The 110,683-nt window shown below is 60.6% G+C and carries 121 protein-coding genes and 1 tRNA gene (1 of these 122 running past the window's edge); 53 read left to right on the top strand and 69 right to left on the bottom strand.

From position 1 onward, the window contains the following. Together G6M89_RS12215 and G6M89_RS12210 are read right to left on the bottom strand one after the other, a co-directional pair. Window positions 1–184, bottom strand: the 5' portion of a protein-coding gene (locus G6M89_RS12215) for a 50S ribosomal protein L44e (protein WP_165162045.1). It extends 98 nt beyond the left edge of the window; the window shows 184 of its 282 coding nt (coding positions 1–184); its start codon is at window positions 182–184; its stop codon lies beyond the left edge, outside the window. A gap of 164 nt (window positions 185–348) precedes the next feature. Continuing rightward, complete coding sequence (locus G6M89_RS12210; protein WP_165162044.1) at window positions 349–1,629, bottom strand: RNA-guided endonuclease TnpB family protein; 1,281 nt, start codon at window positions 1,627–1,629, stop codon at window positions 349–351. A 188-nt stretch (window positions 1,630–1,817) separates the two neighbouring features. Here G6M89_RS12210 and G6M89_RS12205 point away from each other — a divergent pair, with 188 nt between their 5' ends. The 10 genes from G6M89_RS12205 to G6M89_RS12160 all read left to right on the top strand — a co-directional run bounded on the left by G6M89_RS12205 (window position 1,818) and on the right by G6M89_RS12160 (window position 11,587). Beyond that, window positions 1,818–2,084, top strand: a complete 267-nt coding sequence (locus G6M89_RS12205; protein ID WP_165162043.1) for an HAH_0734 family protein — start codon at window positions 1,818–1,820, stop codon at window positions 2,082–2,084. Window positions 2,085–2,290: 206 nt separating this feature from the next. Next, a complete protein-coding gene (locus tag G6M89_RS12200) occupies window positions 2,291–2,707 on the top strand; it encodes a GtrA family protein (RefSeq protein ID WP_165162042.1) in 417 nt (138 codons plus the stop codon). 66 nt (window positions 2,708–2,773) lie between these two features. Continuing rightward, a tRNA-Met gene (locus G6M89_RS12195) sits at window positions 2,774–2,848 on the top strand. A 523-nt stretch (window positions 2,849–3,371) separates the two neighbouring features. Next, window positions 3,372–4,277 (top strand): hypothetical protein, encoded by a 906-nt coding sequence (locus G6M89_RS12190; RefSeq protein WP_165162041.1) that lies wholly within the window; start codon window positions 3,372–3,374, stop codon window positions 4,275–4,277. Between the two features lie 298 nt (window positions 4,278–4,575). Next, window positions 4,576–6,516: an ABC transporter substrate-binding protein gene (locus tag G6M89_RS12185; protein WP_165162040.1), complete on the top strand. Its 1,941-nt coding sequence runs from the start codon at window positions 4,576–4,578 to the stop codon at window positions 6,514–6,516. Between the two features lie 63 nt (window positions 6,517–6,579). Then, complete coding sequence (locus G6M89_RS12180; RefSeq protein ID WP_165162039.1) at window positions 6,580–7,530, top strand: ABC transporter permease; 951 nt, start codon at window positions 6,580–6,582, stop codon at window positions 7,528–7,530. Between the two features lie 12 nt (window positions 7,531–7,542). Continuing rightward, window positions 7,543–8,571 (top strand): ABC transporter permease, encoded by a 1,029-nt coding sequence (locus G6M89_RS12175; protein ID WP_165162038.1) that lies wholly within the window; start codon window positions 7,543–7,545, stop codon window positions 8,569–8,571. Further along, window positions 8,571–9,644 carry an ABC transporter ATP-binding protein gene (locus G6M89_RS12170; RefSeq protein WP_165162037.1) on the top strand — a complete coding sequence of 358 codons (1,074 nt, stop codon included), beginning with the start codon at window positions 8,571–8,573 and terminating at the stop codon, window positions 9,642–9,644. The genes G6M89_RS12175 and G6M89_RS12170 overlap by 1 nt, the downstream gene beginning before the upstream one ends. Then, a complete protein-coding gene (locus G6M89_RS12165) occupies window positions 9,637–11,004 on the top strand; it encodes an ABC transporter ATP-binding protein (protein ID WP_165162036.1) in 1,368 nt (455 codons plus the stop codon). Before G6M89_RS12170 ends, G6M89_RS12165 begins: the two co-directional genes overlap by 8 nt. 46 nt (window positions 11,005–11,050) lie before the next feature. Next, window positions 11,051–11,587, top strand: coding sequence for a hypothetical protein (locus tag G6M89_RS12160; protein WP_165162035.1), 537 nt, complete (start codon window positions 11,051–11,053; stop codon window positions 11,585–11,587). Between the two features lie 18 nt (window positions 11,588–11,605). On the opposite strand, the gene hpt is transcribed toward G6M89_RS12160, so the two are convergent. The 5 genes from hpt to G6M89_RS12135 all read right to left on the bottom strand — a co-directional run bounded on the left by hpt (window position 11,606) and on the right by G6M89_RS12135 (window position 15,898). Continuing rightward, window positions 11,606–12,175, bottom strand: coding sequence for a hypoxanthine/guanine phosphoribosyltransferase (hpt, locus tag G6M89_RS12155; protein WP_165162034.1), 570 nt, complete (start codon window positions 12,173–12,175; stop codon window positions 11,606–11,608). Between the two features lie 166 nt (window positions 12,176–12,341). Then, entirely contained in the window at window positions 12,342–13,028 is a 687-nt protein-coding gene (locus tag G6M89_RS12150; RefSeq protein ID WP_343162639.1) for a hypothetical protein, read from the bottom strand. 170 nt (window positions 13,029–13,198) lie between these two features. Beyond that, on the bottom strand, window positions 13,199–14,368 hold the full coding sequence (gene coaBC / locus G6M89_RS12145) for a bifunctional phosphopantothenoylcysteine decarboxylase/phosphopantothenate--cysteine ligase CoaBC (protein WP_165162033.1): 1,170 nt from the start codon (window positions 14,366–14,368) through the stop codon (window positions 13,199–13,201). A 44-nt stretch (window positions 14,369–14,412) separates the two neighbouring features. Beyond that, window positions 14,413–15,087, bottom strand: a complete 675-nt coding sequence (locus G6M89_RS12140; protein WP_165162032.1) for a hypothetical protein — start codon at window positions 15,085–15,087, stop codon at window positions 14,413–14,415. A gap of 73 nt (window positions 15,088–15,160) precedes the next feature. Then, on the bottom strand, window positions 15,161–15,898 hold the full coding sequence (locus G6M89_RS12135; RefSeq protein WP_165162031.1) for an NAD(P)/FAD-dependent oxidoreductase: 738 nt from the start codon (window positions 15,896–15,898) through the stop codon (window positions 15,161–15,163). Window positions 15,899–16,041: 143 nt separating this feature from the next. On the opposite strand from G6M89_RS12135, the gene G6M89_RS12130 reads away from it, so the two are divergent. Beyond that, window positions 16,042–16,569 carry an SRPBCC family protein gene (locus tag G6M89_RS12130; protein ID WP_165162030.1) on the top strand — a complete coding sequence of 176 codons (528 nt, stop codon included), beginning with the start codon at window positions 16,042–16,044 and terminating at the stop codon, window positions 16,567–16,569. 16 nt (window positions 16,570–16,585) lie between these two features. Here G6M89_RS12130 and G6M89_RS12125 read toward each other — a convergent pair whose 3' ends face one another. Together G6M89_RS12125 and G6M89_RS12120 are read right to left on the bottom strand one after the other, a co-directional pair. Further along, complete coding sequence (locus tag G6M89_RS12125; RefSeq protein ID WP_165162029.1) at window positions 16,586–17,752, bottom strand: hypothetical protein; 1,167 nt, start codon at window positions 17,750–17,752, stop codon at window positions 16,586–16,588. 54 nt (window positions 17,753–17,806) lie between these two features. Continuing rightward, window positions 17,807–18,877, bottom strand: a complete 1,071-nt coding sequence (locus tag G6M89_RS12120; RefSeq protein WP_165162028.1) for a M42 family metallopeptidase — start codon at window positions 18,875–18,877, stop codon at window positions 17,807–17,809. A gap of 172 nt (window positions 18,878–19,049) precedes the next feature. On the opposite strand from G6M89_RS12120, the gene G6M89_RS12115 reads away from it, so the two are divergent. The 3 genes from G6M89_RS12115 to G6M89_RS12105 all read left to right on the top strand — a co-directional run bounded on the left by G6M89_RS12115 (window position 19,050) and on the right by G6M89_RS12105 (window position 22,168). Next, window positions 19,050–20,216 carry a beta-ketoacyl synthase N-terminal-like domain-containing protein gene (locus G6M89_RS12115; protein WP_165162027.1) on the top strand — a complete coding sequence of 389 codons (1,167 nt, stop codon included), beginning with the start codon at window positions 19,050–19,052 and terminating at the stop codon, window positions 20,214–20,216. Next, complete coding sequence (locus G6M89_RS12110) at window positions 20,213–20,620, top strand: Zn-ribbon domain-containing OB-fold protein (protein ID WP_165162026.1); 408 nt, start codon at window positions 20,213–20,215, stop codon at window positions 20,618–20,620. The genes G6M89_RS12115 and G6M89_RS12110 overlap by 4 nt, the downstream gene beginning before the upstream one ends. Window positions 20,621–20,683: 63 nt before the next feature. Further along, complete coding sequence (locus G6M89_RS12105; protein WP_165162025.1) at window positions 20,684–22,168, top strand: NAD(P)/FAD-dependent oxidoreductase; 1,485 nt, start codon at window positions 20,684–20,686, stop codon at window positions 22,166–22,168. 4 nt (window positions 22,169–22,172) lie between these two features. Here G6M89_RS12105 and G6M89_RS12100 read toward each other — a convergent pair whose 3' ends face one another. From G6M89_RS12100 to G6M89_RS12080, 5 genes are all read right to left on the bottom strand, one after another. Further along, window positions 22,173–23,252, bottom strand: coding sequence for a DUF5787 family protein (locus G6M89_RS12100; protein ID WP_165162024.1), 1,080 nt, complete (start codon window positions 23,250–23,252; stop codon window positions 22,173–22,175). Window positions 23,253–23,315: 63 nt separating this feature from the next. Continuing rightward, window positions 23,316–23,750 (bottom strand): dual specificity protein phosphatase, encoded by a 435-nt coding sequence (locus G6M89_RS12095; RefSeq protein ID WP_165162136.1) that lies wholly within the window; start codon window positions 23,748–23,750, stop codon window positions 23,316–23,318. A gap of 163 nt (window positions 23,751–23,913) precedes the next feature. Continuing rightward, window positions 23,914–24,600 carry a DUF4013 domain-containing protein gene (locus G6M89_RS12090; RefSeq protein ID WP_165162023.1) on the bottom strand — a complete coding sequence of 229 codons (687 nt, stop codon included), beginning with the start codon at window positions 24,598–24,600 and terminating at the stop codon, window positions 23,914–23,916. A 38-nt stretch (window positions 24,601–24,638) separates the two neighbouring features. Beyond that, window positions 24,639–25,415, bottom strand: a complete 777-nt coding sequence (locus tag G6M89_RS12085) for a DUF4013 domain-containing protein (protein ID WP_165162022.1) — start codon at window positions 25,413–25,415, stop codon at window positions 24,639–24,641. Between the two features lie 67 nt (window positions 25,416–25,482). Then, on the bottom strand, window positions 25,483–25,917 hold the full coding sequence (locus G6M89_RS12080; RefSeq protein ID WP_165162021.1) for a bis(5'-nucleosyl)-tetraphosphatase: 435 nt from the start codon (window positions 25,915–25,917) through the stop codon (window positions 25,483–25,485). A 180-nt stretch (window positions 25,918–26,097) separates the two neighbouring features. Between G6M89_RS12080 and G6M89_RS12075 the strand changes: the two genes are divergently transcribed. From G6M89_RS12075 to G6M89_RS12065, 3 genes are all read left to right on the top strand, one after another. Beyond that, entirely contained in the window at window positions 26,098–26,433 is a 336-nt protein-coding gene (locus tag G6M89_RS12075) for an uS10/mL48 family ribosomal protein (protein ID WP_165162020.1), read from the top strand. Between the two features lie 56 nt (window positions 26,434–26,489). After that, window positions 26,490–27,767, top strand: coding sequence for an amidohydrolase (locus G6M89_RS12070; RefSeq protein ID WP_165162019.1), 1,278 nt, complete (start codon window positions 26,490–26,492; stop codon window positions 27,765–27,767). A gap of 111 nt (window positions 27,768–27,878) precedes the next feature. After that, window positions 27,879–29,162 (top strand): M48 family metallopeptidase, encoded by a 1,284-nt coding sequence (locus G6M89_RS12065; protein WP_241175297.1) that lies wholly within the window; start codon window positions 27,879–27,881, stop codon window positions 29,160–29,162. Window positions 29,163–29,200: 38 nt separating this feature from the next. Here G6M89_RS12065 and G6M89_RS22575 read toward each other — a convergent pair whose 3' ends face one another. Continuing rightward, window positions 29,201–30,661 (bottom strand): DUF4397 domain-containing protein, encoded by a 1,461-nt coding sequence (locus G6M89_RS22575; RefSeq protein ID WP_165162018.1) that lies wholly within the window; start codon window positions 30,659–30,661, stop codon window positions 29,201–29,203. Between the two features lie 267 nt (window positions 30,662–30,928). Between G6M89_RS22575 and G6M89_RS12055 the strand changes: the two genes are divergently transcribed. After that, on the top strand, window positions 30,929–31,222 hold the full coding sequence (locus tag G6M89_RS12055) for a hypothetical protein (RefSeq protein ID WP_165162017.1): 294 nt from the start codon (window positions 30,929–30,931) through the stop codon (window positions 31,220–31,222). 164 nt (window positions 31,223–31,386) lie between these two features. On the opposite strand, the gene G6M89_RS12050 is transcribed toward G6M89_RS12055, so the two are convergent. Then, on the bottom strand, window positions 31,387–32,799 hold the full coding sequence (locus G6M89_RS12050; RefSeq protein WP_165162016.1) for a geranylgeranyl reductase family protein: 1,413 nt from the start codon (window positions 32,797–32,799) through the stop codon (window positions 31,387–31,389). 200 nt (window positions 32,800–32,999) lie between these two features. On the opposite strand from G6M89_RS12050, the gene G6M89_RS12045 reads away from it, so the two are divergent. Beyond that, entirely contained in the window at window positions 33,000–33,338 is a 339-nt protein-coding gene (locus G6M89_RS12045) for a 2Fe-2S iron-sulfur cluster-binding protein (RefSeq protein ID WP_165162015.1), read from the top strand. A gap of 109 nt (window positions 33,339–33,447) precedes the next feature. Here the strand turns inward: G6M89_RS12045 and ftsZ are convergent, their stop codons facing one another. The 3 genes from ftsZ to G6M89_RS12030 form a co-directional block, all read right to left on the bottom strand. Next, on the bottom strand, window positions 33,448–34,674 hold the full coding sequence (ftsZ, locus tag G6M89_RS12040) for a cell division protein FtsZ (RefSeq protein WP_241175296.1): 1,227 nt from the start codon (window positions 34,672–34,674) through the stop codon (window positions 33,448–33,450). Between the two features lie 159 nt (window positions 34,675–34,833). Then, window positions 34,834–36,168, bottom strand: a complete 1,335-nt coding sequence (locus G6M89_RS12035; protein WP_165162014.1) for a D-aminoacyl-tRNA deacylase — start codon at window positions 36,166–36,168, stop codon at window positions 34,834–34,836. 49 nt (window positions 36,169–36,217) lie between these two features. Further along, entirely contained in the window at window positions 36,218–37,150 is a 933-nt protein-coding gene (locus G6M89_RS12030) for a calcium/sodium antiporter (protein WP_165162013.1), read from the bottom strand. A 133-nt stretch (window positions 37,151–37,283) separates the two neighbouring features. On the opposite strand from G6M89_RS12030, the gene G6M89_RS12025 reads away from it, so the two are divergent. The 5 genes from G6M89_RS12025 (at window position 37,284) to G6M89_RS12005 (ending at window position 42,535) form a co-directional block, all read left to right on the top strand. Beyond that, entirely contained in the window at window positions 37,284–38,087 is an 804-nt protein-coding gene (locus G6M89_RS12025; RefSeq protein WP_165162012.1) for a shikimate dehydrogenase, read from the top strand. A 128-nt stretch (window positions 38,088–38,215) separates the two neighbouring features. Further along, window positions 38,216–39,079 (top strand): DUF4332 domain-containing protein, encoded by an 864-nt coding sequence (locus tag G6M89_RS12020; protein ID WP_165162011.1) that lies wholly within the window; start codon window positions 38,216–38,218, stop codon window positions 39,077–39,079. A 216-nt stretch (window positions 39,080–39,295) separates the two neighbouring features. Beyond that, window positions 39,296–40,954 (top strand): aminodeoxychorismate synthase, component I, encoded by a 1,659-nt coding sequence (pabB, locus tag G6M89_RS12015; protein WP_165162010.1) that lies wholly within the window; start codon window positions 39,296–39,298, stop codon window positions 40,952–40,954. Next, on the top strand, window positions 40,947–41,633 hold the full coding sequence (locus G6M89_RS12010; RefSeq protein ID WP_165162009.1) for an aminodeoxychorismate/anthranilate synthase component II: 687 nt from the start codon (window positions 40,947–40,949) through the stop codon (window positions 41,631–41,633). Before pabB ends, G6M89_RS12010 begins: the two co-directional genes overlap by 8 nt. Then, window positions 41,630–42,535: an aminotransferase class IV gene (locus tag G6M89_RS12005; protein WP_165162008.1), complete on the top strand. Its 906-nt coding sequence runs from the start codon at window positions 41,630–41,632 to the stop codon at window positions 42,533–42,535. The genes G6M89_RS12010 and G6M89_RS12005 overlap by 4 nt, the downstream gene beginning before the upstream one ends. Before the next feature lie 19 nt (window positions 42,536–42,554). On the opposite strand, the gene G6M89_RS12000 is transcribed toward G6M89_RS12005, so the two are convergent. Together G6M89_RS12000 and G6M89_RS11995 are read right to left on the bottom strand one after the other, a co-directional pair. Then, window positions 42,555–43,025: a response regulator gene (locus G6M89_RS12000; protein WP_165162007.1), complete on the bottom strand. Its 471-nt coding sequence runs from the start codon at window positions 43,023–43,025 to the stop codon at window positions 42,555–42,557. A gap of 105 nt (window positions 43,026–43,130) precedes the next feature. Beyond that, on the bottom strand, window positions 43,131–43,616 hold the full coding sequence (locus G6M89_RS11995) for an Lrp/AsnC family transcriptional regulator (RefSeq protein WP_165162006.1): 486 nt from the start codon (window positions 43,614–43,616) through the stop codon (window positions 43,131–43,133). A 228-nt stretch (window positions 43,617–43,844) separates the two neighbouring features. Here G6M89_RS11995 and G6M89_RS11990 point away from each other — a divergent pair, with 228 nt between their 5' ends. Then, window positions 43,845–45,176 (top strand): MATE family efflux transporter, encoded by a 1,332-nt coding sequence (locus G6M89_RS11990; RefSeq protein WP_165162132.1) that lies wholly within the window; start codon window positions 43,845–43,847, stop codon window positions 45,174–45,176. A gap of 8 nt (window positions 45,177–45,184) precedes the next feature. On the opposite strand, the gene G6M89_RS11985 is transcribed toward G6M89_RS11990, so the two are convergent. The 3 genes from G6M89_RS11985 to G6M89_RS11975 all read right to left on the bottom strand — a co-directional run bounded on the left by G6M89_RS11985 (window position 45,185) and on the right by G6M89_RS11975 (window position 47,284). Further along, window positions 45,185–46,375, bottom strand: coding sequence for a trans-acting enoyl reductase family protein (locus tag G6M89_RS11985; protein ID WP_165162005.1), 1,191 nt, complete (start codon window positions 46,373–46,375; stop codon window positions 45,185–45,187). A 107-nt stretch (window positions 46,376–46,482) separates the two neighbouring features. Beyond that, complete coding sequence (locus tag G6M89_RS11980; RefSeq protein WP_165162004.1) at window positions 46,483–46,842, bottom strand: hypothetical protein; 360 nt, start codon at window positions 46,840–46,842, stop codon at window positions 46,483–46,485. A 145-nt stretch (window positions 46,843–46,987) separates the two neighbouring features. Further along, complete coding sequence (locus tag G6M89_RS11975; RefSeq protein WP_165162003.1) at window positions 46,988–47,284, bottom strand: transcriptional regulator; 297 nt, start codon at window positions 47,282–47,284, stop codon at window positions 46,988–46,990. Window positions 47,285–47,407: 123 nt separating this feature from the next. On the opposite strand from G6M89_RS11975, the gene G6M89_RS11970 reads away from it, so the two are divergent. The 4 genes from G6M89_RS11970 (at window position 47,408) to G6M89_RS11955 (ending at window position 51,179) form a co-directional block, all read left to right on the top strand. Continuing rightward, window positions 47,408–48,382 (top strand): sugar phosphate nucleotidyltransferase, encoded by a 975-nt coding sequence (locus tag G6M89_RS11970; RefSeq protein WP_165162002.1) that lies wholly within the window; start codon window positions 47,408–47,410, stop codon window positions 48,380–48,382. A gap of 97 nt (window positions 48,383–48,479) precedes the next feature. After that, window positions 48,480–49,058 (top strand): NfeD family protein, encoded by a 579-nt coding sequence (locus G6M89_RS11965; protein WP_165162001.1) that lies wholly within the window; start codon window positions 48,480–48,482, stop codon window positions 49,056–49,058. Window positions 49,059–49,178: 120 nt separating this feature from the next. Further along, window positions 49,179–50,342, top strand: a complete 1,164-nt coding sequence (locus G6M89_RS11960; RefSeq protein WP_165162000.1) for an SPFH domain-containing protein — start codon at window positions 49,179–49,181, stop codon at window positions 50,340–50,342. Between the two features lie 219 nt (window positions 50,343–50,561). Then, the gene (locus G6M89_RS11955; protein ID WP_165161999.1) at window positions 50,562–51,179 is read left to right on the top strand and encodes an ArsR family transcriptional regulator; all 618 of its coding nucleotides are present in this window, start codon (window positions 50,562–50,564) and stop codon (window positions 51,177–51,179) included. Between the two features lie 138 nt (window positions 51,180–51,317). Here the strand turns inward: G6M89_RS11955 and G6M89_RS11950 are convergent, their stop codons facing one another. Further along, the gene (locus G6M89_RS11950) at window positions 51,318–51,551 is read right to left on the bottom strand and encodes a hypothetical protein (RefSeq protein ID WP_165161998.1); all 234 of its coding nucleotides are present in this window, start codon (window positions 51,549–51,551) and stop codon (window positions 51,318–51,320) included. Between the two features lie 199 nt (window positions 51,552–51,750). Next, window positions 51,751–52,278: a DUF84 family protein gene (locus G6M89_RS11945; protein ID WP_165161997.1), complete on the bottom strand. Its 528-nt coding sequence runs from the start codon at window positions 52,276–52,278 to the stop codon at window positions 51,751–51,753. Between the two features lie 217 nt (window positions 52,279–52,495). Between G6M89_RS11945 and G6M89_RS11940 the strand changes: the two genes are divergently transcribed. From G6M89_RS11940 to G6M89_RS11925, 4 genes are all read left to right on the top strand, one after another. Beyond that, window positions 52,496–53,476, top strand: coding sequence for a transcription initiation factor IIB family protein (locus G6M89_RS11940; RefSeq protein ID WP_054862344.1), 981 nt, complete (start codon window positions 52,496–52,498; stop codon window positions 53,474–53,476). Window positions 53,477–53,539: 63 nt separating this feature from the next. Further along, window positions 53,540–54,223 carry a type I 3-dehydroquinate dehydratase gene (locus G6M89_RS11935; RefSeq protein ID WP_165161996.1) on the top strand — a complete coding sequence of 228 codons (684 nt, stop codon included), beginning with the start codon at window positions 53,540–53,542 and terminating at the stop codon, window positions 54,221–54,223. Window positions 54,224–54,302: 79 nt separating this feature from the next. After that, on the top strand, window positions 54,303–55,010 hold the full coding sequence (locus G6M89_RS11930; RefSeq protein ID WP_165161995.1) for a hypothetical protein: 708 nt from the start codon (window positions 54,303–54,305) through the stop codon (window positions 55,008–55,010). 85 nt (window positions 55,011–55,095) lie between these two features. After that, window positions 55,096–55,575 carry a zinc ribbon domain-containing protein gene (locus G6M89_RS11925; RefSeq protein WP_165161994.1) on the top strand — a complete coding sequence of 160 codons (480 nt, stop codon included), beginning with the start codon at window positions 55,096–55,098 and terminating at the stop codon, window positions 55,573–55,575. Between the two features lie 3 nt (window positions 55,576–55,578). On the opposite strand, the gene G6M89_RS11920 is transcribed toward G6M89_RS11925, so the two are convergent. After that, window positions 55,579–56,781, bottom strand: a complete 1,203-nt coding sequence (locus tag G6M89_RS11920; RefSeq protein WP_165161993.1) for a 3-dehydroquinate synthase II — start codon at window positions 56,779–56,781, stop codon at window positions 55,579–55,581. Between the two features lie 117 nt (window positions 56,782–56,898). On the opposite strand from G6M89_RS11920, the gene G6M89_RS11915 reads away from it, so the two are divergent. Beyond that, on the top strand, window positions 56,899–57,579 hold the full coding sequence (locus G6M89_RS11915; protein WP_165161992.1) for an HAD family hydrolase: 681 nt from the start codon (window positions 56,899–56,901) through the stop codon (window positions 57,577–57,579). On the opposite strand, the gene G6M89_RS11910 is transcribed toward G6M89_RS11915, so the two are convergent. The 6 genes from G6M89_RS11910 to trpC form a co-directional block, all read right to left on the bottom strand. Next, complete coding sequence (locus G6M89_RS11910) at window positions 57,576–58,115, bottom strand: hypothetical protein (protein ID WP_165161991.1); 540 nt, start codon at window positions 58,113–58,115, stop codon at window positions 57,576–57,578. The genes G6M89_RS11915 and G6M89_RS11910 overlap by 4 nt on opposite strands. 67 nt (window positions 58,116–58,182) lie before the next feature. Further along, entirely contained in the window at window positions 58,183–58,770 is a 588-nt protein-coding gene (locus G6M89_RS11905; RefSeq protein ID WP_165161990.1) for a SprT-like domain-containing protein, read from the bottom strand. A gap of 63 nt (window positions 58,771–58,833) precedes the next feature. Then, entirely contained in the window at window positions 58,834–59,628 is a 795-nt protein-coding gene (locus tag G6M89_RS11900; RefSeq protein WP_165161989.1) for a 2-amino-3,7-dideoxy-D-threo-hept-6-ulosonate synthase, read from the bottom strand. 25 nt (window positions 59,629–59,653) lie between these two features. Then, window positions 59,654–60,616 carry a tryptophan synthase subunit alpha gene (gene trpA, locus G6M89_RS11895; protein ID WP_165161988.1) on the bottom strand — a complete coding sequence of 321 codons (963 nt, stop codon included), beginning with the start codon at window positions 60,614–60,616 and terminating at the stop codon, window positions 59,654–59,656. After that, window positions 60,613–61,890: a tryptophan synthase subunit beta gene (trpB, locus tag G6M89_RS11890; protein ID WP_165161987.1), complete on the bottom strand. Its 1,278-nt coding sequence runs from the start codon at window positions 61,888–61,890 to the stop codon at window positions 60,613–60,615. The genes trpA and trpB overlap by 4 nt, the downstream gene beginning before the upstream one ends. A gap of 6 nt (window positions 61,891–61,896) precedes the next feature. Continuing rightward, window positions 61,897–62,703, bottom strand: a complete 807-nt coding sequence (trpC, locus tag G6M89_RS11885; protein WP_165161986.1) for an indole-3-glycerol phosphate synthase — start codon at window positions 62,701–62,703, stop codon at window positions 61,897–61,899. Window positions 62,704–62,811: 108 nt separating this feature from the next. On the opposite strand from trpC, the gene G6M89_RS11880 reads away from it, so the two are divergent. Genes G6M89_RS11880 through G6M89_RS11870 form a run of 3 tightly spaced genes read left to right on the top strand, consistent with a single transcriptional unit; the run spans window position 62,812 to window position 63,994 of the window. Then, a complete protein-coding gene (locus G6M89_RS11880; RefSeq protein ID WP_165161985.1) occupies window positions 62,812–63,282 on the top strand; it encodes an MGMT family protein in 471 nt (156 codons plus the stop codon). A 3-nt stretch (window positions 63,283–63,285) separates the two neighbouring features. After that, window positions 63,286–63,570, top strand: coding sequence for a hypothetical protein (locus tag G6M89_RS11875; protein WP_165161984.1), 285 nt, complete (start codon window positions 63,286–63,288; stop codon window positions 63,568–63,570). A gap of 49 nt (window positions 63,571–63,619) precedes the next feature. Beyond that, on the top strand, window positions 63,620–63,994 hold the full coding sequence (locus G6M89_RS11870; RefSeq protein WP_087714604.1) for a hypothetical protein: 375 nt from the start codon (window positions 63,620–63,622) through the stop codon (window positions 63,992–63,994). 21 nt (window positions 63,995–64,015) lie between these two features. Here the strand turns inward: G6M89_RS11870 and G6M89_RS11865 are convergent, their stop codons facing one another. Then, complete coding sequence (locus G6M89_RS11865; RefSeq protein ID WP_165161983.1) at window positions 64,016–64,849, bottom strand: amidohydrolase family protein; 834 nt, start codon at window positions 64,847–64,849, stop codon at window positions 64,016–64,018. A 224-nt stretch (window positions 64,850–65,073) separates the two neighbouring features. Here G6M89_RS11865 and thsA point away from each other — a divergent pair, with 224 nt between their 5' ends. Continuing rightward, window positions 65,074–66,618, top strand: a complete 1,545-nt coding sequence (gene thsA, locus G6M89_RS11860) for a thermosome subunit alpha (protein WP_165162130.1) — start codon at window positions 65,074–65,076, stop codon at window positions 66,616–66,618. A gap of 102 nt (window positions 66,619–66,720) precedes the next feature. Then, window positions 66,721–67,089: a HalOD1 output domain-containing protein gene (locus tag G6M89_RS11855; protein ID WP_165161982.1), complete on the top strand. Its 369-nt coding sequence runs from the start codon at window positions 66,721–66,723 to the stop codon at window positions 67,087–67,089. Between the two features lie 39 nt (window positions 67,090–67,128). Here the strand turns inward: G6M89_RS11855 and G6M89_RS11850 are convergent, their stop codons facing one another. After that, window positions 67,129–67,980, bottom strand: a complete 852-nt coding sequence (locus tag G6M89_RS11850; protein ID WP_165161981.1) for an S-adenosyl-l-methionine hydroxide adenosyltransferase family protein — start codon at window positions 67,978–67,980, stop codon at window positions 67,129–67,131. A 95-nt stretch (window positions 67,981–68,075) separates the two neighbouring features. Next, window positions 68,076–68,594 carry a nicotinamide-nucleotide adenylyltransferase gene (locus G6M89_RS11845; RefSeq protein WP_165161980.1) on the bottom strand — a complete coding sequence of 173 codons (519 nt, stop codon included), beginning with the start codon at window positions 68,592–68,594 and terminating at the stop codon, window positions 68,076–68,078. 268 nt (window positions 68,595–68,862) lie between these two features. Between G6M89_RS11845 and lonB the strand changes: the two genes are divergently transcribed. Genes lonB through G6M89_RS11830 form a run of 3 tightly spaced genes read left to right on the top strand, consistent with a single transcriptional unit; the run spans window position 68,863 to window position 72,421 of the window. After that, entirely contained in the window at window positions 68,863–71,103 is a 2,241-nt protein-coding gene (gene lonB, locus G6M89_RS11840; protein ID WP_165161979.1) for an ATP-dependent protease LonB, read from the top strand. A 4-nt stretch (window positions 71,104–71,107) separates the two neighbouring features. Next, on the top strand, window positions 71,108–72,046 hold the full coding sequence (locus G6M89_RS11835) for a CPBP family intramembrane glutamic endopeptidase (protein ID WP_165161978.1): 939 nt from the start codon (window positions 71,108–71,110) through the stop codon (window positions 72,044–72,046). 30 nt (window positions 72,047–72,076) lie between these two features. After that, on the top strand, window positions 72,077–72,421 hold the full coding sequence (locus tag G6M89_RS11830; protein WP_165161977.1) for a hypothetical protein: 345 nt from the start codon (window positions 72,077–72,079) through the stop codon (window positions 72,419–72,421). On the opposite strand, the gene G6M89_RS11825 is transcribed toward G6M89_RS11830, so the two are convergent. Together G6M89_RS11825 and G6M89_RS11820 are read right to left on the bottom strand one after the other, a co-directional pair. Beyond that, window positions 72,418–73,437, bottom strand: coding sequence for a glycosyltransferase family A protein (locus tag G6M89_RS11825; RefSeq protein ID WP_165161976.1), 1,020 nt, complete (start codon window positions 73,435–73,437; stop codon window positions 72,418–72,420). The genes G6M89_RS11830 and G6M89_RS11825 overlap by 4 nt on opposite strands. 94 nt (window positions 73,438–73,531) lie before the next feature. Further along, a complete protein-coding gene (locus G6M89_RS11820; RefSeq protein WP_165161975.1) occupies window positions 73,532–74,239 on the bottom strand; it encodes a class I SAM-dependent methyltransferase in 708 nt (235 codons plus the stop codon). 296 nt (window positions 74,240–74,535) lie between these two features. On the opposite strand from G6M89_RS11820, the gene G6M89_RS11815 reads away from it, so the two are divergent. The 5 genes from G6M89_RS11815 (at window position 74,536) to G6M89_RS11795 (ending at window position 78,168) form a co-directional block, all read left to right on the top strand. After that, window positions 74,536–74,817: a helix-turn-helix domain-containing protein gene (locus G6M89_RS11815; protein WP_165161974.1), complete on the top strand. Its 282-nt coding sequence runs from the start codon at window positions 74,536–74,538 to the stop codon at window positions 74,815–74,817. 83 nt (window positions 74,818–74,900) lie between these two features. After that, complete coding sequence (locus G6M89_RS11810; protein WP_165161973.1) at window positions 74,901–75,689, top strand: MBL fold metallo-hydrolase; 789 nt, start codon at window positions 74,901–74,903, stop codon at window positions 75,687–75,689. Between the two features lie 69 nt (window positions 75,690–75,758). Further along, window positions 75,759–76,547, top strand: coding sequence for a class I SAM-dependent methyltransferase (locus G6M89_RS11805; RefSeq protein ID WP_165161972.1), 789 nt, complete (start codon window positions 75,759–75,761; stop codon window positions 76,545–76,547). A 50-nt stretch (window positions 76,548–76,597) separates the two neighbouring features. Further along, window positions 76,598–77,344 carry a YkgJ family cysteine cluster protein gene (locus G6M89_RS11800; protein WP_165161971.1) on the top strand — a complete coding sequence of 249 codons (747 nt, stop codon included), beginning with the start codon at window positions 76,598–76,600 and terminating at the stop codon, window positions 77,342–77,344. 44 nt (window positions 77,345–77,388) lie between these two features. Beyond that, window positions 77,389–78,168, top strand: coding sequence for a heptaprenylglyceryl phosphate synthase (locus tag G6M89_RS11795; protein WP_165161970.1), 780 nt, complete (start codon window positions 77,389–77,391; stop codon window positions 78,166–78,168). A gap of 264 nt (window positions 78,169–78,432) precedes the next feature. Here G6M89_RS11795 and G6M89_RS11790 read toward each other — a convergent pair whose 3' ends face one another. Continuing rightward, window positions 78,433–78,843: a TRAM domain-containing protein gene (locus G6M89_RS11790; protein WP_165161969.1), complete on the bottom strand. Its 411-nt coding sequence runs from the start codon at window positions 78,841–78,843 to the stop codon at window positions 78,433–78,435. A gap of 140 nt (window positions 78,844–78,983) precedes the next feature. After that, entirely contained in the window at window positions 78,984–80,714 is a 1,731-nt protein-coding gene (locus G6M89_RS11785) for a radical SAM protein (RefSeq protein ID WP_165161968.1), read from the bottom strand. Between the two features lie 135 nt (window positions 80,715–80,849). Between G6M89_RS11785 and G6M89_RS11780 the strand changes: the two genes are divergently transcribed. Beyond that, window positions 80,850–81,008: a hypothetical protein gene (locus tag G6M89_RS11780; protein WP_165161967.1), complete on the top strand. Its 159-nt coding sequence runs from the start codon at window positions 80,850–80,852 to the stop codon at window positions 81,006–81,008. A gap of 171 nt (window positions 81,009–81,179) precedes the next feature. Continuing rightward, window positions 81,180–81,662, top strand: a complete 483-nt coding sequence (locus G6M89_RS11775) for an Hsp20/alpha crystallin family protein (RefSeq protein ID WP_165161966.1) — start codon at window positions 81,180–81,182, stop codon at window positions 81,660–81,662. A gap of 24 nt (window positions 81,663–81,686) precedes the next feature. Here the strand turns inward: G6M89_RS11775 and G6M89_RS11770 are convergent, their stop codons facing one another. From G6M89_RS11770 to G6M89_RS11750, 5 genes are all read right to left on the bottom strand, one after another. Then, the gene (locus G6M89_RS11770) at window positions 81,687–82,913 is read right to left on the bottom strand and encodes an FAD-binding oxidoreductase (protein ID WP_165161965.1); all 1,227 of its coding nucleotides are present in this window, start codon (window positions 82,911–82,913) and stop codon (window positions 81,687–81,689) included. Window positions 82,914–83,027: 114 nt separating this feature from the next. Beyond that, window positions 83,028–83,807 carry a luciferase gene (locus G6M89_RS11765; protein WP_165161964.1) on the bottom strand — a complete coding sequence of 260 codons (780 nt, stop codon included), beginning with the start codon at window positions 83,805–83,807 and terminating at the stop codon, window positions 83,028–83,030. Window positions 83,808–83,939: 132 nt separating this feature from the next. Continuing rightward, window positions 83,940–84,536: a CoA pyrophosphatase gene (locus G6M89_RS11760; RefSeq protein ID WP_165161963.1), complete on the bottom strand. Its 597-nt coding sequence runs from the start codon at window positions 84,534–84,536 to the stop codon at window positions 83,940–83,942. A 7-nt stretch (window positions 84,537–84,543) separates the two neighbouring features. Further along, entirely contained in the window at window positions 84,544–85,014 is a 471-nt protein-coding gene (locus G6M89_RS11755; RefSeq protein ID WP_165161962.1) for a hypothetical protein, read from the bottom strand. Between the two features lie 75 nt (window positions 85,015–85,089). Beyond that, complete coding sequence (locus tag G6M89_RS11750) at window positions 85,090–86,283, bottom strand: glycosyl transferase family 2 (protein WP_165161961.1); 1,194 nt, start codon at window positions 86,281–86,283, stop codon at window positions 85,090–85,092. A 139-nt stretch (window positions 86,284–86,422) separates the two neighbouring features. Here G6M89_RS11750 and G6M89_RS11745 point away from each other — a divergent pair, with 139 nt between their 5' ends. Next, window positions 86,423–86,593 (top strand): HVO_0758 family zinc finger protein, encoded by a 171-nt coding sequence (locus tag G6M89_RS11745; protein ID WP_165161960.1) that lies wholly within the window; start codon window positions 86,423–86,425, stop codon window positions 86,591–86,593. A 107-nt stretch (window positions 86,594–86,700) separates the two neighbouring features. On the opposite strand, the gene G6M89_RS11740 is transcribed toward G6M89_RS11745, so the two are convergent. From G6M89_RS11740 to G6M89_RS11690, 11 genes are all read right to left on the bottom strand, one after another. Continuing rightward, complete coding sequence (locus G6M89_RS11740) at window positions 86,701–87,903, bottom strand: DHHA1 domain-containing protein (RefSeq protein WP_165161959.1); 1,203 nt, start codon at window positions 87,901–87,903, stop codon at window positions 86,701–86,703. A 79-nt stretch (window positions 87,904–87,982) separates the two neighbouring features. Continuing rightward, a complete protein-coding gene (locus tag G6M89_RS11735; RefSeq protein WP_165161958.1) occupies window positions 87,983–88,873 on the bottom strand; it encodes an SDR family oxidoreductase in 891 nt (296 codons plus the stop codon). A 105-nt stretch (window positions 88,874–88,978) separates the two neighbouring features. After that, window positions 88,979–89,404, bottom strand: a complete 426-nt coding sequence (locus G6M89_RS11730) for a DUF5791 family protein (protein WP_165161957.1) — start codon at window positions 89,402–89,404, stop codon at window positions 88,979–88,981. Window positions 89,405–89,516: 112 nt separating this feature from the next. Beyond that, a complete protein-coding gene (locus G6M89_RS11725; protein WP_165161956.1) occupies window positions 89,517–89,903 on the bottom strand; it encodes a hypothetical protein in 387 nt (128 codons plus the stop codon). A 163-nt stretch (window positions 89,904–90,066) separates the two neighbouring features. Beyond that, window positions 90,067–91,230 (bottom strand): Gfo/Idh/MocA family protein, encoded by a 1,164-nt coding sequence (locus tag G6M89_RS11720; RefSeq protein WP_165161955.1) that lies wholly within the window; start codon window positions 91,228–91,230, stop codon window positions 90,067–90,069. Continuing rightward, entirely contained in the window at window positions 91,230–91,433 is a 204-nt protein-coding gene (locus G6M89_RS11715) for a hypothetical protein (protein ID WP_165161954.1), read from the bottom strand. Before G6M89_RS11715 ends, G6M89_RS11720 begins: the two co-directional genes overlap by 1 nt. After that, the gene (locus G6M89_RS11710) at window positions 91,426–92,646 is read right to left on the bottom strand and encodes an ABC transporter ATP-binding protein (protein ID WP_165161953.1); all 1,221 of its coding nucleotides are present in this window, start codon (window positions 92,644–92,646) and stop codon (window positions 91,426–91,428) included. Before G6M89_RS11710 ends, G6M89_RS11715 begins: the two co-directional genes overlap by 8 nt. 1 nt (window position 92,647) lies before the next feature. Then, a complete protein-coding gene (locus G6M89_RS11705) occupies window positions 92,648–93,682 on the bottom strand; it encodes a carbohydrate ABC transporter permease (RefSeq protein ID WP_165161952.1) in 1,035 nt (344 codons plus the stop codon). A 1-nt stretch (window position 93,683) separates the two neighbouring features. Beyond that, window positions 93,684–94,697 (bottom strand): carbohydrate ABC transporter permease, encoded by a 1,014-nt coding sequence (locus tag G6M89_RS11700; protein ID WP_165161951.1) that lies wholly within the window; start codon window positions 94,695–94,697, stop codon window positions 93,684–93,686. 12 nt (window positions 94,698–94,709) lie between these two features. Next, the gene (locus tag G6M89_RS11695; protein WP_165161950.1) at window positions 94,710–96,170 is read right to left on the bottom strand and encodes a substrate-binding domain-containing protein; all 1,461 of its coding nucleotides are present in this window, start codon (window positions 96,168–96,170) and stop codon (window positions 94,710–94,712) included. A 194-nt stretch (window positions 96,171–96,364) separates the two neighbouring features. Then, a complete protein-coding gene (locus G6M89_RS11690) occupies window positions 96,365–97,441 on the bottom strand; it encodes a TrmB family transcriptional regulator (RefSeq protein WP_165161949.1) in 1,077 nt (358 codons plus the stop codon). A gap of 205 nt (window positions 97,442–97,646) precedes the next feature. Between G6M89_RS11690 and G6M89_RS11685 the strand changes: the two genes are divergently transcribed. Next, window positions 97,647–98,522, top strand: coding sequence for a hypothetical protein (locus G6M89_RS11685; protein ID WP_165161948.1), 876 nt, complete (start codon window positions 97,647–97,649; stop codon window positions 98,520–98,522). Window positions 98,523–98,544: 22 nt separating this feature from the next. On the opposite strand, the gene G6M89_RS11680 is transcribed toward G6M89_RS11685, so the two are convergent. The 4 genes from G6M89_RS11680 to G6M89_RS11665 form a co-directional block, all read right to left on the bottom strand. Continuing rightward, complete coding sequence (locus G6M89_RS11680; RefSeq protein WP_165161947.1) at window positions 98,545–99,498, bottom strand: carbohydrate kinase; 954 nt, start codon at window positions 99,496–99,498, stop codon at window positions 98,545–98,547. 179 nt (window positions 99,499–99,677) lie between these two features. Further along, window positions 99,678–100,298, bottom strand: coding sequence for a nitroreductase family protein (locus tag G6M89_RS11675; RefSeq protein WP_165161946.1), 621 nt, complete (start codon window positions 100,296–100,298; stop codon window positions 99,678–99,680). Window positions 100,299–100,507: 209 nt separating this feature from the next. Next, window positions 100,508–101,581 (bottom strand): methionine synthase, encoded by a 1,074-nt coding sequence (locus G6M89_RS11670; protein ID WP_165161945.1) that lies wholly within the window; start codon window positions 101,579–101,581, stop codon window positions 100,508–100,510. Then, window positions 101,578–102,579, bottom strand: a complete 1,002-nt coding sequence (locus G6M89_RS11665) for a 5-methyltetrahydropteroyltriglutamate--homocysteine methyltransferase (RefSeq protein ID WP_165161944.1) — start codon at window positions 102,577–102,579, stop codon at window positions 101,578–101,580. The genes G6M89_RS11670 and G6M89_RS11665 overlap by 4 nt, the downstream gene beginning before the upstream one ends. Before the next feature lie 198 nt (window positions 102,580–102,777). Here G6M89_RS11665 and G6M89_RS11660 point away from each other — a divergent pair, with 198 nt between their 5' ends. Beyond that, window positions 102,778–103,881 carry a M48 family metallopeptidase gene (locus G6M89_RS11660; RefSeq protein WP_165161943.1) on the top strand — a complete coding sequence of 368 codons (1,104 nt, stop codon included), beginning with the start codon at window positions 102,778–102,780 and terminating at the stop codon, window positions 103,879–103,881. Window positions 103,882–103,888: 7 nt separating this feature from the next. Here the strand turns inward: G6M89_RS11660 and G6M89_RS11655 are convergent, their stop codons facing one another. From G6M89_RS11655 to G6M89_RS11615, 9 genes are all read right to left on the bottom strand, one after another. Beyond that, window positions 103,889–104,482 (bottom strand): HemK2/MTQ2 family protein methyltransferase, encoded by a 594-nt coding sequence (locus G6M89_RS11655; protein WP_165161942.1) that lies wholly within the window; start codon window positions 104,480–104,482, stop codon window positions 103,889–103,891. After that, on the bottom strand, window positions 104,483–105,643 hold the full coding sequence (locus tag G6M89_RS11650) for a mechanosensitive ion channel family protein (RefSeq protein ID WP_165161941.1): 1,161 nt from the start codon (window positions 105,641–105,643) through the stop codon (window positions 104,483–104,485). Window positions 105,644–105,741: 98 nt separating this feature from the next. Further along, window positions 105,742–106,578, bottom strand: a complete 837-nt coding sequence (locus G6M89_RS11645; RefSeq protein ID WP_165161940.1) for a 16S ribosomal RNA methyltransferase A — start codon at window positions 106,576–106,578, stop codon at window positions 105,742–105,744. 83 nt (window positions 106,579–106,661) lie between these two features. Beyond that, window positions 106,662–107,141: a universal stress protein gene (locus G6M89_RS11640; RefSeq protein ID WP_165162128.1), complete on the bottom strand. Its 480-nt coding sequence runs from the start codon at window positions 107,139–107,141 to the stop codon at window positions 106,662–106,664. 75 nt (window positions 107,142–107,216) lie between these two features. Then, window positions 107,217–107,801: a DUF655 domain-containing protein gene (locus G6M89_RS11635; protein ID WP_165161939.1), complete on the bottom strand. Its 585-nt coding sequence runs from the start codon at window positions 107,799–107,801 to the stop codon at window positions 107,217–107,219. Between the two features lie 71 nt (window positions 107,802–107,872). Then, on the bottom strand, window positions 107,873–108,229 hold the full coding sequence (locus tag G6M89_RS11630) for an RNA polymerase Rpb4 family protein (RefSeq protein WP_165161938.1): 357 nt from the start codon (window positions 108,227–108,229) through the stop codon (window positions 107,873–107,875). A gap of 16 nt (window positions 108,230–108,245) precedes the next feature. Beyond that, on the bottom strand, window positions 108,246–108,554 hold the full coding sequence (locus tag G6M89_RS11625) for a 50S ribosomal protein L21e (RefSeq protein WP_165161937.1): 309 nt from the start codon (window positions 108,552–108,554) through the stop codon (window positions 108,246–108,248). 66 nt (window positions 108,555–108,620) lie between these two features. After that, complete coding sequence (locus G6M89_RS11620) at window positions 108,621–108,995, bottom strand: hypothetical protein (protein ID WP_165161936.1); 375 nt, start codon at window positions 108,993–108,995, stop codon at window positions 108,621–108,623. 109 nt (window positions 108,996–109,104) lie between these two features. After that, window positions 109,105–109,260, bottom strand: a complete 156-nt coding sequence (locus G6M89_RS11615) for a rubrerythrin-like domain-containing protein (protein ID WP_165161935.1) — start codon at window positions 109,258–109,260, stop codon at window positions 109,105–109,107. A gap of 117 nt (window positions 109,261–109,377) precedes the next feature. On the opposite strand from G6M89_RS11615, the gene G6M89_RS11610 reads away from it, so the two are divergent. Continuing rightward, the gene (locus tag G6M89_RS11610) at window positions 109,378–110,574 is read left to right on the top strand and encodes a cystathionine gamma-synthase (protein WP_165161934.1); all 1,197 of its coding nucleotides are present in this window, start codon (window positions 109,378–109,380) and stop codon (window positions 110,572–110,574) included. Window positions 110,575–110,683: the final 109 nt, after the last annotated feature.

Genomic DNA, 110,683 nt, shown 5'->3' with positions numbered 1-110,683 from the left:
GCTTCTCGCCAGCTGGCACCTTCGAGAAACGACCGGAGTTACCGATGCTCGAGGAGTTGCGTTTGGTTCGGCGCGCGTCCCATTTCATGCCGGTCGAACGGCCGTTTCGGGTTTTCTCAACTTCGTGTTCGTGGTGTTCGTTGCAATGCGGACAGTACGTATTGAATCGGCGTGGCATCTGCATGGTTATCTCACTTGCTGTGGCCTATGGTCGGCCTGTTTAAAACCCGTTTGGTTCGTCTTCGAATGTGTGGGACAAGACCGCAGTGTCATCGCACTTGACATCCTCCTTGCCCTGAAGGGCGAGGATTCCCACGGCACCGCGCCGCAGGGTTGGGATATTGTGGTTTACGACGTGACCTGTTCTTGAGGCGCGAATGCGCCAGTTTCCTTGTCAAACAGGAACGTCGATGGCTGTGCCAACCAGCCGTTACTCCTATCTCCCCCATCACAGGCAAGACTCGGAGATACTTTCTGTCGAATGTTCTCGGCACCATTCACGTCCGCGTTTGCCGTCGTTCCGCACTCATCGCACACGTACAACCCGCGCTCGACGCGGTTTGGCTTCCGCGTGCGACCACAGCACGAACACGACTTCGATGTATCGCGTTCGGACACCTGCTCAACCGAGATGCCCTCCATCTCGGCTTTGTAGGTGAGCAAGTCTGTGAAGCGGTCGAACGCCCACGAGTGCAGATCTAGGTTGCCGTGCTTGCCCCAGTTCTGCGACTCTTCGGTCTTATCGTCCTCGCGGACGCCGGAGAGGTCACCAACCACAATCGTTCCAACACACTCCTCGACACATCGCTGGACGATATGTTTCGAGAGCGTATGGAAGTAGTGTGTGCGACGCTCCGATTTCTTGTGGTTCAACCGCGTGGCTTGTTCGGAGTTCGAGTCATCACACTGAGCGAGTCGCTTGCTGAAGTAGTAGTCGTCCTGCTTCAGACAGTTGAGCGGATACAGCTCGGCGTGGCCGTCCTCGTAGGCGAGCGCGGCGAAGTTGCTGATCCCGAGATCAACACCGACGGTCTTCTCGCCGGGAGATTCGGCCGCCTTGATCTCGACTTTGCATACGAAGTGTAGTTCCCACTCCTCGCCAGTCCAGACGGCCCGCAGTTGCTGGACGTTCTCCACGGCGGAGAGGTCAACATCGGGCTGCGTCTGGTACTTACAGAGGATGAAGTCCGACCAGTAGTCCTTGAGGTTTGAACCTTGGGAGAGTCGAACGCGGTTGTATTTAGTGTCAAGTTTAAAGCCAGCGGCTTTGAACGTCACCGTGCTTCGTGGGTGGTCGTCGCCGTGTTTACGGTAGCCGGGTGGGTTCGCTCTCTTGTCTCCGTTGAGTCGTTTGCCGTACCAGCCGTTGAACGCCTCAGCGAGTTCTTGAAGGACTCGCTGACTTGACTGAGAATGTAGATCATCGTAGCGTTCGTGCGACTTCAGGTAGGTGGTGAGTTCGTTGTGGTTTGGAATATGATCGCCCTCATCCCAGACCCGGCTGCACGTCCACCGTCCGACGTTCCAGAGTTTCGAGGCGGCAAACCCGAGGGCGTCAAGGTCGTCTTGCACCCGTGACTGGTTCCTGATGGAAGCAGTATAAGTGCGGGTGACAACCTGTTTCGCCATACGTAACCTATGTAGACAAACCCACTTGAAGGTATGGATACGAGCGTGGAATACCCTGCCGTGCCATCGAACGGTAGATTGTGTCAGAGGTGTCGGATTCATCCCCGCGCTAAAGCACGGGGCTTTCTCCTTGCACTTCCGTAACCGTGTTCGAAGCGTTTAATCGTCTCTCCTGTGAACAGCGAGGTATGAAGCGGCTCATCATCTACGGCGACCCCGGTATCCGGAAGGGAGCCATCATCGAACACGAGGGAGAAGAGTTGGTCTGTTTCGGGATCAATCGAAACGGCGAGTGGCACGGTCCGGACAGAGTTCAGTTGTGGTGTACGGTCGGTGCGGACGCCGAATACGAGGACTTTGCAAAGCGAAATTTCTTGCCCCATTTCCTCGATGTTGACCGTGTCGATGCCGAGGATGTCGCTGTCGTGCAAGCAAGCGGCGAACTCGCACTGTAGTCGCACACGCATACGCGAACACACTCTCCTTTCCGCTTCCAGTACGCTTTTGCTGTGTTCTCTCAGTTCTTCACTACTCACTCGAGTCGGACTCGACAGTCGAGATCACACGCGCACGCTTGCGCTGGCGCGCGCCGCAAGGAGCACCTCAGCATCGGAGAGAGTCACCGTCGACACCGGAAGAATTCGTGATTGAAGCCCTACAAATGCGACTTCGTGCACTGCGCTCGCGGAGTCGCTTCACTCAGTTTGCGGGTGTGGGGCTTGTGGGAGCAACAGTAGACAACGTTGTGTTGTTTGCGTTAGTCGAACTCACCGTGTTGGGGCCAGTCATGGCCAAAGTGATTTCGTGGGAGTTAGCAATCATGGTGATCTTCGCGATCAACGAGCGATGGACGTTCTCGAGCTACGGCGAGATGGGTGTCCGACCGCTCGGACGACGGTTTTTGCGGTCGAATGCGGTGCGATTTGCGGGCTTTCTGGTGACGCTGACCGTGTTGGCGATCCTCTATTACCAGTTCGGCGTCTGGTACATGGCAGCGAACGTCATCGGCATGGGAGTTGGCTTTTTTGTCAACTACACGTGTGAATCACTCTACACGTGGGAAGTCCATCAGGGGTAACGGTAGAAACCCGCACACGGCACCCGAATCACAACCCTTAATTAGTGCACTCGGGTATGATAGGGTAGCGGGATGGGATAGCCAGGAGATTCCGGCGGGCTCATAACCCGCAGATCGGTAGTTCAAATCTACCTCCCGCTATGTTTTGGCGCGAACAAATTCGTGAGCGCCATCCATAGCATGGTGGTAGTTTGAACCAGACGAGTCGCGCGCAGTGAAAGCGAGCACGGCTCGGCGTGGTTCAAATCTACCTCCCGTTAGTTTTCACGAATTCAACGACGAACACCGAGCGGAACGAGGTGCAAGTCCCGAATTCGTGAAAATAGTCCAGAGTAGATTTGAAGTAGGCCACAAGCGACCGCAGGGAGCGAAGTGGACGTAGTTCAATCTACCTCCCGCGATCATTTTGCTCGGTGCAATACCGCAGAACGGAGTTGTTCGAAACGACCAAACCGTTTGTGATGACGAGGAGCGAGTGTCGCCCTCTCGAGTCACGTAATCCAAAGACGATACACGCGGATTATAAGCAACATATAGTAGTAGATAAACAGTGTTTGGGTCGAAATTGTGGTCCGAAATGCGGCCCAAAGTGCTCGTTTTACACGCCACTGTTGTAGATGAGTAAAACCGTCCGGTTTTTGCATCTCGACACAAATGAGTGGCTATGGCAGACGACACACCGTCTGTGCTCGAGCGAGTGAAACAACCGGAGTACACCGGTGACAACCGATGTCTTCCATGTACAGTCGGTAATCTAGCGTTTGCAGTGATACTGGGTGTGGCTATCTGGCCGTTTGCTCCGTTATTGGCACCAGTGGTTGTCGTGGCGTCTGTGTTGTTGATCTATCTCCGTGGGTATCTCGTTCCCGGGACGCCGGAGTTGACGAAGCAATACCTGCCAGAGAGTGTCGCAAAGCGGTTTGATCACCAGCTCGAACCGACAACGGACACTGAAGGGGATGCCCAGTGGGACACCATTGAGAAACTCGAGTATGAGAGACGAAATGCAGTCGACCCCGAGGAATTTCTCCTGGACGCAGGTGTGATCGAACTGACGCCGGATGAAACGAACGTGCAGTTTAGCGAGGCGTTTGAAACGGCTGTCGTTGATGCGGTTTCGCAGGATCGCTCTACAGACGTCGATAGCAGCCGTCTCGCTGATCTCTTCGACGTGGAGCCAGCTGTTATCGAAGTCAAGGACCGGTCCTATCCCACGATTAGTATCGATGGCCGAATTCGAAAGTGGCCGACTGATGCTGCGCTGGCAGTCGAATTAGCGGCACATGCCGCACTTCATGACCGGACCGACGAGTGGATGGACGTCCCACTCGAGCAGCGACTGTCGATTCTTGAGTCATTGCGGACCTTTGTGTCCCAGTGTCCGTTTTGTTCAGCAGCGATTGTCCTTAATACGGATACTGTCGAGTCGTGTTGTCGAGCGTACGATGTTGCGACGCTCGAGTGTGATGGGTGTGACCGACGGTACGTTGAGCTCGATCCATCGGTTGTCGATGATCTCACATCACAGAGTGGTGTTCCCGGAGATGCAGGTGTTGTTCGTGACCAGTAATGCGAAGCGCCAGGACAACAGTTGATATTGGTGCAAGCGGGTTGCACTGGTGATGAGTTTGCTCGGGTGGAGTGTCCGAATTGCCACGCCGAATCTATCCTGATTTATGATCAAGTATGAACATTACACGACGCATTTATTCATTATCGGGCAATCACCAATAAGCGCATATTTATGGCATTTCGCCGCTTCTTTCAATCTGACTTTCAAATTTTACACCAAAGACATGTTATTTCAACGTAATATGGAGTGATTCAAGACGCAAGTTCTATAGTACCGTGGGAGTTTCCTGCTATATATGCCACGCAAGCAGTGGTCTGAAGTCGATCGGCGAAGGGTGCTCAAATCAACAGGTATTGCTGGTGCAGCAGTTGGGATGGGTGCGTTTGCTGGGTGTCTTGGTGACGATGATGATAACGGGAACGGCGAAGGTGATCTAGACGAAGTTGACGCCCGGACTGACGAAGAACTCGAGGAAGTTGATTACGACGAAATCGAAGAGGGCGGTATTCTTCGGACGGCACTCGCGGAGAACATCAATGATTTTGATCCCGTTGAGAGTGGCGATACGACCTCCTCAATGGCTTCTCAATTCCTGATCTATGAGGCGATGGTCCATCCTGACCGCGACGGAGACAACGTTCCGTGGGTTGCAACCGACTGGGAAGTTGAGACCCAGGACATCTACGTGGACGACTACGAGGAGTATGCCGTTGATCCAGACGATGCGGGACAGGTTCTGTTCGAAATGGACGACGGCAGTGTTGTCGATGTCGACGGTGGCGAGGAAGCCGCTGGAGACGACCACTGGGGAATGCGCGTCACGTATGAACTCCGTGACGATGTTGTCTTCCACAACGGTGAAGAACTGACGGCAGAGAACGTCGTTGCATCCTACGATCGGTACGAAGGATCGACCCGTGGACCAACCGACCTCTACGATTGGTATCTCTATGCGGAAGCCGACGGCGACTACACTGTCGACGTCTATTTCCAGCAGCCGGATGCTGACGGTATCGGTGCCGCTGGGAGTATCGCAATCGTCCCCGAGGAACACTTCGATGTTGCACCCGGTGATATCGACCCACTCAACGGTGAAGATCCGATTGGATCCGGTTTCTTCCAGTTCGAGGAATTCGACGATGAATCGTTCTACAGTGTCTCTCGATTTGACGATCACTGGTTCTCGACAGATGCTGTCGACTGGTGGGATGGCTCTGACGACTTCCCGGATCAGCCACCAATCGAGGGCATCGAGTTCGAAATCGTCCCAAGTGACTCGACTCGTGCATCGGCTATCCAGAGCCAAGAGATCCACCATACGTCTGGTCTCGAGGCGGATATCCTCACTGACCTCGATGAGGACGATGACTATCAGGTCCGCCGCACGGTTGCTGGCGGCTATGACTTCTTGCAGTACCCTGTCACGCATGAGCCATGGACGGATCCACGAATCCGCGAGGGTGTGAACCACCTAATTCCTCGACCCTCGATTGTTGAGAACATCTATCAGGGCTGGGCAATCCCGGCAACACTGCCGATGTCGCCGGTTGCTGCTGACGAAGGAACACACGACTACGAGGCACTCGAAGAGGAGTATGGTGAGTACAACGAGTATGATCCTGAGCGGGCCGAAGAACTCGTCCAAGAGGTCTTCGACGACCACGATATCGAGGCTCCGATGGAGATCGAGATGTGGACGAACGCAGACTCCGACGATCGGGTTCGCTGGAACGAACTGATTATCGAGTCGCTCGAGTCCACCGGGCTGTTCGAAGTCGAATTCGAAGAGTACGAGTGGGGACAGTATATCGAGATGCTCAACGATCCAGAGATGCACCAAGAGGAGGATGCCCTGGTTTCGATCGGCCTTTCCTCTGGGTTCAGCCCTGATGGCTTCTTCCGTTCGATGGTCGATCCATCGCTCATCGGGACGTGTTGTAACCACACCGGCTACGACAATCCTGAAGTCTTTGACCTCCTGCAGGCGACGCGTTTCGATGAAGATGTTGTCGGCGAAGAGAACATCGATACGCGACGTGATCGCGTCGAGGAACTGATTGCTGCAATCCTCGAGGAGCCGCCAGTGTCGTGGATTCAGTACGGCCTCGAGGACGACGTTATCATCGAAGATTCGGTCCACGGATGGAACACCTGGCCGATTAACAGCGAGAAGTACTCGCGTGCAATCTTCCATCCACCGGCTGAACAGACGATTTACATCTCCGAAGAGGTCTGATCAGCGGAGAGTCTCGAATAAATACCGGCAACATATTTAATCACCCCTTCCACAATATTTGCTATGAGCTTACGACGTTTCGCACTCAAACGACTATTGCTTGTGGTTCCGACGCTTTTTGGCGTGTCGGTACTTACATTTGCACTAGTTCACTTGACACCGGGGGACCCGGTTAATTTCATTCTCGCACTGGAACCTGAAGCGACTGAGGCCGATCGGGCGGCACTCCGTGCTGAACACGGCCTCGACCAGCCCGTCTACGTCCAGTATTTCGATTGGGCAACCGGCGTCTTAACCCTCGATTTTGGAACCGAGATCCAATCTGGACGGCCAGTCAGTGACATTATCCTCACGCGGCTTCCGCCGACGATTGCACTGGGGATTTTCGGATGGGTGTTCGCAATCGTAATCGCAATTCCAACGGGTATCTATGCGGCGATGAACCGACAGCAACTCGCAGATGACGTGAGCCGAGTCATCGCACTTGCAGGGATCGCAATTCCGAACTTCTGGCTCGGCCTGATCCTGATCCTTGTCTTTGCTGTCTCGCTTGGACCCTGGACCGTCCTTCCGCCACGCCAGCCGCTGTATCATCCAGAAATGCTGTTCCATCTTATCTTACCGGGACTTACGATTGGAACCGCTTCTGCCGCAACGATGATGCGGATTATGCGCTCGTCGATGGCTGAAGAACTCAACAAAGACTACGTCACGACCGCTCGAGCGAAAGGATTGCCTGAGCGGACGGTGATCCTGAAACACGTCCTTCGGAACTCGCTCATCTCGGTCGTGACGGTTGCTGCGTTCATCACGGCAGGGATTCTTGCAGGGTCGGTTGTCGTTGAGGTCGTGTTCGCGTGGCCGGGGCTTGGCTACGAGTTCATCGGCGCAATTGAGGATCGTGAGTACTACGTGATCATGGGAATTACGCTGTTCATCGGCATCGTGATCATCGTGATGAATTTACTCGCAGATCTGGTCTACGCACTGCTCGATCCACGAATTAGATACTAGGAGGTCACACAGATGTCTACAGAACGAGGACGGATTCAAATCACGGGCTTCGACGCTGAGCGCGTACGGGACCGTGAGACCCTTTCAGACTGGAGTACAGGGGTTGAAGGTGGTACAGACAGCCGATACGCACGAGCGTGGCGACGGTTCCGACGAAACCGAAGCGCAATGCTCGGTACCGGTATCGTGCTTGTTATGATCGCCCTCGCAGTACTGGCACGACCGATTACCGTAATGGGGTTCCCTATTCAGCCCCTCTCGCTCGCGCCGCACGATCCGCAGGCGATTCTCTACCTCGAGCCGGGCGGTCCGGAGCGGTACGCATCGCCGTCGCTGTCACACCCAATGGGTGTTGACGGTGACGGTCGCGATATCTTCTCGCGGGTGCTCTATGGCGGTCGGTACAGCATCTCGATTGGCTTTGTTGTCGTGGCGCTTACGTTCTCGTTCGGTATCTTCGTGGGTGCTATCGCCGGCTACTACGGCGGCTGGATCGACGAAATTCTGATGCGTGTCCTGGACGTCGTGTTCGCGTTCCCTGCACTTGTCCTCGCGCTGGTGCTGGTCGCAATGTTCGGCGGGGGATACTGGCAGTTGGTTGCCGCGTTCGCCTTACCGGGATGGGCTGCGTATGCCCGACTGATACGGGGCGAGATACTGAGCATCAAAGAAAACGAGTACGTGCTCGCGGCGAAAGCGCTCGGCGCGAGCGACCGGCGGATTATCTTCAAACACATCGTTCCAAATGCAATCCCACCTGCCGTTGTTCAAGCGACGCTTTCGACAGGGACAATCGTCATTGGCGTTGCTGCACTCGGTTTCCTCGGACTCGGGATGCCATCCGGGACTGCAGAATGGGGGACTATGCTCGACGGCGCGCTCTCGTCGATGGTCCAAACGCCGATCCCGTGGTGGGCAACGATCTTCCCAGGCGGTGCAATCTTCATCTTCGTAATGGCAATCAACATGATTGGTGACGGAATCAACGACTCGTTCGATGCACAGGCTGAGGACGTACAGATGCATGGAGGTGGTGGCTAATGGCACTTCTCGAGGTTCGCGATCTGAACGTGAACTTCTACACGTCAGAGGGTGTCGTACAGGCGGTCAACGATCTCTCGTTCCGAATCGAACGCGGTGAAATGTTCGGGGTCGTCGGCGAGAGTGGTGCCGGAAAGAGCGTCACATCACTCTCACTGATGCGGTTGATCGACAACCCCGGTCGCATCGAGAGTGGCGAAATCCTGTTCAAAGGTCAAAACCTCCTCGAGTTGAGCGAATCAGAGATGCGCGACATTCGTGGCAACGAGATTGCCATGATCTTCCAGGACGCCCAGACAGCACTGAACCCGGTGTACACGATCGGGGAACAAATTGCTGAGGCGGTCCGTCATCACCTCGGATACGACAAACAGGAGGCGAAAGACCGAACGATCGAACTACTCGATGAGGTGGGTATTCCAGAACCAGCAACCCGGTACGATGATTACCCACACCAGTTCTCCGGTGGGATGCAACAGCGTGCAGTGATCGCAATGGCGTTGTCGTGTGATCCTGACCTGCTGATCTGTGATGAGCCAACGACAGCCCTCGATGTGACGATCGAGGCCCAGATTCTCGAGTTGATCGAGAACTTAGCCAGTGAGTACAACACTGCAGTTGAACTGATCACGCACGATCTCGGTGTCGTCGCCGAAGTGTGTGATCGCGTGATGGTTATGTACGCAGGGAAGGCTGTCGAGAAAGCGCCGGTTGAGGAGTTGTACTATGACCCAAAACATCCCTACACGGTTGGGCTGATGAGTTCGATCCCGCGCGTTGGCAACACTCGCGAACGACTCCAGACGATTCCGGGAACAATGCCCGACCTCGTTGAACTCCCAAGCGGGTGTAGCTTCCATCCACGCTGTCCGTACGCCGAAGAGACCTGTACACTGAAAGAGCCCCAGTTACTCCATCCCGAAACTGGCGAGGACGCAAGTGGAGCCGACTCCGACCGCGCCGCAGCGTGTCTCGAGTACTCTGGCGACCTGACACAGGGACTGGACTACGATGTCCACGTCGAGGGCGAGATAGCGGGCACACAGATTCCAGAAGGTGAGTCCGATGACTAGTGACGATGAGCCGATTCTACGTGTTGACGACCTCAAAAAGTACTATCGAGCGAACGATGGCTTCATCGAGAATCTCATCGGGTCGACTTCGTGGGTCAAAGCCGTCGACGGCGTGAGCTTTGAACTGCATGAGGGCGAAACGCTGGGCGTTGTCGGTGAGAGTGGCTGTGGAAAAAGTACGCTTGGCCGATCACTGCTACAACTTGTTGAACCAACTGAGGGCTCGGTTTACTACCGAGACGCAGATCTAACCGAACTGTCGAACAGCGAAATGCGTGACATCCGCACGGATATCCAGTACATCTTCCAGGACCCGTTCTCGAGTTTGAACCCGAAGATGACTGTCGGCGATATCATTGGTGAGCCACTTGATGTTCACAATATCGCCAGCGGCGACGACCGTGAAGACCGGATTTATGACCTCCTCGAGACGGTTGGACTGAATCCGAGTCACGCCCAGCGATATCCACACGAGTTCTCAGGTGGACAGCGCCAGCGGATCGGGATTGCCCGTGCGCTTGCAGTCGACCCTGAGATCATCATTTGTGACGAACCGGTGAGTGCACTGGATGTCTCCGTTCAGGCACAGATTCTCAACCTGCTCGAGGATCTGCAAACGGAGTTTAACCTCTCGTATATTTTCATTGCACACGACCTGAGTGTCGTTGAACATATCTCTGACCGAGTCGCAGTCATGTATCTCGGCTCGTTCGCAGAGGTTGGGTCCACTACTGAGGTATTCCAGCCGCCGTATCATCCGTACTCGGAGGCCCTGTTGTCAGCAATTCCGGAACCTGACCCGCTTTGGGAGGGCGACCGGATAATCCTTCCTGGAACCGTTCCATCGCCTATCGATCCACCCACTGGCTGTCGATTCCACACCAGATGTCCGCGAGTCATCGAACCTGAGGGCTACGAGTTCGAAGACGGTGTGTGGCGCTCTCTTATGACGTTCAAACTTCGGGTCCGAAATGCTGAGATTCTCGAGGGTGTTGTCTCTCTCGAGGGTGCTGAGGAGGTCGATGAAGGGCATCGAGATTCCAGTGATGTTGATCCCGATGCACTCTGGTCGGCAATCAGAGACGAGTTTGGCTTTCCCGAATCATTCAGCGATCCGTCTGTCGAAGCCGTCATCGATGACGTGATCAAAGCGCTTGCCGCGGGCAACATCGAGGCTGCAAGTGAGGACCTCGAGGCGGCGTTCGAATCACCCTGTGAACACGATCGCCCCGACCAGTATACAGTCGGTGACAGCCACCGTATCTCATGTCTGTTGTATGATGATGCGTACGCAGGCGACGGTGTGTACGGCGATACTGACGATGTAGGCGGAACAGGCAACGTTGCGGCCGACGATTAACCCATAACCCGCTTCCTTTTGGTCGTCGGGTTGCTACTCCAGACGTATGCGGCGAATCTACGACTCGAGCGCGCTCCGTCGGGATGATGACGATCCGTTTTCACCGACGAGCGAATCAAAAGATCGGCCGTCTGCGATGCGATCGATGAACTCGCTTGCGCTGAGCCAACGGGTCGTTCCCGAGAGACTGCGACGCTACGGCGTCTCAGTCAGTATTGCAACGCCGCGGACTGAGTACAGCCCTGACGAGTCGGTACCGTTTCTGGTAACAATGCGGAACACATTGCCGTTCCCAGTCGCGCTGTCGACAACGTCACAGGTGCGCTGGACGTGGAGTATTGACGGCCACGACGAAGCCGCGCAATTCGACCTCGAGTACGCAGCAGATCCTGGCCAGTTCGAATTCAATCGTGGCGAGCGAAAACGGTTCCCCAAGCGGTGGCAACAGGTTTTCCGAGTCTCCGAGACGGAGTGGGAGCGGGCCCCGCCAGGAACGTACACGATCGGCGCGAGAATCAACGTCGATGGTGCCGAAGCGGCTGGGCTAGCAGCTGAAACAACGATTAAAATCACTGAGGAGTGAGTGTGAACCGGGCCGCCGTCAGTCGTCGCCGTTTTCGTCGATAATGACAACTTCGCCGTCGATCACGTCGACGTTGATCAGCGTCTTGACGTTGTAGCCTGCGTCGTCGACTTTGTTCTCGCCGCCGACTTTCTTGATGACGGCGACCGTGTCGATCACTTCGGCACCAATGTTGTCGAGTGCCTCGAGCACAGATGCGAGCGTGCCGCCGGTCGAGAGCACGTCATCGAGGACGAGCACGCGCTCACCCTCGCGCACGTCGTTGATGTACATCTCGTTTTCCGAGTAGCCCGTTTTCTGGGAGATTGCGACCTCGTCTTTGAGGCCGTACTGGCGCTTTCGGATCACGGTCAGCGGAATGTCCGTCATCAGTGAGACGGCCGTCGAGATGTGGATCCCCATGGCGGCGGGGGTGACGATTCGGTCGACTTCATCCAACTGTGCCTTGCGGATGATTCGGATAACGATCTCACGGAGGAGCGTCGGATCGAGTTTTGGAACGCCGTCACTGATTGGGTGGACGAAGTAGTGATAGCCTTCTTTCTCGATGATCGGAGCCTCGAGAAGCGACCGCTTGAGTTGATCCATGTCGTGGGTGTGTTGGTAGCGGAGTAAAAGTTGACGATACGTGTGGACCCAGTCGGTCGTTGACAGGCAGCAATTTTCGGGTGACCGCCATCAAACGGATTACTGTACTGATCTATCGGCGCAATCACTGCGTGGATCGCAGTTGCCCGGAACTGACGTACAGTTCTCAGTCGTCCGCTCGGTAACTCAATTCGGGTGGCTGCTCGCCAGCACCGAGGCGCATGTTCTGCTCGTAGTAGCCATGTACCGCCGCAGTCAGTGTCACCGTCACCGCGATGATGCCTGCCCATGTCAGGTTCGACAGCAGTGTCAGCGGGTAGATCTCGAGCCAGAGAGCGGCGACCAGCGCACAGCTAATCGCTCCGAGCGAGAGATACAGTTCGCGCCAGGCAAACTCGTGGCCAGGGACGATCTCGAGGTAGATACTGATATCTCCCGTTCGATCGGTTGCCTCGATAACGCCTTCATCCGAGTCGAACGAGAGGATGCCCGCTTCGTCCATCTTCGGCAGGTGTGTCTGCTGGAGCGTCGTGTACACTCGCTTTCGCTGGGCAGGCGTGACACCCTCGAGCGTCGTTTCGTACTCCCAAGCGGCGATCTGTTGGGCGAGATCGCCGAGTTCGACTGGCCGACCGTCCTGTTTGAGAAAGTGCAAGACGTAGCGTCGACGTTGGTTTCGCAGCACCTCGAAGATTTCGCCCTTGGAGAGGGCTGGAATAGCCGTTTCGTGGCTGTCGCTCGAGTCTGTCCCGCCCGTCTCGCCACCGGTGTCGGTTGCGGACGATGCATCGCTTTCGACTGTTGTGTCAGTCCCGTCTGTCTCTGTGGTATCGTGTCGTTGTGTCTGGGCCACCGAAACTCACCTTACTCGTCCCGTTGCTTTCCCGCCACACCATCCCCACACAAGTCGCTTAATTCGTGCCAGGTACGCCACCTATATAATTCTCCTGCCGTGCGAAAGAACGAGTTACTGCCATCCCAGTATCGCCGGCAGTGACTCGTAGCGGCCGTTGAAACCCTGCCTTACGTACTCGAGTTGGCTCCCAGTATTGTTGCAATCGACTCTGCAATCTCGGCTCCGAGCCCGGCTTTATCCCCCTCGTAGGCGGCGACGTTTGCGGCATGAACCAACAGCGCGCGCGTCTCTGTCTCACCCATGACGCTCGCATCGTTGGCAACGACAAAGGCGAGATCCGCCCGCTCGAGCGTCTGTCGTGCCTGTTCGATCATCGCAGCATCTTCTCCAGAGGTCTCCGCTTTGAAGCCGACGATTGGAAGCTCCGGTTGTGTCTCGCGCACCTCGTCGATCAGTTTCGGCGCTGGCTCGAGGTCGAGCGTCAGGTGCTGGCCTGAGCGAATCTTCTCGTCGCTTGGCTCGACGGTGTAATCGCCAATAGCCGCGGCCGACACCAGCGTATCCGCGCTTTGGCAGGCCTCCTGGGTTGCCTCGAGCATCTCGGTCGCGCTCTCGACCTGTTGGACATCGGCGTAGGGAACGTCTGAGCCCTGCTGGACGAGCGTCACGTCCGCGCCGCGAACGTAACAGGCCTTTGCGACAGCCCGTCCCATTTTCCCCGACGAACGGTTTGTCAGAACGCGCACGGGGTCGATTGACTCGCTGGTTGCGCCCGCGGTGACGACGATCTGTTTCCCTGCAAGCGGTTGCTCGCCTGCAGCACGCGCCACATCGGCAACGATTGCCTCCTCGCTCGCGATTTTCGCTTTCCCCTCCTCGAGTCGCGGATCGACGAAGTCGACGCCCCACTCGGCGACGGTATCGATTGCCTCAAGCACGCCGGGGTGGTCATACATCGGTTCGTGCATTGCAGGCGCGATTACGACGGGCGTATCCGCACCGAGCGCCGTCGTCGCGCAGGTCGTCACTGGTGTATCGTCGACGGCCCCGGCGATTTTGCCGACCGTATTCGCCGTTGCGGGTGCGACGAGAAAGACGTCTGCCCAGCCGCCGTACCCACAGAGGTCGACGTGTTCGACCGCGCCCGTAATCTCCGTGACCACGTCGTTTTCTGTCGCGAACTCAAGCGCCCAGGGGTGGATGATCCCCTGTGCGCTCGATGACATCACGCCGCGAACCTCGGCTCCCTGGCGTCGCAACTCGTGGGCCAGTTCGACCGTCTTGACGGCCGCGATCGATCCCGTGACCCCGAGTGCGACGTTGATTCCCTCGAGCATTCGTTCCGTACTCTCGGTGCCGTCGTGTTAAGCGTAGCGAGCGATTATCCGTGCTCGCCAAACGCGAAGACGTCGTACGACTCGATCGACGGGCTCTCTGCGGGGGCACGAAAGCCGTTAGAGTTCGCGCTGAACTCGACTGCGGTTCCTGGCTCCGGATCGTACAGAATGTCTGTTCCGGTCCCGCGAAGCCGGCCGTCGACATCGTAGATCAGTGCGATAACCGTCACCCGCTGTTTGTCCGTCGATGGGACGTCGAGTTCGCCGACGACGTTGACGACGTCGCCGCCCACCGACAGGTCGGTGGCGTGGACCGTCGCATCGTCGAGTCGTGTCCGTTCGGGTTGAGTCGTCGCTTCGGTAATCTCCGCAATTATGTCTCCGCCCTCGAGACGGTCGTTCTCAGCGGTCGCGCGAACGTACCACCGCAGCGTCGTTTCCGGCGGGATATACGCCGAGATGTGTGTCGCCTCGGCGAGTATGTCGCCATCCTCGTCTAGGATCGACGCATCGATCTCGAGTCGGCCGTGGGGAGCTGCTGTTGGATTCTCGACCTCGATGCGGCCCCATCCGGTCCCACTCGTCTCGCCCTCGAGGAGGTCGGTCGCGACAATCTCAGCGTCGGCTTCACCCTCGTGGGCTGCCGAATCGTCCTCGTCGGACGAACAGCCGGCGACGGCAACTGCCATCGCCGCGGCCAAGATTCCGCGCCTGTGCATAGTCACCACTAGGCACTGGCAATAACATAGCTTTCGATTCAACCCGAACTCGGCGAGAACGGAACGACGGTGCTTATTCCTGAGCCACGCTCGGGTGCATTGTCGGCTCCGCATCAAACGGCTCCGCGAACGCCTCGAGCATGGTCTGGCGTGCCTGTTCATCTCGGCGCTGTCGTTCGTCGTCGTCAATCTCTTCACAGGCAGGCGGAATGTCGCGACCGCGGCCGGTAAAGTAGCCCGCCGGGGCGACCCAGTCGTGATAGAAGTTCGCCTCGGAGTCGTGGATTACCGCGAGGCCGACTTTCGCCCCGTGGCCGGCCGCAACGATTGCTTGGTGTGGCTCGTTCGCGAGTCGACCCGCGGCGTAGACGCCGTCGACGACCGTTCGCCCTGCATCATCTGTGTCGACGAAGTGTTTGCTCCCGCGCTGGAGTCGTCCGACATCCAGCGGAACGAGATAGTCGCTGTCTGACCACGACGCCGCCACAACCCGGCGCGCCTCGAGCGGTTCCCCGCCGTCCGTTTCGAGAACGAACCCATCCTCGAGCGCCGTCTCGGTGATCGGTTCGGCACGCGTCACGCGTCCGAGTTCGAATTCGACACCCGCGGTCCCGGCCTGTTCACGGACCAGTTGCAGGTACCGCCGGGCGTCAACGCCATCGGGGAAGCCGGGGTAATTCTCGAGGCTGGCATTTCGGGCAAGGATTGGCTCGCCACCGTCGACGACGAGGGTGTCCAGGCCTGCACGGGCGGTAAAGATCGATGCGGCGAGGCCGGACACGCCCCCGCCAACGATACACACGTCTCGCATGCTCTCACGTTGCCGACAATGGCTATAGAAGGTTCGCACTTATCGGCGACTCGAGTGACCTGTTGCACAGCGCCACAAATGGGGAGTGTGACCTCGGTTGTAGAGATAGCAATCCTTACTTTCGGTTCCGTCCTACACAGCCTGTGGACAGAATTCTCCTCAGTACTGTCGCGTATCGTTCCCCCGAGGAGGTCTTTCCGTACGTGCGGTCGTTTACCAACTATCCGCGGTACACGGACCACCTGAAATCGGTCAACGTTCACGGCGACGGCGGCGTCGGATCACTGTACGACCTGCATCTAGCATGGTGGAAACTCAACTATACAGCTAACTCGAAAGTCACCAGTATCGACGCGCCCCAGTCGCTCGAGTGGCAACTGACGAACGATATCGACGCTCGCGGGGAGTGGCGGGTCGAACCCGAACCCGACGCGGCACCGCCAGACGCCGAGATGGCGAGTCGCATCTACTTCGATGCAGTGTATGATCCCTACTCAGCGGACAAAAACGCGATTTCACTCCCCCGATTCGTCTCCCTGGACTGGGTCGTCACAAAGGTCCAGCCCCGACTCCTGAGCGAAGCCGAAACCGTCGTCCAGCGACTCGTGACGGATATCGAAGACCGAACCACGCCACGCGACGTCGAGTTGACGATTCACGAGATGCCCTGAACGCGTCCCGCAAGACTCAGTTGTCGAAATCGAACTCCGAAACGACTTCGATCTCGCCACGCATCGTCATTTCGTGAGGTTCACAGACGTACGCCGCCAGTTCCTCGGTTGCAGTCACTGACAGTTCCTGCCGGGCGTCCGGATCATCGATCAGTTCAGTCGCGTAGTCGTCGACAACTGCCTCGTCCTCGTCCCACAACTGCAGGTCGTGCATGGCACCATCGCCGCCTTCTTGGGCAATTGTGTACTCTCTGCCTTCCTCGAGCACCAAATCCGGATTTTCAACGCCCTCGATGTGGGTCGGTTCGACGCCGATCCAACCGGCGGTCTGTGGCTCGAGCGTAATTTCAGTTACGTCCGCCCACGCAGCCGGATCAGTCAGCGTAAACGTAGAGACGACCGCCGCGTGGTCCTCGTCGTCTTCATAGTGACCGATCACCGAAAACTGGCCGCTGCCGACATCGCTCGTCTCGAGTGTGAGCGAGTCGCCGACGGCATCGAACTGGTACTCAGCCGAATCGTCGATGTCGCCGCCGCGAACGCCCACAACCACGTCATCTGGCTTCGAAGTGAGCGTCAACGTTGCCGTCGTGTCGTCAGATTTGTCGATATCGATCGCTGCCTGTGGCTCGGACCGCTGCGTGCTGAACTGCTCGGCCCACCCATACCACTCGTCGTCAATCTCGAGGACGGTAACCCTCGCTGGGCGGTCAATCCGTTCTCCGTCAACCTCAACGTCGACTTCGAACTCGAGGACGTATGCTGCCGTCGCCGTGCCATCGAACTCGTCATCGGCTTCGAGGTCTGCAACGAACTCGTCGTCGGAGATTGCGTTCTCGAGCGTCATCGCGTGAACTTCCTCGGGTGGGGTTGATTGCTCGACGAGTTCTTCCCACTCGGCGTCGTCCACCGAATCGAAATAGGCTGCGGGAACGTAGTTCAGTGCGGTTTCAGTGTCACCAGTGAGGCTTACCACGAGGACGTCTCGGCCGGTTTCACGCGCTGCGGGAGGGACCTCGTGTTCGTCGTCTTCGTGTTCATCGTCGCTTGCAGTCTCGTCAGCATCCGTTGCGTTGTCCTCAGACTCCGGCGACGTTCCGGTCGAATCCGTCTCGAGCGTCTCAACACAGCCGGCGAGTGCGAGGAGGGCACCGCTGCCGAACAGGAGTCGGCGTCGATTCATAGCTGACCGTTTGTGGCTGTTCTGTTAAAACCAGTGATGTGTTCGCTCGAATTTTTAGAGCGTGTAATCGTGCTCGCCGTCTTCGCTTGCGAGGAACGCCTCGAGCAGATCAATCGTCGCAGCGATGTCGTCGACGTGAGCCGTCTCGGTGACGGTGTGGAGATAGCGCGTCGGAATCGAAATCGCACCGACCGGTTTCGCACCTGCGACGTTCTGGAACCCGGCCGTGTCAGTGCCGCCAGCCGGCAGAATCTCGAGTTGGGAGTCGATTTCTTCGTCGTCGGCGACCGACTGCAGTCGGCGATGGACCTTCGGGCTCGTGATGACACTCGAGTCTTTGAGCTTGATCGCGGTTCCCTCACCCAGATTGGTGACGTGCTCGCCGGCTTTGAATCCGGGCACGTCGTTTGCAACAGTCACATCGAGGGCAATCGCGAGGTCGGGATCGACATCAACGCCGAGTGCCTGTGCGCCGCGCAGGCCGACTTCCTCCTGAACCGTTGCACAGAAATGGACGGTGACATCGGGGTCCTCGAGCCGCTCAGCCGCCTCGAGCATGGCGAACAGACAAACCCGGTCGTCGAGTGCCTTCCCGGTGACCGTCTCACCCATCAGTTCTGTCGTCTGTTCCATCGTGACAAGATCGCCCGGCGAGACGCGCTCCTCGAGGACCTCGTAGGGGAGGCCGGGGTCGACGAACGCGTCTTCGACCTCCGGTGTCTTCGTCCGGTCGTCCTCATCGAGCGTGTGGGGCGGCGGCGAGCCGATGACGCCCGGCAGATCGCCCTCCGTGGTGTGGATCGTCACCCGCTGGGCTTTGAGCACGCGTGCATCCCAGCCGCCGAGTGCGTCGAGTTCGAGAAAACCAGGACCGTCTTCCTCCCCGCGGACGTGTCGAACCATGAAGCCGATTTCGTCCATGTGCGCCGCAACGGCCACCGAGTAGTCGTCGTCTTCCCCCTCGAGCGTGCCGACGACGTTGCCCATCGCGTCGGTCCGAACGCGGTCGACGCTGTCCTCGAGGTGGTCGATGACGCGGGCGCGGATGCGGTCTTCGTAGCCGGGCACGCCACTCGTCTCGGTCAACTCGGTAAGAACATCGAGATCAAACGGAACACTGTCCATAACCACATATTCGAAACCGAGCGGATAAATAACAGGGAACAGGCAGGCAGTGTTAGCACAATTATGTTTGTGAAACAGATATTGTGTTGTGCAGATGTGCAGCGACGATGCCAGCGTTCGTGTCGTGATACCAACCACCGAGTTTTAACCCGTCGACGGGGTAGGTGTGCGTATGAGTAGCGTACGCGTTGCTGGGACCGGACTGACCCCGTTCGGTGAGTACCCCGAACGGACGAGTCGGGACCTATTTGCCGAGGCGAGCACCACCGCCCTCGAGGACAGCGCCGTTCCTCGCGATGACGTCGACGGCGTCCTCTACGGCAATTTCATGGGCGAATTGTCCGAGCACCAGGGTCACCAGGGGCCGCTGATGGCCGAAGCCGCTGGCGTCACCGCGCCCGCAACCCGGTACGAAGCCGCCTGTGCCTCGAGCGGGATGGCGCTTCGCGATGCCGTGATTCGACTGCGAAACGGCGAGTGTGACGTGTTGCTCGTCGGCGGCGCAGAGCGGATGACCAATCTCGGTACCGCGGGCGCGACCGAAGCACTCGCAATCGCGGCTGACGACCTCTGGGAAGTCCGAGCCGGGATGACCTTCCCCGGGGCGTACGCGCTGATGGCCACCGCCTACTTCGAGACCTACGGCGGCGACCGCGCGGACCTCGCACACATCGCCGCCAAGAACCACGAGAACGCACTCACCAACGAGAAAGCCCAGTACCAGCGCGCCCTCTCCGTCGAGGATGTTCTCGAGGCACCCACGGTCTCGAGTCCGCTCGGACTGTACGACTCCTGTCCACTCTCTGACGGTGCGGCCGCCGTCGTCCTCGTAAGCGAGAAATACGCCGACGAACACGACCTCGAGGCACCCGTGGCGATCACCGGGACGGGCCAGGGCGGTGATCGGATGGCGCTGCACGACCGCGAGTACCTTGCGCGCTCGCCCGCCGCACGCGAGGCAGCCACACAGGCCTACGCCGACGCCGATATCGGCGCGGACGACGTCGACCTCGCAGAGGTCCACGACTGTTTCACTATCGCCGAAGTGCTCGCCCTCGAGGCACTCGACCTCGAGCAGGTCGGCGAGGGCATCTCGGCCGCTCGAGATGGGCGGACGACGGCCGACGGTGAGACACCAATCAACCTCTCGGGTGGGTTGAAAGCCAAGGGCCACCCGGTCGGTGCAACTGGCGTCTCGCAGGTCGCCGAGGTAGCGACGCTGCTCGCGGGTGACCATCCAAACAGTGAGCACGTCGAGGGAGCAACGACCGGCGTGGCACACAACGCGGGTGGCACAGTCGCGAGCGCAGTGGTCCACGTTCTGGAGGTCACCGCATGAGCGACCACTCCGAACTCGACTCCGAGAACGTCCGCGACGCCGGCTTCGACGACTGGCTCGACGCCGCCGAAGCACACGAAGCGTACTACCTCGAGTGCGACGCGGGCCACGGCTCGCTGCCGCCGCGGCAGGTCTGTCCCGAGTGTGGCTCGACAGCCCTCACCAAGGAACCACTGCCGGAACCCGGCGAGATCGCGACCTATACCGTCACACACGTCGCGACACCCTCGTTCGCAGACGACGCCCCGTATGCGACCGCCATCGCGGACTTCGGTCCTGTACGGATGACCGGCCAAGTGGTCGAGATCGACCTCGAGGATATCGAGCAGGGACTCGAGGTCGAGGTTGCGGTGACAGTGTCGGAAACGACCGGTGAGCGCGTCGTGGCGTTCCAGCCCGTGTAGTGATACCGTCTCGAGTTTTACTCGACCCTAAAACTGATAGTATTCTAATCAATAGTGGGCCGTATGACTGACACGTCCCCGGAGTCCACTGCTGTCGCGGTTATTGGCGGTGGTGTTGCAGGAATGAGTACGGCGGCCCGGTTACAGGCGGCAGGCGTCTCCACGGTGGTACTCGAACAGCACGAGCACATCGGTGGATGTGCTGGCTACTATCGCACCGACGGATTCGCGTTCGACGTTGGCGCGACGACGTTGGTCGATTTTCAGGAGGGCGGCGTCGGTGGACAGTTACTGGCTGATATCGGCCTCGAGCCGCCGGATATCACGGTACAGGACGCGTACGATGTCTGGCTGCCCGACCGCCGCGTCACACTCTATCACGATCAACAGCAGTGGGAACGGGAACGGACGGCGAAACTTGGGGACAGCGACCGCCACCGTGAGTTCTACTCCTTTCTGGACGATCTCTCCGAAACGTTCTGGCGGATTACCAGAGAGGGCGTGAAATTACCCGTCCAGACGCCGGGCGATGTCGTTCGGAACGCGAACGCAGTGGGACTTCGAGACCTGCCCCAACTCCGGTATCTACGCTGGACGATGGCCGATGCGCTGGACGCCTACGATGTCGCCGATGAGCGAGCGCTTCGGCACATGATTGCCATGCTCGTCGAAGATACAGTCCACACGACACTCGAGGAGGCACCGCTGATCAATTCGGTCCTCGGAAGCACGATCCGACGGGCTGGTATCGGTCGAGCGACCGGCGGCATGTACGGATTCTGGCGCGCCTTCGAGGAGCAGTATCTAGACCTTGGCGGTACGATCCGCACCGATCACCTCGTCACGGAGATCACGGGCGAAGCGGGGGCGTTCCGGATTCAAACTGCTCGCGGGGTGTACCACGCCGAGCAAGTCGTCAGCGCCGTTCCGATCAACCTTACCAAGCGAATCGCACCATCAATCGTCGGCGACTCGTTGGATCACCACATCTCGATGATGGAGGCCCACGAGGGTGGTGCGGTAGTCGTGTTCCTGGGCGTCCCAGCGCACGAGGTGGACGATCACGAGAGTACGCACCATCAGGTGCTGCCGACGTACGACGAGCCACTGGGGGACGGCAACAACATGTTCATCACCGTTTCCGATCCCGGCGATACCGTATCCGCCCCGGAGGGGTATCGCGCGGTGATGCTCTCGACGCACTGTGACCTCGAGCAGTGGGACCCCGATCAGAATTCGTACGAGCAACGCAAGAACGATATCCGAGACCGTCTTATCGAGGCTGCTCGAACGGTTTATCCGAATCTCGCCTCGGATCCCGTCGTTTGCGAAGTCGGAACCCCGGTTACGTATGAAACGTTTACGAACCGCCCACGCGGAGCAGTGGGCGGCTATCGACAAACGATGGCAAACACCAACCAGCGAGCGGTGCCACACGATATCGGTGTCGACGGATTCTACCTCGCCGGCGACACCACGTGGCCGGGGCTCGGGACCGTTGCGTGCGTTATCGGCAGCGAAATCGCCGCTGAACATGTACTCGGATAGTCCGTTACTCGTGAGACGTCTCGTCAACTCCCGGCCGTCGCTCACGGCGACGCTCCGAGAGCAACGCCTTGAGACGCTTTCCTGGCCCGCCCTCGAGTGGCCACCCCTTGGTCCGCCAGATAGGTGGTTCCGGTTGAAAGTCGGGACAGGAGCCGGAACACTTCGCAGCAGTCTGGCATGCGCCGGTTGCCCCACAGTGGGGAAGCAACTGCGCCCCATCGGCTGCCTGCAATTCAAAATAGCGACAGTCGGGGCGCATCGTATTGACGAACGAGCGCCAGCCGCGCTCGTAGGCGCGTTCGGCGATTGCAAGCCGTTTGTCGGCCTTTTGTTGCGGATCAACGTACTCGAATCGCGCTGCTGAACTCCCGTGAGCGCCGTCGTCCGGCCGCTCGAGAATGCGCGTCCCCGGCTCGTCAACCCCGAGATTGCGGGGGTACCAGGCCACATCCGCCTCGAGCGTGTCCGGATCGAGCGCCAGCACGCCCGCTTCGACGGGCAAGTCCTCGAGGAGAACGGGCTCGACGCGCTCGCCGGTTTGCCGGGTGGCGACCCAGACCTCGTCGGCCAGCGCCATCGCGACGTCGTACTCGAGTTGTGAGCCGAGTGCGCGGGCGGCGCTCGCATCCAGATCGGGTTTGTTCTCGATGGCGACGATGCGCTCGCACCAGTCGGGGTAGGGCCACGTGCGCCGAATTTCGATGCGGTTGCCTTTCTTTCGGGTCTCGAGAATCCCGCGGTCGTCGACCTCGTGAATCGCCTCGCGGACGTACCGCCAGGGGTAGCCGGGGTGGGGGAGCGCGTCGCGGTAGTAGGCCCACTCCGCGGGTGCGTTCCGGACGATGTGCAGGTGGTCGCTCTCGAGGCGCTTTGGTCCGAACTTCGCGCGCTGGCGGAGAGAATCTGGGTTGCACTTGAGGATGATAGTGTCCCAGCGGCGGCGTTTGGTCCCGAGTTGCCGGGCGACGATGTGGGCGGTGTCAGCGCGGGCGTCGCTGTCGCCGTCCGGAGGCCACTCGCGTTCGGCCCACCGGCAGGTTCGCAGTTCGAAGGCGAACTCGGAGTCGGCGAAATCTGTAGCCACGTCTTGCCATCCTTCGGACTGAGAGAGCAAAGGCTACTCGGTCACGGATCGTCGGGTTTTCGTTTACATCCGCTCCGTGCCGGCGGTTGAAGCGAGGTACACCACGGCGAGTTCGTGGAGCGCAGGATGGGGTATCGCCAGCGGGCGCGCGTCCTGCACGCGCTCGAGCGCTACCCGAAAGGGAAGCCCGTCTTCCGCGGCAAGGGTCGTCGCGATTACCGTACTACTGCGTGAAATCCCCGCCTTGCAGTGGATCAGCGTCGCCCCATCTCGACGGTAGCAGTTGCGGGCGGTGTCGACCGCCTCCCCGAAGGCGGTCCAGTCGTTTCCGCGGCCGTCGGTGAGCGGTCGGTGGTGCGTCGTACGCGGCGCGGCCTCGCTCGAGAGAGACACTACGAACGTGAACTGCCGGTCGTGACGCGTCGGGTCGGCCGCGAGCACATTTCCAAGAAACAGATCCCGATCATCAATCCAGCGGATCACCGGCTCGTCGTCCATGTAGCTGAGCGGCCGAACCAACGGTGAGTTCGACTCGAGGGTATCGGTAAGCTCCTTGCCGGAACGGAAATTTAGACTCGTCCGTGTTCGGGACCACGAGTGGCCGTACTCGACGAAAATATGACTAGGTGAGTATCGATTCCGTCGAGAATCGGATTCAAAATCAGGTCGACTGTGCGGCGGTGACCGAGTCGGTCTGCGTCGTGGGGTCCGTCTTGGCGAATGCGGACCCGAACATCCGGAAGATTGCCACGTACATGTAGAAGTACAGCACCGGCACGAACAGCAGACCGATGATCGTCACTGCGAGGACGAACGCAGCGACCCAAACAACGACGCCGACAACGATGGGCAACAACATTGCCACCAGATAGTCGACGCTGAATGCGACTGACTTGATGACGCCGATGTCGAATGCGGCGCTGATGTCGCCCGTCCGTGCGTAATTTGTCAGCGCGGCCGGGACGATGTAGGAGATAAACATCATCAACGGGATGAACGTCAGCATGGACATGAATCCGAGCCCCGCGAGGACGCCACCGTCGCCACCGAGCGCCCCGCCGGTGCCTAGAAGGACGCTGACGAGGATTACGTAGAGAATCGCCGGGACAAGCGAGTAAACTAAACCGATCAGTATCGCGCTGATTCCCTTTATGAAGAGTTCGCCCCAGTCTTCAAACGCAGGTGGTTCGTTAGCTCCCGCAACCGTTGTCTCGAGTACTCTGACGAAGTATCCCATTAGGAAAACGACTGGTATCAATAGAAATGAGAGAAATCCAAGTACGGAACCAATGATTGTTCGGCCGACCCACTCCCCACGAACCGGATACGAAAGGCCATCTTCAAGCATTCTGTTCAGCTCAAAGTAGAGTCACATATTAAAACTATTCACTTAGATGACTCAAAAAATAAAGGCCAGTTGTCACTTCCACGGTTCAATTTCCCGCGCATCGTCGGTGACGATGCAGTCACAGCCGCACCGACCACTCGACAACTCACTAGCGCCGCGACGAACGGAATCGCCGGCAGTGCGACGATGCCGACGACCGAAACGAGTGCGGCGACGGCGACGACGGCAACGACAAGCGGGATGATCTGGAGGACGCCGACCGCGACAGCGTACTCGAGACTCGAGACAATCGGCCAGAGCGCCGAGCGGTCGAACGCCGCGCGGGCCGTTTCGGTGTGAGCGTAGACCGCGAGTGCTGCCGGCAGCACGTAGTAGATAGCGAGACTCGAGGCGATGAGCGCGAGCGCAAGGAGTGCAGCGAACAGGGCAGCAAGCAGGCTGAGTCCCCAGATCAGTACATCATTGCCGCCAACCAGTGGGGCGAGTGCAACGAGGCCAGCGTAGCCGACGGCTGCGACCCCGGCTGCGATTGCAGCGCCGACACCGAGTGGCACGAGCAGATACGTGGCTGCAACTGCAGTACCACCGACGCCAACTCGCGTCAGCGTTTGCCACTCGCGTCTCTCGCGCACCTCGAGTGCGGGCGGCTCGTCGTCTCCGGCGAGCGTTGAGTCGAGGACGCGGATACAGTAGCCCGCGAACACGAGCGCGGGGAGGATAAGTGGAGACCCGAGGACGAGCACACTACCCGTGAGCATGCGCTCGAGACCGGCGCCACGGATTGGGTACGAGAGAATAGCGGTGGCCGATTGCATTGCTGTAGCTGACTCCTTGCAGGCCGGTCACATAACGCTCGTGGCAGTACTCGAGTCGACTGCCGGACTACTCCTCGTCTTCTTCCCACTCGTCGAGGAACACGTGTGCCTGCTCGAGGATTTCTCGTGGGCCGTCCTGCGTGACGGTGTTTACGGCCTGTTCATAGTCGCGCCACTGGAGGTCGCGATGTTCGTTCGAAAGTTCAGCGCTCGCTTCGAATGACTTTGCAATAAAGAGATGAACGGTCTTATGGATCGTTTTGCCGTTCGCCTCAAAGACGTAGTCGTAGTCTTCTCGAAAGCCATCGAGGAGTCGGAACTCTTCAATACCTGCCTCTTCCTTTATTTCGCGGATTGCCGTCTGCTGTAGCTCTTCATCTCCTTCGACACCGCCCTTCGGAAACTCCCAGTCGCCCGGGCGGCTCTTGAGTAGAAGATACTCGCGCCGGCCCCGCGTATCGCGGAAGAGGATTGCGCCTGCGCTCGTAGCTTCGACTGCCATTACCCGAACTAATAGATGCGACGTTAAGAGAATATCGGACTGTTCGTCCTACGGACACTGTTTGGTGTGGTGAGTTACATGACTCTGTTACGGTAGCGTATCTGTCCGTTCGCGAGAACGTTCGGCGACGGATCTCAGCAGGCTTTTACGCCCCGGCCGTTGACGATGTGCTAACTCACAATGACCTTCGTCACCCGTCTCACACTCCAGAGCGGTGATCGCGCCGCTTTAGACAGTACCGTGGATGACATCAAAACAACCGCCGAACGCAAGGGTGCCGCGCTGAAAGGCCCGCATTCGCATCCGCCAGAAAAACTCTCCGTTCCGCAGCACCAGCGTCTCCACGCCGACGACGAACGCCAGTTTTCCTCGTGGACCTACACTGTCTTCACCCGCGAACTCGAGATTCACGGCCACGACGGGATCGCGCGTAATCTCACCGAGCGCGCCTTCCCCGACTCGATACACGTCGAAGTCGAAGTCGAACAGCGCCGTGGGACTGGCCGAACGAACTGATCTCTTACATCGCGGCGCAACATCGCACTTTTGATCCTTCCCGACAAGCATGCGGTATGCCCGCAGACCACCTTATTGCACTTCGCCGAGAGTTACACCAGAAACCGGAACCCGCCTGGCGCGAGTTCTACACGACCGCACGGATTGTCTCCGAACTCGAGTCCAGAATCGACCTCGATGAACTCTATATCGGTCCCGACGCCATCGAGACTGACCAGCGAATGGCCGTCCCCGACGAGGCTGAACTCACCCACGCCTACGAACGAGCGCGCGCTACTGGTGTCGACGAGGCCGTCCTCGAGCGTCTCGAGGGAGGCTACACGGGCGCAGTCGCTGTCCTCGAACGCGGCGAGGGGCCGACCGTCGGCCTGCGAGTCGACATCGACGGCCTCCCACGAGAGGAGTCAAACGACCCCGAACACGCCCCCGCTGCGGCGGGTTTCCGCTCGAAACACGAGGGCGCGATGCACGCCTGCGGTCACGACGCCCACGCGACAATCGGGGTAGGGGTTCTCGAGCGCATCGCCGAGAGCGACGAGTTTTCAGGCACGCTCAAGGTCTTCTTCCAACCCGCCGAGGAGGTCATCGGCGGCGCGAAGTCGATGGCCGAAAGCGAGCACATCGAGGATGTCGACTCGCTGCTCGCGATGCACATCGGCCTTGACCACCCTACGGGCGAAATCGTGGCCGGTATCGACGGTTTCCTCGCAGTTCGCCATCTCGAGGCCGAGTTTACGGGCGAATCAGCCCACGCCGGAGGTCATCCAGAGCAAGGGCGCAACGCTGCACAGGCGATGGCGGCAGCGGTCCAGAATCTCTACGCAATCCCCCGGCACAACGATGGCCGAACGCGGGTCAACGCCGGCCGTATCGAGGCCGGCAGCGCCTCAAACGTGATCCCCGAGTCCGCCCGCATCGTCGGCGAAGTTCGCGGCGAGACGACCGAACTCATGGAGTACATGAGCGAGGAGTGCGAGCGCGTCCTCGAGGGCGCGGCCACGATGTACGACTGCGAGGTTGAAATCGAAACCGGTGCGGAAGCCCCAAGCGCGACCAGTGATCAGGAACTCGTCGATCTCGTCGCCGACGTTGCAGGCGATGTTTCAGGTGTAGAGAACGTCCTCGAGCGCGACGACCTCGGCGGCAGCGAGGACGCGACCTTCCTGATGCAGGCGGTCCAAGATAACGGCGGCAACGCCTGTTACGTCGGTATTGGGACTGATCACCCCGGCGGCCACCACACCGCGACGTTCGATGTCGACGAGGCGAGCCTCGAGCACGGAATCGACGTACTCGCGGGCACAATTGAGCGGATCGCTCGCACGCAGCCCTAATCAGTACGACTCGAGTCTGCGTATCGGACGCACTGATCAAACAACCGAACGTTTTTCTATCGAACCTGTGTGCGTCGAAACAACTTGCGGGCGTGTCCCGCGTGATCGATGATGGCAACCGAGTCACTACAGACGTTCCGAGAACGAGCGGGACTCTGGATTCGAATGGCGGTCGCCGGCTTGGTCGCCGTCCTCGGGTTCGTGCTGTTGTTTGTCATCGAGATTGCGGCGATAGCGGTGATGTCGATGTTCATGCTTGTTCTGGGTGCACCCGCTGTCGCCGTGTTGCTACTGTTCATCGGCCTCTGGCTGGGTATTGCGGGCGTTTATCGACGACTGATGCCCGCCCCGCTTATCGTCGGTCGGATTTCGAACAAGTGGCTGCAGGGACTCGAGCAGTTCGCCCGCGAATTCTCTACTCCCAACGAAGCTCTCGTGTTGCGCTCGTTCGCGCCCATGCTCGGCGGACTCATCGCCTGGGTTGTGGGATACACAATCGTCGAATCCACGCCGCTGATTTCACGGCTCGAGGCCGTCCTCGCAGTTGGGTTGCTCTGTGGCGTCATCGGCGCAACCTACTACACGGGTCGGACGATTGCCGGTGAACTGGGACGTGGAGGAACCGTCGAAGAACACCTCGCAGAAGATATCGACGTCATCGAAAACGACAGCGACGCCGATGAGGTGCTGGCCGAGACGGCAACCAGCAGCCTCGCGGAGCTACAGGCACGCGTCGACCGCCTCGCAGCCCAGGCAGGCGTCCCGGCACCAACCGTTCGACTCGGTCGCGAGCGCCGTCCAGTCGCCGCGACGGCCGGATTTCGACCGACCACGTCGACGATCGCCGTCTCAGTCGGGCTCTGTGACAGGCTCTCGACGCAGGAACTCGAGGCAGTCCTCGCGCACGAACTCGCCCACGTCGTCAACCGCGATGCGGCGATTCTGACCGCGCTGGCACTGCCGAACGCGAAGTTCGATACGCTGCTTGACAATGCTCTTGCCGATCCACACGACGATTCGGCGTCCCCATTCCAGATACACCCGATGGTACTGCTCGCTGCACTCCCGGTTATTGGCCTCACGCGAGCATCGGTGATTCTCGTCACCAGATACCGCGAGTACGTCGCCGACCGCGGCGCGGTTGCACTCACCGGCGACCCTGCGGCACTCGCAAGCGCCCTCGAGACACTGGATCAGGAACTCACCCGCCGGCCCGCGAGCGATCTGCGGACCAATCGGTCGACGGCGGTGTTCTCCATCGTGCCGCCGCCGTGGGAGGAACACCGCTTTTTCGACCGCACGCGGCGGTTCATCGCGCGCACGCTGCTTGGAACACATCCAGCGACGGAGAAACGGATCGAACGGCTTCGAACGGCAGCCGCTGACGCCAGTTAAGCGACTCGAGCACCGCAAAAAACGAAAATCGGTCGGTCTCAGTAGTCGCTCGAGTCGTCGTCCATCTCCGATTCGGCGTCGGGCACGATCTCGAGATCGAACGGTTTGTCAGCGGGTGCGGCGTCTGGCTCGAGGTAGCCAACCGCGAACGCGGAGTAGACATTGCCAGCGCCCGGACTCACGTCAAACGTCGCAACCACATCGCCGTCGTTGTCATCAGTGGCGGGACGGATCTCGAGGGTGTAGTCGCCGGGGTCGACGTACGCTGGGCCAGCCTCGCCGAAGGCGACATCCTCGAAGAGGACGACCTCGCCGTCAGCAGCCGTAATGTCGACCGCGGGCGCGTCAGGTGCGGCGTGGACTGCACGAATGCGGGCCTGATCACCAGGATCACTGAGGTCATCCTCGAGAACAGCCGGTTCAAATGGCTCGTTCTCCTCGGCGAGTTCGCCCAGTGCAGCGATTGTGTAGTCGCCGTCACCGATCTCGAGTTCCTCATCGAAGACGACAGTATCCTCATCGCCTGCAGCGGTGATCATCACTTCTGCTGTGCCAACCGGCAACTCGAGGTAGTCGCTCACGGCTCGGTAGGGCACGTCCTCGAGGACTGCATCGCCGTCGACCCAGACGTCGACGTTTGGCGCGTCTGGTGAAAGATGTGCGACGCGGACGGAGCCAGCCGCTGCTGTCTCGCCTTCAGCGTCAAGCACGACCTCGAGGTCGAACGCCTCATCTGCTGGTGCCGCATCTGGCTCGAGATACCCAACGGCGAACGCGGAGTAGACGTTACCTGCCTCAGGGCTGACGTCGAATGTCGCAACCACATCGCCGTCGTTGTCATCAGTGGCGGGCCGAATCTCGAGGGTGTAGTCACCGGGGTCAACGTACGCTGCGCCGGCCTCGCCGAAGGCGACATCCTCGAAGAGGACGACCTCACCGTCTCCAGCCGTGATGTCGACGGCGGGCGCGTCAGGTGATGCGTGCACTGCACGAATGCGGGCCTGATCGCCAGGATCGCTTAGGTCGTCCTCGAGCACGGCCGGCGCGAATGGCTCGTTCTCCTCGGCGAGTTCACCCAGTGCGGCGACCGTGTAGTCGCCGTCACCGATCTCGAGTTCGTCGTCGAAGACGACAGTATCCTCATCGCCTGCAGCGGTGATCATGACCTCTGCCGTGCCGACCGGCAACTCGAGGTACTCACTCACTGCACGGAAGGGCACATCCTCGAGAGCGGGTTCGCCGTCAACCCAGACGTCGACGTTCGGCGCGTCTGGTGAGAGATGGGCGACGCGGACGGAGCCAGTGTCGTCCATCTCGTCGTAGTCATCCTCGTCATCTGCAGTATCGTCAGTGTGGTCGTCGTCTGCTCCGTTTCCATTCCCGTTCCCGTTTCCAGCACTCTCCTCGTCGTCGGCACCGCCAAGACAGCCCGCAACTAGTGTTACACCCGTTGCACCCACAATCGATAGCGCACCACGCCTGGTCTGTTTTGGAACCATTAGTAGCCTGGTTGGTGTGTACAGAGATGTGACACACCCCTAACAGCGTAGGCAATCACGAGCTGCTGAGAGTCACCATGCTGTGACTGTTCCACGCTCTGTGATGAGTTGGCGACTCGAGCGATCTGCGTGTCAATCAGTCGATAACGGCGTTTTCCGTCGTGTTGCTCACTGTGGGAGGACACTGGTTCATCGCGCCCACGATGCTTGGGACGATCCCTCTACGGAAACCCGAATCGAACGCCTGCGCGCTCGAGTGTAATCGCATTGCGTGACAAAATACAGTGGCCGGGAGCGGGCTTCGAACACCGTGAGAAGTCCGCTCAACGGGGAAGGGCAGGTGATAACCCAGTTACCGACCGCGAGCGACCGACGGGAGCGAGCGGGCCGACGACCGATGTGAACGAGGACGATAGGACGAGTGAACGGAGGGAGGAGTGCTTTTCATCGAAGCTAAGCGGGATCGAAGATCCCGCGAGGTCGTCGGGCGGCAGCGCCGCCCGACTGCAAGCGATTCCGAAGGAATCGCCCAGTCCAAAAGAGCGCGACGCGCTCTTTTGAAGATTTTTCCGAGTGCGGTCGCGAAGCGACCGCACGTGGTTCGAGACGCCAAAGGCGTCTCGTCATCAAGCGAAACCTTGGGTTTCGCGGACATCGCGAATCTTCGATTCGCTCAGTCACGAGAGAGCGGAACTCTCTCGAACGACAGAGAAAAAGTTCATTCCTTAGTATTTCGGCTCGGCCCCAGTCGTCTCGTAGACCGCGTCCATCAGGTCGTCGCGGCGCTCTTGCCAATGCTCGAGTGCGGCCGGATGGTCGGGATACGCCTCATACAGCTCGAGCAGGTCGTCAGCGCGGCGTTTGGTCTGATAGAGATTCAGGATGGTACCCCAGTGGCCGTAGCTCTTGTAGAGGCTCTCGAGGGCAAGTTTCGGGCCGATACTCGTACTCCCGGAGTAGAGTGCTTCAGCGAGTTTTTCGCCGGGCATGACCGCAAGCAGGCTCATGAGGTCATCCACGTCGATGGCTGTCGAGAGGATGTTGTAGACGTCCAGTGCAGCGTAGCGTGCGCCGAAGTGGTCCATGACGCGCTCGTTGTACTCCCAGAGGGCCTTTTCGCTTAGGTCGCCGTCCTCGATACCCTCGACGATGGCCTCAGCGGCGTACTTACCGGCGTAGGCTGCGCCTGCGATTCCGCCGCCCGTGGTTGGGTTGACGTGACCCGCAGCGTCGCCGATTGCGACGTAGCCCGGGTGGACCGCCGAATCGTAGGGTCGTCGGGTGGGGAGTGCGGCACCGAGTTTGTCGTCGACCTCGGCGTTCTCGAACTCCGGTCGGGCCTCGAGGTCGCGTTTGAGGTCGTCGACGAGTTGCATGGGCTCTTCGGTCATCTGGAAGCCAAGCCCGGCGTTGATCTCGGTGTCGGTGCGCGGGAAGTACCAGAGGTAGCCCGCCGCGCGCTCGGTCGGCTTGAACACGAGGGCGTCGTCCCACGGAACGGGCTCTTCGACGGTGACGATTTCGCGGTAGGCCGAACAGAAGTGCGAGTAGTCGACGTTCGTATCGAACGTGGAGTTCGAGAAGTCGACCTTGTCCTGTAGGACCGACAGCGAACCGGCAGCGTCGATGACGACCTCGGCCTCGTAGGTCTGGGGGTCGCCGTTCTGTGTCGCCTCGACGCCCGTCACCGTTCCCTTGTTGTCGTCGGCTTGTGTGACGTCTTGGACGACGGTATTGTAGTGGATTTCTGCGCCCGCGTCTTGTGCGCCTTCGATGATTCGCTTGCCGTACTCCCAGCGGTCGATGACTGCCAGTTCGCCGGGGACGGGAATCTCGAGGACGGTATCTTCCTGTGGGATTTCGAACCGGCCGTGGTCGACGCCGGTGTTGGTGAAGGCGGGTTCGATCTGTTCACGGGGAATCGCCTCGGGAAACGCCGAGGCCCCTTTCAGTGCGTCACCGCAGGCGATGTGGCCCGCTTCGTCCTCGGATTTGCGTTCTACGATGACGACCTCGTAGTCCGCGCGTGCGATAGTCGCGGCCGCGTAACAGCCTGCGGTCCCGGCACCGACGACGACGGCGTCTGGCGAGTGGGTGTCGGCTGCCGGCGCGGCTCCCGACTCCTCCTGGGTACTCATACCAGTAGTGTGGACACTGCGGTATGAAAACGTTTTATGGTCGATTCGGTTGCTCTCGAGGCGTCACCCTCAACTGTGAACACCGCTCCGAACGACTGTCTGTCACGAGAGGAACGTGATCGCTCGAGTGATGGTTCGTCCTGCCGGAGACAACGACAGCGGAATAAAGAGTTTTAGTCGGGTCTTCCGTAGCGGACGGTATGACTGAGTACACCATCGAGTTCGTCGGGACGGACGAGACGATTACCTGTTCGGATACCGAGACGATTCTCAGCCGGTGTCTCGAGGAAGGAATCGCCCAGGAGTACTCCTGTCGCGTTGGGATGTGTCTGGCCTGTTCAGCCGAAATACTCGAGGGTGAGGTAACCCAACCTGCTGCTCGCGGCTTTACCGATGAGGAAGCCGAAAACTACGCGCTGACGTGTATGGCGCGCCCGCAATCGGACCTGAAACTCGAGCGCGGCAAGTATCCGCCAAGTATCGAAAGCGACGCGGCGGTTGAAACTGACGGCGATGCGTCGGCGACGGCTGACGACTGAGTCGGCTGTCTCGAGTTTCTGGGAAGCGATATTTGGATACCTCGAGCGACGAGGATCCAGACAAGAGCGGTAGCCAGAAGGAAGGAAAGACGAGAGAACGGCAGCGAGATTATTCGACGAAATCGATATCGTCGTCGCCCTGTGGCTGTTCCTGCCCGCGAGTCTGGGGTTGGCCCTGCCCTTGTGCTTGGCCCTGGCCACCCATATTCGGCTGGACGGACTCGCCATCCGGTCGGCCGTAGATCTGCGGTGATTCGACGCCCGTGACGACGATCATCGTGCGCATGCTGCCCTCGAGCGATTCGTCGATCGAGGTTCCCCAGATGATGCGTGCGTCGGGGTCGATCCGGTCGTAGATCTCTTCGACGACGCCTTCGGCTTCCTCGATGGCCATGTCGTTGCCACCGGTGACGTTGACCAGCGCGGAGTTCGCGCCGGAGATATCGACATCGAGCAGGGGCGAGCGCAGTGCGGTCTTGACGGAGTCTTCGGCTTTGGCTTCCGAATCCGATTCGCCGAGACCGATCATCGCGACGCCACCGCGCTCCATGACGGTCCGAACGTCAGCGAAGTCCAGATTGACGAGGCCGGGTTTCGTGATGAGTTCCGTGATGCCCTTGACCGAGCGCATCAGCACCTCGTCGCTCACTTTGAACGCCTGCCGGACGGGCAGTTTGCCGACGGAATCGAGCAGGCGGTCGTTTGGTACGACGATCACCGTGTCGGAGACGTCGCGCAGGCGCTCGAGTCCGGCTTCGGCGTTCGTTCGGCGGACCTCGCCCTCTGCGGTAAACGGCGTTGTCACGATCGAAATCGTCAGCGCGCCGGCCTCGCGGGCGGCTTTCGCGACGACTGGAGCAGAGCCGGTTCCGGTGCCGCCACCGAGTCCGGCGGTGACGAAGACCATATCGGAGCCATCGATTGCTTCGTAGATGTCCTGTTGGCTCTCGAGGGCGGCTTCCTCGCCGACCTGTGGGAGCGAGCCGGCACCGCGGCCGCCGGTTTTCTCCTCGCCCATCAGGATCTTGGTGTCAGCACCGATTTCGACCAGGTGCTGGACGTCCGTGTTGGCGGCGACGAGCTTTGCGCCGTGGATGCCTTCCTCGTGCATCCGATTGACGGTGTTGCCCCCGGCACCGCCACAGCCGACGACAGTGATGTCGGTCTGGAGGTCCTGGAGTACGTCCTCGAGTTCTTCGTCGGTCATCGTCCCGGATTGGCGGCCGCCGGAGTCAGCAGAGGAGGGCTGACCGTCGTGTGACGTCTCAGCCGCGGGGGACTCGGCCGGGTCCCCGTCTTCGGCCTCGTCGATGGCGTCGTCGATGAGTGAGTCCATTCTTGGACCCATCTAAACAATGGAGCATAATTACCTTTCCCCTACACGTCAGCCACCTGTCTGACACGTTATGGTGTGATTACCTGTTTAGTTACTGGGGAAGAGCAGAGTGAGCGCAGGCACCTGGTAGTTGCGTACTTCTCTCATATACCTGATTACTCACAGGTCGAAGCGATCCGTCCGTTCAGTCTGGAAGCGCTCGGGAGTAATCGTCTCGCCGTCGACCGTCACTGACTCTCCAGCGGCCAGTGCGCCGAATTTCGGACCCTCCGGAATCCCGGCCGTTGCGGCGCGTTCAGGGTTGAACGCGGTCTCCGTCGCGATGACTGCATCGTCTGTGAGCCTGACGGTGTCGTATTTCTCTTCCAACAACGCAACGAGGTGCTCGAGCAGCGCGCGTTTCGTCTCGAGTGGTTCGCCCGCAGGCACGGCGACCGTCGAGCCGACGCGACTACCGCCGTTGTCGGTGCTGAATGCGATCGTTCGCGCCTCAACGGCGTCACGAACGCGCTCGGGGTCGATCCCTTCTGCCGTGTCGATTAAATCTCCCGGAAGCGAGACGATCTCGAAGGTGTCGTCGCGGCGCTCACCGAAGCGAAGGCCGTCGTCGACCGATTCGACTGTGGCCTCGAGTTGGTCGACTACCTCGAGCGGTCGGTCGCCAACCTCGCGCAGCCACGTCTCGCTGACGAGTCGGTAGCCAAGGTCCGTAAGGGTCTCCTCGAGAACGGGCCAGTCGCCGTCGATAACGGCGATGTCAGTGTTGCTCGCGTCGAACGCGGCTGCGAGCAGGTCGCGATGGGCGCTTGGGTGACCGAGATCCTCGAGTCCCCAGTCAGCGGCGATGTGGCCGACTGCCCACGGGGTTTCGCGGACGATGCGCCCGAATCGTGGGGCGTAGTGGTTGCCGCCGAAGCCGACGACCTGCCTAGAGCGATGGGGGGCAACATCCCGAAGGTCGAGAATACCTCGCGCGACGGCCTCGGCACCTGCGGGGTCGTCCCACTGCTCGTCGCCACTGCCGAGTTCGGCAAAGAGCGAGGGACAGCCAACGTCTGTCGGGCCGTGGTGGGTACACTCCATGCCCACATCGTACTCCTCGGGCGCATGCTCGTCGAAGGCCTCGAGCAATCGGGCGAGTGCGTTCGGGCAGGTCTCGGCGACGGCGTTGTCTTCGCCGCCGAACTCCGCGGGACCGAAATTACCTGTAAAATGACCAGTCAGGAGCGCGCCAGTGTCGCCGGAGTGACGTGAGGCAAAAACGAGCAAGTCGGGATCACAGTCGAAAGCTTCAGCCGGGCGCTCGAGTTCGAGGTGGAACGCCTCGAACGTCCGGAGTTCGATGCCATCCGTTTGGTAGTAGGTTCCGCCGCCGTCGGCGTCGGATCGGCTGTCATCGACTCGTTCCGTCCAGTCGGCTAAATCGCGCAGATGATCGCAGATGTGGACCGAGGCACGGTCCGCGCGGCTCTCGACGATTGCGAGGTCGCTCATATCCGCCCTCCGTGTTCGGCGGTCGTTAACCCGACGGTTCGGCCTGGGACTACAGGACGAGCGCAACGAGAAAGCCCACGTAGCTGACGACCAGCACGCCCCCATCGAACCGAGAGAGCCGCCGGCCGTGAGCCATCAGCCCGACGAGTACCACGGTGAACGCGATCAGGACGGGAAGCTCGAATCGCAGCGTACTCGAGGCAATTTCGATCGGCGTAATGAGCGCGACAATGCCGAGGACGGCAAGAACGTTGTAGATATTCGAGCCGACGACGTTCCCGATCGCGAAGGCGGTTTCACCCCGGATTGCGCCGACGACGGATGCCGCCAGTTCCGGCAGCGACGTGCCGAGTGCGAGCACAGTCAAGCCGATCACGAGATCGGAGACGCCAAGCGCCGAGAGCAGGTCGGTGCCGCCCGCAATGAGCCAGCGCGACCCGACGAGGAGTGCGACCAACCCGGCACCGACGAGCGCGACGTCTCGCAGTTCGACGCGAGAACTGGCTCCGGGCTTCGCCGTTGGCGCGGGATCAGTTCTGGCGCAGTAAACCAAATACACCGTGAACCCAGCCAGTGCGAGCAACAAGAGCAACCCCTCGAGACGGCCGATCGTCCCGTTGAGGCCGAACAGGACGAGCAACAAGGCAGCGAAGACCATAAACGGGACGTGCCGTCGCATCACGGTGTCGCTGACCGACAGCGGCCTGATGAGTGCGGCAATGCCGAGGACGAGTCCGATGTTCGCGATATTCGAACCCAAGACCGCACCGAGCCCGATATCGCTCGAGACATCGAGCGCGCCGATGGTCGCGACAAACACTTCGGGTGCAGTGGTCGCAAACGCAATCACTGTCACGCCGACGGTCGCCGCTCGGAGCCCGATACCCAGTGCGAGCCGTCCCGCACCGGCAACGAGCAACTCGGCACCGGCGTACAGCGCCACAATGCCGGCGACGAGCAACAGCACGGAGACCAAGCTCATACGCGAGCGAGTACTCGAGAACGGCGTATAAGCGCCGCGGAACCGGGTAATGTGTGCGGCCGCGGCCACGTCAAGCGCAGTCGACGGACCCGGACCCATTATAGGGTCGCCGTCCGCACTCGCGTGTAGAGCAATGGACGTATTTGGACTTCTTGGCAATCCGGTCGGCCACTCGCTGTCGCCGCCGATGCACGAGGCGGCGTACGACGAACTCGAGTACGACGCGCGCTACGTAACCTTCGAACCCGAGCCAGCCGATCTCGAGGCGGCAATTACGGGTGCCGATGCCCTCGGTATCACGGGGCTGAACGTGACGATTCCGTTCAAACAGGACGCCCTCGAGGTTGTCGACGCCGACGAACTGGCGACGAGAATCGGCGCGGTCAACACGATCGATTTCACGGGCGATGGTGCGCCAACCGGCCACAACACCGACGCTGGCGGTGCAATGCGCGCGCTGCGCGATCACAACGTCTCCCTCGATGGGGCTGACGCGGTCGTCGTCGGCGCAGGTGGGGCTGGCCGCGCAATCGCGTTTGGCCTCGCAGACGCTGGCGCGGATGTCGCCATCGCAAACCGCACCGTCTCGAGCGCACACGATCTCGCCGAGGAAGTCCCTCGGGCGACCAGCCACGGCCTCGAGTTCCTTGAGTCGTTGCTCGCCGATGCGGACGTGCTGGTCAACGCCACCAGCGTCGGCATGGAAGAAGACGCAACACCAGTTCCCGCGGCAGCGTTACACGACGATCTGGCCGTCATGGACGCCGTTTACCAGCCCCTTGAGACGCGGCTCCTGCAAGATGCGGCCGCTGCCGGCGCGACGACGGTCGATGGCGCGTGGATGTTGCTCTATCAGGGCGTCGAAGCACTCGAGCGCTGGACGGGACGGGACGCGCCGGTCGAGACGATGAACAAAGCACTTCGAGAACGATTGTAGCGCCTGAAAACGTCTTCTGTGGGCTCGATTACAGCAGTTGTGGTGAGAGCGAAGCAGGGACGCCCACTCGTAGCAGTTCTGTATTGTATCAGGCGAATTTAAGTGAAAGAGACCACTATATCAGGATAATGGCAATCCTCGAAAAGCTGAAGTCGTTATTGGGTCTCGGCGGGTCGGGCTCGGAATCTACTCCCTCTCGAGAGGTCGGGGTAACGGTCGAACGCGAACGATCATCGGACGACGAGTCCGACCTAGCTGATGCAGACGACGCCGCCGCTGCTGGCTCGAGCGCCGCAGGATCGACGGGGTCGGTGGTCGATCCGAGCGATGACCCTGAGCAGGCAGCCGAACCCGCGGAAGCAGCGGGACCGCCAGCAGATGCAATCACGGATACAGCCGATACTGAGCCGGATTCAGCGGTCGAAACGGTCGATCCGGAATCGGACGAGGTCGTCATCGAAGACGCAGAAGCCGACTCCGTGACTGAGTCAGAATCAGAGACGGACGACGAGGCCGACGAGCAGGTCGATGACGAGACAGCGGAGGAGGCTGAGGAGACGAGTACAGATCCAGATGATTCGGATGTGGACGTGGACGCCGACGAGTCCGACACAGACGTTGATGCAGAGGACGAGGCTGATGAAGACGCTGATTCTGAGGACGAGGCTGATGAAGACGCTGATTCTGAGGACGAGGCCGACGAAGACGGTGGGGAGGACACCCAAGCGACGGACGATGAACTCGCGACAGATGCGGACGACGCCAACGATACGGATGCCGATGCGACAGACACCGAAGACGAAACTGCAGCCGAATCGGTCGATGTAATCAAGGGGATCGGCCCGGCCTACGCCGACCGACTCACTGCTGCAGGCGTCGATTCCGTCGCCGACCTCGCCGATGCCGACGCCGCCTCGCTGTCGGAGCAGACCGATATCTCCGAAAAGCGTATTCAGGGCTGGATCGACAAAGCAGCGGTCAGAAACCGCTGAAATCGACTGGTACGACGTATTATCTCGTCGTCCGAACGGGCGAAACAGCACCGCCGGAACGCGCCCACTCTGCTGGCTGATCAATTCTGTTTTTGCTGTGCTCGCGGTTCGATACGCTCGCAGTGTTGTCGGTCGTGACACACTGTTGTACCCGAACCAGCGTCTGTATCCGCCGAGACCGAAAGAAGATTAGTGGCGCACCCGCTCTCGAGAGATATGAGCGATCCGCGCGTCGTGACGACGCTCGAGGCGTTTCGAGCCGCTGCGTCCGACTCGACGGAAGACGAAGCCGAATGTGACGACGCGACGGGCGATCACGCCGTTCGCGTCCCAGTCGAGGTCCGACTCGAGGTGGACGATCCGTTTCAGGCCTACTGTCGTGCGAGCGATGGCGATGGGGGAAGCTTTCTCGAGACGACCGGCGGCCAACCCGGCTGGGGCTACTTTGGCGTTGACCCAGTCGATCGACTGACCTGTTCGCCAGAGGCAATCGCCCTCGCGGACGATGACAACGGCGATTCCGACAGTGCGCCAGCTGACGCCACAGAGGCTGCTGTCAGCCCAGCCGATACCGCCCCCACACTCGCCGCACTCGAGGGGCTGCTCGAGGCCGATCATTTGCGCCGCGGGGAGTGTTCGATTCCCTACCCCTGCGGCGCAATCGGCTGGCTCTCCTACGACGTGGCGCGCGAACTCGAGGATCTTCCCGAATCAGCTGTCGACGACCGCAGTCTGCCACGACTCGAGGTGTGTGTCTACGACCGACTGGCTGCATGGGAGGAACCAACTGAACCCGACGAATCCGTGACGCTTCGGATTGCGGCCTGTCCCCGACTCGAACTGAACGCAGACGTCACCGTCGCAACGAGCGCACTCGAGCACGCCTACGAACGCGGCAGGGACAGCGCACTCGAGTTGGCTGGAGCGATCCGCGAGGGTGATCCCGCGGTCGATGAGCCGCCGGTATCTGCGACGGAGGCAACCTTCGAGAGCGACTGCGGCCGCGAGGCGTTTGCTGATCGCGTTCGACAGGTCAAAGGCTACGTTCACGACGGCGATACGTTTCAAGCGAATATTTCCCAGCGACTTGTCGCCCCCGCAGCCGTCCACCCCGTCGCGGCCTACGACGCCCTCCGGCGGGTGAATCCCGCGCCCTATTCCTGCTTGCTCGAGTTCCGAGCAGCCGATCTGGTGAGTGCAAGTCCCGAACTCCTACTCGAGCGCAGTGACGAGTTCGTCCGAACGGAACCAATCGCTGGCACCCGCCCGCGAGGCGAGACACCCGACGAAGACGACGCACTCGAGGCTGACCTCCTCGCTAACGAGAAAGAACGCGCCGAACACGCAATGTTGGTCGATCTCGAGCGAAACGACCTCGGAAAGGTGTGTGCCTATGGCTCTGTCGCGGTCGAGGAGTACCGCCGCATCGATCGCTACTCCGAAGTGATGCATCTCGTCTCGGACGTGACCGGCCGATTGCGCGAGGGACAGTCGCTTTCGGATGCAATCGCCGCCGTCTTCCCCGGCGGAACGATCACCGGCGCGCCCAAACCGCGGACGATGGAGATCATCGACGAACTCGAGGCAACCCGGCGTGGCCCTTACACGGGCAGCGTCGGCATCTTCGGCTTCGATGGCCGGGCAACGCTGAACATCACGATTCGGACGCTCGTTCGCCACGCCGAAGAGTACCACCTCCGCGTGGGCGCGGGCATCGTCCACGATTCCGAGCCCTACCGCGAGTACGACGAGACGCTCGATAAGGCCCGCGCGCTCATCACGGCCGTCGATGAGGCACTCGGGGAGCGTGCAGATATGGCGCTCGAGGAGTCGCCTCCCAACTCGAGTGAGACTGGAGGTGATGCGGATGACTGAGCCGACAGCGGTCGACGGCGCGGCCGAAGACGAGATACAGACGCGAACGCGGATTTTAGTGGTGGACAACTACGACTCGTTCGCGTACAATCTCGTCCAGTACGTCGGCGAAGTCGCAGACGAGGTCATCGTTCGCCGCAACGACGAGATCGATCTCGAGGACGTCCACGCTCTCGAGCCGACGGGTATCGTCGTCTCGCCTGGGCCGGGGACGCCACAGGAGGCTGGTATCTCGATTCCGCTGTTTGCCGACACCGCGTATCCAATTCTGGGCGTCTGTCTCGGTCATCAGGCGCTGTGTGCGGCAAACGGCGCGCCGGTCGTCCACGCTCCGCATGTCGTCCACGGCAAGCCCTCCGCGGTGAGTCACGACAGCGAGGGTCTCTTTGCGGGGCTTCCCGAGACGTTCCAAGTTGGGCGCTATCACTCGCTGGCCGTCGACCGCGGGGATCTCCCGAACACACTCGAGGAGACCGCACGGACGGCTGATGAGCGCGGCGTATTGATGGCCGTTCGCCACCGCGAGAGGCCCCACCTCGGGGTGCAGTTCCATCCAGAGAGTATTCTGACGCGCGAGCGCGGAGACGAGACCGATGGCGATGGAATTTCCTTACGGGTCGGCAAACGAATGATCGAGAACTTCTGTCGGTTCGCCGCCCAGATACAGGCCCGACGATGACTGACAAGCGCCTCTACCACGTCAACGGCGACCTCGTGCCCGCGAGCGAAGCCACCATCAGCGTCGACGACCGTGGCTTTCGCTACGGCGACGCCGCCTTCGAGACCATGCGCGCCTACGGCGGCACGATTTTCGCGTGGGACAGACACTGTGAGCGCCTCGAGCGTACGTGCGAGTCCCTTTCGCTCGAGCACGGCCTCTCGAACGACGACCTCCACGCGCGGATTGACAAGACACTCGCGGCGAACGAACTCTCGGATGCATACGTTCGGCTGTCGATCACCCGCGGTGTCCAGCCGGGCAAACTCACGCCCCAGCCCGATGTCGATCCGACAGTGGTCATCTACGTCAGCCCGCTTCCCCGCGGTGGCCTCGAGGGCAAGTCCGTCTGGGACAAGCCAGCCACGGTGCAGTCGGTCGAAACGAAACGGATTCCGACGGAGGCCTTGCCAGCCGCGGCGAAAACGCACAACTACCTGAACGGCATTCTCGCACGGGCAGAACTCCAACACGGCGACGTGTCTGCGGATGAGGCGCTCATGCTGGACTGTGCAGGCCACATCGCCGAAGGAGCGACCAGTAACGTCTTTTTCGTGCAGGATGGTGTCCTCCACACGCCGTCACTCGAGGGCGACGTTCTGCCTGGGATCACCCGCGAAATCGTGCTCGAGGAGGCCGCTGATGCAGGAATTGAGACACAGACAGGTTCATATGAGGGAGACAGGCTGTACCAGGCAACAGAGGCTTTTTTGACCAATCGAACGTGGGAACTGCGTCCAATCGCGACGCTTGATGGCTATTCGATTGGTGGTGGGCCAATGACTGCCCAACTCAGGCGCCACTATGCCGAGCGGGTCGAAGCACGTTGTTATCGTGGCGCGGACAGTACCGAAATACGCTGAGACGGACTATCGGCCGTCTTTACGCCGTTTTGGGAGGCAACTGCGCCTGTTTGATCCAGAAGCGTTCGATGGCGGCAATGATTGACGTATACTCGCTGCCGTTGGGTGGTTTCGTCACGTAGGCGTTTGCTGCGGTCGCATAACTCCGTTCGATGTCTTCGGTTGCATCCGAGTCCGTCAGGACGATCACCGGCAGATGTCGCAACTTCGTCTGTGACGCGATCGCCTCGAGAACGTCACCGCCACTCGTCCCAGGCAGCGTAAGATCGAGGAGGACGAAATCAGGGTAGGAACGAGGATGTGACTCGAGAAGTGCGTCCAGTGCCTCATCACCGGTCGTGTAGACATCGATCGCATACTCGAACTCCATCTCATCGAATCCGGCGCGTATGCGACGAACATCGTCTGGGTCGTCTTCGATAAGGACAACCTGTACAGGCTCATCAGCAGGCCTGTGCGGTGACTTCGACCCAGTGGAGGTACGGCCCATCGTCAAAGTACTCCCACTGAGCACAAATAAACCCTCGCCTTCAGTTGTTTTCCTACCGAATAAATCGTGCCATAGCTACTGATTTCGAAGACAATATTCGGGAAATTATATATCTGGCTGTGAAATCTCTCTGCCGAAGTGATTGAACGGCTGCTGGTGTTCTGTATCCATTACATCCGAACGGACGACTTCGAGGCCACAGTTGCGAACAGCGTTTGCAACAGTTGCGATCTCGTCGGTGTTCGAGCCAACGACGGTCACGTGGTAGTTCTCCGTCCCAGCGAGGAGCTTCCGGACTGAGACAACGCCATGAATTTCGAGGAGATCAGCGGCAATCGAGTCGTCCGGTTCAGCCGCCGTACAGGTGAATAACATGACGAGCTGATAGCCCGCACGCTCGTAATTGATCTCCGGGAGATAGCTACGAATTACGTTGGCCTCCTCGAGTTTTTCCAGTCGATTGCGGACTGTTCCAGCGGAGACGCCGACCGCCTCTCCAATTTCACGTGTCGTGTTATTGCGTGCATCTTGCTGTAATTGATGCAAGATTCCCCGATCGATATCGTCGAGTGTGACCTCGTTTTCGTCCATACCTCCTCTAGAGAGGTTGTAGATATACGTCCTGCTACTGCTGTCTATCCCGTCTCTTACGATTCTGTGCGTATCCCACCCGAAACTCGGGTGAGATCCTCGAGTGCCGGTTGCAACACGTTCAAGCCCTGGAGGCAGCGAGTATTTGGCGTGTTGGGCGTGCTTTCCGGAGGACGCGACCGACTGTTTGCTGTCTGGCGACGTGTCTTCAACCTCTCGTGGCCGGTGATGGTCGAACAGTTCCTGCGGACGCTGATGCGTACCACCGATATCGCAGTGACCGGCCTCTTTTCGCCCGCGGCCGTCGCGGCCGTTGGGCTTGCAGATCTCTATGCTCGATTACCGCTTCGGATTGGACTTGGACTGGGAAGTGGTGTTATTGCACTCTCGAGTCAGGATACTGGGAGTGGGGCGACGACAAACCGGGACGAAGCGATCACACAAGCGATCCTCCTCGGTGCGGTCGCCGGCATCCCGTTCGTCCTCTTTGGGTTCCTGTTCGGGGAGTGGGCGATTGCATTGCTTGGTGCCGAATCGGAGGTTGCTCGCCAGGGTGGGATCTATCTGGCAATTATCTTCGCGACGACGCCCGCACGTCACGTCGCACTCGTTGCTGCCCGGTCGATACAGGGCGCGGGTGATACGCGCACGCCGATGTACATCAACGGCGTCTCGAACGCGCTCAACATCGTCGGGACGCTCACGCTCGGGCTGGGACTCTGGATCGCACCCGAACTCAACATCATCGGCGTCGGTATCGCGACGGCGTTCGGGAACGTTTTCTCCGCGCTTGCGCTGCTCGCAGCAATTGCCAGTCCCTGGACGCCTGCGGGGTTCGTCCGTCCAAATCAGTGGGTCGTCACGAAGCAGTTACTCACGATTAGTGCCCCGCGCATCGTTGAGGGGCTCGGCTCGACCGTGATTGCGTTCCCGTTCAACGCCATCCTGTTGCTGTTCGGAACAGAAGTTAACGCAGCCTACCAGATCGGACAGCGCGTCTACCAGCAGATTACGGCCCCGCTCTCTCGAGGATACCGGACGGGGACAAGCATCATCGTCGGCCAGACGCTCGGCGAAGGCGACCCCGAGGGCGCACGCTACAACGGCTGGGCGGCGGCACTCCTTGGACTTGTGACGGTGGGAAGCCTCGGCGTCGTGTTGTTCATCGGCGCAGAGTGGTTCGTCGACTTCTTCACCGACGATCCAGAGACGCGGTTCTATGCGGCCAACTTCGCTGCGGCGTACGCGCTCGCCGCACCCTTGACCGTGCTCTATACCGTTCTCGCGGGCGCGCTAACAAGCGGGAGCGACACCAAAACACCGTTCATCGCCCGAATCACTGGCATGCTCTTCGGTATGTTGGGGATTTCGTACGTCTTCGGCGTCGTCCTCGAGTTCGGTGTCCCCGCGATTTATGCCTCGATTATCATCTACTATCTGTGGGCCACGCTGTACGTCGCCGTTGGCTTCTATCGTGGCGCATGGGTCGAACGCACCCAGGCGATGATGGACGAACGCGGGAGTACTCCGGGGTCAACGGACGACTCGAGTGCGGAGTAGCAATAGTATCAATCAGTTGTCCCGAGCAGTCGCCGGTTATCGTTTCCCACTGTCTCTTCGTCTCCCTTCTCGTCTGTGCCGGCGGTCTCGTGGTTGTCGCCAGCGGCGGTCGGAACGACGAGTGGTTCGTAGTCGACATCCGCGAGTTCGAGGACGAACTCGCTGCCAAAGGCCGTCGCCGGCGTCTGGAAGCCAGGTTGTACGGCGCGCTCGTCGCTGCCGCCCGACTCCAGGTCGAGGGCGCGTTCGGCAGCCGACACCGCAGACTGTGCCGTGAGCGCGTACGGATTGGGTGTCTCGAGTCTCGCTGTTGCCCGCTGTCCGTTCTCGTCGGTTAGTTCGCCCCAGACAACGGCCCGGTCGGTCGCCAGCGTTTGGTCGTCAGGGCCGTCGAGGACCGTCTCGATACCATACTCGAGGAGTCGGTCAACCGGCTTGCGTTTGAGCAAACAACTGAACGACTCGAGTACAGCGAGCGCGCGGCCCGCCCACGAGGGCGCGCCGGCGTAGACTTCGACCGAGTCGACACCGGCGCTGTATGGAGCCGTGACGACGTCGCCCCAGGGGACGGAGACCGCGTCTGTCGGGCCATCACCGAAGTCAATTTGGCGCGTCCGAAACCCCGCCGGGACCTTGATGAGCCGACCGTTGTGTCGGACGATTCCACCGTCGGCGAGCAGGGTAAGCACCGTTTGCGCCGTGCCACTCGAGGGCGGCCCGCGTGCCTCCACACCGAGTGTGAGGCTGTCTGCGCTCGGCAGGTGCTCAGCAAGCATCGCAGCCAGACAATCCGAGGGAACAACCTCGAAGCCGACGCCCGGAACCATCGTGACGCCGGCCGCTCGTGCCTCTTGGTCGCGCTGGCGCAGTCGTTCGAACACTGCGACCTCGCCTGTCACGTCAAGATAGTCCGTACCCGTCTCGAGGCAGGCCTCGAGCAACGGATCGACTGTTTCGGTGAACGGACCCGCGCAGTTGAGAATTGCATCGAACTCCTCGAGTGCGGCCGTGAGGTCGTCCTCGAGTGCGAGTTGTCGGCTGTCGACACCGAGTGTTGCCGCCTGTCGGCTGACCGCACGCCCGTCGCGTCCTGCTAGTGTCGGGGTGCAATCAGGTCCGTCTTCTCCTCGGGCGACGGCTTCGCGAGCGACCAGATGGCCCGTATAGCCGTACGATCCGTAGATGAGAAGGGAGTCCATAGACCCCGTTACGTGGAGGACGTGTTAAAACTCCGTCAGACGATAGATGGGAAGTTGACACGTTTCTCACGTGTCTCGGTTGGTTTGTCGGACTCTCCAAACCGGTATCAAAACGCTGTTGGCCAGACCAGATCGCGCTCCTGGTCATACTCGAGGACACCGGCATCGACCAATCGCGGCAGGTGATCGTGATAGAGAGAGAGATAGACGTTTGCAACCTGGTCTGCCGATAGCTCCTGGACCGAACTGCCGGATTCACGGACTGCAACCTCTTCGGCGGCATCCGGCAGCGTGATCTCTTCGTCGTAGGTCCGCATGACCTCGATAAAGCGTCGCCGTCGGCTGTTCGACAAAATACCGAGGGCTTCATCAACCGCCCCAGGCGACTCGTCACTCTGCTCGAGCCACTCGAGGATCGAAACGACTGTCTCGGCACAGTCGACCGTTGAATCTGACGTAGCTGTCATGCATAGCCTCCGTTCCCTCGATTGCGTTCTCGCTGCGGAGAACATCCGCACCGAGTCTGTCATCGGACCCGCCTCCCGTCCGTACTCGAGGGTTCGTACCGGTTTCTCGCCACGGCGCTAAATATGCGTGTCGAATTGAAGACGCCTAGTCAATCGTCACCGTCGGCTCTGCAATTGATTCACTCTTACAGGACGGACATCGCGACGGGAGATTCAAGAGATCATCATAGTTATCGAATCCACAGTCGCGACACGCTGGCGGGGCAACCAGAAATCGCTCGTCAGCATCGTTGGTATCGACTGACTGCGAGACGTGCTCGAGGTGGCCAAGGATGGCGTGTGGCGTCAGATCCATCTCGACAGCGAGTTCGCTCGGTGTCGCTGGCTCGGCTCGCAACATTCTGGTGAGTTGCTGTCGCGTCGTTTCGTCAGCCTCGCGCATAGACACAGCCACGGCGGTCGGCGATTTATACTGTTCGCTCGAGACAACCATTCGAGATACAAGCCGTGGAAAGAAAGGGTCGAAAGGGCAAGTGACTTACAGTCGCCTGCCGAAATCGCGGGCATGAAAGCCGTCGTCCTTGCTGGCGGATACGCGACCCGGCTGTGGCCGATCACCAAGCATCGGCCCAAGATGTTCCTGCCGATCGGCGAATCGACCGTCATCGATCGCATCTTCACCGAACTCGAGGCAGACGAGCGAATCGACGAGGTGTTCGTGAGCACAAACGAGCGCTTCGCCGCCGAGTTCGAGGCCCATCTGGCAGACAGTGAGTTCGAAAAGCCAACGCTGTCGATCGAAGACACGTCCGGTGAAGACGAGAAATTCGGCGTCGTCGGCGCGCTCGCACAGCTGATCGACCGCGAAAACGTCGACGACGACCTGCTCATCATCGCCGGCGATAACCTAATCAGCTTCGACATCACGGAGTTTCTTGATTACTTCCAAGACAAAGACGCACCAACGCTCGCTGCCTACGATGTCGGTTCCCGCGAAAAGGCGAAATCCTACGGCCTCGTCGACCTCGAGGGCGACCGCGTCGTCGACTTCCAGGAAAAGCCCGACGACCCCAACTCAACGCTCGTCTCGATTGCCTGTTATGCGTTCCCACAGGAATCGCTCGACTTACTTCCAACCTATCTCGAGGAGGGGAACAACCCCGACGAACCTGGCTGGTTCGTTCAGTGGCTGCAAAACCGCGAAGCGACCTACGCCTACACGTTCGAGGGTGCGTGGTACGACATCGGCACGCCCGAAAGCTACCTCGATGCCGTCGCCTGGCATCTCGATGGCCAGTCACTCGTCGCCGACTCCGCGACACTCGAGAACGCCACCATCGGTGATAACGTCCACATCATGGGCGATGTGACACTCGAGGAGACGACCGTCGATCACGCGGTTATCTTCCCGGATGCAACGGTCCGAAACGGCGAGATTCGTCGCTCGATCATCGACGAGAACACCCATCTCGAGGATCTCGCGCTCGCGGGCGCGCTCATCGGCGCGCATACGACGATAACGAACGGCTCGTCGGAGTGAAACCGGCGCTGTCGCGCCGATAGATCTTGATTCCCGGAATTACACACTGAGTGAATCGCAGTAAACATTTAATCGGGGTGAGCCCTTAGACCAAGATATGCTCGAGGCCCTCATGGGGAACATGCCGCTTTTGTTGCTGTCGGTCGGGCTCGTACTGATGGCGCTCGAGGCGCTGTCTCCCGGCGCACATCTGATCGTTATCGGCGTCGCACTAGTTGGGGCTGGGTTGATCGGTGTGTTATTTCCGCCCGCTGCCAATTTTCTCGTTTTGGCGGCGCTGACACTCGGAATTGGTCTCGCTGCCGCGTACATCTACAACGAGTTCGACTTCTACGGCGGGAAGGGCACCGCCCAAACGTCGGATTCGGGCTCACTCGCCGGTACGACGGGCTACGCGACCGAGACAATCACGAATCGCAGCGGCGAAGTCAAACTCAACGAGGGCGGCTTTGCACCGTACTACAGCGCCCGAACGACAAGCGGGACGATCGAAGAAGGCGAAGAGATCATCGTCCTCGATCCCGGCGGTGGCAACGTCCTCACCGTCGAATCGCTCGGCGCAATCGGTGAAGACGAAATCGACCGCGCACTCGCTGAAGAGGCGGCCCGTTCGGCCGATCAAGCAACCTCTGACACACAAAGTCAGCGTGAACGCGAAACCGAACGCTCGAGTTAACGCCACTCGAGTCGCTTTCACCGTTTTATCTCCGATTCTCTGTATAAAAACGCCGCTGTGCAGTTAACATGTTGTGAAAACAAGGGAACGCTTTTTACGTCACCGACATAATCCCGCACTATGGTCGTAGACATAATTCCACTCCAAGCCGCCGAAGGAGCATTGCTTTTTATCGGTGCACTCGTCCTCGTGGTCGTTCTCGCCGCACTCCTCAGTGCGATTGAGATCGTCGACGCATACGAGAAACGTGCCCTGACGGTGTTCGGAGAGTACCGCAAACTCCTCCAGCCGGGTATCAACTTCGTCCCACCGTTCGTCTCGAACACCTATCGGTTCGATATGCGAACGCAGACACTCGACGTGCCCCGACAGGAAGCAATCACGCGCGACAACTCGCCCGTCACCGCCGACGCCGTTGTCTACATCAAGGTGATGGACGCGAAGAAGGCCTTCCTCGAGGTTGATAACTACAAAAAGGCTGTCTCCAATCTTGCCCAGACCACGCTGCGTGCCGTTCTGGGTGACATGGAACTCGACGACACGCTCAACAAGCGCCAGGAAATCAACGCGCGCATCCGCCAGGAACTCGACGAACCCACCGACGAGTGGGGGATCCGCGTCGAGTCCGTCGAGGTTCGTGAAGTCAACCCATCGAAAGATGTCCAGCGCGCCATGGAGCAACAGACCTCCGCAGAGCGTAAACGCCGTGCCATGATTCTCGAGGCACAGGGTGAACGCCGCAGTGCCGTCGAGAAGGCAGAAGGTGAGAAACAGAGTGAGATCATCCGTGCACAGGGTGAAAAGCAGAGCCAGATCCTTGAGGCACAGGGTGACTCGATTTCGACCGTCCTGCGCGCCAAGTCGGCTGAGTCGATGGGCGAACGCGCAATCATCGACCAAGGAATGGAAACGCTCGCCGAAATCGGCCAGAGCGATTCGACGACGTTCGTCATGCCCCAGGAACTCACCTCAATGGTTGGGCGCTACGGCAAGCACCTCTCAGGCAGTGACGTCAAAGAAGACAGTGACTCCCTCGAGAGCCGCGACTTCGACGAGGAGACCCGCGAACTGATCGGTCTCGACGACATCGCCGAGATCATCGGCGAAATCGACGAGGAAGCCGAGATGGATCTCGAGGCAATGGAACAGGAAGCCCAAGCGATCAAAGAGGGCAAAGACGCCGGCACCATCTCCGACCCCGACGAAGTCATCGAGGAGATGGATCAGGACTTTCAGGGTCAGACCGACGGCGGGGTCGACGCCGAACCGAACTCGAGTAACTGAGACTCGACACCCCGCTATCTGACGCGGACAACCGCTGTAACGATTGTTCTCTTTTTCTCGGACGCTCTGTAAGGAGTGATTACTCCGTGGCTTCCGGCCGACAGAACCAAATCAACGACTACAGAACCTGATACGTTAAAATGCATGAAATTCGAGTAGCAATGAACGAGTTGGAGCGAAACCTGTTTTAGGTCTCATCCCATGATGGACTGTAGAGACATGACATCGCCCGATGGGGTCGACGACAATAAGCGATCGACCCTGCGCCGGTTTGCTGCCCTCGGTGCCGCCGCACCGATTGCTGGTTTCTCGGAACCGGCAGCGGCGGATACAGGTGAAAGCGACGCACGCGATGCGATTGCTGGCTATCTTTCGACGACTCCTGGTGCCCACTTCTCGAAGATTCGTGACGACCTCCAACTCGGCACTGGCGAAACCCAACACCACCTGCGTCGCCTCGAGGAGCTCGAGGTAATCGAGCAGTTCAGCGACGGCGATTACAAACGCTTCGTCCCCGCGGATCGTTTCGACGAGTTCGAGAAACGGACTCTTGGCTACCTGCGCCGAGATACCCCTCGCGGGATGATCATCGAATTGCTCTTGGACCCATCGGCAACTGCCGGCGATCTTGCCGATTCACTCGAGGTGTCACCGCCGACGGTCAGCAAGTACGCCGGTAAACTTGAGGAGGCAGGCCTGCTCTCTCGAGACGACGGCTACGCGGTCGAGCGTCCGGCAACGGTGATGATGCTTGTCGTTCGCCACGCCGATTCCTTTGGCGAGCGAGCGGGCGAGCTCGCCCAAAACGCTGATCAGTTCCTCGAGTACGAGGGCTAACTCGTTCTACAGCCACGCTATATTGGGTTCAGCATGTCACTCAGCATACGCTGTCAGCTGTGACGGAGATCACTCGAGCGGTGAACAGAGCGGGTTCAAAACCAAACGGAATCTGCATTCAGACGATCCGATTGCAGCTTAGATATTGACTTTCCAGGTCGTACTCGAGGAGTAGCCCCACTTCTCGATTTCGACGTCGTAGTCGCCGTTTTGGATCGCGGTGATGTTCGAGCCGACCTCTTTGGCAGTCATTCCCAGCTCCTTACCGATGAGCCGCGATTTGAAGTAGGTCTTCGTCGCGGCGTTCTCTCGCAGGTAGCGGAGAATCTGCTGCTGTTTGCTCGTGAGGTCGGGTGCCATTGCGGTGCTCATATACCAACGCATGGTGGACACACTCTTAGGGGGTTTGGTACGCGCGGTTAACCCGCCGCAGTCGTGCGATTTTCGACCCAAGTAATTGGGTAATAATCGGTGGGAAACACTGTGTTGGTACAGCCGGTTAATTCATTCCTTTTTGTGAGCGTCGCACACAGAGACCGTTTCAACAGGCCAATACAGCATTTCGGGCGCGCTACTCGAGTGGTTGGGCATAGTGGTCGACCTGAAAAGGCCCGAACGCACACGCAAGCGCATCACCGAGCGCGCTGGCCCGGTCGATCAAGTCAGCAGAGAGGACACCCGCCGCGCCGATCGTCTCTGCGATGGCGTTCGTGTTACAGGCGTCGTCCATCACCGGCCCGAGTTCCTCGCCATCCTCGAGTCGGTCGGCGATGTGGTCAGGGAGTCGGATCGATGGCCCGCCGCCGCGCTCGAGTCGCTCGCCATCGGTAACGGCGGCCCACATGATCAGGTACAGCCCCGGCGTCTCGTCAAAGCGCGCAACGCCACCCTCGAGGCCGACGCCGTAGTCGGCTGGGGTCGCTGTGAGTGCGTGGCGAGCGCGGTTTTCGGCTCCCGTGATCGTCTCTGTGACTGACCAGGGCTGTTCCGGAATGCCGGAGTCGACTGCAACCGTGGTGACAGTGGGGTCGAATCGCTCGAGGGTTTGCTCGACGGCCTCGAGCTTAACTGGGTTGGTGCTGCCGACGGCAACGTGCATGGGCCTTGTTGCGAGCGCCAGTAGTTGGGTGTGACGATCCGTCGTGTTTCAGTATATCAATGTTATGTTTTCTCATACCTTTTCGTCCGAATTACCGGTTTTCATGGAGTATCGGACTTCAATTTCGAAAGCATTATACGATGAGTCTTTGAATCCAGTAGGTAACGACTTCGTCCGGACTTTTGCCGAATGCTGTCCGGGCAGCGCTAGCCATCGCATGACAAACGCACAATCGAACACAAGAGTCCGGCGTACCGAACGAGAATCGACTGACGAAGAGACTGAGACTGAATCGAACGATCTTGCCTGCCCAGAATGTGCGGGCAACCTCGTCGTTGACGACGAGCACGGCGAAACCGTTTGTGAAGACTGCGGACTCGTCGTCGAAGAAGATTCCGTCGACCGCGGTCCCGAATGGCGTGCATTCGACGCCGCAGAGAAGAACGAAAAGTCCCGCGTCGGTGCACCGACGACGAACACGATGCACGACAAGGGCCTGTCAACGAACATCGACTGGCGGAACAAAGACGCCTACGGCAACTCGCTTGGCTCGCGCCAGCGCGAGAAGATGCAGCGCCTGCGCAAGTGGAACGAGCGATTCCGCACCCGTGACAGCAAAGAGCGCAACCTGAAACAGGCACTCGGCGAAATCGACCGGATGGCGAGCGCGCTTGGACTGCCGAACAACGTCCGCGAAACCGCGTCCGTCATCTACCGGCGCGCCCTCGACGAGGACCTCCTGCCAGGGCGATCGATCGAAGGCGTCTCGACATCGTGTGTCTACGCCGCCGCCCGTCAGGCTGGCGTTCCCCGAAGTCTCGACGAAATCGCCGACGTCTCCCGTGTCGAGAAAAACGAAATCGCTCGCACTTACCGCTATGTCGTCCGCGAACTCGGCCTCGAGGTCCAGCCGGCTGACCCAGAGAGCTACGTCCCACGTTTTGCGTCGGGACTTGACCTCTCGGATGAAGCAGAACACCGCGCACGCAGTCTGCTCCAGAACGCCAAAGAAAAGGGCGTCCACTCGGGCAAGTCGCCGGTCGGCCTCGCCGCTGCAGCCGTCTACGCCGCAGCCCTACTGACCAACGAAAAGACCACGCAGGCCGCCGTCTCCGACGTTGCGGACATCTCCGAAGTCACTATCCGCAACCGCTATCACGAACTCCTCGAGGCCGAGGAAACGCTCGGTGTCGCCTGAACGCCCTCGTTGAATCCGACGGACCGAACCGCTTTTCTCGCCGCCCACCACACCCGATAGCAAATGGGCTTGCAATTCGATTCGTTCGTCCTGACTGCCGCAACTGCTGACCTCGCCGACGAGCCGGCCGCTCGAGACCACGCCGATGCCGTCGAGTTCCGGATGGATCTCGCCGACGCAGACCCGCTCGAGGCGCTGCGTGAGTACGACGGTGACCTGCCGATTCTCGCGACGAACCGTGCCGCCTGGGAGGGCGGTGAATGGGATGGCGACGACGACGAGCGACTTGCAGACCTCGCCGAGGCCGCCCGACTCGAGGATGTCGAAGCAGTCGATATCGAACTCGAGTCGTGTCGCTCGGGAGCAGCCGATGTGGTGCTCGAGACGGCAACGGACCACAACATTTCAGTCATCGCGTCGGCCCACGATTTCGAGGGGGCGCCCGCGGAGTCGGAGATGGTCGAGACGCTGACGGACGCCTGTGAGTACGCTGATGTCGGAAAACTCGCTGTGACAGCACACGAGCAGGGCGATGCACTCGCTGTTCTTTCGGCGACCCACCAACTGACGACGGCGGACGAGACGGTCGCGACGATGGCGATGGGCGAAGCCGGCAGCCACACGCGGGCCGTTGCCCCACTGTATGGCTCGCGGATCGGCTACGCGCCGGTCGATCCCGCCGATGCGACCGCGCCCGGCCAGTACGACCTCGAGACGCTGTCGATGCTGATTGAGACGCTCGAGTAGCCGAATAGCTGAGTGAGTTCGCCTTGTTCACGCCGTAAACGACGCCATACCAATAGGTGCCCTCGAGGTGAGCCGTCGTATGGACGCGACGGAGACGGCAACGCTCGAGGGTGTTGCTGACCGCGACTCGTTGCTCATCCCAGCCACAGGGAACGGTGGGAAGGAAACCACGAGCCAGTTGCGAAACGCACTCGATAGCGACACATCGCTTGATAGCACAGATGATCTCGTTACGCTGCTGTGTGCCACTATCGCTGTCGAACGTACCGAGTCGGGCCAGTTACGCCTCGAGCCATCGTTTCGAACCGACTGGACCGACCGATTGCTCGAGATTCGCGAGCGAGAGACTCACCTCGAGACGCTGGCGGCCCACCTCGAGATCGATGCCCGACGGTTGGAACTGTCGGTCGAGCCGGACGGCTTCGTCGCGACCTGTGATCGTGACCGGGTGGGCTGTTGGCCATCGAACGCGGCGTTGCTCGCCGATCTCGCGGCCGCCTCGGTGCTCGAGGTGCGCGGCGAGAACTGGCACGCACTCGACGGCGACGAGCGCGGGGCGGTGCTGACGGCGCTCCGTCTTTTTCTCGAGTGGTGCCCAAACTGCGACGGAGAGATTCACGAAACAGAGCTGCCGACTGGATCACTGGCGGGCGAATCGACAGGACTGCTGCCGGACTCGAGTCGGCAGTCACCACCCAACAGTCTCGAGTCGACGGGCGGCGACCTCGCCCTCGCGTGTGCGTCCTGTGGCGTCATGTTCGTCAGGAAACCGTATGCGGCTGAGTAACTCTCGAGGGCGTGGCTCGAGACACTGGGTGTGCCCGCGAGCCAGAACCGGAATGTTAACCAGTCGGCTCTTCTAGTGTCTGACTATGTCATGGTTTCGTGCACTCCTCGCCGGGGGTCTCTCGGTTATCTTACCTGGTGCAGGGCACGCAGTGCTGCGTGACTGGATTCGGGCGTTGATCTTTGTGGGTCTGTACCTCTCCGCAATCGCGCTCTTTTTCCCCGTCGAAATGATCGCCAATGCGGACTCGGTTACTGAGGGGGCTGAACTAGCCACGCAAGAAACGGAAACGATGGGACAGTTCGTCCTCTCGTTTATTGTCCTCTTCGCTGCAATTGATGCCACCTTCCGCTCGCTCGGATTCCCGCCGAACTCCTCGTCTGCGGACGTCGACGGTCCGACCTGTCCCGAATGCGGGAAAGAACTCGATGACGACCTCGAGTTCTGTCACTGGTGTACGACCCGTCTCGAGCCACGCGGTGACGACGAAGATGACGAAGATGAATCAGAGTCGGAGTCAGAAAACGACCCAGAGCGGGCCGAAGCCGAACCGAAAGAAGCCTAACCGCTATTTCTCGATAATACTCTCTTCGACGGCCTCGCCGAAGTGGCGTGCCGTATCCTCGTAGTACAGCAACATCTCGTCGCCAGCCTCGAGATCCGTCACTGCCTTTCGCCCCTCGCTGGTCGAGACTTTGATCGTCTCGGCGTTCTGCAGCAGGGTTTCGATTCGGTCGCCAGATTGGGCCTCGAGAGCGACGCGGAACATCGGTCGCTGTTCGATTTTGACGCGGCCGACGATGGCTTCGCGGGTGTTGCCGTCGGTGTTGATGATCTGGACCTCGTCGCCGCTCTGGAGTTCTGAGAGATACTTCGTCCCGCCATCGGGCGTTCGAACGTAGGCGTGGACCGCACTCGCGTTGACTCGGAACGGGCGCGAGGCGACGTACGGCGATTCGGCCGTTTCGGCGTGGACGAAGACGAGTCCACGAGCCATCGACCCGACGAGCATTCCCTCGTCGTGCTCGAGCAGGCTGCCGGTGTCGATACAGACTCGGTCAGCGCTGCCAGCGCGTTCGATCTCGAGGACTTCGGCGTACTCCAGATCGAGCGTCTCGCGTTCGGCTTCGTCGCGAACCTCGACGGTCTTGCGGATCTCGTCGGGGTCGCTCGAGTCGAGCAGGACGGAATCGGAGCCGATCTCGAGGGTTTCAAAGGCCGTCTTCGCTTCGTCGGCGCTCGTGACGCCAGCGACAAGGTCGGTCTCGTCACCGATGCGGGCGATCAGGTTCTCGAGGGGGATAATCGTCCAGTCCTCGCCGATGATGATCGTGTGATCGGCTTCTTCGGCGGCCGTTTCGGCGAACGCTTCGTACTCTTTGTCGAGGATGCGGACGTACGCGCCGCGTTCAACATCGACGTCACGGCGCAGCGTCGACAGATCCGCAGAGCCAGAGAAATCTTCTGGCATGTCAATTGTCGCATCACCTTCGCCCTCTTTACCGACGACGATGGCGTCGGGTTCGGCGTCGCTGCCAACCTCGATGTGTTCGATTTCATCGTCTTCTTCAGCGTCATCAACGAGCGTCACATCGCCGTTGGTCCGAAACGCAGCGACGTTGATATCGCCGAGGTTACGCACGCGTTCGACGTCTGCTTCATCGACGAGTACCCAGTCGACGCCCGCCTCGAGTGCGGTCGTGATCCGCTCGCGGCGTTCGTCCCAGTCACCGACGCTGTCGTCGGCTTTAATCCAGACTGATCGTGTCATAGTTCGACGGTCGAAGGGAACTGGCTTGAACGTGGCGAATCCCGCAGACGGGTCCACTCGTCTCTCGAGTGCCGCCCGTCGAAACGTTGAGGGTCGCCTCGCGCGTATCTCGAGTCAATGCCTGCTTACGACGCGATCTGTTTCGATCTCGATCGCACGCTCTGTGAGTCGACACAGGACCCCACAGCCGTCCTCGAGACGGCGTTCGACCGAGTCGGCTGCGATCCCTTCTGTACGCCCGCCGATCTGCAAGCCGCAATCCCCGCCTTGCCGACATCCGAAACGGCTCGAGAGTTCTACGTAAACCTGTTTGCTGAAGTCTCTCGGCGAGCCGAGGCCGACGCCAATGCGTCAGCACTCGCGACCGCCTACCTCGAGACGAGCGATCCGAGCGCCGTCGAGTTCCGACCTGGTGCGGCGGACGCCCTTGAGCATGCTCGAGCCTGTGGAGACGTCGCGCTCATTACGAACGGTGGGCGCAAAACCCAGACTCAGAAACTCGAGGCACTTGATATTACAGACGCCTTTGATGTTTGCGTCTTCACCGAACCCAGCGCCGGAATTCTCCCGAAACCAGCGTTGGCTCCCTTCGAATACGCACTCGGTGAGCTCGAGACGACGCCGGATGCGGCGATCCACATCGGCGACTCGGTGCGCGCCGATATCGCTGGTGCGAATGCCATGGGACTTGATTCGGCGCTGGTCGCGACCGACGGCGGCACCGATGTCGGCGACGAACACGGCCACCGACCAACGTACGAACTCGAGACGCTCGAGGCACTCGAGTCGATCGTCTAACGGTCAGGATCAAGTAAATCTGTGTGGACGACTGCCCGGTACTGACTGTCTGTGGCGGTTTTGAGACGTGTAAGCAATGCAGCCACTGCGCCGAACTCTTCGGAGAGTTCGAACTCGTCGGTAGAGTCGTCATCGCGCTGTCGGCAGAGTTTGACAAACGAGAGCAGCGTCGAGTACGTTCCCTCTCGTGCGTAGACGACGCCCATCTCTCCATCCTCGGGCAGTTGCTCGAGCCAGTGTGCGATCACGGGCTCGGTATCGGCTCGGACCTGTTTCCTCGTCGCTGCCAGTTCCGACGCGTCGATATCGACATCGCCGAGAACCTCGTCGAGAACGGCCTGGACATCCGCCGTGTTGTCCTCGAGTGAGGGGGCCTCCGCTTCCGTCTCGAGCGTCGCTGCGAACGCCTCGAGTTCTGTGCGGCGGACGGCAATCGGGTAGACAAACTCGTGAGTCTCCTGTGGGAGTGTGTAGGTTTGGCCCTCACCGCTGGGAGTCGCGCCGTCTCGGCCGAGCATCGTATCGAGTATTCCCATAGACGACTCTGGTCACGTCGAGTGAATAAGTGTTCTGTGGTGATGATGGAACGATCCCTTGCCTGAGTTACCACTCGTCGCCGAGTGCTGCTTTCGCCCCGCCGTACTCGCTTGCGGTGGTCCACGAGCGCCCACTCTCGACGTGGGTCACGGCATACGAACTGCCACAGCTGCCACAGCGATACTGATCCGGTGATTTCACTGGCTTTGAGGCCCGATGGCGCTTGGCCTGCCAGTCGCAGTCAGAAGCGAGACACTGAAGATGATATCGGGGCTCAGAAAAGGACCGACAGTGACGCGGTGCCTCGAGTCGCGCTGCCTGCTCACGGAATCGCGGTCCATGGCCTGACTCGCCGAACTGCTGGTACTCCCAGGCGTGGACGAGTTCGTGGCGCACGACGGCCGCAAACTCCGGCCACTCGTAGCGTTCGTAGGCACGTCGAGCGAGGATGATTGTCGCGATCTCTTTCCTGCGATTCCAGCGACATAGTCCCGCTCGCCGCTGTGCACGCGCAGAGACATCCCACTCGAGGGCGTCAAAATCCACGTCAAGGTCGTACTCGCCACCGTCGCCACAGATCTCGCGAGCGTGAATGCGGGCTCGAGCGACGATCTCGTCGTCGACAGTGAGCCGATTGCCGTCAGTCTCGGTCACGGCTCGAGGAAAGACGTGAAAAGATGAGTGTGTTGTGGTCGCGACCACTCGGCAGCGGGCAGCTTAGGCCTCGAGTGCGAGTCCGGCTTCGCGAAGCGCCTCATCGACGGAGAGATCATCGTGGACGACACCGGAGACGGCAGTCGAAATCGCTACGGGGTCTTCGTGCTGGAAGATAGAGCGTCCCATCGAGATACCCGAACCGCCGGCGTCCATTGCACCACGAACCATCTCAATCGTCTCGCGGTCGGTGCCGCGTGCGCCGCCGGCGATGACGACCGGCAGTCGCGTCGATTCGACGACGTGCTGGAAACTGTCTGCGTCGCCGCTGTATCCGGTCTTGACGATATCGGCACCGAGTTCTTCGGCGAGTCGAACGGCGTGGCCGAGTGCCTCTGGGTCTGCAGAGTCGATATCAGGGCCGCGGGCGTAGGCCATCGCGAGAACGGGAATACCGAAGCGGTCGGCCGTCGAGGTGACCTCTGCGAGCTGGGAGAGCTGGTCTGGCTCGTGGTCCGAGCCGACGTTGATGTGGAAGGAAACGGCGTCTGCGCCGACTCGAATGGCGTCTTCGACGGTACCAGTCGATCGCTTGTCGTTCTCGTCTGGGCCGATAGACGTCGAGCCGTTCAGGTGAACGATGTAGCCCTTGCCGTTTTTGTTCTCGTGAACGCGCGGCGCGATTCCTTTCTGCGTGAGGACGGCGTCTGCGCCGCCGCGCGTGATTCCGTCAATCGTCGATTCGATGTCTTTGAGTCCCTGTACGGCACCGATTGTGATACCGTGGTCCATGGGGACGATGACGTATTTTCCGTCTGTCCCGATGCGGTCAAGTCGTGCGTCAGTTCCTGTCGTCATTTGCGGGTGTGTAGCAAGCTTGCAGTTATGGCTGTTCTGGTTCCGGTACGTCTTCCGCGTCGACCGCCTCGCCGGCCCCGCGGCGCGCGCCGCGTTTGAGTTCGGCCGCTTTCGCCTCGAGGCGGTCGGCTGCGTCGCCGTCCGAACTGTGCTCGGCAATAATGTCGACGAGCGCGCTGCCGACGATCACGCCGTCCGCGCCGGCTTCGATGATCTCGGCTGCGTGATCGCCCTCGCTAACGCCGAAGCCGACGGCCTTTGGCACGTCGAATTCGGAGAGGCGCTCAAGGCTGTCGTGCGTCGCGCCGGAAACGTTCGCTCGAGCGCCGGTCGTGCCGAGTCGGGCCTGCACGTAGGCGAATCCGGAAACCTGCGACATGATGGTTTCTAAGCGCTCGCCTTCGGTTGTCGGCGCGACGATGAAGACGAGATCGAGGCCGTGATCGTCACAGGCCTCGCGAAGCGGGTCGGCTTCCTCGGCTGGAAGGTCGGGGATGATCAGTCCCGAAAGGCCCACTTCTGCGGCGCGTTCGACGAACGGCCGAACGTCAGGCTTGCCTCGCGGTTCCACCGCTCGGCTATCCGAGGCGCTATGCGCCTCGCTTGTACCATATTGCAGGATCATATTATAATACGTCATCACCAGCAACGGTGCCTCGGTCTCGAGGTCGTCAACCAACTCGAAGAAGCCCTGCGGGGTCGTCCCCGCATCCAGCGCGCGGTTGATCGCGGCCTGAATCGTCGGCCCTTCGGCAATTGGCTCCGAGAAGGGCAAGCCGAGTTCGATCAGGTCCGAGCCGCCCCGGTCGAGTGCTTCGACGTATTCTTTCGTGTCCTCGAGCGATGGATCGCCCGCGGTGATGTAGGTGATCAGCGCCGGGTCGTTCTCGCGGATGGCAGCTTCGATGTCGCTCACGGGTCGCTCCTGGTCGTCGCTCCCCGTTCGCGTTTCCCGAGAGTCTCGCTCCGCTCGACGCTCGTCACTCATTCCTTGAACACCTCCACATCCGGTGCCGCCTCGAGATCACGTTTCTCGGTTTCCTCGAGGACGGTTTCCAGATCCTTGTCGCCCCGGCCGGAGACGTTGACGACGACGAGGTCGCCGAGATCGTCCGTATGTTCCTCGATGTATCCGAGTGCGTGCGAGGACTCGAGTGCCGGGATAATCCCCTCGAGATTCGAGAGACGATGGAAGCCGTTGAGCGCGTCGTCGTCGTCGACACTTGCGGGCGTTACGCGGTCGGTCGCGACGAGATGCGAGAGCTCCGGACCGACGCCGGCGTAGTCCAGTCCCGCGCTCACGCTGTGGGATTCGACGATCTGGCCGTCCTCGCTCTGGAGGAGTTTCGTCATCGCGCCGTGGAGCACGCCGTCGGTGCCCGTCGAAAGCGTCGCCGAGTTAGGTGCGAGATTCGCCTCTTCGTCGATCTCGAGACTCGAGCCGCCGGCTTCGACGGCGACGAGGTCCACACTCTCATCGGGAACGAACTCGTGGAACGTCCCCATCGTGTTCGAGCCGCCGCCCGCACAGGCAACGACGGTATCGGGGAGGCGACCTGCTTGCTCCTGAATTTGCTTTCGCGCTTCCTGGCTGATGACGGCCTGGAAATCCCGAACCATCTTCGGGAACGGGTGTGGGCCGACGACGCTGCCGATGACGTAGTGGGTCGTCTCGACCGTGGTCGCCCAGTCGCGCATCGTCTCGTTGATCGCTTCCTTGAGCGTCCCGCTGCCGGCCGTCACGGGGTTGACCGCCGCGCCGTTCATCCGCATCCGGTAGACGTTCGGGCGCTGGCGGTTGATATCCGTCCGGCCCATGTAGATTTCACAGGGCATGTCGAGATGCGCGGCGGCCATCGCGGTCGCGGTGCCGTGTTGACCCGCGCCGGTCTCGGCGATGATCCGCTCTTTGCCCATGTACTTCGCGAGCAGGACCTGCCCGAGCGCATTATTGAGTTTGTGTGCGCCGCCGTGGACAAGGTCCTCGCGTTTGAGGTAGATCTCGCGGTCGTAGCGCTCGCTGAGTCGATCCGCGCGCTGCAAGGGCGTTGGTCGCCCGCCGAAATCACGCATTCGCTCGCGGAACTCGTCCATGAAGCCGTCTTCATTGTTTAAAACGTAGCGCTCGTAGGCGTCCTCGAGTTCCTGCAAGGCGGGCATCAGCGCCTCGGGGACGTACTGGCCGCCGTAGTCGCCGAACGTCGCCTCGCTGTCGCGCTCACGGTTGCGGTCGCGGTCGTGGTCTGGTGTGGTCTTGCTCATATCAAATCAGTCTTCGCTGTCGCCGTCGGCGGCTGTCGGGGCGGACTCCGTCTGCGTCAGTCGCCGCGTGTTCTCCGTTACGTCGCTGTCGGCCGCGCCGTGGTCCATGATGGCGCTGCCAACCAGGAGGGCGTCAGCGCCCGCCTCGCGCATCCGGCGCACGTCCGCGGGCGAAGAAATGCCGCTTTCGGCGATCAGGGTCACGTCTTCGGGGGCTTCGGGCGCAACGGACTCGAAGGTTTCGAGGTCCACCTCGAGTTTCGCCAGATCCCGGTTGTTGACGCCGATTATCTCCGCGCCTGCCTCGAGTGCGGTCTCGAGTTCCGCGCGGTCGTGCACCTCCACGAGGGGCTGGAAGCCGCGCTCGCGGGCAGCCTCGATAAGGGACTCGAGATTGTCGACGAATCGGACGATCAGGAGGAGGAGGTCGGCGTCGACGACGTCCAACTGGGCCTCGCGAACGACGAAGTCCTTGCGGAGGACGGGCACGTCGACGGCCTCGCGAACGCGCTCGAGTGCCTCGGGCGAGCCGCCGAAGTGGCTCGGTTCGGTCAGCACCGAAATCGCCGCTGCGCCGCCCTCGACCATCGCTTCGGCGAGTTCGACGGGGTCGTCCTCCCGGGTCCCGTCTGCGGTCGGACTCGTCGGTTTTACTTCCGCGATCACGGGGACGCGGCCGTCCGCCTCGGCCCGCTCGAGTGCGTCGGGGAGCGACTGCGCGTCGACGTCGAGTGCCTCGTCACCGCCCGCTCGCGTGCGAGCCGCCTCGAGGATCGACGCCACCGCGGGCGCCAGGTCCGTCTCGGAGTTCATTGTTGTACATCGACGTACTCATATGTACAAAAGCCTTGCGCCATTCGGTCGCGCTGGGGGCGAGTGACGACCGGCGGCTATTCAAGGCCCGATGCGCTACCCCCTGTCATGGACGAGGTTACGGACGCCGGAATATACGCGCGCAAATCACCGTATCTCGACCGCTACGTACAGGTTGGGGCCGCAAGCGGGCGCGTACTCCGAGTCACATTCCCCGAGACACCCGAGGGAGACAGCGAGGACGAGCATCCGGTTCTCGAGCAGATCTTCGACTATCTCGAGGGTGTCGAGGAGGTTTCCTTCGATGACGTACAGATCGCATTGACCATGCCAACGGACCAGCGCGCGGTGTTAGAGCAGGTTCGCCAGATCCCCTACGGTGATCAGGTCGGCGTCGAGACGCTCGCCCGAATGACGTCAGGCATCGACCATCAGGACGACGACGACCTGATTCTGGTCCGGACGGCCCTCGACGAAAACCCTGCGCCAATCTTGATTCCTGATCACCGCGTCCGCGACGGCCCAAGCGCCGCCCCACCGGCGGTCGAACAGAAGTTGCGCTCGCTCGAGGGATTGTAACGGGTGTCATCCGACAGCTGCAGTCCTGGGTCGGGTGACGACGGCGACGATGGCGATGGTAGCGATGACAGCGCCGATGGCGACTGCGGGGCACGAAAGTTGCACGGCTGGTACCGGACCCAGCTCTATCAGAGTCTGCTTGGACTCATTGTGCTCGCTGGAATCCTCCTGCTGTTTCTGCCGACAGTAATGGTCGCTATCCTCATCAGCGTCCCAGTCGCGTTGGTCCTGTGTGGACTCGGATTGCTCGTCCTCGAGCGCCCACGCGAGATCACACAGTCGAAGTAACAGCGTCTCGAGGACACGTTTTATCCGATTTCTCGCCTAATCAATCGCTATGGAACTACGAACGTGGCAGTTCACCAATTTTGCAGGGTTACAGACGCCACCGAGCATTCTCGCCCAGAGCGTCTCCGTCGACGTACAGTGGCTCAGCAATTCGAATCAGGTACTGATAGACGGGGTCTTCCCGACGGGGGACGAGAGCTATCAGATCGTCCCAAAAAATATCCGCTGGAAAGAAGAGTCGATAGTTGTTATCGTCGGCGTCAGTCGAATAGAGACCGATCTCGTTATGGATGTCGGGCGGAACGTCCCGTACCAGATCCAACTGGAATTTCTCTCCGGACTGCCGGACGAGATCGAAGTATTCCACGAGAACGAACGCGACGAGGTTGTCCACTCCGAGGTTGTAACGCGAGCCGCTGACTGATCGGCCGTCGAAACAAGCCGACTACCTCCTGAGCGCAGCATCCGGCCCGAGTGCATCGATAATGCGACAGACGTTCTTCGAAAAGACGCGCCGCAGCATGTCCTCGGAGACGTCCAAGGTGAGAATCTCCATGACAGCGACGTTTGGATGGCAGGCCGGCGCACCGCTGCCGAAGAAGACGCGATCCGGATGCTCGAGTACGGCGCGCTCGAGCAACTGGCGATAGCGGACGAAACTCGTCTCGAGGTAGCACTCGTCGTACTCATCGAGGAGGTCAATCATCTGGGCCATTAGTTCGCGATCAAGTGGGTGGCCGCCGAACTGGGCGACGATAACGGGAAAGTCGTGGCCGAGAACGGTCTCCGTGAGTTCGGCTGGCGGCGCGTCGACGCCGGCGCGGACGAGGAGCGGGAGTCCGACATCCTCGAGGACGGCGAGGACGTCTTCGTCGGGGTAGTTATCGACGGTTGGATCGAAGACGAAGCCGTGGAAGCGGTCATCGTAGGCGTACTTTTCGATGTCCTCTGGAGTCGTGTGATAGGGTTTGGGGCGACTAACAGCGTTTCGGAGCAGGCCAGTAGGCGACCCTTCGGGGTGTTCGGTGCCGTTAATTCGTGCGAACGCGATGAACGGCCGGTCGACGCTGCGACGGGCGACCCCGTTGTTCGCAGCCACGTACTCTGTTTCAGCCCGCGCGGGTGGAAAAATGACTGATTTGGTAATTCCTGCTTGATGCATCTCCCGTTCTAACTGGTCGGGCGTCCTCGTCTGTGCCCGCGCTCGGCCGGGTCCCCCATCCGGCACGAGCCGCGTATAGACATCGACAACCCGAAACCCATGTTCCAACTCCAGCATCCCACTAGACCCTTCAGAATCGACCCATATTGTGCTACCGACTTTTCGCGGACCCGCGTCTGCGCCCGTTCTCGCCGACTCGAGATCAATTGTGTGTCGACGGTTCACACCCCAATCGCAAGACGGAGTGGTGCTGGCTTGGGAAAGGTTTATATAGAAGTGCTGACGACATAGGTAGTGAGGATTCAACCATGGCACAACAGGGACGCATGGGCGGACAGCCTATGTTCATCATGAGCGAGGACAGTCAGCGAACCCAGGGGCGGGATGCCCAGTCGTCCAACATCATGGCCGGCAAGGCCGTTGCCGAGTCGGTCCGGACGACACTCGGCCCCCGCGGAATGGATAAAATGCTCGTCGACTCGAGCGGTGAAGTCGTCATCACCAACGATGGCGCAACCATCCTCGAGGAGATGGATATCGAACACCCTGCGGCACAAATGATCGTCGAGGTCGCCGACTCTCAGGAAGAAGAAGTCGGTGACGGAACGACGACCGCCGCCGTCATCGCTGGCAACCTCCTTGGCGAGGCCGAGGACCTGATCGAACAGGATGTCCACGCAACGACGATCGTGGAAGGCTATCACGAAGCCTCCGAGATTGCCCTCGAGGCCATCGCTGAGCAGGTACAGGAAGCCGAAGTCGACGACGACGTACTCACGCAGGTCGCCGAATCCAGCATGACCGGCAAGGGCACTGGCGGACTCACCGCCGAGTCGCTCGCCGAGACGGTCGTCGAGGCCGTCCGACACGTCGAAGGCGACGAGAAGGTTGCTCGCGACAACATCACCGTCCACACGCAGATCGGCGCGTCCTCGAACGCGACCGAACTCGTCCCCGGTATCATCGTCGATGAGGACCCTGCTCACGACGCAATGCCAGCCGAAGTCGAGGACGCCTCGATTGCCGTCCTCGACGTCGAACTCGGCGTCCGCACCGGTGACGTTGACGCTGAGTACGCTATCGACTCGATTGACCAACTCAACGCTGCCATCGACGCCGAGGAAAGCGAGGTCCGTGGCTACGCCGAAACCATCGCCGAAAGCGGTGCTGACGTCGTCTTCACCTCTGACGATGTCGACGACCGTATCTCCTCGTTCCTCGCAAACGAGGGCGTCCTCGTCTTCGAGAACCTTTCGAACAACGACGCCGGCAAGATCGCCTCCGCAACGGGCGCTCGCCGCGTCGGCGCACTCGACGATCTCGAAGAAGACGACTTCGGCGCAGCCGACCGCGTCGGTGCCGAGAACTACGGCGACGACGACCTTGCGTTCATCGAAGGCGGCGCAGCCGCAGACGCCGTCACCGTCTTCGTCCGCGGTGGCACCGAACACGTCGTCGACGAACTCGAGCGTGCCATCGGTGACGCACTCGACGTCGCTGCAACTGCCCTCGAGTCAGGCGAAGTCGTCCCCGGCGCTGGTGCGACCGAAATCGCAATTGCCGATACGGTCCGTCAGGAAGCAGCCGGTATTGAAGGCCGCAAACAGCTCGCAGTCACCGCGTTCGCCGACGCGCTCGATGTCGTCCCACGAACGCTCGCCGCGAACACGGGCCAGGACCCAATCGACGCACTCGTCGACCTGCGTTCCGCTCACGAGTCCGAAGGCCGTGCCGGCCTGATCACGAGCGGCGAAGACGTCACCATCGACGATCCGTTCGAGTACGGCGTCGTCGACCCCGCAGACGTCAAACGCGAGGCCATCGAAAGTGCCACTGAAGCAGCGACAATGATTGTCCGTATCGACGACGTCATCGCTGCTGAATAACGCAACTGCGTTTGCTTTTCGTTTTTCTTTCCGAGATTGTTACAACAGATGGTAGTATCATTTGGCCGATAATGTTATATGTTAACATGCGGTAGCTCGGATATGCCCGACACAATACCACGGCGAACGGACCGGTTCGAGACGATCGAGACCGCTCTCGGGCACTCGCTGCACTACGATCCCGATCGGGAAACATACCACTGCTGGTACGACAGCACTGACGGCGAGCCGATCTCTACCACCGTGGTAGTCGCTGTTGCCACACTCCTCGAGACGACAGTTGCGGACCTTGAGGCCCTCTATTCGTGTATTGATGCAGATGCGTTGAACACACTTTGTGCGCACTGGATGGCAGATACGCGAATCACCGAGGGAACAATCGAGTTCACGTACGCCGGTTGTCGGGTGATGATTACCGCGGCCGGTGCGATTGTGATTGAGCCAGTTGAGATGACTGGGCAAATGGGCTAACCACCAGTAATATCACTCGAGATGATGTTTCTGTCCGACTTAGGGACTGACCGCCGTCTCGAGGATCACTCGATCACCGACTTCGAGTTCGAACGCCTCGTCGCCACGACCCTGATTGACGTCGAGTTCGACGTAGCCATGGCTCCCGACAGTTGCGAGGCGCTCTCCGGGTGAGACTGCAGCGAACGTCTCGCCAACGGGAACTGCCTCGCCGTTCGCGACGACTCGTTCGTGGTCTCTGAGAACGTCGCCCGGAACGTTCGTAATGACGTTGCCAAAGTCATCGACGACCAGCACCTCGCCAGTTGCACGTGCTCCGTCTTCCTCGAGTGTCGCCGTGGGTAACTCACAGTCGACAAGCATCTCGGTGGCAACCGACTCGAGAAACGCACAGTCTTCAAGCGCCTCGAGTGGCGTATCGTGGACGGCTGCAGCGGCGGGGGCGAACACGTCCCGACCGTGGAAGGTGTTGCTCGCCGGTCTCGCGTCGTCTCGAGCGCTGGCCGCTACCTGGGTGCGGGCCGAGTCGACAGTCGGTTCGACTCGCTCGAGTCGAGATTCGTCGATGACGGACGCCTCGAGCTGGCCACCGTCCGTGAGCTGCCGAGCGACTGGCCTGAGGACGCCGTTGTCGGGGCCGACGAGGGTATGCTCGCCTGCACGGAGCACCAGCGCGTTTCGGTCGGTTCCGACGCCGGGGTCGACGACTATGAGGTGGGTTGCCGGCGGGAAGTACGGCAGCGTTTCGCGGAGCCAGAAGGCTGCGGCGCGGATATCCTGGCGGGGGAACTCGTGAGAAACGTCGATCAAGCGAGCATCGGTTCGCTGACAGAGGACCCCCTTCATCGCCGCGGGGTACGGTGTGCCGAAGTCAGAGGCGAGTGTAATCATACACGAAGAGAGGAAAGGGACGGAGAAAATTGGCGGGGAATCAGCAGTCGCGTCGACCCTGTGCACACGACGCCAGAACTTGGCCCTTGGCTGACTTACTTTCCGTTGGTGTCCGTATCGCTGATCATCTGAATGCGCTCGATGCCGTCGATTTCGTCGACGACCTCGACGACGGCGTCCGGAACCAGCGACTGCCAGTCGCCACCGGTGATCATCCGCTCGCGAACCTCGCTGCCCTCGAGGACCTCGCGGTTGAACATCGGGGACTGGCGGATTTCGATATCGGCCTCGCGAAAGAGTTGGATCACGAGCGGGTTGTTCGAGTACGCAACGTCGAAATCCGGGCTCATGCTCTGGACGTGGCTCACCCAGACCGAGTTGCGCTCTAAGTCCTCGATGGGGACGGCGTAGGTCACGAGATCGTACTCAACGAGGGCCTTGGTGATCATCATGATGCGCTCGCCGGCAGTAAACGGGTTGCGAACGGTATGGGAGTCATCGGCGCTTCCGATGCCGAGGATCAGTTCATCGACTTCGCCCGCGATTTGCTCGACCATACTCCGGTGGCCGTTGTGAAACGGTTGGAAGCGACCGATGTAGAACCCGCGAGTCATTGCCGAAACGTGTTCGGCCGCGGCGCTTAAGCGTGGCGAGTTTCACCGCAGCTGTCTCTCGAGCCGACGACAGAAATCCGGATACTGTTCAGTCATCGACCCAGCTCGTCATCGTCGCCCACTGGTTTGAAACACCACTTCAGACTAGCACATCCTAAACCCGCGTTTCGGACGCTGTGTCGTGCTGTTTCCTCCACTGACACCATGCTCCGCATGGAGAAAGTATATCAGTCGCAATCCCTTCGAAACAGGTACTGAACAGAGTTCTATGAGCAACGATACGAACGTTGACGACCCTCCCGAAGACGCTCCGGGATCTGCTTCCGACGACACTCAGCGGGAGCACCAGCAGGATACCGATCCAGAGCGTCAGGGATCCCGGTCACCACTCGAGGAGGATGGTGAGCGGAGCGGTACCACCGACGAGTCGGTCGGTGGGGTAGTTCAGGATCAGAACCAGGAGTCAGATCCAGACGCGGACCCAGACTCCGATATCGACCACGCTGACACGGTCGGGGACGAAGACGACGAGGATGAGATCGAGACAGTCAACGATCTCGGCAGCACTGTCGATGTCGATCCAGGTGTCGAAATCGACGAGGAGAACGCCGAAGACGACATGCTTGGCGGCCTCAAGGTCGATTCGACCGACGATATCGAAGTGCCCGACCGACTCGTCGATCAGGTCATCGGGCAGGACGAGGCTCGAGACATCATCATCAAGGCGGCAAAACAGCGCCGACACGTGATGATGATTGGCTCCCCCGGGACCGGGAAGTCGATGCTGGCGAAAGCGATGAGCCAGCTCTTGCCACAGGAGGATCTGCAGGACGTGCTGGTCTATCACAACCCCGACGACGGAAACGCACCGAAGGTGCGGACCGTTCCAGGGGGCAAGGGCGAACAGATCATCGACGCCCACAAGGAAGAAGCCCGCAAGCGCAACCAGATGCGATCGATCCTGATGTGGATCATTATCGCGATCGTCATCGGCTATGCGCTTTTGACGGTCAACATCCTGCTTGGCATCCTCGCCGCAGGTATTATCTGGCTGATCTTCCGCTACACCTCGCGCGGAACGGACGCGATGGTGCCGAATATGATCGTCGACAACGGCGATCAGCGACAGGCCCCATTCGAGGACGCAACCGGTGCCCACGCTGGTGCGCTGCTCGGTGACGTCCGCCACGATCCGTTCCAGTCGGGTGGGATGGAGACGCCGTCTCACGACCGCGTCGAACCGGGTTCGATCCACAAGTCCAACAAGGGCGTGCTGTTCGTCGACGAGATCAACACGCTAGACGTCCGCACCCAGCAAAAGCTGATGACGGCGATTCAGGAGGGTGAGTTCGCTATTACCGGACAGAGCGAGCGCTCTTCGGGTGCGATGGTCCAGACCGAACCCGTTCCCTGTGACTTCGTCATGATCGCTGCCGGGAACCTCGATGCGATGGAGAACATGCACCCCGCACTCCGTAACCGCGTCAAAGGATACGGGTACGAGGTCTACATGGAGGACACCATCGAGTCCACCGCCGAGATGCGCCGGAAGTACGCACGCTTCGTCGCCCAGGAGGTCGAACGCGACGGTCGCCTGCCACACTTCACCCGCGACGCTGTCGAGGAGATCATCCTCGAGGCCAAACGCCGCTCGGGCCGAAAGAACCACTTGACGCTTCACTTCCGGAGCCTCGGTGGGTTGGTCCGCGTTGCTGGCGACATCGCCCGCGCAGAGGACCGCGACCTCACCACGCGTGATGACGTGTTGCAGGCCAAACAGCGCTCGCGTTCCATCGAACAACAGCTCGCCGACGACTACATCGAACGCCGCAAGGACTACGAACTGCAGGTCACTGACGACGGCATCGAGGGTCGGGTCAACGGCCTCGCTGTCATGGGCGAAGACTCGGGGATTATGCTCCCGGTCATGGCCGAAATCGCGCCCGCACAGGGTGGCGGCCAAGTGATCGCAACTGGAAAACTGCAGGAGATGGCCGAGGAATCCGTCCAAAACGTCTCTGCGATCATCAAGAAGTTCTCCGACGTGGATCTCTCGGAAAAAGACATCCACATCCAGTTCGTCCAGGCAGGCCAGCAGGGTGTTGACGGCGACTCTGCCTCCATCACGGTGGCAACCGCCGTTATCAGTGCCCTTGAGGACATTCCGGTGGATCAGTCGGTTGCAATGACCGGATCACTTTCGGTCCGGGGCGACGTGCTCCCGGTCGGTGGTGTCACCCACAAGATCGAAGCCGCCGCGAAAGCCGGCTGTAAGACGGTCATTATCCCGAAGGCCAACGAACAGGACGTGATGATCGAAGACGAATACGAGGAAATGGTCGAGATCATCCCGTGTGCGAACATCAGCGAAGTGCTCGACGTCGCCCTGATGGGCGAACCAAAGAAAGACTCGCTGGTCGACCGACTCAAAGCAATCACCGAGTCGGCGTTCGAACAGGGCCAAGGCACAGTCGGCTCCGCAAGCGGGTCGAACCCAAGCCCACAGTAACTGTATGACCCAGTGGGCGACGTTCGTCGGCATTACGGGCGTCGTCCTCGCGTTGCTGCTTGTTTTATCGTATCTGACGGAATCATCGTTCGATACCACCGGTCACGAGACTGAGGCCGGGACCGAGACCGAGACCGAGACTGGTTCCGTGCCGGCGGAGACATCACCTGCAGAGACACCGCCAACGCCTGACTCAGACGTACTCGAGAAAGGGACCGAAGCACAACTCACCGACTCCCACCCCACAGAAAGCGAGCCACAGCGCCACGACGGCGCTCGAGGCGGCGATATCGACCCGTCGAATCTCTCGAGTGGCGTCCTACTCGCGAACGTGGCACTCTCCCAAGGCGTGTTCGCACTCGTCCTCATCGGAGCCGCGATATATACTGCAATCCCAGCTAGTGCGCTTGGCATCGAGTTTTCGCGCGCCTATCTCGAGACGGGGCTCCTGATCGGCGCGATAGCTGGAATCGTCCTCTACGTTGCAAATGAGATCGGCGCAGCAGTTGCAACCCGCGCTGGATTCACACACGACGAAGGGCTACGTGAACTGCTCGCACCGGAGTCTGCCCGTGGATGGGTTGTCCTGTTAGTCGGCGTCCTTCCCATTATCGCCGTGTTCGAGGAACTGCTCTTTCGAGCGGCGGTGATCGGCGTCATCTCGACACACTACGGCGTCGACCCCTGGATTCTGGCAGTGGTCTCCTCACTCGCGTTCGCTCTTGGCCACGGCATCCAGGGCTCGGTCGGCATCATCATCACCGGCACGCTCGGGTTTGCACTCGCAGCGATTTTCATCGTCACCGGGAGCTTCCTCGTCGTCGTCGTTGCTCACTACCTCATCAATGCCCTCGAGTTCATCGTCCACGAAGGACTCGACCGCGACTGGGCGAGCGGGCTCGAGGCGTCGACGAACGACCCCGAGAGAGACAGTCAAGGCTAAGTGACCGGCGTTCGCCTATTTGACTATCGTATGAGCAGCGCCAGGAAACTACCAGCAAGCGTCAACCGCGCGGTGTTCGTTGCCCTCCTCATCTATTTCGGGTTGCTCGGATACGCTGTTGTCGGGAACCAACCGCTTGCATTACTCGTGGCCGAAATTGTTTTCGGGTTGATTGCGATTGGAATCGGAACGTTGCTTTTCCAGCAGGCACGCGACGTTCGCTCGCTGCTCGCTGTCGCTGGTGGTTGTCTTATTGCTGGCGGACTCTTGCAGTTTGGCTACCTGCTTACGGCACGTGGTCTACTCAACGACATCTCATCGTTTGTCGTCTTCATCGGTGTTGGACTCTACATCTACGCCGTTTTTAGCGATTAATTGTCATCAGTCCCATCAACTGCAGCAGTTGCGTCGGAAGCACTATTAGCGTCAGTAGCCTCGGAATCGGCATCAGCGTCCTCTTCTGACTCACGCCGGTCGTACAACTGAACGGCCCGGTCGTGTCGCGCGGAGACCCCATGTGGATTGCGCTGCTGTGAGCGATCACCATAGCGTGCGCGGAGTCCGTCGGCGAATCCGCCCACGGCGTTAGTGACAACTTCGAGTCCGTTCGAAAACCACCCCGTTGGAGTCGCATCGCCAGAAAAAATACCGAAAACGTTCGAGACACCGTCGCGGACGGCGCTCCCGATTGTTCTGAGCAGTACTGTCGGTCGCGGTCCATAGTTTTTCGCGAGCCGGTAGGTCAGGGCGCGATACGTCGGCCCCCACTCGAGTTCAGCCGCCCCACTGTCAGTGCCGGTTTCGCGGCGGACCGCCATCTCCATTGACCAGTCAACCTCGAAACCCAACCCGGCAACCCGGTGGGCACAGTCGCGCGCACCGCCAGTCTCGAGGTACTCGTCGAAGCCATCCAGTGCCTCAAGGACGGTTCGGTCGAACGCGACGTTATCGCCATCGAGGAGCGAAATTTCGCGTCTGGCGACCGTCCGAGGGGGTCGCGGATCGGTACCATCGAATCGCTTCTCGCCAGTAACAGGGCCGGTCACAACATCTGCAGAGCCAGTTTGCTCGTCAGACGTCCCCTCGAGAGTGCGTTCGATGGCGCTGTACCAGCCGGGTTCGACGGCGTACTCGCCGTCTACAAACGCAACAATATCGCCCGTCGCCGCCTCGAGGCCGGCATTTCGAGAGACGTTTGGGTTTCGTTCGGAAATTTCGACGAGGACGTCGATATCGGACCGCTGGCGGACGACACCGCTTGTCCCGTCGGAAGATGGCCCGTTGACGACGATTAGTTCGGTCGAATCGGGCGTCCGATTGCTCACGGCATCGAGACACGACACCAGTTGCTCTCGGTCGTTGAGCGTCGAGATGACTACCGAGAGCTCCATACGTCTCGGTAGCACTCCTCGGTAGTAAAAGTACGTGGGTTCGGTCTCACTGGCCGAAACACGTCCGATCGCCTCGTCTGATCGTCGCCTCGAGTTACCGGATGCGAGTGTTCCAGTAGGAAACCGACGCGAAGTGGTCGGGAATCGAATGGCCGCCAATCGTCGTATCGAGCGTCCGAATCGGCGAGGCGAGCGCGTTCGGAATTGAGCGATAGAGCCCGTACGGTGCGAGGAAGTCATCCTCAACGTCGACGAGCGTCAGGTTCGTCTTTGCGAGCAACTCGCTGACTTCGCTTTTCGAGTAGAGTCGCGACCCCATCGGTAGCGCCCAGTTGTAGACGCTACGGGCGCTAAAGCGATTGAAGGTATCGAAGACAATCTGATCGCTCGAGACGCGATGCATCTCCCGCAAGAACGCCTCCGGATCGTCCGCGAGATGGAAGAATCGCATCGCGATGACGGTATCGAAGTGATCGTCCGGAAACGGCAATCGCCCGGCATCACCACGCAGGAACTCGAGGGTGCCCTCGAGATTTGCGTGCTGTGCTTTTGCCCGTCCTTGCTGTAACATCGCTGCTGAGATATCGAGTCCAACGACGTCTGCGCCTTGATCGGCGAGCATCACCGTGAATCGCCCGGTACCACAGGCGATCTCGAGGATGTTTCGATCCTCGACAGGCATGATCGCCTCGAGGACCGCTTCTTTTTCTCGACGGTCAATCAGCTGACCGCCCTTAGAGAAGCGTTTGTCGTCGTACTCCTCGGCAACGTCGTCGGCCTGGTACCACTCCTGTCCTTTCACACTGGGCGGAACTACTGTGGCCGGAGGATAAAACGATACTGGAGTCTATCCACCGATGACTGTCGTTGGTCGACACTGGTGTCGACATGGGCGATTGTGATCAACGTCCACGGACGAATCGATAAATCGGTCAAAACTGACTGACTGGACAGGATTTTCCGGGGTTTCCGCTTGCATCCGCGCTGCTTGAACTACCGAAATTGCGTTAATATGCCATATGAACTCATTATACAAACTACATTCTTCGTATCCACATATAGGGAAGCTTTACCAGTGCGCTCTCCGCTGAGGTGAGTATGAGCATGAGTACCACCGAGGATCCCAGCCTGACCGGCGAAGAAACACTTTCCGAAGACGAATACCGCGACCGCCTTCGTGAACTGCCGCCCAGCGCGAAACTCGTCGCAAAAGTCCTCGAGACCGATTCCCCGCTTTCGCAGGGCCAACTCGCCGAGGAGTCACTCCTTCCCGACCGTACCGTTCGCTACGCGCTCAACCGCCTCGAGGATGTCGACCTCATCGGGTCGCGCTACAGTTTCCGCGATGCGCGCAAACAGGTTTACTACCTGAAACACTGAGCGACGACGCTCGAGCGTTCGACGGGCGCTGTCGCACCCGCTGACATCGCCACTCATTTTGATACCGGCCCTGACGTCTGTCCATGGACATCCGTCGCTGTCCCGTCCCAACCACGACACGTGCACCCGGTGGCGAGACGAACGCCTACGTTCTCGGCAGCGATTCCGTGGTCCTTGTCGACCCAGTGGACGAATCTCAGGACCTCGACCGACTACTCGCCGACCGCTCGCTCGAGCATATTTTGGTGACGCATACGCATCCGGACCACGTCGGCGGCGTCGGCGCGTACGCTGAGCGAACAGACGCGACAGTCTGGGCGAGACACGGTCGCGTCGAGCGCTTTCGCGCCGCAACCGGCGTTGTCCCCGACCGAACGTTTCTGCCGGGCACGACGCTCGAGGTCGGCGGCGAACGCATTCGCATCCTCGATGCACCCGGCCACGCCCCCGATCATATCGCACTCGAGGCAGGCCCTGGCGGTCCGATCTGCTGTGGCGACTGTGCCGTCCGCGAGGGCAGCGTCGTCGTTGGCGCACCCGAGGGTGACATGCGCGCCTACGTGAGCACGCTCCGGCGACTGTGGGCGCGGGACCCGCCCGCGCTCTACCCCGGCCACGGCCCAGTAATCGACCAGCCACGGGCTGTCCTCGAGCGATTGCTCGCTCACCGCACGCATCGCGAAACCCGCATTCTCGAGGCCGTCAGAGACGGAGCCGAAACGCTCGAGGAACTTCTCGAGGCTGCCTACGAAAAGGACCTGACTGGCGTCCGCGACCTCGCGCAAGCAACCGTGGTCGCCCACCTCGAGAAACTCGCCGTTGAGGGTCGCCTCGAGTGGGACGGCGAGTGCGCACAGCCGGTGATGTCCTGACCAGTTCGCGTCAGTCCCAGTATTTGTGACTGTCAGATCACTCTTTTGTACTGTCGATAACAGGTTCGTATGGACGACGACCTGCGCGCAATCGAACGCCATTACGACAAACTCGCGGCGAACTGGACGGAGATTACCCGCGGGTCGACGAAAGAGCAGATCCTCTTTCCCGCGGTAGACTCCCTGCTCCCCGATGTGAGTGGGAAGCGCGTTCTCGATGCTGGCTGTGGCGACGGCCACTATGCAGCCACACTCGCCGAGCGCGGCGGCGACGTTCTCGGGATCGACGCGAGCGCGGAGATGGTCAGGGTCGCCCGCGAACGCTACGGTGACAAGGCCGAATTTCGACGCGCAGACCTCACCGACTCGCTCTCGTCAATCGAGGACAACACCATGGATATCGTGCTCTGCCAGCACGTCATTTCGCACTTGCCGTCGCTCGAGACACCGCTGTCGGAGTTCGCCCGCGTGCTCCGACCAGGTGGCTCGCTCGTTGTCTCGACCCATCACCCGTTTCACGACTTTCTGATCGTGCGCGACCGCGAGTATCCCAACACGACCGAGGCGCTCGAGATGGATCTCGAGCCGCATGTCGTTCCCGCTCACGAGGGCGACCCCCAGTACCACGAAACCGAACGCTTCGAGATTCACTGGGGCGGCCCCGACAGCGACAATCCGGGGACGTACTTCCGCCGGCCGCTATCTGCACTCCTCGAGCCACTGCTCTCGGCTGGCTTTTCGCTGTCCGAACTCGTCGAACCCGAACCAACCGAGGCGTTTTGCGAGTCCTATCCTGCTCTCGCGGACGAACTCGAGCATCGCCCCTCGAGAGCGGTCTGCCTGCACGCAGTGCGGTAACCCACCGGCGAGAGCAACGCTCTTGTGTCCCTCAAGACGTAGGGACAGCCGTGCACTCACTCGAGGCGGAACTGAATCATGCTCGCGACCTCTCGGTCGACGAAATCGCGGATGCGATCGAGTCGATTGGCTTCGAGTGTACCCGCTGTGGAGACTGTTGTACCAGCCACGGCGACGACGAACACACGGCAACGGTGTTTCCAGACGAAGTGCGAACGCTCGAGGACGCGCCAATCAATGCTGCAGTCGCAAGCGGAAAAGCCGACCTCGTCCCGCCGGTTTCGGATCGGGAGTGGCGCGATATCGCCCAGCCGATGCCCTACGGACTCACAGAAGGTGACGACGGCCTCGAGGGTGAGACCTTCGAGTGGGCGCTCCAGACAGACGGCTGTGGCGACTGTGCGTTCTACTCCGAAACCGACGGACTGGGTGCCTGTACCGTCCACGACGACCGGCCACTAATTTGTCGCACGTATCCCTTTAGCGTCGGTCTCGATGGAACGAGTCAGCCGATGGGCGAAGCCGTCGACAGCGTTTCGCTTTCCGGCCGCGAGGGTGACGACGGCGAGGCCGGAACCGTTCACGCCCACGAATGCGAGGGCCTCGGGCGCGACATCTCCCGCGCGGACGCTGAGGAGCTTGCAGCCACACTGAAAGAGCGCGCCGTGTACGAACTCGAGGAGGCAATCGGCGTTCGTGACGCCTACGAGCCAGTCACTCCCAGCGCGGGCGAGGTCGTCGTTCACGACTCCGAAGGTGCAAAGCGAATCGACGGAACGCCTCTCGAGAGCGAGTAATCAATACCGACAAGAAATTGAATACCCGTTTCGAAGGGAGCGATATGACATCCGATTGGGAGTGGGACTGGGATGCGATTACGCACGTGACGAAAGTCGACCCCGAAAAGCCCCTCCCCGCTGATCTCTCGGTGCTCGAGGGCACCGATCTGGTGATGATCGGTGGCTCCGACGGCGTAACCGCCCAGAACACGCTCGAGGCAGTCACAGCGATTCAGGACTCGGGCCTCGACATCCCCGTCTGGCAGGAGCCGTACCGCTCGGATCACGTTTCAACAGAGACAATCGACGCTGTCGACGGCCTCTCTGTCCCCGCAGTCTACAACGGCGACTGGGACCACTTCGTCGGCAAGCACATCGACCTCTTTACCAAAGTCGGACAGAAACCGTCAGAGACGATCGCCTCGAGCGTCCCACTCGTCGGTGGCCTCGTCGAATCGAAAGGGATCGAAAAAGTCTCCGAACTCACCGAGTCGCTGTTCGGCGAGGGCTATGTCGTCCAGCACCTCGATTCTGCGGCGGCCGACCGCGCGGGCGTCGAGACAACGTACACGCCCGAGGAAGTCGCCGGCGCTGCCCTCGCGACCGAATCGTTCTACGGCTTTCCGGTCTTTTACATCGAATACTCCGGCACCTACGGCGGTACTGACGACGTCGAAGCGGCCGCAGACTATCTCGAGGAGACGACGCTGTTCTACGGCGGCGGCATCGACAGCGCCGCGAAAGCTGCAGACATTCTCGAGGCTGGCGCGGACGCAATCGTCGTCGGCGACTGTTTCCACGACGATCCGGAGCGGTTCCGCGAGACAATTCCCGATAGATAAGACTCGGTAAAGAAAAGTACGACACGCTGTGCGCGTCGTTTCACGCGAGACACGTCGTGCCTCGCTGGCTCTCGTTCGCGTAGTACGCTCACGAGAACCCCGAGCGAGCCGACGGGCGCGCTCGGCCTTTTTTCATCGACGGCCGCAAGAGCGACGCTCTTGCTGCGCCCATCAGAAATCTTCGATTTCTGAGGAAGCTTTTTGCCGGGGGTTGAGCGACCGGCCACGGGCCGGTCGCGATGCCCCCGGTAAAAAAGTTCGTTGTTAGAACGTCTCTTCGATGATTTCGCCGACGGCGAAATTCGATTTGACTTCGGTGACTTCGATCTTGACGCGATCGCCGACGTCGGCCCCTGGGACGATAATGACGTAGCCCCGTTCGACGCGCGCGATGCCGTCGCCTTGCTTGCCGATGTCTTCGATTTCGACGTAACGGGTTTCGCTGACATCGACCGGTGGCTGTGGCTCGGATGGCGCGCTCTGGGGTTGTTGTGCAACGGCTTCCCCATCAGCGTCGTCGCCATCGTCGCGTGAGATGAGTGCAACGCGATAGACATCCCCCGGATCGATGTCGCCAGTTTCAACTTCTTGACGCGGTACCTCGATGACATACCGATCCTCCTCTGCTGATACCTCAGTGCTGAACAGACACAGGAGCTTTTCAGATATTTCCACAGGTAGACCCTCACTACCGACTCTACGGCCCATGCATAATAGATCTACCGACCAACGGCCGTAATTATCGGTATTCGACCCGATATAGGGTGTGACTGAGCGAGTCAGTACAGTCACCCACACCGATTCAGATAGTCACGTTACTCGAGCGGTGGCACTGAGATCGTTGCAAACCGAGTGAGATCGAGTTCGGCGTCGGCCGCGGTCTGGGCGTCGCCGATGGTGTCGTAGGGGCGATTGACGACGAGATCGCCGGCAGTTCGGTCACCGATGCCCGGAATCGCGGTGAGTTCGTCCATCGATGCCGCGTTGAGATCAAGCGGGTGCGGAACGCCCGTCACTGAGCGATAGCCGTGGTCGACGACCGCCACGTCGATTGTCTGCCCAAGGTCGCGTTCGCCCGGAATGCCGACGAGCAGCGGATACGTGCCGAGTTGGCGTCCGAACGTCTTCCCATCCTGATGGTACTCGAGGTGGACATCCGGGAGCACGGTTCCCGGCGGAGCAACGCGCTCGAGCATCGGCTGATCGATCTCCTCACGGATTTCCTGTTTGTAGCGTTTGAACAGTTGCTTGTGTTCGTTGGCGATTTCGGCTCCCGTATCGGACATGTCGGTGCCGGCGAACGACATGACCTGCCGGATGTTGATTCGCCGAAGCATGTAGCCCTCGTCGTAGACGCGCTCCAAGAATTCGCGGTTATGCTCGTAGGTCTCCTCGCGTTCGGCTTTGAGACCGTGGAGCAGATTGATCCCAGGGAGGAGTTTCGGCAAGCAATTCGGCGCGTCCGCACCGAAATTCGGTGCCGTCTCCGTGTCGCCACCGGGTCGCCACCCGCCTTCTTCGTTGACGATACGCACTGCCTCGAAACACTCCTCGGCGCTGACGTTCAGATTGTTTTCCTCCTGAACCACTGGGTCCGCAGACTCGAGGCCGAACGCGGCCGTGTCGCCGGGCGTGTTGTGTTCGGCGATGATCCGAATCCCTTCCCGACTTTTCTCGGGCCAGTTGACGATGGTGATGGGATTCATATTGTCCAGATGGAGCGTCTCGAGGTCGGGTGCAACCTCGCGGATGCCGCTGTAGAGTTGCCGGAGCGCGTCGGGATTGGGCGCTTCGCCGTCGCCGCCGTAGGCCAGAATATCCGCCTGCCTACCGATGCGGAAGTTGCGGACGCCGTGGTTCGACAGCGCATCGACCTCGCCGACGACGGTCGGTGGCGGCCGGAACTCGGGGTTGCCATAGAGCGGTTCCGTACAGAACGAACAGCGGTAGGCACAGCCACGAGAGGTCTCGAGTTCGGCGATGAGGTGGTCTGGATGGTTGGGGTGTTGTTCGACGACGAACGCGCCTTCCTGGGCCCACCGGGAGACTTCGTCGATATCGCGCATCCGGTTGTTAAAGCCCTCGAGACCGCTCTCGACGAGATCGTAGACAGCCGCTTCGACATCGCCTTTGGCGACGAAGTCGAAATCCAGATCTTGGCGCTCGGTTTCGGTCGCGCCGGCGTTTTCCTCGCCGACGCCGAACTTGACGGGGCCGCCCATCAGGCTCGTTCCGCTTGCGGTCCAGGCGAGTTTGCGGACTTCGTCGGGTTCGGCCGGTGTGCCGCCGACGTACTTGCCGGGGACAGTCATTCCGCCCAGATAGATCAGGAGATCAGCATCGTCGACATCGCGCCAGCGGTTTGTCTCCTCGCGCAGGCCATCGATAGTATGGTAGGTGATCTGCTCGCGGGGGACGCCCGCCTCGACGAGTGCACCGGCCGTATAGCGGGGGTACGTCGAGATGTACGGCGGCACCCCGAAGTGTGCGGGTTCGTCGACGTAGCCGTCGACGATCGTCACGGACAGCGCCTCGGGGTCAGTCATAGACTGCGGTAGCGCCTCGAGCGATAAAACGGTGACTACACGGCTCGATAGGCGGTCCGCGACACCCACACTCGAGTGCGGTGCTATCGTGCCGCAACCCAGACGTTGATAGGTCGACACCCACTAGTACGCGGTATGCCACCGACAGAAGAAATTGTTTGCACCGACGACGATTGCTTTCTCGATATGTTCGAGAACCATTACACCTACGACGTGCCAGACGAGTTTGGGGTCTCGGAGCTATCCTGTCCAGTCTGTGGCGGCACAAACTGTCTCGAGTCGGTCGAACTCTAATAGTGACTCGAAGACACCGTCAGACGTTTATTTACTAACCGACAAAATCAATAAGAACGTGGCCCACATACGACTTCATCTGGACATGTCTCCCGCGAATTGGCTGGTCCCCAAGCGCGTCTCGCGCGATTTTATCGGGTGTATACAGCGCGCAAGCAGAGGTGAAAACAGGTGACGCTGCGAGAGTTCGGCCGCTCGATTACGAACACCGTGTATCGACAGGTCGGACGCGCAAACGGCCATCTGCAATCGAATCGATCGCTCCCGGTCGACGTCCTCGAGAGCGACACCGCGTATCTCGTCGTCTTCGACGCGCCGGGAACCGACCCCGACGATATCGAGGTACGGTATCTCAGCGGCAGCGTCAAAATCCGCATCGAACGGTATCGCGAGTTCCGTGATCGATACGACGTTCGCTTCCCCGGTCGCGGACTGCAACTCGAGGGAGAGGCTGACCTCCCCGCTGATGCTGTTGTCGATCCGGATGCGGGCGCGGCTCGACTCACCGAACACGGTACGCTTCGCATCGAAATTCCGAAAGACGAGACGCTTGCAGAAGACGACGAGACGGACACCGAGCGCGCGGTTGCAGACCACGACCACGCTGCACACGCAGAGAGTATCGAACCGGGCGAAGTGACGGTTGACGACTGAGACTGCGCACGGTATTTTTCATCTCTATTCTGTGCTGGTTTTGTCCCAGTCGATCGTCATCCCCTCGCTGATCGAAAATTCTTCGTCGCCGTCGAAACGCGTCGGATCGAAGGCGTTAATCCCGTCATCGCCGAGTATTTGGCCAGCAATTCGCTCACCGATCGCCGGCGCGCGCATAAAGCCATGGCCCTGAAAGCCAGTCGCGACATACAGCCCGTCCTCGAGGCGGCCAACGAGTGGGTCGCGGTCGGGTGTCGCCGTACAGAGACCGGCCCAGGCGCGCTCGAGGTCGAACGTCGCGTTCGGGTAACGATGGGAGACGCGCTCGAGCAGGTCCGGTGCGAACTCATCGGTTGCGTCGCGGTCGTACTCGTCCGGATCGGCTTCTACCTCTTCGGTGCCGTTGCCCGCGAGGATGCCGTCCGGGTGTGGGCGGACGTAGAACCCCTCGGTTGCGTCATAGCAGATCGGTTCCGTCAATCCGTCTGTGACGCTCGCGATGAGTGCCTGTACGCGGTAGGGCTTCATCGCAATCGGAACGCCCGCCTCGGCGAGGAGTTGTTTGGTGTGAGCGCCCGCCGCGACGAGCACGGCGTCGACTGCGTGGTCGCTCCCATCCTCGCGAACGACGCGCGTGGGATCGGTGCGAACGTCGACCGGCGTCTCGGTCTCGAGCGTTGCGCCAGCGCCGGTCGCGGCCGCCGCGAGACAGGCGGTGTAGCTCGCGGGCTCAGTATACCCTGCCGCACCGGCAATCCCCGTCACGGCAACGTCGTCCGTTCGCAGCGCGTCGAATCGATCTGCCAGCGCGTTGCCGTCCATCTCGAGGGCGACGACGCCGTGGTCTTGCATGCGACTGACCTGCTCGCGAATCGCGTCTGCGTGCTCATCGTCACCCTCGCGAGCCAGCCAAACGTACGGACATTCGACGAACGGGAACGTCTCGTCGCCCGATAACGCACGAAAACGCTCGATCGAATCGCCCGCGAGTTCGGCATCTATCGGGTCGGCAAACGCATCGTAGCAGATGCCCGCTGCCCGGCCGCTCGAGCCGCTTGCGACCTGTCCGCCGTCGTACAGCGTCACATCGGTCCCCTCGCGGGCGAGGTCGTACGCTGCCGTCGCGCCGACCGCTCCCGCGCCGACGACGGCGACCTCGAGGCCGGCTCCGCGGTCGACGAATGCATCAGCGCCGACGGCGAGGTCGGCGTCATCACCAGTCGCGTCGCCACCGAGCGGATCGTTGCTCATCGTCGATCACCCACCACTGCAAGCGCAGTTGGCTCGTGTCGGACTCGCGTCATCGTCTGTGTCTGTCCGCCGAAGTCCCTTATACGCTCGGCTCGCTTGCGTCGAAAAAATGGGTTACTCCACGAACGGCTCGAGCGACCGCGCAGGATGTCCAACGATGGTCGTTGCACCCGACTCGCGAAGTGCGTCCGTCCGATCGCATATCTCATCGGGCGAGCCAACGAGGGCGTAGTCTCTGACGGCATCTCCCAGCACCTCGCGGGCGCGGCCGGTTGCTTGCGAATCCGTCTGTGCGTCTGTTGGCAACGCCTCGGAAACGGGGCGACGGCGGGCGACGTATGCGCCGACGGCGTCAAGAATTGCGTCCTCGTCGGTCGTGAGCACGGTCGGCGCGTAGATCACGATCTCACCGTCGAACCCGGCCGCTCGCAGCGCGCGAAGTTCGCGGTGGGTTTGCCCGGTGAGCAGATCAAACTGAGACGCTCCGGTCGCCATCGCGAGCCGTTCAACACTCTCTGTACCCACCCACGCGTCCGGCTCTGTCTCGAGTGCACTTCCCAGTCGCGGCGCAACAGCACGGCGGCGCTCCTCGTCAGTGAGGTATTCCGGATGTCCCGCAACGAGGACGCGTTTGACGCCGTCGGGCAGCGTCTCGAGGATGGAATCATCACCGAGCGGATCGAAGCCGTCTGCACGAACGGGTGTCGTCAACCGGACACTGGCGTGGGCTGTGAGTGCCTCGAGCGTCTCGGTGTTAGGCAGATGCTCGCGGCCTTCGTAGTCGATTGCGATCGTCTCAGCTGGAATGTCGAGCGCCCGCGAGACGGAACACTCGGCTGGTTTGAGTGCGATTGCATCAAGCCCGGTCCGTGCGACGGTACTCGTCGTTAACACGGCATGTCACCTCGAGCGACGCGAGCGAACGCGGCGGCGGAGATGATTCGCCGACGGCGAGCGCAAAACGCGACTCTGTCGATCATAGCACTGCTGTGAGTGGAACGCGCAAAAGGCTGGCGTTCCTCCCGATTACTGCGTTCGGTCGATTCGCTCGGGCGCTTCAAACGGCGTTGCCAACTCGAGCAGTTGCACCAGAATGCGGCCGGTTGCGCCCCAGACGGTGTAGCCATCAACGTGGAAATAGTGGATAACGATCTCGCCGTAGTGGGGGTGCTCGCGTCGTTCGTACTCGTAGTTATTTGGGTCGAGCAGCCCTGATAGCGGGAGAAACACAATTTCGGCGACTTCGTTTCCGTCGCGTTCGTACGCCCGGTCGGGGACACGCGCGACGAACGGCGTCACTGCATACTCTGTCACCGTGCGAATGTCATCGAGTTGGCCGATCACATCAGCTTCGTCCGGCTCGAGGTTGATCTCTTCGTTCGACTCCCGAAGTGCGGTCTCGAGAATGGACTCATCAATCGGTTCGGCGCCGCCCCCGGGAAAACTCATCTGGCCGGGATGTTTACCGAGGTGGTCCGCTCGGCGGGTAAACAAAAGATAATCGCCGTCTGCTCGGTTGACGACCGGGGCAAGGACAGCTGCATTTTCGGGCTGATCGTCGATCTCTCGGGGTTCGTGGGCGGCGATTGGCTCGAGAGTCAGTGTGTACTGGGAGGGAGACATAGTGACCTCACTCGAGGGCGGTTTCTAGTTGGTCTCGGTCAGCAGCGAGGTCGACCGGGGCCCAGGCTTCGATATCGTAGCTGATGTCGAGTAACGCTTCCAGGCGATCAGTGTTGTCTGTGGCCACCGCCTCGTCGACAGCGGTGCGAAACTCCTCACGTGCGTGCTCGCCGAGTGCGTCCCGATCGAGGCGGCGGCGCTCAACGTCGAGGATGTGTGGCACGTCCTCGGCGTGGGTCGGGACGGTTGGGAACGCCGTCGGGCCGGCAACCACCAGCGCCTCGGCGTCCGGTCGCTCGTACTCGAGCAGTGCAAACGAACGGCGCGCATCCTCGAGTGCAGCCTCGAGTGCCTCCCCATCGACTGACTGGCCATCGGCGCGGTAGGCTGCCTCCGAGAGTGCGCGCTCGAGTTCGGCGCGCGTCAGGCCACCAAAGAGGTCGACGACGCCCGCCAGTTCGTCGGCCGTAGCATCCATACACGGGTACACGGCGGGTTCCCGGATTAGTCTTTAGCTTCTCGTGTCGAGTGCGAACGCGCTTTGCTCGCCGACTCAGTCCTGTCTCTGCGAGCCGAGCGACGACGCGTTCGGCTGGTCAGTCCATGGCTGTGTCGCATCGACAACCGCAGCCGTCTCGAGTGCGGTGTCGGTCCAGCGTGGGAGTCGTCGGTCGACGCCGGGCGGGTCGATCGCACCCGCGTATCGCTCGAGTTGATTGCGTTCGCCAGCGTAGTCGTACTCGAGGCCGTTGTACGCCGCGTCAGCGCGATACTGTTTGAGTAATGCGAGACCGGCCGTTCGGTACCGGTCGGCCAGCGTCTCGTAGTTGGGATCGATTCCGCCTGCCTCGAGTACGCGAAAGAGGGTTTCAGCGACTTCTCGACTCATTCCCTCGAGACCGGTCTCGCCCGCGACTGCGCGGTGGTCGTGGACGTGCTGTCCGAGGTCGACCTGTGCGGTGCCAGAAAATCCAGCGTGATCGAAGGCATCACCGAGTGTCCCCACCTCGAGACCCCAGGTTCGTGGCGTTCGCAGCTGGGTCGCCAACTCGGCGGTCATCGCGAACTCGCCGGCTAATGCGTATCGAAACGACTGCAGGTACTCGAGAATAGGGGCGTCGTGGTCGCTCGCAAGCGCCCGGAGAACCGGCGCGTAGAACAGGCGAAACAGACGGCCATAGAGTCGATCATCCTCGATTCGAGCGTAGTACCCCTTCGAGAACTCAAAGCCAGCGTCCATCGCAAGCGGCGCGAGCAGTCGTTGGACGTGGTCGGCGGTGTAACTTCGCGCGTCCGCGTCGTGGACGACGACGTACTCGCCGGCGGCGGCCGCTGGCCCGAGCGCGAGCCAGACGTCTCTGCCCTTCCCGAACTCGCCATCGAGGCCGGCGCGCGCGAGCATCGTCTCAACAGCGGGCGCGGAACACCAGAGGACACGTACTGGGAGCGAAAACGACGTCAGCCACTCACGAAATGCCGGAAACTCGTCGGCAGACGCCCGAACGGGAATGTACACTGCGGCCGGGGCTGGCTCGAGCGACTCGAGTTCCGAGAGGACGCGCGCGGCGGCGGGGTTGCGGTGTTCGCGCGCGGTCATCGGGACGATAACGGCGGTCTGGGCGATTGGGGAAACGTGGGCAGCGTCGTCAGTGCTGGTCGTGTCGGTGTTGGTCTTCGTGAGCCCCGATTTCGTCCCCAGCCCACCGAAATCGTGGAGTGTCGTGATTCGCTCCTGTACGTACTCCATCGATGGTCTCTTCGGCTGAATCGGTAAAACGGCCACGACTCCGGCCAGCGCTGCATGTCCGAACGGCGTCAGACGTGTGTCGGACAGTGCTGGAGAAAGCCCCCGGTCTTTTTCTCCCCTACCTTCCTACAGGGTGAACATGAAATCTGTCCGGAAGGCACTCCGCGAAGGCGAACTCGATAAGGACACCTACGATCGACTCGTCTGTGGCGACTGCGACCAGCCACTGAAGACCGAAAACGACCCTGACTCGATCAAGACCGTCCGGATCTGTCCGGACTGTGACGCCGAGTGGAAAGAGATTCGGTAAGCAACGCACGGCACAACCGACCGCTCGCGGGGCAGAGCGGTTCACACCGATCAACGCGTTCTCGAGCGATGCGTCGTGGTGTCTCTCCTTCATCACGAGCGCCGCGATTAGCGCTCGCCCGAAAGTGACGAAAAGAGCCGTTCTTCGAACTCGGATTTATCGATTCCATCGGAGGGGCCGATCCCGCGCATGTGTTCGATCGAGACCTGTCCGCCACCCATCCGGGCGTGGCCGCCAGCGTTTGCCATCGGAATGTCGCTGACGGCGTGGCGAAGCGTCTCGCCCATGTGGACGCGATCGTCTCGAGACCGGCCTGAGAGGTGCAACGTGCCGTCGTTTGCGCCGTAGACGATGACTGCTGTGACGCCCTCTAGGTGCATGAGTTCGTCTGCAGCCTGTGGAATTGCATCGGTGTTCGACACGCGACCGACATCGCAGACCGCGAAGGGGCCCTCGACGCGCTTTTCGGTGATCGCCGTTGCTTTGATCTGGAGTACGTCATCGCTGACTTGTGGATTGGCAATTCGGCCAAGCAAGTCTTCGTCGATCCAGTCGTAGAGGCTCGCAGCCGCGTCGAACTCGGCTTTCGAGCAGCCGTTGGTAAGGTGGTTCGTATCGGACTGAATGCCGTAGAGGAGACCCGTTGCAAGTTCTGGCGAGAGTTCAAGGCCGGCGTCAGTATCGGCTGTCGCACCGAGGTCGGTCAGGTACTCGACGAAAATTGTCGATGCCGCGCCGTATGCCGTGCGGACATCGGTAAACTCCGTCCCTGTCCCGTTGCCTGGGTGATGATCAACGACGGCAATCGGTTCGACAGTCTGGGCACCCGTAAAGCCGCGTGGTGTGTTGTGGTCGACGAGGACGGTCGCCTCAGCCGCGAGTTCCGAACTCGACTCGATGCTATCCATCTCGAGGTCGAGGACGGTTCGAAATGCTCGATTTTCCTGATGACGAATCTCGCCGGCGTACTGCAGCGTTGTCTCGGTTCCAACGTCAGCGGCGATTGCGTCGACAGCCATTGCACACGACATCGCGTCCGGATCGGGATTCGGGTGCATCAGCACCGTTACCTCGTCGTACTCCGCGAGGACGCGCTGAAAGTGTGCACCAGCCGGTCTGCGGAACCAGCGTACAAACCACCAGGCCCCCAACACGAGGGCAACAGCGCCAAGCACCAGCAGCGAGAGTACCAGCGGGTCGAGTGACTGCAGCGTCTCGGTAATCTCGTCGACCGCTGTTGCGGGACGCGCCCACGACCCCGCCTCGCCCCCGGTGAACGCGCTGGTGCTCATCGCGTCCCCGTCGCTCATACCAGACACTCAAAGTGAATACCCAAGAAGCTTACTCCATTTTGCCCTGTGTGGGGCACTCTCGGTCCGATTGAACTCCCTACTCGCCGCAATACGCCTCGAGTGCGTCGCGATACCCCTCGCGATACGTCGGGTAGACAAACTCGTAGCCAAGGTCCCGGAGATACCCGTTCGAACAGCGCTTGCTCGTCAGTATCCGTCGTCGCGACGCTTCCGAGAGGTCACCTGCCTCGAGTCGCTCGGCTTTGGTCTGTTTCGGTGGTTCGGGCAGATCACACTCGTGTGCGAGCCAGTCTGCAAACGCCCACTTGGAGACGGGTTCGTCGTCGACGACCTGAACAATATCGTCACGGGCACGGTCTTCGGTAAGCAGGTATCGGACGGACCCAGCGGCGTCGTTGCGATGAACCATGTTCAGATACCCCTCCGTGACCGGGCCCTCGAGATACCGCTCGAGTCGGTAGCGATCAGGACCGTAAAGGCCTGCAAAACGGGCGACCGTGCCGTCGAAGCCGTGTTCGGCCGGGCGCTCGAGCGCGACGCGTTCGGCCTCGGCCAAAACCTCGGTTTTCGCCGTCGTCGGGTCGATCGGTGTCTCCTCGTCAACCCAGTCGCCGCCGTGGTCGCCGTAGACGCCGGTTGAAGACGTGTAGACGAGGCGGTCGGGACTGCTCTCGCGCTCGCCAAACGCGTCGATTGTCGTTTTCAATCCCTCGACGTAGATTTCGCGGGCGGCCTCGGCATCTCGCCCACCGCTGCTCGCGGCGAAGACGACGGCGTCGACATCAGGAATTTCAGCCAACTGGTCCGCGTCGGTGATATCTGCCTGTACGGCCTCGAACCCGGCCGTCTCGATTTGCTCGAGGCCTCGCTCAGAGCGTCGAACCCCGATCGATCGGTGGCCACGCGCGGCGAGTTGCCGGCCGAGCGCACAGCCGATGTAGCCACAACCCAAAATTGCAACGTCCATACACCAAATCGCAGTGGGACACACATAGGTTCACCGCTCGAGGAGGTACTGTGTGATTATCTATGAATGTCGATCTCTGACTGACGATTACAAATTTGTAGCTACCTATGGCGTGTTGGCGACGATCGCGTGCTGGATGTGTACGTACTCGTCAAACGACATCGGCGCGCGCTGTTCGATTTTCTGCTGGATCTCTTTGGCATCCATCGCAATTGCGAGTTCGCTCTCGAGGGCGTCGACGTCAAGGACTGCCGTCGTCATCCCCAACAGAAGATGTTCACAGGCGATCGTCACGATGGTCTCTGCGTCGGGTGCGCCATCTGTAAGCGCCTGAATCTGAGCGGCTTCCTCGAGTGACAGTTCGGGGTCGTCGTCTGCGAGGACGGCGTCGATGGTTTCGGGTTCGAGGTCAGTCGCTGCTGCGGCGTCACTGGCACCGGTTGTCTCGAGTACAGCCGACAGATCGCGGTGATACTCCGCCCGCAGGTCACCCGGCGCATCCGGCACTGTCGTTCGCTGTTCGTGGAACATATCGTAGAGTGACAGCGCTCGGCCACAAGTGGGTTGCCATCCTGTGCGTCAGGCTGACCGATCAGCAGTCTCCGTGACACCATTCGGCTCGGTCGACGTCAGCGATAGCTGTTCAATCGGTCACTTCACCGGCAACGGGCTGCGTCGTGGACTCACCACCAAACTCGAGGGCTCGAGCGTGATCGATGAACGAGCGGACGTCGTTGAACCGTTCGCCGGGAGCGACCGTCTCCTTGTCGGCGTCGTACTCGATCGTGTCGTGGTCGGCGAGTCGTGGGAGATGATTGTGAACCAGGGTTGCTTTGACCTGTGATTTTTGGGTTTCGGTAACGGCTGGTGCGGGAGTGTCCTGCTCCCAGGCGGTCAGTCGACGCGCGAGCGTATCGACAGTCCACTGCCCCGGTTCTACAAGGAGATACAACAGTTGCCGACGGCGAGCGTTCGAGAGGAGTTTATACGTGTGATCGAGCGTCTCTGGGTGCATCTGAGCCGACGTCATGCTACATCGTGTAGCACCACGAAGGGTGATAGAAACGTTCTCCCAAAATAATTTGGATTTTTCAGATACTGAGACAATCACGATTAGACAAAAGACGTATCGGCCGGTGTGTTGTGACCGATCGAACCCACGATCAACTGACCGAGGTGCCACAGGATGGGCGCTACACTTCTGGCGTTATCTCTGCCTGTTTCTCGGCGAATGAAATCGTTGCGCCTGTTTCGCTCGAGCGGTAGATCCCGTCGACGATTCGCTGGACAGCCAATGCCTCCTCGATGCTCGAGCCGTCACAGCGACCCCCGACGATCGACTCGAAGAAGGCTTTTTGTTCGTCAACGTGCGAATCGTTTTCGCTGGTCTTGATAGAGGTATCTGTCATGTGATCTATCCCCTCAGCGCTCGCGGAGTGGATCGAGAGCTCGTTCGTCAACAGATCGAAGGTCGCAGCGGCGTCGGTCCCCCGAACGACGAATTCGTGAGTCGGAGGTCGGTTTGTCGCCCATGCGACCTCGAGCGAAATCGTCCGGTCGCCCGCACAGCGGACGAACGCGCTGGCAGAGTCGTCGACATCGAAGGCGTCAGCCCCCTGATCATCGCCCCACATGTCGAGGTAGACGTAGTCCTCGCGGGAGCCGAACTCAGAGCGCGTAACGCCAGTGACCGCTTCGGTGTCGGGATAGTCGAGCAGGTACATCGCGAGGTCGATGGCATGAACGCCGAGGTCGATCAGCGCGCCGCCACCGGAGATATCACGACGTGTAAACCACGAGCCACGACCGGGGACGCCCCGTCGACGAACGTAGTTGGCTTCGACATGGGTTACCTCGCCAAACTCGCCACGAGCGATTCGCTCTCGAACGAGACGCACGGCGTTCAAGAATCGGTTGTTGAACCCGACTGTACACACGCCTTCGGAGTCGGCCGCAGCCGCGGCAACACGCTTTGCACTCTCGAGAGAATGGGCAATTGGCTTCTCTAAGAGCACATGTAAGTCACGCTCGAAGGCGTCAACGGCGTACTGCTCGTGGAACTTGTTGGGGGTGGTGATGATGACGGCATCGACAGCGTCGTAGAGGTCGCGGTGGTCGTCGTAGACGGCCGTGTCGTAGCGATTCGCGAATTCCTCGCGAGCGTCGCTTGCAACGTCCATGCCCCCGACGACCGGGACGCCGAGGTCCGCCAATCGGTCGGCGTGGTGGTGGCCAATGTTGCCAAGACCGACGAGACCGGTCCGAACGGACGTGATGTCCGTGATGGTCGATCCCGTTGCCACTTCGTTCGTATTTGATTCCGTCTCGTCGTGGTCTGGCTCTCTGTTTGATGCCATCAGTACAGTTGCTCCTCGGTTTCCGTTCGGTCGTTCTCGGCTGCTTGTTGTTCCGTGAGTTGCTTCCGGCCGCGTCGATACTGTCTGATCCCGGGGATAATCGTGTTCTTCAGATCGAGGCCGAACGAGACGATTCCGTAAATCCAGAAGAAAAACAACACGGAGAGCCCGCCGTAGTAGATCAGCGGAATCGCCTCACTCATGTTGCCCACCTGCGCTTTCTGCGCTCTCCGCTGGCGCGTCCGTGCCGGTCTGCTGGGCTGCACTGATCTGGGTTCCTTCGATGCCATGGACGAGCGCCTCGCCCGTTTCCGTCTCGAAGAGGTGTATCTTCGATCGGTCGAGGACGACCTGAACCGCGTCGTCTTCGTCGATCATCGAGTCCGGATCAACGCTCATCAGGAGTTGATTCGCCGCACTCGATGCCTCCTGGCTCGTCATCGTCCCATCGCTAGCATCGTCCAGCGAGAGGTAGACGAAAATCTCGTCGCCCATCGGCTCGAGGACGTCCGTTGTCGCCTCGATCACTTCCGAGGCGCTCGAAAGCGTCTCGGCCTGTGCAGCCGGATAGATATCCTCCGGACGAATGCCCATCGTGACCGCCTCGCCGCTCGACTGAACGAGTTCATCCGCGTCGAACTCGAGGTTGAAATGCTCTGTCGTCAGTCCTGTCGCGGTCAGTTCGCCCTCGATGAAGTTCATCGACGGCGAGCCGATGAAGCCAGCGACGAAGCGGTTGGCTGGTTCGTTGTAGCACTCCAGTGGCGGCGCGATCTGTTGGAGTTGCCCATCGTTAATGACCGCGATTCGATCGGACATGGTCATCGCCTCGGCCTGGTCGTGGGTGACGTAGATGATCGTCGTATCCAGTTGCTTGTGGAGGCGCTGGAGTTCAGTTCGCATGTGGACCCGCAGTTTCGCGTCCAGATTGGCGAGCGGTTCGTCCATCAGGAAGACCGCAGGTTCGCGAACAATTGCACGGGCAATCGCAACCCGCTGTTGTTGCCCGCCAGAAAGCTCGCTCGGTTCGCGCTCGAGCATGCCATTCAGTTGGACGATGTCTGCGGCCTCCTCGACTCGGCGGTCGATTTCGTCGTCGGCGTAGTTCCGCAGTCGAAGGCCGAACGAGATGTTGTCGGCGACGTTCATGTGCGGGAACAGTGCGATGTTCTGGAAGACCATCGCGACCCCGCGGTCTTTCGGTGGAAGGGTTGTTACGTCCGTCTCGCCGATCTGTACCGTTCCATCCGAGGGTTTAGTCAGGCCGGCGATTGTTTCCATCGTCGTCGACTTGCCACAGCCCGACGGGCCGACGAGACAGATGAACTCGCCGTCTTCGATTTCGACGTTCATGTCGTCGACAGCGACGATGTCGTCGTAGCGTTTCGTGACGTCAGTGAGTGTTACACGTGCCATATTATTCTTTGAGTGCGCCTGCAGTCAGTCCGCTTACAATTCGTTCCTGGGCGATCACGACGAGTATCACGACGGGAATCACCCCGACGATGCTTGCTGCCGCCATCAGGTTGAAGTCAGTCGTGTACTGGTCCTGATAGCTCAAGATTCCGCCGACCAGTGGCGACCACTGGTGGGGCTCGTTTTGCAGCGACATGATCGAGCTGAAGAAGTACTCGTTGTACACCGAGATGAACGTCAACACGGCGGCGGTCGCGACGCCGGGTGCCGACAGCGGGATGATGACGCGAAACAGCGCGCCCAACCGCGTGGTTCCCTCAACGCGAGCCGCATCCTCGAGGCCGTCCGGAATCTGGCTGTAGAACGTGGTGAGGATGAAAATCGACAGCGGCAGGAACAGCGCGCTGAAGGGAATAATCATCGACCCCGGCGTGTTCACCAGTCGTGGGACGGTAAACAGCTCAAGTCCGAGGAACGGCACCACCAGTTCGTTCCCGAGGAATGCGTCGAACAGCGGAATCAAGAACGCTGCTGGTGGGAAGTACGAGACCACCAAGATTGCGAGCATCAGCGGGCCGCGACCCGGGAACTCGAGGCGACCGAAGACGTAGCCAGCGAGACTCGCGATGACCAGAACGATAATCGTCGTGATCGTTGCGAGCACGAAGCTGTTGAAGACGTAGAGGTGGAACGGAACCTGCTGAAACACCTCCACGAAGGCGGAGACGTTGAATCCCTGCGGGTGGGGCAATGGGAGGTCCGCCCCGACGAACGGCAGGGCAACCTCCCAGTCGCCCGCGAGGATTTGGCTGTTCGGCGTCAATGCGAGTACGAGCAGCCAGTAGAACGGGAATAACGTCGTTACCAGGAAGAAGCCGGCTGCGACGTAGAACAGCGCCCGGTAGAGCCGGTCGCGTTTCTCGGCGTCAGTAACGACCCCACGAGTAAAGCGCTCGAGGGGGCCGAGCGTTTCGTCCTCGGCCGTCGATGCGTCGGGGGAGTTCGGACCGGGGCCAGCGTCGGGTGTCGTTGCCATTTCAGAATCCCTCCTTGTACTGCTGGTAGATGACGCCCATGACGGCGATGGCGATGACGCCAGCCGTCACGAACGCAATCGCAGAGGCGAGTCCACGATTGGTGTTGAACGTTTCGACGACCATACATGACAGCGATGGAACGGTCGTACAGCCCGAGACTGAGTCGATAAGACCGTAGACGCGCATCGCGTCGATCGTCCGAAAGAGGATCGCAATGCCGAGCGCCGGTAACACGAGCGGCAGTGTGATCAGCTTGAACTGCTGCCACTTCGATGCACCGGCGACCTTCGCGACGTCGTAGAGGTTTCGATCGATGCTCTGGAGGCCAGCGAGAATCAACAGCGCCATGAAGGCTGTTGTCTTCCAGATATCAGCCACGGTGACGATCAGCAACGAACTCGCTGGATCATTGAGCGTGTTCGTCTCGGCGACGATTCCGAAATTCGCCAGATACTCCGTCAGGAAGCCCGTGCTTGGGTGGAACATCAGGTAGAAGATCATCCCCTGAATAACGATCGGAATTGCCCACGGGATGATGATTGCCGCACGCACCCATCGGCGTCCTCGGAACTCCTGGTCGAGCACCAGCGCCTGTCCGAAGCCGATGACCGTCTCGAAGAAGACGCTCACGACAGTGAAAATCAGCGTCACTGCGAGCGCGCTTCGAAGCAGTCCCTCAACGTGAACAAACGGGAAACTCCCGCTGGTACTTACGCCGGGCAGAAACGTCGTCGAGCCCGGCATCCGTGGATTGGCCTCCCCAGTGAACAGGGCGACGTAGTTCTGGAAGCCGACGAACTCCGGATCCGACAGGACGTTCTGGAACAGCGAGAGTTCGAACGTCCGCAAAAGCGGATACAGCGCAACGGCTCCGAGCAGGAGAAACACCGGCGACAGTAGCAGGTATGCAAGCCCAGTCTCGCCGAGGTTCTCAATCCAGCGCGTGATCGCGACGAGCGGCCCCGACCGATCTGACTGCTGAACGGGACCGTCCGTCAGGTTATCAGTACTCATTACTAGGTTTCGTCACTCTTCGGTTGCCTCGAGTCCCTCTTGCAGGTCGGCAGCGGCGTCTTCGGGGCTTTTGTCGCCAGCAACGGCCCCATTGACCTCTTCGGCGATCAGCGTTGCCTGGTCCGGCCAGACCTCGGTTACTGGGCGCGGCATGGCGTTCTCACCAGCCACCCGAAGCGTGTCCATGTAGTTGCCAATCGGCTCGATCTCTTCGGCTTCCTCTGTTTCGAAGAGGTGTGGCTTCGGCGGCGTCCAGCCCCAGATCTCGAACAGACCAAGGCTGTAGTCGTCCTCCATGATTGTCTCGAGGACTTCGATTGCTTCCTCGGTACGCTCGGAATTTGGATTGAGAACGACGTGCCACCCACCGAGTGCGGAGGTCGTTCCGCCGGTTCCTTGCTGGGCGGCGTCGTCTTCGCTTACGCCGTAGGGCATCGGCATCGTCCCGTAATCGTCGACCGAAATGTCGTAGTCGTCACCGGTGATGTTCTCGACGATGGCGTAGGGCCAGTTGCGCTGCATGACTGCGTCACCGCCCGCAATTGCCTCGCGAGCGTCCTCTTCCTGCCAGGACGTGATCGACGAGGTCGCGAGTCCAGTTGGATACTCCTCGAGTGTGTAATCGTCGTGTTCGTCGGCGACGAAGGTACGCATCATCTGGAGTCCCTCGATGAACTCCGGTTCGTCGACCGTCACCGGGCGGTCGCCAACAGGCCCGAGGAGGTTGTCGGAGCCACCGAAGTATGCGCCACCGAAGGATGACATGACCTCGTTCCACGTACAACAGGCCGTCCCCTCGAAGACGTCCCATTGCGTTGCGAGGCCGTATTCGGCATCAGACGCATCGACGATCTCTTCCGTGATCTCGGCCCACTCCTCCCAGGTCATCGGCTCGGTCGCCCACTCGTCGAAGTCATCATCGTCGTAGCCAGCCTCCCGTGCGTAGTCCTTCCGGTACTGCATCACGGGGTAGTCCGGGTACATCGGAACGCCGTAGAGATCGCCTGTATCGGGATCACGCGCCGTCTCTGTAAACGACTCGAAGTATTCGTCCTCGATCGTTGCCAGCGCGTCATCGCTGAGCTCGTTCTCGAGATTAGCGATATGACCCTGCTGGATGAAGATGTTCACCCATCCGTTGTCCATCATGAACAGGTCTGGCTGGGTCTCCTCGCTCTCGAGCAGTTGCGTGTACGTATCGCGCCGGTCACCCGTGTCACTGTCACCGGGCTGGAGTTCAACGTCGATGTCGTCGCTCAATCCATTCTCGTACAGCATGTCGACGATTTCCTCGCCGACTTCTGCCTCGGCGTCTGGGTCGAATCCCCAGACGACAGCGTCGTCTGAGCTTTCGTCCCCGTAGACGCAGCCGGCCAAACCGACCGTCGCACCACTTGCACCGGCGGCTTTGACGAACGTGCGCCGGGAAACACTCGAGTTCTGTCGCTTCTCCTGTGAGTCACCGTCAACCATATGAAAAACAATGACACTCATCATTATTTATATCTACTGGATGGAGTACAACAGGTGTTGTTAACTAGTGGTGGCCGTGGGTGGGTGACTCGAAAACGGCAGCAATGTGGCCTGCGTTGTCACTCTGAGCAGCAGATTCCGTCAAAATAATCGACCGACGAACAATCGATGCAGATTTTCGGTGTCGATCGGGGCTACTCGAGCGCGTCGATCGTGATTCGGATCGCTTCGATGTCTTCGATCATCGCACCCCAGCCACCGACGGTGAACTCACCCTCGTCCGTTTCGAGCGTGATCGACGCTTGGCCAGCGAGATGAAGCAGCGTCGTTCGCTCGCCGCCGGTCGCCGACTGGCCGACGTACTCGACGTCGGTGAGTTGCCCCCGTCGCGTTATCTTTCGGCCGGTGTTCGTCTCGTAGCCGTAAATTGTGGCGTCGATAGTGATGCCTGACTCGAGCAGCGGTTCGACATCGCGTAGACACTGTCTGAGGTCGACGTACGTAATCGGCGGCTCATCGCTGCGTGCCGAATAGATCGGCTCGTGGACTTCCCAGAGACAGGAAAGGAAGTACCAGTGAACGACGTACGCGAGCGAGCGGTCGTTGACGATGACGCCATACTGATTCGTTGACTCGCCATGCGGTGCAAAGCAGGTCCATGATCGATCGACGAGCGCGACAAACGGCGCGGGGAGATCACGACGCCGTGCCTCGATACACGTCCGCTCGAGCAGGTCAGTCGAGGGCACGTCCGCGAGTGTATCACTCGGCGGGATAAAACAGATTTTGACGTTGACCCCGTCGTTGTGTGCCACCTCGAGCGCGTCGGCGAGTTCGGTGTACTGGGCCGGCGTCAGCCCAATCTGGACCTGATTCTCGGCGGTTCGAATCAGCTCATCGGCCCGCGTTAACACCGTATCGAAGCGTTTGACGATACTGACGGCGTGCTCTTCGATATCCGGTCGATTCCAGCGGTCTTCAATCTCTTCGGCGGCGTTTTCAAAACGATTTGCCTGCGAGCGCAGATCCTCGAGAACGTCTGCTGGATCGTGCGCACGAGCATGGAGGCTGTCTTGCTCGTACGTTTCGATGTACCCTTTTTCCTCGAGCCCGCGCAAAACGTCGTAAATTCGCGGGTCCGGCACCGAACTGGCCTGCGCAACGTCTGTTGCCGACGCCGATCCCAACTCGAGCAGCGTGACGAAGGCGTCAGCCTGGTACGGCGAGAGGCCAGCCTCCTCGAGGGTGTCAATCAGGGTGTCGCCGTTCATTGCCGCCCACCACGTGAGCGGGCGCGTTGCTGGCGTTCGTTCGGCGAGTGGCTATCCGCGAGCGCTCTCCAGTCGTTGCTTCTGTCCCGGCCGAAACCGGCCGCAACAGTGCCGTTTCCACACATCTCGGCTCGGAAATCACGCCCGTCGTAAAAAAGACTGTCTCTGACGCCACACTCAAGGCGGTCGCCTCGAAACGCCCGCTATGGCCAGCGACCTTCTCGAGCGAGTTCGGAAGCCGGCGTACACCGGCGAGAACCGATGTCTGCCGTGTACGATCGCCAACGCTGGATTGGTGGCGCTGGCTGTTGGGGTTCTGTTGCTCGCCAGCGTGCCACTCATCGCTACCGTCGTCGCCACAGTCGGTCTCGCGACGATCTGGCTTCGTGGGTACGTTGTCCCCTATACACCGCAATTTGCTCCCCGTCTCGCGGCCATGATTCCCGGCACCGCATTCAAGCAGTCTCCCGACGGGACAGTTGATGCGGGCCTTGGAGATCGAGCGACCGAATCAGCACAGCCGAGCGGCGACGCGGTTGTCGAGGCCCTGCTCGAGGCGGCAGTCGTCGTTCCGGAGCGCGAGCGCGCGGCTGATCGCCACGATGACGACACCCACAATCCAACCGAAACCGATGCAGAGCCGGGGCTTACCCTCGAGCCGGCGTTTCGCGACGAGTGGCGACAGGAAATGAAATCGCTTCGCGAACGTGATATCGAGGAACTCGCCGCTGTCGCTGACGACCTCACCAGCCCGTCGGTTGACGTGCGAGTCGGATCGGGTTTGGGGCGCAGCGCCGAGACACTGGTTATCGCGCGTTCCGGAACCATCTCGCTTCGGCGCGAAATCGCTATCGCCGAACTCGCCGCAGCCCGCGCCCTCGAGTCCCGGATCGACGACCCGGCGATTCGATTGGCTGCCGGCCGTCCGCTCCGGTCGTTGCTCGCAGCGTGTCCGCTCTGTGACCGCGCGGTGACCATCTCGCAGTCGAGTTGCTGTGGCGAGGTAACCCCAGTCGGCGAGACACCGCCGGAAACACTGTTCTGCCCCGACTGCAATGTGCGACTCTTCCGATACGAGTAGCGAGCGCCGACGCGACACCCCTTCACTCCCGAATCGAGCGCACTACGTCTCGGTCCGGCAGTGCGGTCATCGCGCCGGGAGCCGTCGTCGCAGCGGCACCGACAGCGTTGGCGAACGCGAGTGTCTCCTCGAGCCCTCGTCCCTCCTGCAGGGCGGCGATAGCGCCCGCGACGAAGGCATCGCCCGCGCCGGTGGTATCGACCACGTCGGCGTCGTAACCCGGATGGCTGGTGGTTCCCGGCCCTGACCACGGGGCAGCGTTGCGGGCGACGGCAATCGACCCTGCACGTCCGCGGGTTGCAAGCACCGTGTGCGGTCCAGCCTCGAGCGCCCCGCAAGCGCGTTCGTCGACAGTTTCGCCCGAAAATCCGAGCGCCTCGAGTTCGCCACCAGTCGCTTTCACCACGTCGACGTATTCGAGCGCGTCGCGACAGACGGACCGAAACGTCGCCTCGTCCGGCCACAGTTCTGGGCGCGCGTTTGGATCGAACGAGGTTGTCACCCCCGCTGCTGCCGCCCGCTCGAGAAGGTCGAGGGTCGCCTCCCGCGAACGGCCACTCGAGAGGGTCACGCCGCCGACGTGGACCCACTCGCAGTTCTCGAGGTCGCTGTCGGCGACTCGCCCTGGCTCGAGGCGGGTGTCTGCAGTCCCCTCGCGGTAGAACGAAAAGCTCCGGTCGCCCGTCTCGTCGTGCGTGACGAACGCGAGCGTCGTCTTCGCTTTCGGGTCGAGTTCGATGAATCGGCCCGGAAGGCTCCGGTCCGTAAGCGTCGCCTCGAGATAGCGTCCGAACGGGTCGTCACCGACGCGCGTCCAGAACAGTGGCGTGTGCTCGAGTCGGGCGAGTGCAACGGCGACGTTTGCGGGTGCGCCACCAGCGCGTCGGTCGAATCTCGACACGTCAGTAATCGGGCCGGGCCGCTCGGGGAGGAAATCGATGAGGGTCTCCCCGGCGACGAGGATGTCGGCGTTCATGGCCGCTCTTTTTCGGGCATCCGATAAGATGTTGTGGACTGACGGTGACCGTCGCCGTCGTCTGGCTCTGTAACGACAAGACATCGTTCATCACCGGCAAAGCACACGGCGTCGAAGGCGGCTCCCTCAGTCAGTAAGCGGTCGCATCTCGAGCAGAACGCAGCAAAAAGAGACCGCGTTTACGCGTCGAAGCCGCCGCGGTGGACAATCGTCTCGAGGTCCTTGCGGTCACTTGGCTGTTCGCGCTCCTGAAGTTCTTCGGGCAGCGACTCGGGCGGCGCGCGCTCGCCAATCGCGACCATTGCCTCGACAGCGTACTCCTCGGGTACCTCAAGTTCCTTAGCGGCGCGCTCGTAATCGAAGCCGGCCATGCCGTGGACGGCCAGATCGCGGCGTGCACCCTCGAGAGCGAGGTTCTGCCAGGCGGCACCGGTGTCAAAGGAGTGTGTTGGCGCGGGTTCGCCGTTGTGGTCGAACGTCGTCTTCGAGACGATGACGGCGAGGACGGCCGCGTCGGTTGCCCAGTCCTCGTTTCCACCGAGCAGCAGGTCGGTGAAGGTGTCCCACTCGTCGTCCTCGCGCGTCGCGTAGATGAATCGCCAATGCTGGTTGTTAAACGCTGACGGCGCCCAGCGGGCGGCCTCGAACAGTGGGAGGAACTGTGCTTCCTCGAGTGGCTCGCCGGTCATCGCGTACGGCGACCAGCGGGTCAGAAAGAGCGGGTCAATGTCGTAGTCAGTCTCACGGTGGTCCGTCGCAGCCGCCTCGAGATCAAGGTCGGTTGAAACAGTCTCTTGCATTAGAACCACATTCGGACGCATCCTACGTATAATTGCTTGGACATGAGGGTTATCGGGTGACACCGATGTCGTCGACTCGTGTCGGCATTTCACACGCCACCGACCGACATATGATAACTGATACGTATGGGGGTGTGGCTCACTCGAGGAGCGTAGCTGATGCTCTCAGCGAGTAGGGGACTGAAACAGAAAATGGCGTCTTGAGCGCGTTAGTCGTCAGCCGGCGTCGCTGCACCGGGTTCGACGTCGATTTCGCCAGCGTCGAGTTTCGCTTCGACGTTGCGTGCTGCTTCGACCATGTTCGCCATCTTGCCGTAGGCGACGTCGCGTGGAAGCAGTTTCACACCACAGTCAGGCGAGAGGACGAGTTGTTCCGGTGGCACGACCTCGAGGCCCTTCAGGATGTTCTCCTCGATCTGTTCGACGGATTCGGCTTCGGCGACGTGAACGTCGGTAACACCGAGTGCGAGATCCGCGGTGAACTCGGGGTCTTTGAACACGTCGAGCTGGTCGTAGTCACCGTTTGCGAGCTCGAGGTCGAACTCGTCGACGGGGTAGTCGAGAATTTCGGGGTAGATCCGGGAGTAGTCGCCGTAACAGACGTGGAGGCCGATGCGGACTTCCTCGGGGATGCCCTCGACGATGTGCTCGAGTGCCTCGCCGACGATGGCGTGGTCGTCCGGCGTGGTCGCGAGTGCGGGCTCGTCGATCTGGATGTAGCGTGCGCCAGCCTCGACGAGCTTCTCGATTTCCTCGTTGACGAGGTCAGCGAGCGCATACGAGAGTTCGGCGTCGTCCTCGTAGGCCTCGTTGAACGCCCAGCTTGCGAGCGTGTAGGGACCCGTAATCGGGACCTTGACGGGGCGGTCGGTTGCGTCTGCAATGAACTTGTACTCGTCGACGAGCCAGCTTTCGTCGTACTCGACTTCCGTGACGACGGATGGCTTATCGAAGTAGTTGTGTCCCCAGACTTTGACCGGGCCGTTGAACTCGTAGCCCTCGATGCGGTGGGCGAAGAACTCGACCATCTCGTTGCGCCGCATTTCGCCGTCGACGACGACATCCAGACCGGCGCGTTCGTGTTCCTGCGTGATCAGACGGGAGGCGTCGTCTTCGGCCTCCTGAAAGTCGTCCTCGTCGAAGCTGTGGTCAGGGTCTTCGTAGAGTTCCTTTGCGCGGTTGAGCCACTTTGGCTTCGGATAGCTGCCGACGACGGTCGTCAGCAGGAAGTGGTCGTTCTCGTGGTCCTCCGGTCGGAACTGGTCTTTGTTTTCGTTGCTCATGCTGCTTTCACCTCTGCGAGTTCTGCTGCTTCGGCGAGAACGGCGAGTTTGTCCTCGAACTTGTTGTACGGCAGGTAGAACGTCTCCGTGTTCGTCGTCAGATAAACTGTCTCGAACTCGGCGACGGGGAGCTGGTCGTACACCCAGTCGACGCGGTCGCGGACCGCTTCTGCGTCCTCGACGAGCGTACTCTGCCCGTCTGCGAGGCCGAGCGAAATGTCGTCGGTCGCGCCGTACTCTTGAATGTTGTAGAGATTCTCGTCCTGGTTCGCGACGAAGTCGAAACCGACGGCGTCGATATCCGCATCGAGGAGGTGTGCGTACATCTTCTCCTCGAGTGCGCCCCAGTACGGTTGGACGACAACGTCGGCGTCCGTAGCCTGTGCGACCTGATCGATTGCCTCGCTTGCGCGCTCGTCCGCGCCGTCTTCGGGCGCGGACTCGACGAGCGATGGCTCGAGCAGGAACAGCGTCTCGTGCTCGGGGAAGGCTTCAATTTCGCCCTCGAGGAAATCAGCGATTGCGCCGAGGAACTCGGCGTCGTCGCCGTAGTGGTCGTCGGTTGCGAGGTCGGCGAGCGAGTACGGGCCGGGGAGAACGGCCTGCAGGTCGCCGTCGGTCAGTTCTGCGGCAGACTCGAGTTCGGAGGCAACGTCGCCCGAAAAGTCGAGGTCGCCCTGGACGACGGGGTCGCGATAGAAGTTGTTGTTGTCGTAGTAGCGGACGATCCCCTGCGTGTCGACGGCGTCGTGGACGGCAAGCGGGTGCGCAAGCATGTCGTCCCAGCGCAGTTGCCCCTCGCTAATACGGTCGAGACCAGCATCAACCTGTGCGCTGATCACGTTTTCGCGGCCCTCTGCGTAGGCTGCGGTAATCTCGTCGCCCTCATCGCCGCTGATGAGGTCGTGTTTCTGGTGGCCCTTCAGATCCGAAAGATCGTCTTTCGCCCAGTCCGGGAGCGGAAAGAGTCCCGGCGTGGTCGAGACGTACTCAGTCATCGTAGCTTCGGCTAGGCTATACCGACGCTTAATATTTTCCATCCTCGTTAATGCGTTGTAGTAATTGTTAGGGCATGGCATGGACTCGCTACTGTCGCCAAGGATGGGCGCGGGAAACAGGACCGAATCCCGGCGAGACGGTTTCACAGACGGATTCTTGAGCAGACACTTTTTCTACACGACCGACAATACAGACGTATGAACGGACGCTCGTTGCACTCACTTCGCGTCCGACTCGCGGCGACGCTCGCGCTGCTCGTCGCGCTCGCGGTCGGGGTGGTCGCCACCGTCGCGTGGGCGACCTACACGCTCGTTGGCGCAGTTGGCGGCGCTCGAGCCACCGCAGTTTCGGACGCCGGCCCGCTTCTCGCTGGCCTACTCGTTCTCGCAGCATGCGTGTTGGTCGTCGCACACAGCCGCTATGGCTACCGGCGCGTCCTCGAGTCCGTCGAGGCCACGCCGCTGGAGGACGGCGATTCCGATCCGCACGGCCTTCGCGACCGTGTTCGACGCTTCGCACAGGCAGCGGATGTCGAAACACCGCGGGTCGCGGTCGCGCCCGAACGCGAACCGACGAGTTTCACGATCGGCAACGGCACTGATGCAACCGTCGTCGTCACGGAGGGACTGCTCGAGGCGCTTTCTGCGGACGAACTCGAGGCGGTCCTCGCCCACGAGGTTGCCCACCTCGCAAATCGGGATGCAACTGTTGCAACCGTCGCGGCAACGGTTGGCTCGATTTCGGAGGGGCTGTTCGCGCGCGAGCGACGCATCGGGACGTGGCTCCAGTTTCTGCTCACGATTGGCTCGATAACGGTCGTGCTCGTCCTCGTCGCGATTCCAATCCTCGTGCTCTCAGTCGTCTACCTGCTCGTAAGCGTCCTCGCCAGAGTCGTCCTCGCAGTCGGCGCGGTCACGGTCGGCATCCACGCCCAGACCAGAGAGTACGCCGCCGACCGGGCGGGCGCGGAACTGGCCGGCGACCCCGCTGCACTCGCAAGCGCCCTCGAGACGCTCGCGGCGGCCGGGCCGCCTGAAACCGACGCTCGGACGCAGTTCCACGCCAGTTCGACGCTCGGCATCGTTCCGTACGCGCTCACGGCTACCGACGACATAACCGTGCCCTCGAGTCTTGCCCGCTGGGTCCCCGATGCGGACAGCGAACTGGACCGCGCAGCGTGGGTCCGGGGACTCTCGAGGGGATTCGGACGAGTCGGACGCGCGCTCGAGTGGCGGCCGTCAACGCACCCGCCGGTCGCCGAGCGAGTCGAGCGGTTACGTCAGCAGGCTCGTGAGTCGTGATTTTCGGCTATCGAAGCAACTCGAGAACGGTCAGCGTCTCAAACGGAAACGACTCGTCGGCGATGGCGACGGCGCTAAAGCCGTTCTCGCCGGCGCGTTCGACGACCTCGTCGACGCCCGTTAAACTGCTCACGAGCAGGTAGACGACGCCGTCGGGAGCGAGTACCCGGCCAACTGACTCGAGGAATGGGTCAATCACGGCGCGGCCGTCCTCGCCGCCCGAGAGGGCGCGTTCCATCCAGTCGTCCCACTCGTTTTCGGGGTCCGTCGGGAGGTACGGCGGGTTGAACAGGACGGCGTCGAAGGCGTCGTCTGCGAACGGCGAGACGAGGTCAGCCTGGACGGACTCGAGGCCCTTGTCGCGGGCTTCTTGAGCGGCGTGGGGGTTCAGATCCGCAGCGATCACGCGCGCGTTCGTTTCCTCGCTGACGTGGGCAGCGACGTAGCCCGAACCAGTGCCAACCTCGAGAACGAGTGGCTGCTTCTCAGTACCAGCAGTCTCCGCCTGCAGGCGCTCGGACGCCGCTTCGGCGAGCAGATACGAGTCCTCGGCCGGCTGGTAGACATCGCCGCCAATATCACGGCGTTCCTCGAGGCTCATTTACTCTCCCTCCGGTGAGGTCATGCGGTGCTCTTGGCCCTCCGTCGACTCCTCGGACGGCGGTTCTGCACCGTGGGTTGTGACCTGAAACCCGTTTGTTTCGGTTCGCCCAGTCAGTTCGCGCTGTGGATACGGAATCTTGATTCCTTCCTCGTCGAACGCCTCCTTGATCGCGTTGATCGCCGCCGTTCGTGACTCCGTGTACTGGCGTGCGTTCGGGCTATCGATCCAGAATCGGACGCCAAGGACCACCGCTGAATCACCAAACTCCTTGGTGATGACCTGTGCTCCCGGTGCCGAGAGCGGGTCCTCGAGGTCAGAAACAGCGTCTGCTGCGAGTTCGGCTGCCCGCTCGACGTCGCTTTCGTAGTCGATGCCAACATCGACTTCGACGCGTAAGCGCCCGAATCTCGAGCGGTTCGTGACCATTTCTGAGGAGATGACATCGTTGGGGACCATGATGTATTCGCCGTCAAAGGATCGGATACGTGTGTTGATAATCGAGATGTCGGTCACGATTCCTTGCTGACCCTCGACTTCGACCCAGTCGCCGATTTCAAACGGTCTGGCGAACATGAGGACGAACCCGGCGAGGATCGTTCCGAGCACCTGCTGGGCGGCCATCCCAACGACAATTCCGAGGAAACCAGCACCGACGAGGAGGCCGCCGAGGTCCTCAACCCAGACGCTGAGAATAATAATGAGTGCGACCGACCAGATGATGACCTGTGAGATGCGCTGGGAGATTTCGCGTTGGTGATCGGTCACGGTCGACGCCGTATCGAACACCTCGTCGATCATCCGCTTAATAAACCGCGTGACGATCAACGCGCCGACAGCCAGGATGAACGTCACAATCGCCTGTGCAATGACCTCGCCGCCGATATCGTGCTGATCCGAGAGATTCTGTACCTCATCTGTCCACTCCCAGACACCGACGACAATCGAAAACGACACCAGACAGGTCCCGATGAGTACGATCGTCGAGGCGATATCGCCGTACAGCGGCCGTGTCCGGTCGCTCACCCACGATTGCAACCGGCGGTAGGTGAACAAGACGATCAACAAGAGACCGGCAGCTGCGAGCGTCACGGCGACTTTTTGCTCGGTCGACTCCGTCACCCCGGCGAGCCAGTTGAAATCGAGTACTCCGAGATCCATAGCGAGTCTCCGTCTCTCGCATCTCTCGTTCCCGGGGGCTTGAGTATCCGTCGATCAGTGCGACTTATGTATACCAGCTTGAACCGTCACGATCCCGATTATGTCGTCGGCTCGCCGACCTCGAGCGCCAACTGCGCAAGCGCCGCGAACTCTGCGGGCGCCATCGCATCAGCCCGCTTCTGGAGGATGTCGTCGTCAGCCGCCTCGACGACTGCCTCTGGCTCCTCGAGATTCGAGATGTGGGCCGTGTTCCGAATCGCGTTGCGGATCGTCTTCCGGCGTTGCGTAAAGAGCGCCTTGACGAATCGGAGGAAGAATTCCTCGTCATCGACCTCGTAGTCGGGTTTTCGAGGCACTGCACGAATGACTGCACTCTGGACAGCCGGCGCTGGCGAAAACGCTTCCTTCGGAATCGACTCGACGAGTTCAACATCCGCATAGTGCTGGGTCGACACGGACAGCCGCCCGTACTCACTGGTTCCGGACTCGGCGACCATCCGCTCGGCGAACTCCTGCTGGAACATCAACACGAGCGGGCGCCCTTCCGGAAGTAATCGGAAGGTGATCTCACTCGAAACGCCGTAGGGAAGATTCGAGACTGACGCCGTGAAATCCGGCAGATCGGCCTCGAGGGCGTCGCCCTCGATCACCGTCAGTTGCCCCGCCTCAATCTCGTCACGAAACTCCTCCTCGAGAAACGCGGCGAGTGTCCGGTCGCGTTCGATAACGGTTACTTCGTCAGCAATCGCAAGCAGTCGGTCGGTGAGCGCGCCCGTCCCGCCACCGATCTCGAGCAGATGGCTCGTGTCGACCTCGAGGTCCTCGAGGTAGGTTGGTAGCCGGTCCAGAACGCGGTCGTCGACGAGAAAGTGCTGGTCACGGTCCGGATCGCCGCGGACACCCGCCCGGGCGATCAGCGCATCGGGATCTCTCATTGCCGGCGATTCGAGGTGAGGTAGTGTAAGCCCAGCGTCTCGGAACGCAGCAGTGGCGAGACAAAATCTGTGGTCGTCGGTCGTTAGATCGTTCCGCTGCGGACGTAGGTGACTGGACACGGCGCAGTCAACAGCACACGCTGTGCCGTGCTGCCGAAGACTGCCTTGCCAGTCGGCGAGCGCTTGCGGCCACCGACGATAAGGTTGTCCGCATCGATCTCGTCTGCGAGGTCGACGATCTCTTCGGCTCGGTCGCCGACGCCGGCGCGGATGTCGACCTCGATGTCTGCCTCATCCAGTCGCTTCGTGATTTCGCCGATCGGTTCAGTCTCCTTTGCGAGCGTCTCCGGTGTGAGGTTGCGGTTCTCGAGGTCGATGCCCATCTGGTCGATGGCATCGTGGTAGTTGTGGACCTCGTTTTCGTACTCGTCGGGCTCGATGATGTGTGCCAGTACGACGGTGGCTTCTGTTGGCCCGGCAACGGCAGCCGTCTGATTGACAAGCGAGTCAACGCGGTCGCTATCGCCCGGTCCAATCGCAAGGAGAATCGTCTCAATCATAATACTTCTTTCAGTTCCTGGCTTCTTAAATGTACTGGATCAACCAATAACAGAGCGTTCTAGTGTCCGTTCACTGGACTACTGATCTTGTTGGCCGACGAACGTCTGGTACTTCAGATCGTCGTCTTGTAACTCCTCGAGAATGCGCTCGACGAGCACTTCATCTGGGTCGTGCAGCCCAGAGACGCGCTCGGAGAGTTCATCGAAGCTCTCGAATGGCTTCCGTTTTCGCTCGTCTAAGATGCCGTTACGGAGCTTCTTCCCGATGCCAGGCAGGAGGTTGAGTTGGTGGAGTCGCAGCGTAATCGGCTGGGCATCGTTGTAGAAATCGACGAAGCGCTGTTCGTTCTCCTCGACTAAGTCCTGGACGACGTACTCGAGTTCGGACTGGGCACCCGATGAGAGGGCGCCGTACTCGACCTGTTGGCACTCCGTGACAACAGATCGCTCGCTCGGTGGCGAGACGACGACTTCGCTCCCGATTGTAAGGCGCTCATCCTCATCGAAAGCAACCTGGTAGAGGGCGAAATCCTCGATTCCAAGGGCATAGCCTGCCGGTGACTTCTCATACTGTGGTCGCCCATCGTCCGACAGACCATGTGCAAGGTAATCCAACACGACCGCGCGTCGAACGTCCGTCCCGTCGCTGTCGGCTTCGCTCATTGCCTTCGGATACGTGTACGTCGTACTTAAAGAGTCGGCCCGGACGCCCCGATCAGCAACCGAAAGCGTTGTCAGGCGTACTTCGCGACGACGTTGAGAATGTCATCGAGTTCGTCGCCCGAGAGCGTGTACCGCTGCTGTGAGTACACGGATCGGAGTTCGTCTCGATTTCGTGGCAGGAGATTCGTGATTTTGTACGCCGTTGGCTCGTCGACCTTCTCGAGCTCCTGCAGGTCGTCGACCAGTTGTTGGGCCTCCTCAGGCTCGAGTGCGGTAAACCGGTTTGCGTGCTCAATCGCACGCGCGAGTTCGTACGGCAGCTCGCGGTCCTCATCCAGTGCGCGTTCGGCTTCGATGTCGGCGAGAAGTTCCTTCGTTTCGGAGACGGTGAGAAACTCCTCGTCGACGATCTCTTTGAAGATCGTCATCGTGAGTGAGCCGTGGTTAGACCCGATCTTCGGCGCGGTCTTGTGCGCGCATGTGTGCGGCGGTGACGATCAGAATCTTGTCTTTGCCGCCGTCGTTGATCTCAACTTTGAACGCGTTGCCCTGTTTGCCGATGACTTCGCCGGTCAGACCGTCGAAGCGCGGGTGGAATCGACCCTTGTGAACGCTTGGGTCAATCTTGAGGTGGACTTTTTCGCCCTCTTCGTATTCCTGAATCGCTCGCTGTGGTGGCGAGGAACCGCGGTCTCGAGGTGCGTTCGAAAGCTTTCGTCGGGTTCCTTGGCGTGGGCCATTAGAGTTCGGCATAGTCGTACGACCCTCTTACTTGGAGAGCGTTATAAAACGCACGTTCCGGCTTCGTCAGCGCACTGGTCACTTGGCCCCGCCGGGTCGAGGGCGAACGACGCCGAACCAGAACCGATAGGCGAGCGTCCCGATGCCGTTGCCGAGGGCCACGCTGTACGTCGTCGAGCTATCGCTCGGTTGCAGTCGGTACGAGAGTGCGCCCCAGGAGACGGCAACGACACCACGGCGGAGTCGACTCCGGCGGAGGCCGCCGATGTCGGCGTCCGACGCGTACCCCCAGCCGATACTCGAGAGTGCGCCCACGAGCGCCCAGCGCGGGCGGAGTTCGACCCCTTCGGGATTTGGTGATGCTTCCGTGACGTGACGCAGTTGCTGTGCAGCGACCACTGCAGTGAGTCCAGCGACGGCATCAAGCGCGATTCGTTTCCATGGTCGTTCCATATGGATCGGTCGTTGACATCCCGTATGAAGATATGGTCGGTACTGTCGATCAAACGTCAATGTGAACTGATGCAGTTGGGACGCGGTACAGCACAGCCTGCTCAAGCACTTATTCGATCGATTTTGCCCGGTTCTGGAAGTCACCACCACACTCCTCACATTCGCCGGGATTCGTCCGCGCCGTGACGATTCGCCCACATTGCATGCACTCGTATTCGGAGGAAATCTTCGACGTGTCGCCTTCGACGTCTTGATCGTGCGGCATAGCAAAACGCTTCGTCTTGAGACCATATATAATTATCATGCAGTTTTAAATCGGTGGGAACGCTCTCGAGCGCGCTGCGGGACAAACATAACGTGCGGTGCCAGCGTTGGTATAGGCATGGACGACGAGCCCGCCAGCCCAGCCGACGGCACTCGAGGCGACGACTACCGGTTCGAAACGCGCTCAATTCATGCTGGGCAGGAACCTGACCCCGAGACCGGCGCGCTGATGACACCAATTCATGCCAACTCGACCTACGAGCAGGACGCACCGGGCGAGCACCGCGGCTACGAATACTCTCGCACCGGTAATCCCACGCGCACGGACCTCGAGGCAAACCTCGCTGCCCTCGAGAACGCTGACTACGGCCGTGCGTTCGCTAGCGGAATGGCCTCGATCAACACCGTGCTCAACCTGCTCGAGTCGGGCGACCACGTCGTGACGGGAAACGACGTCTATGGCGGCACGCATCGCCTCTTTACGCAAGTCTACGAAGACTACGACCTCGAGTTTTCGTTCGTCGATATGACCGACCTCGAGGCCATCGAGGACGCCTTCCGCGAGGAGACGGGGTTGCTCTGGCTCGAGACGCCAACAAACCCACTCCTGTCGATTGTCGATATCGAAGGGGCAGCCGAAATTGCTCACGCACACGACGCGCTGTGTGCAATCGATAACACGTTCGCGACCCCATATCTGCAGCAACCGCTCGAGTTGGGCGCGGATATCGTCTCGCACTCGCTGACGAAGTATCTCGGCGGCCACTCCGATGTAGTCGGCGGCGCGCTGTTGACGAACGACGCCGACCTCGACGAGCGCTTTGGGTTCTACCAGAACGCCGTGGGCGCGACGCCCGGCCCCTTCGAGAGCTTTCTCGTCCTCCGCGGGACGAAAACGCTCCCCGTGCGGATGGATCGCCACTGCGAGAACGCGAACCAGATCGCGGCGTGGCTCGAGGACCACCCCGTCGTTGAGCGCGTCTACTACCCCGGCCTCGAGTCGCATCCGGGTCACGACATCGCCGCCGAGCAGATGCGCGATTTCGGTGGCATGCTCAGTTTCGAACTCGACGCGAGTCTCGAGGAGGCAAGCGAGGTCGTCTCGAACACCGAGGTGTTCACACTCGCAGAGAGTCTCGGCGGCGTCGAGAGCCTGATCGAACAGCCCGCACCGATGACTCACGCCGCGATTCCACGCGAGGAACGACTCGAGGCCGGCCTCTCTGATAGCTTGATTCGCGTCTCCGTCGGGATCGAACACGTCGACGACCTGATCGGGGACTTCAATCAGGCGTTCAGAGCCGTCCTCGAGTAGTGTTCTGACTGAGGCGTGACACAGTCAGTCGCTTCTACGATTGTCGTGCGCAGCGTTGTTCGAGTGGCCTGGATAGCAATCCGCAGGAACGTCGAACCCTACAGCCTTT

Source organism: Natronolimnobius sp. AArcel1 (assembly GCF_011043775.1).
In the GTDB taxonomy this organism is placed as follows: domain Archaea; phylum Halobacteriota; class Halobacteria; order Halobacteriales; family Natrialbaceae; genus Natronolimnobius.
The sequence above is the reverse complement of the archived record's forward strand: the minus strand, read 5'-3'. Positions and strand labels throughout refer to the sequence as shown.

Coding starts and splice junctions, on each gene's coding strand:
- G6M89_RS11915 (WP_165161992.1), top strand. CDS start 56,899: ATGCCTGCTTACGACGCGATCTGTTTCGATCTCGATCGCACGCTCTGT.
- G6M89_RS11710 (WP_165161953.1), bottom strand. CDS start 92,646: ATGGCACGTGTAACACTCACTGACGTCACGAAACGCTACGACGACATC.
- lonB (WP_165161979.1), top strand. CDS start 68,863: ATGAGCAACGATACGAACGTTGACGACCCTCCCGAAGACGCTCCGGGA.
- G6M89_RS11610 (WP_165161934.1), top strand. CDS start 109,378: ATGGACGACGAGCCCGCCAGCCCAGCCGACGGCACTCGAGGCGACGAC.
- G6M89_RS12025 (WP_165162012.1), top strand. CDS start 37,284: ATGGACGTATTTGGACTTCTTGGCAATCCGGTCGGCCACTCGCTGTCG.
- G6M89_RS11855 (WP_165161982.1), top strand. CDS start 66,721: ATGCCCGACACAATACCACGGCGAACGGACCGGTTCGAGACGATCGAG.
- G6M89_RS11795 (WP_165161970.1), top strand. CDS start 77,389: ATGACATCCGATTGGGAGTGGGACTGGGATGCGATTACGCACGTGACG.
- G6M89_RS11760 (WP_165161963.1), bottom strand. CDS start 84,536: ATGTCTCCCTCCCAGTACACACTGACTCTCGAGCCAATCGCCGCCCAC.
- coaBC (WP_165162033.1), bottom strand. CDS start 14,368: ATGCTCGAGGGAATCAACGTCGCACTCGGGGTCACGGGATCGATCGCG.
- G6M89_RS11845 (WP_165161980.1), bottom strand. CDS start 68,594: ATGACTCGCGGGTTCTACATCGGTCGCTTCCAACCGTTTCACAACGGC.
- G6M89_RS11870 (WP_087714604.1), top strand. CDS start 63,620: ATGGAACTACGAACGTGGCAGTTCACCAATTTTGCAGGGTTACAGACG.
- ftsZ (WP_241175296.1), bottom strand. CDS start 34,674: ATGGACTCACTCATCGACGACGCCATCGACGAGGCCGAAGACGGGGAC.
- trpB (WP_165161987.1), bottom strand. CDS start 61,890: ATGAGCAAGACCACACCAGACCACGACCGCGACCGCAACCGTGAGCGC.
- hpt (WP_165162034.1), bottom strand. CDS start 12,175: ATGGATCAACTCAAGCGGTCGCTTCTCGAGGCTCCGATCATCGAGAAA.
- G6M89_RS12120 (WP_165162028.1), bottom strand. CDS start 18,877: ATGGACAGTGTTCCGTTTGATCTCGATGTTCTTACCGAGTTGACCGAG.
- G6M89_RS11805 (WP_165161972.1), top strand. CDS start 75,759: ATGGACGACGACCTGCGCGCAATCGAACGCCATTACGACAAACTCGCG.
- G6M89_RS11980 (WP_165162004.1), bottom strand. CDS start 46,842: ATGACAGCTACGTCAGATTCAACGGTCGACTGTGCCGAGACAGTCGTT.
- G6M89_RS12170 (WP_165162037.1), top strand. CDS start 8,571: ATGGCACTTCTCGAGGTTCGCGATCTGAACGTGAACTTCTACACGTCA.
- G6M89_RS11950 (WP_165161998.1), bottom strand. CDS start 51,551: ATGAGCACCGCAATGGCACCCGACCTCACGAGCAAACAGCAGCAGATT.
- G6M89_RS12185 (WP_165162040.1), top strand. CDS start 4,576: ATGCCACGCAAGCAGTGGTCTGAAGTCGATCGGCGAAGGGTGCTCAAA.
- thsA (WP_165162130.1), top strand. CDS start 65,074: ATGTTCATCATGAGCGAGGACAGTCAGCGAACCCAGGGGCGGGATGCC.
- G6M89_RS12110 (WP_165162026.1), top strand. CDS start 20,213: ATGAGCGACCACTCCGAACTCGACTCCGAGAACGTCCGCGACGCCGGC.
- G6M89_RS11970 (WP_165162002.1), top strand. CDS start 47,408: ATGAAAGCCGTCGTCCTTGCTGGCGGATACGCGACCCGGCTGTGGCCG.
- G6M89_RS11925 (WP_165161994.1), top strand. CDS start 55,096: ATGTCATGGTTTCGTGCACTCCTCGCCGGGGGTCTCTCGGTTATCTTA.
- G6M89_RS11955 (WP_165161999.1), top strand. CDS start 50,562: ATGACATCGCCCGATGGGGTCGACGACAATAAGCGATCGACCCTGCGC.
- G6M89_RS12125 (WP_165162029.1), bottom strand. CDS start 17,752: ATGAATCGACGCCGACTCCTGTTCGGCAGCGGTGCCCTCCTCGCACTC.
- G6M89_RS12065 (WP_241175297.1), top strand. CDS start 27,879: ATGGCAACCGAGTCACTACAGACGTTCCGAGAACGAGCGGGACTCTGG.
- G6M89_RS11910 (WP_165161991.1), bottom strand. CDS start 58,115: ATGGGAATACTCGATACGATGCTCGGCCGAGACGGCGCGACTCCCAGC.
- G6M89_RS11645 (WP_165161940.1), bottom strand. CDS start 106,578: ATGAGAGATCCCGATGCGCTGATCGCCCGGGCGGGTGTCCGCGGCGAT.
- G6M89_RS12090 (WP_165162023.1), bottom strand. CDS start 24,600: ATGCTTGAAGATGGCCTTTCGTATCCGGTTCGTGGGGAGTGGGTCGGC.
- G6M89_RS11770 (WP_165161965.1), bottom strand. CDS start 82,913: ATGAGCAACGATCCGCTCGGTGGCGACGCGACTGGTGATGACGCCGAC.
- G6M89_RS11835 (WP_165161978.1), top strand. CDS start 71,108: ATGACCCAGTGGGCGACGTTCGTCGGCATTACGGGCGTCGTCCTCGCG.
- G6M89_RS11670 (WP_165161945.1), bottom strand. CDS start 101,581: ATGAGCAACGAAAACAAAGACCAGTTCCGACCGGAGGACCACGAGAAC.
- trpA (WP_165161988.1), bottom strand. CDS start 60,616: ATGAGTGACGAGCGTCGAGCGGAGCGAGACTCTCGGGAAACGCGAACG.
- G6M89_RS12005 (WP_165162008.1), top strand. CDS start 41,630: ATGACTGACAAGCGCCTCTACCACGTCAACGGCGACCTCGTGCCCGCG.
- G6M89_RS11920 (WP_165161993.1), bottom strand. CDS start 56,781: ATGACACGATCAGTCTGGATTAAAGCCGACGACAGCGTCGGTGACTGG.
- G6M89_RS11810 (WP_165161973.1), top strand. CDS start 74,901: ATGGACATCCGTCGCTGTCCCGTCCCAACCACGACACGTGCACCCGGT.
- G6M89_RS11755 (WP_165161962.1), bottom strand. CDS start 85,014: ATGGATGCTACGGCCGACGAACTGGCGGGCGTCGTCGACCTCTTTGGT.
- G6M89_RS12085 (WP_165162022.1), bottom strand. CDS start 25,415: ATGCAATCGGCCACCGCTATTCTCTCGTACCCAATCCGTGGCGCCGGT.
- G6M89_RS12165 (WP_165162036.1), top strand. CDS start 9,637: ATGACTAGTGACGATGAGCCGATTCTACGTGTTGACGACCTCAAAAAG.
- G6M89_RS11705 (WP_165161952.1), bottom strand. CDS start 93,682: ATGGCAACGACACCCGACGCTGGCCCCGGTCCGAACTCCCCCGACGCA.
- G6M89_RS11730 (WP_165161957.1), bottom strand. CDS start 89,404: ATGTTCCACGAACAGCGAACGACAGTGCCGGATGCGCCGGGTGACCTG.
- G6M89_RS11880 (WP_165161985.1), top strand. CDS start 62,812: ATGGACGAGGTTACGGACGCCGGAATATACGCGCGCAAATCACCGTAT.
- G6M89_RS12030 (WP_165162013.1), bottom strand. CDS start 37,150: ATGAGCTTGGTCTCCGTGCTGTTGCTCGTCGCCGGCATTGTGGCGCTG.
- G6M89_RS11865 (WP_165161983.1), bottom strand. CDS start 64,849: ATGCTGGAGTTGGAACATGGGTTTCGGGTTGTCGATGTCTATACGCGG.
- G6M89_RS12095 (WP_165162136.1), bottom strand. CDS start 23,750: ATGGACGACGAGCCGGTGATCCGCTGGATTGATGATCGGGATCTGTTT.
- G6M89_RS11680 (WP_165161947.1), bottom strand. CDS start 99,498: ATGAACGCCGACATCCTCGTCGCCGGGGAGACCCTCATCGATTTCCTC.
- G6M89_RS12160 (WP_165162035.1), top strand. CDS start 11,051: ATGCGGCGAATCTACGACTCGAGCGCGCTCCGTCGGGATGATGACGAT.
- G6M89_RS11850 (WP_165161981.1), bottom strand. CDS start 67,980: ATGATTACACTCGCCTCTGACTTCGGCACACCGTACCCCGCGGCGATG.
- trpC (WP_165161986.1), bottom strand. CDS start 62,703: ATGAACTCCGAGACGGACCTGGCGCCCGCGGTGGCGTCGATCCTCGAG.
- G6M89_RS11900 (WP_165161989.1), bottom strand. CDS start 59,628: ATGACGACAGGAACTGACGCACGACTTGACCGCATCGGGACAGACGGA.
- G6M89_RS12210 (WP_165162044.1), bottom strand. CDS start 1,629: ATGGCGAAACAGGTTGTCACCCGCACTTATACTGCTTCCATCAGGAAC.
- G6M89_RS11935 (WP_165161996.1), top strand. CDS start 53,540: ATGGGCTTGCAATTCGATTCGTTCGTCCTGACTGCCGCAACTGCTGAC.
- G6M89_RS11930 (WP_165161995.1), top strand. CDS start 54,303: ATGGACGCGACGGAGACGGCAACGCTCGAGGGTGTTGCTGACCGCGAC.
- G6M89_RS11740 (WP_165161959.1), bottom strand. CDS start 87,903: ATGAGCGACGGGGACGCGATGAGCACCAGCGCGTTCACCGGGGGCGAG.
- G6M89_RS11945 (WP_165161997.1), bottom strand. CDS start 52,278: ATGCACGTTGCCGTCGGCAGCACCAACCCAGTTAAGCTCGAGGCCGTC.
- G6M89_RS12115 (WP_165162027.1), top strand. CDS start 19,050: ATGAGTAGCGTACGCGTTGCTGGGACCGGACTGACCCCGTTCGGTGAG.
- G6M89_RS12045 (WP_165162015.1), top strand. CDS start 33,000: ATGACTGAGTACACCATCGAGTTCGTCGGGACGGACGAGACGATTACC.
- G6M89_RS12010 (WP_165162009.1), top strand. CDS start 40,947: ATGACTGAGCCGACAGCGGTCGACGGCGCGGCCGAAGACGAGATACAG.
- G6M89_RS11815 (WP_165161974.1), top strand. CDS start 74,536: ATGAGCATGAGTACCACCGAGGATCCCAGCCTGACCGGCGAAGAAACA.
- G6M89_RS12035 (WP_165162014.1), bottom strand. CDS start 36,168: ATGAGCGACCTCGCAATCGTCGAGAGCCGCGCGGACCGTGCCTCGGTC.
- G6M89_RS11665 (WP_165161944.1), bottom strand. CDS start 102,579: ATGACTGAGTACGTCTCGACCACGCCGGGACTCTTTCCGCTCCCGGAC.
- G6M89_RS12140 (WP_165162032.1), bottom strand. CDS start 15,087: ATGCACAGGCGCGGAATCTTGGCCGCGGCGATGGCAGTTGCCGTCGCC.
- G6M89_RS12000 (WP_165162007.1), bottom strand. CDS start 43,025: ATGGGCCGTACCTCCACTGGGTCGAAGTCACCGCACAGGCCTGCTGAT.
- G6M89_RS11960 (WP_165162000.1), top strand. CDS start 49,179: ATGGTCGTAGACATAATTCCACTCCAAGCCGCCGAAGGAGCATTGCTT.
- G6M89_RS11990 (WP_165162132.1), top strand. CDS start 43,845: ATGGTCGAACAGTTCCTGCGGACGCTGATGCGTACCACCGATATCGCA.
- G6M89_RS11720 (WP_165161955.1), bottom strand. CDS start 91,230: ATGGCATCAAACAGAGAGCCAGACCACGACGAGACGGAATCAAATACG.
- G6M89_RS12180 (WP_165162039.1), top strand. CDS start 6,580: ATGAGCTTACGACGTTTCGCACTCAAACGACTATTGCTTGTGGTTCCG.
- G6M89_RS11620 (WP_165161936.1), bottom strand. CDS start 108,995: ATGGAACGACCATGGAAACGAATCGCGCTTGATGCCGTCGCTGGACTC.
- G6M89_RS12105 (WP_165162025.1), top strand. CDS start 20,684: ATGACTGACACGTCCCCGGAGTCCACTGCTGTCGCGGTTATTGGCGGT.
- G6M89_RS11830 (WP_165161977.1), top strand. CDS start 72,077: ATGAGCAGCGCCAGGAAACTACCAGCAAGCGTCAACCGCGCGGTGTTC.
- G6M89_RS11630 (WP_165161938.1), bottom strand. CDS start 108,229: ATGACGATCTTCAAAGAGATCGTCGACGAGGAGTTTCTCACCGTCTCC.
- G6M89_RS11735 (WP_165161958.1), bottom strand. CDS start 88,873: ATGGACGTTGCAATTTTGGGTTGTGGCTACATCGGCTGTGCGCTCGGC.
- G6M89_RS12135 (WP_165162031.1), bottom strand. CDS start 15,898: ATGCGAGACGTGTGTATCGTTGGCGGGGGCGTGTCCGGCCTCGCCGCA.
- G6M89_RS11655 (WP_165161942.1), bottom strand. CDS start 104,482: ATGAGCCTCGAGGAACGCCGTGATATTGGCGGCGATGTCTACCAGCCG.
- G6M89_RS11660 (WP_165161943.1), top strand. CDS start 102,778: ATGAACGGACGCTCGTTGCACTCACTTCGCGTCCGACTCGCGGCGACG.
- G6M89_RS11715 (WP_165161954.1), bottom strand. CDS start 91,433: ATGAGTGAGGCGATTCCGCTGATCTACTACGGCGGGCTCTCCGTGTTG.
- G6M89_RS11615 (WP_165161935.1), bottom strand. CDS start 109,260: ATGCCGCACGATCAAGACGTCGAAGGCGACACGTCGAAGATTTCCTCC.
- G6M89_RS11625 (WP_165161937.1), bottom strand. CDS start 108,554: ATGCCGAACTCTAATGGCCCACGCCAAGGAACCCGACGAAAGCTTTCG.
- G6M89_RS11995 (WP_165162006.1), bottom strand. CDS start 43,616: ATGGACGAAAACGAGGTCACACTCGACGATATCGATCGGGGAATCTTG.
- G6M89_RS22575 (WP_165162018.1), bottom strand. CDS start 30,661: ATGGTTCCAAAACAGACCAGGCGTGGTGCGCTATCGATTGTGGGTGCA.
- G6M89_RS11745 (WP_165161960.1), top strand. CDS start 86,423: ATGAAATCTGTCCGGAAGGCACTCCGCGAAGGCGAACTCGATAAGGAC.
- G6M89_RS12200 (WP_165162042.1), top strand. CDS start 2,291: ATGCGACTTCGTGCACTGCGCTCGCGGAGTCGCTTCACTCAGTTTGCG.
- G6M89_RS11695 (WP_165161950.1), bottom strand. CDS start 96,170: ATGGTTGACGGTGACTCACAGGAGAAGCGACAGAACTCGAGTGTTTCC.
- G6M89_RS11750 (WP_165161961.1), bottom strand. CDS start 86,283: ATGGAGTACGTACAGGAGCGAATCACGACACTCCACGATTTCGGTGGG.
- G6M89_RS12050 (WP_165162016.1), bottom strand. CDS start 32,799: ATGAGTACCCAGGAGGAGTCGGGAGCCGCGCCGGCAGCCGACACCCAC.
- G6M89_RS11675 (WP_165161946.1), bottom strand. CDS start 100,298: ATGCAAGAGACTGTTTCAACCGACCTTGATCTCGAGGCGGCTGCGACG.
- G6M89_RS11985 (WP_165162005.1), bottom strand. CDS start 46,375: ATGGACTCCCTTCTCATCTACGGATCGTACGGCTATACGGGCCATCTG.
- G6M89_RS12020 (WP_165162011.1), top strand. CDS start 38,216: ATGGCAATCCTCGAAAAGCTGAAGTCGTTATTGGGTCTCGGCGGGTCG.
- G6M89_RS11785 (WP_165161968.1), bottom strand. CDS start 80,714: ATGACTGACCCCGAGGCGCTGTCCGTGACGATCGTCGACGGCTACGTC.
- G6M89_RS11635 (WP_165161939.1), bottom strand. CDS start 107,801: ATGAGCGAAGCCGACAGCGACGGGACGGACGTTCGACGCGCGGTCGTG.
- G6M89_RS12190 (WP_165162041.1), top strand. CDS start 3,372: ATGGCAGACGACACACCGTCTGTGCTCGAGCGAGTGAAACAACCGGAG.
- G6M89_RS11825 (WP_165161976.1), bottom strand. CDS start 73,437: ATGGAGCTCTCGGTAGTCATCTCGACGCTCAACGACCGAGAGCAACTG.
- G6M89_RS11940 (WP_054862344.1), top strand. CDS start 52,496: ATGACAAACGCACAATCGAACACAAGAGTCCGGCGTACCGAACGAGAA.
- G6M89_RS12175 (WP_165162038.1), top strand. CDS start 7,543: ATGTCTACAGAACGAGGACGGATTCAAATCACGGGCTTCGACGCTGAG.
- G6M89_RS12080 (WP_165162021.1), bottom strand. CDS start 25,917: ATGGCAGTCGAAGCTACGAGCGCAGGCGCAATCCTCTTCCGCGATACG.
- G6M89_RS12205 (WP_165162043.1), top strand. CDS start 1,818: ATGAAGCGGCTCATCATCTACGGCGACCCCGGTATCCGGAAGGGAGCC.
- G6M89_RS11700 (WP_165161951.1), bottom strand. CDS start 94,697: ATGAGTACTGATAACCTGACGGACGGTCCCGTTCAGCAGTCAGATCGG.
- G6M89_RS12070 (WP_165162019.1), top strand. CDS start 26,490: ATGCCCGCAGACCACCTTATTGCACTTCGCCGAGAGTTACACCAGAAA.
- G6M89_RS11965 (WP_165162001.1), top strand. CDS start 48,480: ATGCTCGAGGCCCTCATGGGGAACATGCCGCTTTTGTTGCTGTCGGTC.
- G6M89_RS11725 (WP_165161956.1), bottom strand. CDS start 89,903: ATGACGTCGGCTCAGATGCACCCAGAGACGCTCGATCACACGTATAAA.
- G6M89_RS11975 (WP_165162003.1), bottom strand. CDS start 47,284: ATGCGCGAGGCTGACGAAACGACGCGACAGCAACTCACCAGAATGTTG.
- G6M89_RS11650 (WP_165161941.1), bottom strand. CDS start 105,643: ATGGATCTCGGAGTACTCGATTTCAACTGGCTCGCCGGGGTGACGGAG.
- G6M89_RS11780 (WP_165161967.1), top strand. CDS start 80,850: ATGCCACCGACAGAAGAAATTGTTTGCACCGACGACGATTGCTTTCTC.
- G6M89_RS12075 (WP_165162020.1), top strand. CDS start 26,098: ATGACCTTCGTCACCCGTCTCACACTCCAGAGCGGTGATCGCGCCGCT.
- G6M89_RS11690 (WP_165161949.1), bottom strand. CDS start 97,441: ATGAACGGCGACACCCTGATTGACACCCTCGAGGAGGCTGGCCTCTCG.
- G6M89_RS11685 (WP_165161948.1), top strand. CDS start 97,647: ATGGCCAGCGACCTTCTCGAGCGAGTTCGGAAGCCGGCGTACACCGGC.
- pabB (WP_165162010.1), top strand. CDS start 39,296: ATGAGCGATCCGCGCGTCGTGACGACGCTCGAGGCGTTTCGAGCCGCT.